The organism is Roseomonas sp. E05 (genome assembly GCF_030063475.1).
Lineage (GTDB): Bacteria > Pseudomonadota > Alphaproteobacteria > Acetobacterales > Acetobacteraceae > Pseudoroseomonas.
The window spans coordinates 1-112,280 of the sequence record NZ_JASIRT010000005.1 but is presented as its reverse complement, the minus strand read 5'-3'; the positions used below and the strand labels follow the sequence as shown (position 1 = coordinate 112,280).

Below are 112,280 nucleotides of genomic sequence, written 5' to 3'. Positions count from 1 at the left end.
GGGGGCTGATCGTCACGCCCGGTGGGCTCGATCCGCATTGCCATATCGAGGAACTGGGGCAGGACGGCACGGCGCAGGAGGAAAGTTTCGCCAGCGGCTCGGCCGCCGCGCTGGCCGGCGGCACGACGAGCTTCATCTGCTTCCTGCCGCAATGGAAGGGGCACAGCCTGGCCGACAGCGCGCCCGGCTACGCGGCGCGCGCCGAGCAGTCGCGCGCCGACTACTCCTTCCACCAGATCATCACCGACCCGACGCCCGAGGTGCTGCAGAAGGAGGTGCCCGCCCTGGTGGCGCGCGGCATCCGCAGCCTGAAGGTGTTCCTGACCTACGACCCGCTGCGCCTGACCGATGCCGAGTTCCTCGACGTGCTGGCCACCGCCCGCCGGCTCGGCGCCTTCGTCACCGTGCATTGCGAGAACTTCGATGCCATCGGCTGGCGCATCAACGCGCTGCTCAAGGCCGGGCTGACCGATCCGCTGCAGCACGCCTGGTCCCGCCCGCCGGTGGTGGAGCGCGAGGCAACGCACCGGGCCATCGCGCTCGCCGAGCTGGTGGACCAGCCGATCCAGGTCTTCCACGTCTCCTGCGAGGAGGCGGCGGCCGAGATCGCGCGCGGCAAGGCGCGCGGGCTGAAGGTCTGGGGCGAGACCTGCCCACAATACCTCACCCTCTCGCACGAGGACCTCACCGGCCCCGACTTCGCCGGCGCCAAGGCGGTCTGTTCCCCCGCGCTGCGCGAGAAGGCGGAGAACGCGCGCGTCTGGCGCCGCATCCAGGACGGCACGCTGGACATCGTCTCCTCCGATCATTGCGGCTTTTCCTTCGCCACCGCCAAGCGCGCCGCCGGCAGCAGCAGCTACGGCACCGGCGCGGCGGTGCAGCGGCCGGACGGAATGCCGGCCTTCAACGCCATCCCCAACGGCGTGCCGGGGATCGAGACGCGGCTGCCCGTGCTGTTCTCCGAGGGCGTCTCCAAGGGACGGATCGATTTGCCCACTTTCGTGCGCCTGTCCTCCGCCAATGCGGCGCGGCTCTTCGGCCTCGGCGGCCGCAAGGGCAGCCTGGCGCCGGGCGCCGATGCCGACCTGGTGCTGTGGGACCCCGACCGCGAGACCACCATCGCCCAGGAGCGGCTGCACCATGCCATCGACTACACGCCCTGGGAGGGCTTCGCGGTGAAGGGCTGGCCGGTGGTCACGCTGCGGCGCGGCGAGGTGGCGGTGCGCGAAGGCGAGGTGCTGGCGGCGCCGGGCAGCGGGCGCTTCCTGCCGCGCGGGCCCTATGATCTCGTGAAGCCGGCAGGACGGGTGCCGGACGGCTTCGACGCGGCCGGCATGGAGTAAAGAAGCCGGGGGGAAGGAATTCCCCCCGAACCCCCCATCTTTTTTTGCCGGCCTGGCGCTGCGGGGGCCGCAGGCGCAGGAAACGGGCAGAAAGAAGAAGGGGGTCTGGGGGAATTCATTCCCCCAGCCGCATCATGGCCCGGCGCTGTGCACCGCGAGGACGTTGTCGGTGGTCATGTCCACCTCCTGCAGCCGCACCTCGTAGCCCCAGAGGCGCGCGAGGTAGCGCAGCGTCGCCGCCGCGTCCTTGGCGTGCAGCAACTCGCCCGGCTTCGTGCGGTGCTCCACCATCAGCCGCCGGTCGCCGCCGAGGTCCACGTCCACCACCTGGATGTCCGGCGTGTTCAGGCCGGGATCGTAGCTGCGCGCCAGGGTGCGGCGCATCTCGCGGTAGCCGTGCTCGTCATGGATGGCGTCCACCAGCAGGGTTGGGTCGGAGGTGTCGTCCAGCAGCCGGAACATGCGGAAGCGCCGCATCACCCGGGGCGAGAGGAACTGCAGGATGAAGCTTTCGTCGCGGTAGTTCGCCCAGGCATGATGCAGGGTGCCGACCGGGTCGCCATTGCCGGCGAAGTCGGGGAACCACTGCCGGTCCTCCTCGGAGGGATCGGTGCAGGCGCGGGCGATATCCTCCATGATGGCATAGCCGAGCGCGTAAGGATTGAAGTTCGGCCCCGCATGCTCGAAGCCCATCTGCGTCACCACATTGGTGGTGGAGTGGATGGCCTCCAGATAGGCGGCGTCGTCGATCTGGCCGGTCTCGTGCAGCCGGGTCATGACCCGGTGGTGCACCCAGGTGGCGCAGCCCTCGTTCATCACCTTGGCCTGGGGCTGCGGGTAGAAGTACTGGGCGATCAGCCGGACGATGCGGATGAGCTCCCGCTCCCAGGGTTTCAGGACCGGGGAGATCTTCTCCAGGAAGTAGAGCAGGTTCTCCTCCGGCAGGCCGAGGCGCCGGCGGCGCTCCGCCACGCTGTCGAAGATCGCCTGCGGCTTGCCGGAGGGCACGGTGCGCCAGAGATCGTTGTAGACGCTCTCATCATACGCGCGCCGCTCGCGCTCGCGCTGCTCCTCCGATTTCAGGTTGAGCGGGCGCCTGCCGCCATGCCGGTGGACGCCATGGCGGGAGAGGGCATGCGCCGCGTCCAGCACCCGCTCCACCGCGGCGATGCCGTAGCGGTCCTCGCAACGGCTGACGAAGGTGCGGGCGAACTCCAGGTAGTCGAGGATGGCCGTGGCGTCCGTCCACTGGCGGAACAGATGGTTGTTCTTGAAGAAGTGGTTGTGGCCGAAGGCGGCATGCGCGATCACCAGCGCCTGCATGGTCGCGCTGTTCCCCTCCATCAGGTAGGAGATGCAGGGGTTGGAGTTGATCACCACCTCGTAGGCGAGGTTGGAATAACCCTTCTTGTACTCCGTCTCGTGCAGCAGGAAGTGCTTGCCGTAGGACCAGTGCCGGTAGGTCAGCGGCATGCCGTGGGCGGTGTAGACGTCGAGCATCTGCTCGGCGGTGATCACCTCGATCCGGTTCGGATAGACGTCGAGCTTCAGCTCCTCCTGCGCGATGCGCTCGATCGCGTCGTAGCAGCGGCGCAGCGTCGCGAAATCCCAGTGGCTGCCTTCGTAGAGCAGGGGCATGGTCCCGATCTCCGCCATCAGCCGGCCCCCCTCAAGCCCGCCACCGGGCGCTTGCCGAAGAGGTCGCGGAACACCGGGAAGATGTCGCGCCGCTCCGAGACGCGCCGCATGGCGAGGTTGGCGGCCCGCCGGGCGAGCGGGTCATAGCCGCGCCAGAGGTCGGTCTCGCCATGGATCAGGGCGCCCGAGGAGGCCACCTCGATATAGGCGAAGTACTGCACCAGCGGCAGGATGTCGTTCTCCAGCAGGCCGACCGCGCGGCCGGTATCGCCGCTGTAGTTGTCGCCGTCCGAGGCCTGGGCGGCATAGATGTTCCAGGAGGCGGCGGGGTAGCGCTCCCGCTGGATGCGGACCAGCTCCGCCAGCGCCGAGGAGACCACCGTGCCGCCGGTGCGCGGATCGGTGAAGAAGGTGTTCTCGTCCACCTCTTCCGCCGATTCGGTGTGGCGGATGAAGACCAGATCCACCCGCTTGTAGCGACGCTCCAGGAAGACGTGCAGCAGCAGGAAGAAGCGCTTGGCGAGGTCCTTCATGTTCTCCGTCATGGAGCCGGAGACGTCCATCAGGCAGAACATCACCGCCCGGGCCGAGGGCTTGGGAACGGGGGTGAAGCGGCGGTAGCGCAGGTCCACCGGGTCCACCCACGGGATGCGGGACTGCCGCCGCCGCGCCTCGACGAACGCGGTGCGCAGCTCGGCGAGGCGCTCCGGCTCCTCGCCGCTTTCCTCCAGCGCCGCGATCTCCTCCTCCAGGGCCCGCACGGCCTGGGATTTCGGCCGCTTCAGGCCGATGCGGCGCGCCATGGACTGGCGCATGCTGCGCGAAAGGTCGATCTGCGAGGGCGGGCCGTCCGTGCTGATGCCGGTGCGGGTGGGCGAGACCGTCTCGGTGTCGAGAATGTCCCGCTTCTCCAGGTCCGGCAGTTCCAAGTCCTCGAAGAACAGGTCGAGGAACTCCTCGCGGGTGAGGACGAAGCGGAAATTGTCCTCCCCGCCGCCATCCCCCTCGCCGCTGCCGGCCCCGCCGCCCCCTCCGCCGCCGCCTTTGCCATCGGGGCGCTTGAGACGGTCGCCGACGGAGAACTCCTTGTTGCCGGGCAGCACGAACTGCCGGCTGCCCGCCGTGAAGATCTGGTGGAAGGCCGGCTCATGCAGCGTGTCGGCGGGGATGGTGACCGCCTCCCCGTGCCCGACCTCGCGCAGCGTGCCGCCGTCCACCGCATCCCGCACCGCCCGCAGCACCGCCTGCCTGGCCCGCGCCAGGACGCGGCGGCGGTTCTCAAGGTTCTTGCCGTGCGGGTTGGGCCGTCTGTCGATGATGTCCAAGCCGATAGGTCCCTTGCGCTCAGGCCGACTGCTTCACGCGCATGTACCACTCGACCAGGCGCCGCACCTGGCGCTCGGTGTAGCCGCGCGACACCATGCGCTCAACGAAGTCGTTGTGCTTGCGCTCCGTCTCGCCATCCTTCTTCGAGCCGAAGCTGATGACGGGCAGCAGGTCCTCGACCTGCGAGAACATCCGCTTCTCGATGACGTCGCGGATCTTCTCGTAGGAGGTCCAGCTCGGGTTGCGCCCGCCATTGCTCGCCTTGGTCCGCAACGCGAATTTCACCACTTCGTTGCGGAAGTCCTTCGGGTTGGCGATGCCCGCCGGCTTCTCGATCTTGGTCAGCTCGGCGTTCAGCAGCTCCCGGTTCAGCAGCTGCCCGGTGTCGGGGTCCTTGAAGTCCTGGTCCTCGATCCAGGCATCGGCGTATTCGAGGTAGCGGTCGAACAGGTTCTGCCCGTAATCGTGGTAGCTCTCCAGATAGGCCTTCTGGATCTCGTTGCCGATGAACTCGGCATAGCGCGAGGCGAGCTCCGATTTGATGGCGGTGAGGTAAGCCTGCTCCACCTCGGGCGGGAACTGCTCGCGCCGCACCGACTGCTCCAGCACGTACATCAGGTGCACCGGATCGGCCGCGACCTCGTTGGGGTCGTGGTTGAAGGTGGCGGAGAGCACCTTGAAGGCGAAGCGGGTGGAGATGCCTTCCATGCCCTCGTCCACGCCGGCGGCATCCCGGTACTCCTGCATCGACTTCACCTTGGGGTCGGTGTCGCGGATGTTCTCCCCGTCATAGACCCGCATCTTGATGAAGGGGCGCGAGTTCGGGTGCGGCTTCAGGCGCGAGAGCACGGCGAAGCGGGCCAGCATCTCCAGCGTGTGCGGCGCGCAGGGCGCCTCGGCGAGCGCGGAGGTGCGGATCAGCTTGTCGTAGATCCTGGTTTCCTCCGTCACCCGGAGGCAGTAGGGGACCTTGACCACGCTCACCCGGTCGAGGAAGGCCTCGTTGGTCCGGTTGTTGCGGAAGCTCTGCCATTCCGCCTCGTTCGAGTGGGCCAGGATGATGCCCTGGAAGGGGATGGAGCCGATGTTCTCGGTGCCGACGTAGTTGCCCTCCTGCGTGGCGGTCAGCAGGGGGTGCAGCATCTTGATCGGCGCCTTGAACATCTCGACGAATTCGAGAATGCCCTGGTTGGCGCGGTTGAGACCGCCGGAGAAGCCATAGGCGTCCGGGTCGTTCTGGCTGTAGGTCTCGAGCTGGCGGATATCGACCTTGCCGACCAGCGCGGACACGTCCTGGTTGTTGTCGTCGCCCGGCTCGGTCTTGGCGATGGCGATCTGCTGGCGGCGGGAGGGATAGAGCTTCACCACGGTGAACTGCTCGAGATCCCCCTCGAACTCTTCCAGGCGCTTCAGCGCCCAGGGGCTCGCGAGGCCCGTGAGGTAGCGGCGGGGAATGCCGTACTGCTCCTCCAGCATCGGCCCGAAGCGTTCGGGGTCGAACAGGCCGAGCGGGCTCTCGAAGACCGGGCTGATCTGCCGGCCTGCCTTCAGGGCATAGATGGGCTCCTGCTCCATCAGCGCCTTCAGCCGTTCTCCGAGCGAGGACTTGCCGCCGCCCACCGGGCCGAGCAGGTAGAGGATCTGCTTGCGCTCCTCGAGTCCCTGCGCCGCGTGGCGGAAGAAGCCCACGATGCGTTCGATCGTGTCCTCCATGCCGTGGAAGTCGGCGAAGGCGGGATAGGTGCGGATCGTGCGGTTGAGGAAGATCCGCCCGAAACGCGGATCCTTCGCGGTGTCGATGGTCTGTGGTTCGCCGATCGCGCGCAACATCCGCTCGGCGGCCGAGGCATAGCATCCCGGGTCCGTCCGGCATTGTTCAAGGAACTGCGCGAGGCTCATCTCGCTCTCGCGCCGTTGCTCGCGCATCGCGCTGTGGAGGGAGAAGACGGTATCAAGCTGGGCCATTCGCGCTCCTGGCTTGCTTCTCATGGACAGGGCTTTTGCTTGTGACAACGTCACGGCCTGCCTGGATGAGTTTCCGCTTTCAGGCGCGCAAAAGTCACGCGAATCATTCGGCTGTTACTCAAAAAAATTATTGGGTACGCCGCTGAAAATCCGTACCCCGCCATGCGTTAACACTTTGATGTTGAGTTGCGCCGCGGACCGCGATGCGGCGCTGGCGCTGCCTCGCGCCAGCGCCGTCACAACCGGCCTCCCGCCGAGTCGCGGCCGCTCCCTCAGGCCGGCGGCCGCCAGCGCAGCAGCCGCAGCGCGTTCATCGTTACCAGCACCGTCGCGCCCGTGTCGGCCATGATGGCGGCCCAGAGGCCGGTCGCGCCCACTACGGTGGTGCCGAGGAAGACCAGCTTCAGTCCTACCGCGAGGGCCACGTTCTGCCGCACATTGGCGAGGGTGGAGCGGGAGAGGGCGACCAGCTCGGCCACCCCGCCGACGCGGTCGCGCATCAGCGCTGCGTCCGCCGCCTCCAGCGCCACGTCGGTGCCGCCGCCCATGGCCACCCCGGCGGTGGCGGCGGCGAGGGCGGGGGCGTCGTTGATGCCATCGCCCACCATGATCACCGCGCCCTCGCGGCGCAGCGCGGCGATCTCCGCCAGCTTGCCCTCCGGCCGCAGCCCGGCCCGCGCCGGCAGCCCCACCGCCGCGCCGATGGCGGCGCCGGTGCGCGGGTTGTCGCCGGTCAGCATCACCGCGCCGACGCCGAGCCGGCCCAGCGCGGCGACACCCTGCGCCGCATCGGCGCGCGGCTCGTCGCGCAGCGCCAGCAGGCCGAGCGGAGCCTTCTCCGCCACCAGGACCACCACCGTCTTGCCGGCTTCCTCCAGCGCGGCGGCGGCCTTCGCCAGGGGCGGCGGCAGCGCGGCGCCGGAGGCTTCCGCCCAGGCCGGGCTGCCCAGGCCGAGGCGGCGGCCCTCCACCGTGCCGGTCACCGCCTGGCCCGGCAGCGCCGCAGCCTCCCGCGCCGCCTGCACCGGCACGCCGCGCGTCGCGGCGGCCTCCAGTACGGCGCGTGCCAGCGGATGGGCGGAGCCGGCCTCCAGCGCGGCGGCGAGGCGCAGCAGCTCGGCCTCCTCCACCCCTTCGGCGGGCAGCAGATCGGTGAGCCGCGGGCGGCCCTGGGTCAGCGTGCCGGTCTTGTCGAAGGCGACGGTGCGGGCGCCGCCGATCGCCTCCAGCGCCGCGCCGCCGCGCACCAGCAGCCCGTGCCGCGCGCCGGCGGAAAGGCCGGCGGCCATGGCGGCGGGCACCGAGATCACCAGCGCGCAGGGGCAGGCGATCAGCAGCAGCGCCAGGCCGCGATACAGCCAGGTCGCCCAGTCGGCCCCGGCCAGCAGCGGCGGCAGCAGGATCACCGCCGCGGCCACCGCCATGGCGGCCGGGGTCCAGATGGCGCTGAACCGCTCGATGAAGCGCTGGGTGCGCCCGCGCGAGGCGGTGGCCTCGGCCACCATGCGGGCGATGCGGGCCAGGGTGCTGTCGGCGCCCGCATGGGTGACGCGGACCCGCAGCACGCCCTCGGCATTGACACTGCCGGCCACGACCGGCTCGCCGGGACCACGCGCGACGGGCATGCTCTCGCCGGTCACCGGGCTTTCATCCAGGGCGGAGCGGCCTTCCAGGATCTCGCCGTCGCAGGGCACCCGGTCGCCCGGGCGCACGAGCACGACCTCGCCGACGGCCAGCCGGTCGGCGGGGACTTCCTCCACCGCACCGCCCGGCCCCTCGCGCCGGGCGGTGCGGGGCATCAGGGCCACCAGGGCGCGGATGCCGGCGCGGGCGCGGCCGGCGGCAACGCTCTCCAGCATCTCGCCGATGGCGAAGAGCAGCACCACCATCGCCGCCTCCCCGGCGGCGCCGATGATGGCCGCGCCGGCTGCGGCGACGACCATCAGCGCCTCGATGCTGAAGGGGCTGCCGGCACGCGCCAGCGCCCAGGCGCGGCGGCTGAAGGGCACCAGCGCGACCAGCGTGGCGGCCAGATAGAGCCATTGCGAAGCCGCGGGCAGCAGATGCGCCGCGACGGCGGCGGCCCCCACCAGCACGGCCAGCATCGCCACCAGCCGCGCCTGGGCGGTGGCATGCCAGGGGCGCTCCGCATCCCCAGGCGCGGCGGGATGCGCGTGCGCCAGGCCACCGTGGTGATGGTGGGCGTGATCGCCGGCCTGCGCGCCTGCATGGGTGTGAGCAGGGGCATGCTCATGAGGGTGGGCGTGGCCGTCGCCGCAGCCGCGGTCCTCGTGCGTCTGGCTGCCGGCGGGACGCGGCGCCGGCCGCGGGGCCAGCGGCGATACTGAATAGCCGAGCGCCGCGACCGCCTGCGTGATCCGCTCCGGCGGCGTCGCCTCCGGCGCAAGGCGCAGCGACAGCTCCTCGGTCATCAGGTTCACCGTGACGTCCGAGACGCCCGGCAGGCGCTCCACGGCCCGCGTGACCTTGGCCACGCAGGCGGCGCAGTCCATTCCGCTGACCCGCCAGGCTGCCCGTCCGCTGCTCTCCACCGCTTCGCCCTCTGGAGGGTGGGCATGGCCGTGGCAGCAGCCGCAGGCGCCGTGCGCGGGGCTTTGGGCGGCGGGGCGCGGCGCTGGCCGCCTGACCAGCGGCGATACTGAATAGCCGAGCGCCGAGACGGCCCGCGTGATCCGCTCCGGCGGCGTCGCCTCCGGCGCAAGGCGCAGCGACAGTTCCTCGGTCATCAGGTTCACCGTGACATCCGAGACGCCCGGCAGGCGCTCCACGGCCCGCGTGACCTTGGCCACGCAGGCGGCACAGTCCATTCCGCTGACCCGCCAGGCTGTCCGCTCGCTGCTCTCCATCGCTTCGCCCTCCATCGGTGCGGGCTCAGCTATGGGACCTCCAGTGGCTGGAGGTTCAAGGGGGGCGTGCCTAAATTCAGCCGGACGGAGAGAAGGCAAGGAGGACCAGATGGATCAGCCCATGCGTGAGATCCCGGCCGCCGCGCGCCATGCCATCGGCGAACTGGCGCGGCGCACCGGCGTGAAGGCCACCACCATCCGGTGGTACGAACAGGAGGGGCTGCTGCCGCCGCCAGCGCGCAGCGAGGGCGGGCACCGGCTCTACTCCGACGACCACCTGCGGCGGCTGGGCTTCATCCGCCATGCGCGGGAGCTTGGCTTCGCCATGCCGGCCATCCGCACGCTGCTGGGACTGGCCGGACGCCCGCGCGAGGACTGCACCACCGCCCATGCCCTGGCGAAGGCACAGATTGCCGAGATCGACTCCCGCCTGCGCCGGCTGGAGGCCCTGCGCACCGAACTGGCCGGCATGGCCGCAGCCTGTGAGGGCGGCCCGGCGCAGGACTGCCGCATCCTCGAAACCCTGGCGGATTTCGAGCACGGGCACTGCCAGCACCACGAGCATGAAACGGGGTGAGAACAAGGCTGGGGGAATGAATTCCCCCAGACCCCCATCTTTTCTCTGTCAGTTTCCCGCATGCGCGGGAAGCGGGGCGTCAGGCTGATAAAAAGAAGAAAGAGGGCTCGGGGGACTGCCCGAAGCAGCGCCCCGGAGCCCCCGAGCTTTTCAGCGCGGCCGGTTCCGCAGCTGCTCCGCCTCGGCGTAGAACTTCTTTTCCCAGGCCTTGTGGTTGTCCAGGCCTTCGCGGATGAAGGGCGTGAACACCGCCAGGTTCAGCAGCAGCCAGTTCACCAGCCGCGCCGGGAAGCGCAGCGGCTTCACGAAATCCACGAACAGCACCACGCGGGTCTTGTCGGTGTGGTTCCAGGCCTCGTGCTCATAGGCGTCGTCAAAGACCAGCGCCTTGCCCTCATCCCAGTGGCAGAGAGTCTTGTCCACGCGGATGCCGAGCTTGTCGCGCGGCTCGGGCACGATCAGGCCGAGATGCAGGCGCAGCACGCCGTTATAGGGGCCGCGATGCGGCGGCAGGTGCTTGCCCGGCTCGAAGATCGAGAACATCGCCGTCTTCAGGCCGGGGATCTTCTGGACGATGCGCCAGGTCTCCGGGCACTGGCGGATGTTCTGCTCGGAGGACAGGCCGTAGCCGGTCAGGAAGAAGGTCTTCCAGTGCTTGTCCTTGCTGATCGTCTGCACGTCGGTGGAGATGTCGTGGAAGCTCGGCAGCTCCTCCTGGCGCAGCAGCACCTTGTCCAGCTCGGCGCGGATCAGCGGCCATTCGCGCTCGATCTCCGCCACCCAGGGGAAGGTGGCGTTGTCATAGACCGGCGGATTGCCGACCTTGGAGTGCTTCAGGTTCAGCCGCTCCGCCATGGCGACGACCGACATGAAGAAGCGGGCGGTCAGGCTGGGCCGCGCCATCGGAGCGATGTCGGCCGTGCCGAAGGTCTGCCGCGGCTCGCCCTGCCGGTCGGGTTGCGTGGCGCCGTGATGCAAGTGCGTAGTCTCCCTGAACACCGTCGTGATGCGCTCTCTCCTGGGTCCGCCACCCCGGCAGGTCAAGCCGGGCGGGGCGGCGACGGCCGGACGAGGCGAGGCGGGCTGCCGCCGGCGCGCTTCACGTTACCGGGTGTGACAATGCGGCGATTGCGCCTGGACTTCCTCCGCAGGTTGCCGACCTGTCGGAAGGAGGATCGCCCAGCCTCCCTATATTGCGAGTGATTCTTAATATCCGCAACGGGGGCAGCCGAGAAAAGAGATCTCCCCGGCTGCGGCGCGAAACTGGCAGAAAGAAGAAGGGGGTTCGGGGGAATTCATTCCCCCGACCTTTCCCCCCCGCCTCAGGCCACTTCCGCGCACAGGCTGGCTATCTTGCCGGCCGCCGCCTCCGGCGCGGCGTGATGCAGCCGGCCATCCTCCAGGCGCCAGACGACCCTGCCCAGGCGCCGCAGGAGGGCGGTGTTGTGGCTGATCGCCAGGATGCCGAGGCCTTGCCCGGCCATGTACTCCCGCAGGCGGTGCCACAGCGCGGCCTGGGCCAGCGGGTCGAGCATGGCGGAGATCTCGTCCGCCACCAGGTAGCGCAGGCCCGGTGCCAGGCTGCGCAGGATCACCACCCGCTGCAACTCGCCGCCGGAGAGCTCGTGCGGGTAGCGCCGCAGCCAGGAATCCTCGATGCCGAAGGCCCGCCGGGCCGCCGGGCCGGGCGTATAGGCCTCCTCCAGGATGCGGCCGACGCGCCAGCGCGGGTTCACCGCCAGTTCCGCCGCCTGCGGCAGCAACTGCACGGGACAGAAGCCATGTGCGGGCAGTGGCGCCCCATCCAGCCGCACCGTGCCGCGCGCGGGCGCCAGATGGCCGGCGAGCAGGCGGCCCAGCGTGCTCTTGCCGGCGCCGGAGGGGCCGGCCAGCCCCACCACCTGCCCCGGCGGCAAGGCCAGCGAGAGGCCGGCGAGCAGGCCGCCATGGTGCAGGTCCTGGGCCACCAGCATCAGCCGGCCTCCGCCGGAAGGAAGCCCACCTCCGGCAGCGCCTGCCACAGCGCGCGGGCATAGGGCGAGGCGAGGGCCATGCCATTTCCCTGGAAGGCCGCGGCGGGAGCGGTCTCCTGCAGGGCACCCTCCCGCAGGATGGCGACGCGGTCGGCCAGCGGCAGCACCGCCGCGAGGTCGTGCGAGATCACCAGCACGCCACGCCCGGCATCGGCGCGGGCGCGCAGATGGCCGAGCACGCGGGCCGCATTCTCCGGGTCGAGCCCATTGGTCGGTTCGTCGGCGATGAGAAGCTCGGCCTCCCCCAACGCGGCAATGGCCAGCATCGCCCGGCGCGCCATGCCGCCCGAGAGCTGGTGCGGGAAGCGGCGCGCGGCCGCCATGCCCAGGCCGAAGCGGGCCAGCGCGGCGGCGGCGGCGGGCGCGCGGTCCGGGGCGGGCAGGCCGGCCCGGCCCGCGGCCCATTCCACCTGCCGCCCGGCGCGCACCAGCGGGTCCAGCCAGGCGATGGACTGCGGCACCAGGGCGACGCGCCGGCCGCGCAGCCGCGGGGCATCCAGCGGCGCTCCCTGGAAGCGCATTTCGCCGGACATCGCCGCATTCGGCGGCAGCAGGCCGAGAATGGCCTGGGCCAGCAGGCTCTTGCCCGCGCCCGAGGCGCCGATCACCGCCAGGACCTCGCCGGCCCGCACCCGCAGGGAGACGTCCCGCAGCGCCGGCACGACCTCCCGCCGCCACAGGCCGCGCGGGCGCCGGAAGCCGATGGAAAGCCGCGAAACCTCCAGCATTGCCGCTCAGGCCTCGGCCGCGCGGGGCGAGAGCCAGGCACGCAGGCCGCTGGCGATGCCGTCCAGGCAGAGCACGGCGGCCAGCAGCAGCGCCCCCGGCAGCACGCCGAGCCACCACCAGCCGGCGCTGAGCGAGCCCAGCGACTCGGCCAGCAGGCCGCCGATCGAGGGCCGCGCGGGGGCGATGCCGAAGCCGATGAAGGTCAGCGCCGCCTCGTGCAGGATGGCGTGCGGCAGCATCAGCAGGAAGCCTACGGTCAGCTGCGGCAAGGCATGGGGCAGCAGGTGGTGGCGCAGGATGAACCAACGTCCGCGCCCGAAGCGCCGCGCATGCAGGACATAATCCGCCGCCAGCACGCCGCGGAACTCGGCACGGAGGATGCGCGTCAGCACCGGCCAATGGGTGAGGGCGACCGCCGCCACCACGGCGCCGACCCCGCCGCCGAGCGCGAAGGCGACCAGGATCATCAGCACCAGATGCGGCAGGCCGATGCAGGTTTCCACCGCCAGCCCGACCGCCGCGTCGGCGGCGCGGCCGAGCATGGCCAGCCCGGCCAGCAGCAGCGCGATCAGCGTGCTGGCGCTGGCGGCGAGCAGGCCGACGAGAAGGCTGGTCTCCAGTCCGCGCAGGCTGCGCGCCAGCAGGTCGCGGCCCAGCGGATCGGTGCCGAAAGGATGGCCCGGGCCGGGGGGCAGCGCCGCCAGGCCGAAGCGCGGGCGCAGCAGGGCGGCGTCCATCCCGTGCCCGGCCAGCAGGGCGCCGCCCAGCAGCGCCGCCGCCGCCGTGCCGGCCAGCAGCAGGCGGCCGCGCGCGTTCATGCCCGCCCCCGCTGGCGGGGATCGACGGCCTGGGCCAGCAGGTCGGCGAGCAGGTTGCCGCAGCCGACGAAGAGCGCGGTGGCCAGCGCGATGCCGAGCAGCAGCGGCACGTCGGCGCGCAGCCCGGCCTCGACGGCGGCGCGGCCGAGGCCGGGCCAGGCGAAGACCTGCTCGGCCACCACCGAGCCGCCGAACAGCTCGCCCATGCCGGCGAAGAGGATGGCCAGCGCCGGCAGCGCGGCATGGCGGGCGGCATGGCGCAGCGCCACCTCGGCGCGCCCGGCGCCCTGGGCCATGGCGTAGAGGGCGAAGTCGGCCCGCATCGCCTCGGCCGCCTTGACGCGGGTGTGCAGCGCCACCGGCCCCACGCCCAGCACCGAGAGTGCCGCCACCGGCAGCGCCAGATGCGCCAGCCGCTGGGCGAGCGAGACCTGCTCCGGCAGCAGGCCGGGCGGCGCGGCGCAGCAGACCGGCACCCAGCCCAGCCAGACGGCGAAGACGATGAGCAGCAGCATGGCCAGCCAGAAGCCGGGCAGGGCGGCCAGCAGATAGGCATAGAGGCGGATGGCGCGGTCCAGCCAGCCGCCCTCGCGCATCCCGGCGAGGAGGCCGAGGCCGAAGCCGAGCGCCCCGCCCAGCAGCCAGGCCGGCAGCATCAGCGCCAGCGAGGCGGCGAAGCGTTCGCCGATCACCTGCGTCACCGGCGCGGCGAAGATGCTGCTCTCGCCGAGATCGCCGCGCAGGGCGTTGCCCAGCCAGTGGAGGAACTGCGCCGGCGCCGGCTGATCGAAGCCCCAGCGGGCGGCGATGGCGGCGCGCTGTTCGGGCCCGACCTGCGCGGCGGCGGGGCCGAGGAAGGCCTCCACCGGGTCCACCGGCGCGGCCCGGGCCAGGGCGAAGGCCAGGGCGGCCACGCAGAGCAGCAGCAAGGCCAGCCGCAGCAGCCGGCGGAGCAGGAAAGCCAGCAGGGGCGGGAGAACGGGCGGGGCCGCTCCCGCCGCGCTCACGGGCATGTCCAGCGCCAGCCCAGGAGGCCGGCGGTGATCGGCCAGCCATGGCCGTGCGGCTCGATCTGCGTCCGGCCGAGATCGAGGCAGCGGTTGGCGAAATAGACATGGTCGAGATTGACCAGCCAGGCCCAGGCGGCGTCGCCCTTCATGCCGTAGCCGGTGGTGCCGTCCCATTCCGCCGCGCGCCATTCCGGCCACGAGGCCTCCAGCGAGGGCGCGGTCTGCGCGGCGGCGAAATGCGCCTCCACGGCGGGGTTGGCGTAGCGGCCGGCATTGAAGAAGCCATGCCCCGCACGGGCGGCGGAATAGAGGTTGTAGACCTCCGCCGGATTGTGGCTGCCCCAGCCGAAGAGCACGGCGCGGCTGGCCATCAGGCGGCGCGTGTCCTCGCGGCTGCGGCCCTCGGGATCGATGGCGATGCCGAGCGGGCGCAGCATCTCCGCCACGGTGAGCGCCAGGGCCTGCCGGGTACTGTCGCCGGCGAAGTAGAGCAGCGGGATGCGGGCGGGGTGGCCGTCCTTGGCGCGCAGGCCGTCCGGGCCCGGGCGCCAGCCGGCCTCGTCCAGCAGGCGGGCGGCGCCCTCCGGGTCGGCGTCCGGCAGGCGCGACGCGGGGTTGGACCAGGGCAGGCCGTCGGCCGGGCCATAGGCGGCGGTGCCGAAGCCGAGCAGCGCCGTCTCCACCAGCGCGCGGCGGTCGAGTGCGATGTTGATGGCGCGGCGGATGGCGGGATCGGCGGTGACGTCATTGCCGGTGGCGCCGTCCGCCGGCCGCATCGGGAAGACGATGCCGCGGTTGTCCACCGAGCGGACCACCACCCGGCGCATCCCCTCCGGCACGCGCGCGGCGAGGCTGGGCGGCACCGCCACCAGGTCGAGCTGCCCGGCCATGGCGGCGGCATGGCTGGCGGCCTCGCCGGTGAAGAGGAAGGTGAGGCGGGCGAAGGCGGGCTTCGGGCCGTAATAGTCCGGGTTGGCCTCGGCGATCAGCTGCTGCCCGGGCGACCAGAGCACCAGCCGGTAGGGGCCGGAGCCGAGGGGATGCCGCGCATAGTCCGGCCCGTACTTGGCGGCGGGGACGATGCCGAGGGTGAAGAAGCTCTCGGCGAAGGTGATCTGCGGCGCCTTCAGTGTCAGGCGCAGGCTGTAGGGGCCGGTGACGCTGGCCTCGCGCAGCGCCGAGAGGTCCACCGCGCCGCCCGCCTCCGCGGCGGTGCTGAAGGTGAAGGCCACGTCCTCGGCGGTGAGCGGCGTGCCGTCGGAGAAGCGGGCATCCTCGCGCAGCGTGATGTCCCAGTTCAGCCGGTCTGCCGAAAGCTGCCAGCGCGTTGCCAGGTCGGGCCGGATGGCGAGGTCGGCGTCGCGCCGCAGCAGGGTGGACTGGAACAGCGGGTGCCCGTACTCGCCCCAGCCCTGGATCGGGTCGTAGCCGCGCTCCGGCTCGCCGGGCAGGGCCAGCACCAGCGCCGTGCGCGGTGCCGCGGCGGCAGGCTGGGCGAGGGAAAGCGCGAGCAGCAGGGCTGGACCGGGCGCGGCCAGCCGGCGCAGGGTGGAGGGCAAGGCGGGTCGCTCCGGTCCGTGGCGGGCGCGGCAGTTTGGGCAGGGAGCGGTATGAGGTCCAGGGTAAAACGTCATACTCGCCGCCGCGGCGGCGCATGGGAGGCAACCGCATGCAGCGGGTGACGGTGACGCTGGATGACGACCTGGCGGCCGAGCTGGACCGGATGATGGCCCGCCGCGGCGACAGCAACCGCTCCGAGACGGTGCGCGACCTGCTGCGCGACGGGCTGCGGCAGAGCGCGGCGGCGGCGGGAGAGGAAGGGCCGAGCCTCGGCGCGCTGGTCTATACCTACGCGCATGAGCAGCGCGACCTGGCGCGGCGGCTGACCGGCGCCTTCCACCACCACCACGACCTCTCGGTGTCCTCCCTGCACCTGCATCTGGACCAGGAGATGTGCCTGGAGATCGCGGTGCTCAGGGGCGAGGCGGAGGCGCTGCGGCACTTCGCCGAGCATGTCATGGCCGAGCGGGGCGTGCGGCACGGCCGGCTGGTGCTGCTGCCGGATGCGGGCGCGGAGCCTGGCGGGGCGGAAAGTGCCAGGGGCGCCGCCCCTGGAACCCCGCCGGGGTGACCGTGTCACCCCGGACCCCGCCATTCGTAAAAAGGGGGGAGGTGGAAGCCCTCCCCGCCCCGGGTCTTAGCCCAGGCGCTCCTTGAGGTCCTTGGCGGGCTTGAACTTCACGCCCTTGCTGGCGGCGATCTGCACGACCTCACCGGTGGCCGGGTTGCGGCCCTGGCGGGCGGCGCGCTCGCTGATGGCGAAGCTGCCGAAGCCGGCCAGGCGCACCTCGCGGCCCGCGCCAAGGGCGTCAGCCACCGCGGCCAGCGCGGCCTTCAGCATGGCGTCGGCCTGGGTCTTCGGCAGGCCGGTGGCCGAGGCGGCGGCATCGACCAGGTCCTGACGGCTGAGGGGGCGGGTTTCTTCGGTCAAGTTGCGCTCCGAAAGCTGGAATGGGCGAGGCGCAGGAGAGACACGCTTCGATTGGTCCGGTCAAGCCAAGCTCTCCCTCGACAAGCGGCAAAGCGGCTCCTGGCCGGAGGTTTTCCACCGGAAATTGCGGGATGCGGCAGAAAGGTGGCACTTCGGCCTCGCCGCCCGCCGCTGCCTCGCCCTGTCGCTCAGCGCCAGGCCTGCAGGATCTGCTCCGTGGTCACCGCCTCGATCTGCTGGCCGAAGCGCTCGCTGTAGAGGGTCAGCAGGGCGTCATGCGTGCGGTCGGAGGAGGAGCAGAGCGCGTCGGTCGGGATCACCACCCGGTAGCCCAGGTCCACCGCCCCGAGCACGGTGGCGAGCACGCAGACATCCGTCTCGGCGCCGCTGATCACCAGCGTGTCGATGCCGCGCGCCTGCAGGCGCTCGTGCAGGCCGGGCGTGGTCCAGGGCGAGTAGACCGGCTTGTCCAGCATTTCGGCCGGCGGCACCAGCCGGGCGAGCGGGGCCAGCAGCTCCGTGGCGCCGGGGGGGAGCCTGTCGAGCGTCATCTGCGACCAGTTCTCGAAGTAGCGGCGCCAGGTGCCGCTGCGCTGCTCCGGGCGCTCGGGCGGGATGAAGCGGGTGAAGACGGTGCGCTCCGGAAAGGCGGTGGCGAGCCGCTCGACCATCGGCAGCACCCGTTTCATCCAGGGTGTCTCCCAGGGCCCCTCGGCAAAGATGTTCTGCATGTCGATGCAGAGATGGACGCAGCTTTCCGTCAGCGGGCCGTGCTTGAGGCGGTCATGCGGCGGCATGGCGAGTCTCTCCAGGTCAGTCCGACAAGGGGAACAACCGGAGGGGGAGGAAGGATGCGGGCGCCTGCGCGGGATCCGCTGCGCGCGGCGCTCAGCCCGGCGCCGCCTCGCCCCCCGGGAGGGTGCGCCGCACCGCTTCCACCAGCGCCTCGGCGGCAGGGGAGAGGCTCCCGCCACGCCGGCGCAGCAGAAGGATGCCGCGGCGCATCGCGGCCGCGGCGATCGGGCGGGTCTGCAGCACCGGAGCCAGCCGGAGGTCGAGCGCGGTCGCCGGCAGCACGCCGATGCCGAGGCCCGCGCGCACCAGCGCCACGGCGGTGCTCATATAGGTCGCCTCGTAGGCGGGGCGCAGCACCAGCCCGGCCTCGGCGAAGGCGCGTTCGGCCAGGGCGCGCACGCTGCTGCCGGGATCGGTGAGCACCAGCGGCTCGGCCGCCAGGGTGGCGGGCGTCAGGCGCTCCGCCGCCGCCAGGGCGTGGCCGGGCGGCAGCACCGCCACCAGGTCATCCTCGAAGAGCGGCTCGGCCGCCAGTTCGGCATCCGGGCCGGGCAGGGTGCCGATGCCCAGCTCCGCCTCCCCGGTCTTGATCCGTTCCACCACCCGCCCGGCCACGGCATCCTGCACCAGCACGCGGATTCCCGGATGCACCCGCCGCAGCCGGGCGAGCGCCACCGGCAGCAGAGTCGCCGCCACCGAGGGAAGCACCGCCAGATGCACGGTGCCGGAGCGACCGGCGGCCTGCTCCCGCGCTCCGGCGACCACCTCGTCCAGCTCGTCCAGCACGCGGCGGAAGGACTGCGCCATGCCCAGCCCCGCCGCCGTCGGCCGCACGCCACGCGCCGAGCGCTCGAACAGGGTCAGGCCGAGCGCCTCCTCCAGGCCGCGGATCTGCACGGTCAGGGCCGGCTGCGAGAGGTGCAGGCGTGCGGCGGCGCGGCCGAAGCTGCCTGCCTCCGCCGCCGCTACCAGAGCACGAAGCTGTCGCAACGAGAGGCTCATAAGCGGACTCTATGACTGCCCCAGAATCTTACAAATTGCATAATGGCACAATCCGCCGCTCCATCACTGTCAAAGTGGCCGGCCCAAGGCGCCGCGCCCGATGAGGAGACGGACATGCCCCGCACCCCTGCCTCCCGCCGCACCCTGCTCGGCGGCGCCCTGGCCGCCCTGGCCACGCCGCTCCTGGCAACCGGCGCCCGCGCGCAACAGGCCTGGCCGGACCGGCCGATCCGGCTGATCGTGCCCTTCGGCGCCGGCACCAGCACCGATCTCGTCGCCCGCCTGATGACGCCCCGCATGTCGGAGCTGCTGGGCCAGTCCATCGTGGTGGAGAACCGCGCCGGGGCGGGCGGCGTGGTGGGCAGCGACGCGGTCGCGAAGTCGCCGCCCGATGGCTACACGCTCTGCCTCGGCAGCATCGCCTCGCATTCGGTGAACATGTCGCTGATGCCCAGCATGCCCTATGACGTGATGCGCGACTTCACGCCGATCTCGCTGGTCACCGAGGCGCCGAACCTGCTGGTGGTCTCCCCTGCCGTGCCGGCCAGGACGCTGCCGGAGTTCATCGCCTGGGCCAAGACGCAGCGGGATGGCGTCAGCTACGCCTCGGCCGGCAACGGCACCTCCAGCCACCTGGCGGGCGAGCTGCTGAAGCTCAAGACCGGCGCGCCGCTGGTGCACGTGCCCTATCGCAGCGGCTCGCAGGCGGTGACCGACGTGATCTCCGGCACGGTGCCGATGACCATCTACCAGGTGGCCGCCGTGCTGCCCTTCGTGCGGGAGGGCAAGCTGCGCGCGCTGGCCACCACCTCGGCCAAGCGGCTGGACGTAGTGCCGGAAATCCCCACCGCCATCGAGCAGGGCGTGGCCGACTTCGACGTCGCCGCCTGGCACGGGCTGTTCGGCCCGGCGAAGCTGCCGGAACCGATCCGCGACCGCATCTATGCCGCCCTGCGCCAGTCCCTCTTCGCGCCCGAGATGAAGGCGCAACTGGAAAAGCAGGGACTGGTGCCGATCGCCATGCCGCCGGCCGAGTTCCGCCCCTGGCTGGAGGCGGACATCGCCAAGTGGCGCGAGGTGGTGCGCGTCTCCGGCGCGCGGGCGGACTGAGGCATGGCTTTCGATCGCCCCTCCGCTGACCTGCTGCGAATCGGCTGCGGCTCCGGCTTCTCGGGCGACCGGCTCGACGCGCCGGGGCCGGTGGTGGAGGCGCTGGTCGCCGCCGGCGGCCCCGCCGCGCTGATTCTGGAGGTGCTGGGCGAGCGCACCCTGGCCCTGGCCCAGCGCGAGCGGCTGCACCGGTCCGAGGCCGGCTTCGAGCCGGCGCTGCTCGACCTGCTGCGACCGATCCTGGCGCGCTGCGCGGCGCATGGCATCCCGATCGTCACCAATGCCGGCGCCGCCAACCCGCGCGGCGCGGCGCGGGCGGTGCTGGGGCTGGCGCGCGGGCTGGGCCTGCCGGAGCTGCGCGTCGGCGTGGTGGAGGGCGACGACATCCGCGGCACCGACGCGCTCGCCGACCTCGACCCCTGGGAGGGCGATGCCGGCGCGGTGCTGGAGCCGGAGAAGGTCATTGCCGCCAACGTCTATCTCGGCGCCGCGCCGATCGCCGCGGCGCTGCGGCAGGGCGCGCAGGTGGTGATCACCGGCCGCTGCTCCGATCCCGCCCTGGCGCTCGGCCCGATGCTGGCGCATTTCGGCTGGGCGGCGGATGACTGGGACCGGCTCGCCGCCGGCACCATGGCCGGACACCTGCTGGAATGCGGCGCTCAGGTCACCGGCGGCTATTTCGCCGATCCCGGCGTGAAGGACGTTCCGGGCATGGCGACGCTGGGCTTCCCCATCGCCGAGATCGGCGCCGACGGCGGCGTGCTGATCACCAAGCCCGCAGGCAGTGGTGGCCGGGTGGACCGGCAAACCGTGACCGAACAGCTTCTCTACGAGCTGCACGATCCCGCCGCCTACCTGACGCCTGACGTGGTGCTGGACATCACCGGCGTCGCCATCACCGAGGAGGCGCCGGACCGCGTGCGACTCAGCGGTGCGCGGGGCCGCCCCCGGCCGGAGCGGCTGAAGGCCACCGTCAGCCTGCCCGGCGGCTGGCTGGGCGAGGGCGAGATCTCCTATGCCGGGCCGAATGCCCGCGCCCGCGCGGACCTCGCCGGCCGCACCCTGCTGGAGCGGCTGCGGCTGCTCGGGCTGGAGGGCCAGGCGCGGCTTGACCTGATCGGCGTCGTCAGCGTCTTCGACGGCGATGCCGGCGCGCTGCGCGAGGCCGAGGCAAGCAGCCCGCCCGACCTGCGCCTGCGGCTGGCCTTCGCCAGCGAGAGCCGCGCGGCGGCGGAGCGGGCGGCGCGCGAGGTGCTTTCGCTCTATTGCTGCGGCCCGGCGGGCGGCGGCGGCGTGCGCACCCGCGTGACGGATCGCATCCGCACCCTGTCTTTCCTGGTGCCGCGTGAGCGGCTGGCGCCACGTGTCTCGCTGCTTTCGCTGGAGGGTGAGGCATGAGCGCCGTTCCGCTGCACCGGCTGGCGCATGCCCGCGCCGGCGACAAGGGCAACCGGCTGAACCTTTCGCTGATCGCCCACCGCGCCGAGGACTGGCCGTTGCTGGCGCGCGAAGTGACGGAGGCGCGGGTGCTGGCGCTTTTTGCGCATCGCGGCGCCACCGCGGTGCGGCGCTACGACCTGCCGGCGCTCGGCGCCTTCAATTTCGTCATCGAGGACGTGTTGCAGGGTGGGGTGAACGGCGCGCTCAACCTCGACGGGCACGGGAAGAGCCTGTCCTTCCTGCTGCTGGGGATGACGGTGGAGGGCGGGTGAGAAAAAGCCCGGGGGAAGGAATTCCCCCGGACCCCCATCTTTTTTCTGTCGGTCTGGCCAGCGAGAAACGCGACGAAAAAGGGAGGGGGCCTGGGGGAACTCATTCCCCCGGGCTGACCGGCAGCCGATAGACCCGCGCCGCCGTCCCCGCGAAGAGCGCCTGCTTCTCCTCCGCCGAGGCGGCCGCGGCGAGGCGCTGGAAGGCGTTCCACAGCGTGGTGTAGCTGCACATCCCCTTGTCCACGGGGAAGTTGCTCTCGAACATGCAGCGTGCGCTGCCGAAGGCCTCGATGCAGGTCTCGACCCAGGGCTTCCAGGCTGCCGCCAGTTGCTCCGACGAGGGCGGCAGCGGCTGCTCGTGGAAGGTGAGGCCGCTGATGCGCATGGCCATCCCGCCAAGCTTCACATGCAGGTTCGGCAACTTCGCCAGTTCCTGGATGTCCCTGCGCCAGGCGGCGAAGACCGCCTCGCGCTGCCCGGCATAGGGACCGACGCCCAGCGGCCCGCCGACGTGATCCAGCACGATGACGGTGTCCGGAAAGGCCCTGGCGAGGTCAAGCAGTTCGCCGAGCTGCGTGTGGTAGAGCCAGGCATCGAAGCTCAGGCCGAGCGGTCCCAGCCGGGCGAAGCCCTCGCGGAAGGCGGCGTCGCCGAGCAGGCCCCGGGGCGGCATGAAGGTGCCGCTGCGCGTCGCGGGACTGGCATCCCAGACGGAAATGTGGCGGATGCCGCGGAAGCGCCCGCCGCCGGCGGCGAGATGCGCCTCCAGCACCGGCTGCACGGCGGCTCCGAGGCGGAGATCGGCATGGCCGACGATTCCCGCACAGGCGCGGCAGGAGCCGTAAAGGCCGCTTTCCATCATCGCCGCCACGCCGGCCACGAAGGCCGTCTCGCCCACCGGGCGCAGCGCCTCCGCCCCCTCGGCCCGATGCATCGAGCGGCATTCGACGAAGACGGTGGCGAGGATGTTGTGGCCGCCGCGCAGATCAGCGAGCAACTCATCCAGCAGGTAGCGCGGGTGCACCACGTCCCAGAGGTGGTGGTGCGGGTCGATGATCGGCTGCGCCGGGTCGAGCGGCGCCTCCTGCCGCAGCGCGAGCCAGTCCGGGCGCACCGGCAGGAAGGGGCTGTCGGAAAGGCTGGCCACCGGGCTAGGCCTTCACCAGCGGGCAGCCGCCCGCGGCCACCGGGCGCATCGCCTGCTCGGCGGGGATGGTGCCGGCGAGGCGGTAGAGATCCCAGTCGTTCTTCACATCGGCGGGCGCCTTCACCTCGAAGAGATAGGTCGGGTGGAGCTTGCGCCCGTCCTCGCGCACCCGTCCGGCGCCGAAGCAATCGTCCTCGGTCGGCAGCGCCTTCATCTGCGCGATGGCGGCGCGGCCGGAAGCCTTGATCGCGGGCACGCCCAGGGCGGCGGCAGCCTTCAGGTAGTGCAGCGTGGCGGAATAGGCGCCGGCATGGTTGGTGCTGGGATAGAGGCCCGTGGGCATGGCGGGCAGCACGCGCTGGGTGAAGCCGCGGGTACGGTCGTTGAGGTCCCAGTAGAAAGGCTCGGTCAGCATCAGGCCCTGGGCCACCTCGGGCCCCATGGCGCGCACATCGCCGAGCAGGCAGAGCAGGCCGACCAGCCGCATCCGCTGCGTCAGGCCGAACTCGCGCGCCTGCTTGACGCTGTTCACCGTGTCGGTGCCGGCATTGGCGAGGCCGAGCACCTTGGCGCGCGAGGCCTGCGCCTGCAGCAGGAAGGAGGAGTAGTCCGTGGTCTGCGGGAAGGGATAGCGCGCCTGGCCGAGCACGCGGCCGCCCGCCGCCTCCACCGCCGCGGCGGTGTCGCGCTGCAGCGCATGGCCGAAGGCGTAGTCGGCGGTGAGAAAGAACCAGCTGTCGCCGCCGGCCTGCACGGCCGCGGTGCCGGCGCCATGCGCCAGCATCCAGGTGTCGTAGGTCCAGTGCACATGGTTCGGCCCGCAGCGGGGGCCATAGAGATCCGCCGTGGCGGGGCCGGTCGCCAGGAAGACCTTGTCCTTCTCGCGCGCGAGATCGGCGACGGCGAGGGCGATGGCCGAATTGTTCACCTCCAGGATCGCGTCCACGCCGCTGCGGTCGTACCACTCGCGCGCGATGCTGACGCCGACATCCGGCTTGTGCTGATGGTCGGCATGCAGGACCTCGACCTGCGGCGGCGTGCCGCTGCGCGCGAAATCGGCGATCGCCTGCCGCACGCAGGCCATGGTGCCGGAGCCGGAGAGGTCACGGTAGGGGCCGGAGAGGTCGCCCAGGATGCCCAGGCGAAGGATGGGAGCGGCCTGCGCCTGCGTGGCGCCTCCCAGGAGGGATGTTCCGGCCAGGGCCGCGCCGGCGGCAACGAAGCCGCGCCTCGTGCTGATCATGCTCGTCGTTCTCTCCCCGTGGGTTTTTCCTGGCGCTTCTCGTGATGGACGCCGATGCGGCGCCAGGATGCGGCAGGCCGGCGCATGCGCGCAAGCATCCGCGCGCGGCCGGGCTGCGCCGCCCCTGGGGGCCGGAGGCAAGCCGCGCCACAGCCCGGATTGGCGCTTGACACGGATGTGAAACAAGCCACAGCATTCTCATATGGAAACGGTGTTCAGCCCGCCGACCAGGCCTGCGGAGGTGGTGAAATCCGCCGACCGCGTGCTCGACCTGCTCGAACTGCTGGGCTGCGCGCCGCGCCCGCTGACGCTCGCGGAGATCACGCAGGATCTCGGCATCCCGAAGAGCAGCGCGCTGGCCCTGCTGCGCACCCTTGCCGCGCGCGGCTATGCGGCGCGGGACGAAAGCGACCGCTACGCGCTCGCGCCCCCCTTCGGCCGTGAAGCTGGCGACTGGCTCGGCGGCCTGCCGCGCCAGGTGCTCGCCACCGCCCAGCCGGTGATGCTGGCGCTGGTGGAGCAGACGCGGGAGACGGTGAATCTCGGGGTCATGCGTGACGGATTCATGGTGCGGCCTCTTCTCCAGGTGCCCAGCCCGCAGGAGATCCGCTACGAGCCGCGCGCGGTGGACTGCCCCGCCTATTGCACGGCCATGGGCCGCATCCTGCTGGCCCATGCGCCGGCTGAAAACCTCAGGCGCTGCCTCGCACCGCCGCTGGCGCGCCTCACGCCCTTCACCGAGACCGATCCGGCCCGCCTCCGGGTGCAAATCGCCGCCGCGCTGGCGCAGGGCTATGCCGAGATCGACAGCGAATACGCCGAAGGGGGCGCCGGTGTCGCCGCCCCGGTCTTCGACCGCGCGGGCCAGGCCGTCGCGGCCCTCAATCTCGCCAGCCTGACGGAGCGCTGGCAGCGCCACCGGCAGGACTTCATCGCCGCCGTCACCGGGGCCGCCGCCACCGTCACGCGGCGGATCGGCGGCCGCGCCCCCGAGCAGAGGAACTGAGCCTTGGGCTACCGCATCGGCGTCGATATCGGCGGCACCTTCACCGACTTCTGCGTCTTCGACGAGGAGGCGCAACGGCTGGAGACGCTGAAGGTGCTCTCCCGCCCCGATGCGCCGGGCGAGGAGGTGCTGCAGGGCCTCGCCGAGATCGAGCGCCGCTTCGGCATCCCGCCCACCGCCGTCACCTATTTCACGCATGGCTCCACGGTCGGCGTGAATGCCATCATCCAGAAGCGTGGTGCCAGACTCTGCCTGCTGGTGACGGAAGGCTTCCGTGACGTGCTGGAGCTGGCGCGGCTGAAGATCCCCGACCCGTATGACCTGTTCTCCCGCCGCCCCGAGCCGATCGTGCCGCGCGACCGCGTGCTGGAGGTGCGCGAGCGGATGAACCCCGACGGCAGCACCGACACCGCGCCCGAGCGGGAGAGCGTGCTGGAGGCCCTGGCCCGGGCCGAGGCGCTGGGGGCGGAGGCGGTGGTCATCGGCTTCCTGCATTCCTACGCCAACCCGGCGCATGAGCGCGACGTGGCGGCGATGATCCGGGCGGCGCGGCCGGACCTGCCGGTCTTCTGCTCGGCCGAGGTCTGGCCGATCGTGCGCGAATACGAGCGCAGCATCACCGCCTGCATCCATGGTTCGGTGCAGCCGCGCGTGGCGCATTACATCACCCGGCTGGAGGCGGCGCTCGCGGCGCGCGGCGTGCCGGTCGCGCCGATGATCACCAAGTCGAACGGCGGGGTGATGACCGCCGCCGCCGGCAAGGCGCGCAGCATCGAGATGCTGCTCTCCGGCACGGCGGCGGGCGCCATCGGCGCCGGCTTCGTGGCGCGGCAGGCGGGCTTCCCGCGCGTGATGAGCCTCGATATCGGCGGCACCAGCGCCGACGTGGCGCTGCTGCGCGACGGCATGCCGGATTTCCGCGCCGGCGAGCTGGTCGGCGAGTATCCGATCTACCTGCCCACGGTCTCGGTCTCCTCGATCGGCGCGGGCGGCGGCTCGATCGCCGTGGTGGACGCGCTGGGCGTGCTGCGCGTGGGGCCGGACAGCGCCGGCTCGGTGCCCGGTCCCGCCTGCTACGGGCGCGGCGGCGAGGCCGCCACCATCACCGACGCCTTCGCGGTGAAGGGCGTGCTGGGCGCGGGCGAGCTGGGCTATGGCGCCGTGCGGATCGACAAGGCGGCGGCGGAGCGGGCGCTCGGCGCGGTCGGCGAGCGGCTCGGGCGCGATGCGGCGGCGGCGGCCGAGGCGGTGGTCGCGCTGGCGGTGGCCAACATGTACCGCGAGGTGAGCCGCCTCTTCTCCCAGGTCGGCGAGGAGCCGAGCGGCTATGCGCTGCTCGCCTTCGGCGGCGCCGGCCCGATGCTGGGCTGCCTGCTGGCCGAGGAGATGGGCATGGACGCCGTGATCGTGCCACGCACCCCCGGCGTGCTGGCGGCGCTCGGCGGGCTGCTGGCGGATCTGCGCTCGGATTTCGTGCGGGTGGTGTTCCTGGACGTGGCGCCGGAGGCCATGCCCGAGTTGCAGGCCGCCTTCGCTGCCCTGACCGCCGAGGCGCGGGGCTGGCTGCGGGACAGCCAGGGCCATGCGGGGGAGGGGCGGCTGGGCGTCAGCGCCGAGATGCGCTATCGCGGCCAGTCCTACGAGATCGAGGTGCCGCTGGAGCCGGCCTGGATCGCCGACCCGGCGCCGGAGCGCATCGCAGGCGCCTTCCACGCCCGCCATGCCGAGATCTACGGCCATGCCGACGAGAAGGCTGCCGTGCATCTGGTGGCGCTGCGCGTCGTCATCGCCGGCATCACGCCGAAGCCGGAATTCCCCGCCGGAACGGTGGTGGAGAGCCGTCCGGCACCGGAAGGACAGGTGCCCGTCGCGCATCGCGGCGGGATGGTGCAGGCGGCGCTGTTCCGCCGCGCCGCCCTGCCGCCCGGCGCCGCCTTCGCCGGCCCCGCCGTGGTGGTGCAGGACGACACCACGGGCTGGGTGCCGCCCGGCTTCGGCGGGCATGTGGACGCCTTCGGCAACCTGATCCTGCGGCGGAGCTGACCATGACGACGCAACTCGACCCCGTCACGCTGCAGATCCTGAAGAGCCATTTCGAGGCCGCGGCCGAGAGTATGGCTTATACCCTGCTCCGCACCGCGCATTCCGCCTTCGTCAAGGAGACGGAGGATTTCACCAGTGGCCTGACCACGCCCTGCGGCCAGACTTTTGCGAGTCCGAAGGATCTGGGCGCCACCTGGTTCATCGGGCTGGACTATGCCGGCGCCATCAACGCCCTCGAGGACTACCGGCCCGGCGACATCTGCATCACCAACGATCCCTATTCCGGCTATGTCTGCACCCACGCGCCGGACATGCATCTCTGGATGCCGATCTTCCACGGCGAGCGGCTGATGTGCTTCGCCGTCGGCCATATCCACAACACCGACATGGGTGGCGCGGTGCCCGCCTCGCTCTCCCGCGCGCTGACCGAGGTGCACCAGGAGGGCATCCGCATCCCGCCGACCAAGCTGGTCGAGGGGGGCGTGATGGACGAGAAGCTGCTCAAGGTCATGCTGCGCAACGTGCGCATGCCCGAGCAGAACTGGGGCGACCTGAAGGCGCAGATCGCCTCGTTGAAGACCGCCGAGCGCAAGATCCACGAGGCCATCGCCCGCTTCGGCGCCGACACCGTGGCGGCCGGCATGTATGGCGTCCTGGATCTCGCCGAGCGGCAGGCGCGGCGGATGTTCGCCGGCATCCCGGACGGCGACTACGCCTTCTCCGACTATATCGACGAGGACAGCCCGGGCGGCGTGCCCTGCCGCCTCAAGCTGACCATCCGCATCCGCGGCGAGGAGGCGGAGTTCGACTTCTCCGGCAGCGACCCGCAGCTTCAGTCGGCGCTGAACATGCCGACGGGTGGACTGCCACGCCACATCCTGCCGCTGGTCGGCTACAACTATGTCGTCTATTCGCTCGACCCGACGGTGGCGCTGAACTGCGGCCTGGCACGCCCGGTGCGCTGCATCCTGCCCGAGGGTTCGGTGGTGAACCCGCTGCATCCGGCGGCGACGGGCATGCGCAGCCTGACCTGCGTGCGCATCCAGGGCATCATCATCGGCGCCTTCTCCCGCGCCCTGCCGGACCGCCTGCCGGCCGGCCCGGCGGGGGGCGGCGGCATCCTGAACGTGCGCACCACCGACCCGCGCACCGGCCGCATGGCCATGGCCTCGATCAACCCGATCACCGGCGGTGGCGGCGGCGCGGCGGATGGCGACGGGCTCGACGGCTCCAACAGCTTCCTGAAGAACACGCCGGTCGAGATCACCGAGGCCGAGGTGCCGATCCGCGTGCTGCGCTACGGGCTGGAGCCGGACAGCGGCGGGGCGGGGCTGCATCGCGGCGGGCTCGGCACCCGCATGACCTTCCGGCTGCACTCGCCCAACTCGGTGGTGACGGCGCGCAACCGCGACCGCGTGCGCTTCTCCTCCTGGGGTCTGCAGGGCGGGCTGCCCGGCGCCACCTGCGACTTCACCCGCAACCCCGGCACGCCCGGGGCGCAGGACCTCGGCAACACCGACGTGGTGCACTGCGCGCCGGGCGACGTGCTGAGCATCTCCTCCTCCGGCGCCGGCGGCTGGGGCGACCCCTATGCGCGGCCGCTGGAGGCGGTGCTGCGGGACGTGGCCGAGGGGAAGGTGAGCGAGGCCGGCGCGCGCGCCTATGGCGTGGTCGTCGAAGCCGGCCGGCTGGACGAGGCCGCCACCGTCGCGCTGCGCGAGGGCCGGCGCCCGCTGCCGCTGCCCATCACCTTCGATCCGCGGCGGCTGGACTTCGAGACGGTCTGGTCCGAGGCGGCCTGGGACCGGCTTGCGGAGCTGCTCTTCGCGCTGCCGGTCGAGTGGCGCTTCTTCATGAAGCACCAGGTCTTCGCGCAAATGGCGCAGGATGCGCAGGCGGCGGCCGATCCGGTCGCGGCGGTGGAGCGGGGCTTCGCGGCGGCGGCGGCGCGGCATCCGCAGGTCGGCACCCTGGCCGGGAGGAAGGCGGCATGAGGATCGATTTCACGGGACAGAGCGTCCTCGTCACCGGGGCGGCGCGCGGCATCGGCCGTGGCATCGTGCAGGGCTTCGCCGCGGCGGGCGCCCGCGTCTTCGCCGCCGACCGGCTGCTGGCCGAGATGGAGGGGTTGCCCGCCGCCGCCGCGCAGGTGGACGTCACCGACCGCGCCGCGCTGCGCGCCTGGGTGGCGGAGGCCACCGCCGCCGCCGGCCGCGCGCCGGATGTGCTGGTGCATGTCGCTGGTGGCGTGCTCGGCCAGTCGCCCAGACCGATGGAGGAGGTGGAGGAGGCCGACTGGCGCGCCATCCTCGACGTCAACCTCACCGGCGCCTTCCTGGCCGCCCAGGCGGTGGTACCGGGGATGAAGGCGCAAGGGCGCGGGCGGATCGTCTTCATCGCCAGCGGCGCCGGGCTGCGCACCTCGCTCACCGGCATCCAGGCCTATGCCTCGGGCAAGGCGGGCGAGATCGGCCTGACGCGGCAGCTTGGCCAGGAGCTGGGCCGCTTCGGCATCACGGTGAACGCCGTGGCGCCGGGCTTCCAGCGCACCAGCCCCGACTACGAGCGGCAGTGGCAGTCCTACTCGCCGGAGCGGCAGGCCGGGTTGATCGAGGGCACCGCCCTGCGGCGCCCCGGCACGCCGGAGGACATCGCCCATGCCGTGATGTTCTTCGCCTCCGACTATGCGGGCTTCATCACCGGGCAGATCCTGTCGGTCTCCGGCAGCCCCTGAAACAAGATCCGAGAAACAGCGGTCCGGTCACACAGCCCGACATCCTCGACCCCCAACACGGAGATTGAGCCATGCCGACCACACGCAGGGATGCGATGCGGACCGCCCTCGGAGCCACGCTGCTGGCCGGCTCGGGCAGCCTGGCCACGGCGCCGCTGACGGCGCGCCGCTCCGCCGCCGCCCCGGCCAGGTTCGTCTATGCGAACAACAGCCCCTACGACAACCTCGACCCGCACACGGTTTTCGACACGGCCCGCGCGGCGACGCGCTTCAACCTCTATGACGGGCTCTACCGCTGGGTGGACAATCCGCCCAAGATGATCCCCTGGCTGGCCGAGAGCCACACCGTCTCCGACGACGGCAAGACCTACACCTTCACGCTGCGCCAGGGCGCCAAGTTCCATGACGGCGCGCCGGTCACGGCGGAAGACGTGGTCTATTCCATCGAGCGCATCCTGGCGCTGAAGAAGGGACCGGCCAGCCTCTATCTCGATACGGTGAAGCCCGGCAGCACCAAGGCGCTCGATGCGCGCACCGTGCAGTTCAACCTGGCGCGGCCCTCGGCCATCTTCCTCGTCACCGTGCCGGACATCCTCATCGTCAACAGCGCCCTGGTGAAGAAGAACGCCAGGGGCGAGGACTGGGCCGAGCCCTGGCTGGCCAAGAGCGAGGCCGGCAGCGGCTCCTATGTGCTGCGCCGCTACGACCCGGCCGTGGGCTGGAACGCGCGCCGCTTCAAGGAGCATTTCGCCGGCTGGGGCGAGCGCCCCTTCGATGAGGTCGAGTTCCGCACGGTGCTGGAGACCAACACCCGCGTGCTCGGCCTGCAGCGCGGCGACTATCAGGGGGTGGACGGCTACCTGCCCTACGACCAGATCCAGCGCCTGCGCCCGGTGAAGGAGGTGCAGATCATCGAGCAGGAGTCGATGCGCGTCTTCCAGTTCGCGCTGAACACGACTGCCGAGTCGATGAACGACGTGCATTTTCGTCGCGCCCTGGCCTATGCCTTCGACTACGAGGGCTTCATCCGCGACATCATGAAGGGCTCCGTCTCGCGCAATCCCGGACCGAACCCGAACCCGATCTGGGGCACGCCGGAAGGCCTGAAGGGCTACAGCTTCGACCTGGAGAAGGCGAAGCAGGAGCTGGCGCAGGTGAAGGCGCCGCTGCGCCCGATCACCATCAACGCCCTGGCCGGCTTCTCGGAATCCGAGCAGGCCGCGGCGCTGTTCCAGAACACGCTGCGGCAGATCGGCGTCGAGGCACAGGTCGAGGTCTCGCCCTGGTCGGTGGTTTCCGCACGGATGCGGGATGCGCGCACCCAGGCCGATCTCGTGCCGCTGTGGAAGAGCACCTACTACGTCGATCCCAACAACTGGGTGGGTGAGCTGGTCGGCTCGCGCTACCGCGGCAGCCGCAGCTTCAGCTGGTACAGCGACCCGGAGATCGACGCGAAGCTCGACCGCGCCCTGGTCTCGAACGATCATGCGGAGCGCGAGAAGCTCTATGAGGAGATCACCCAGATCGCCAGCGACCGCGCGCTCGGCATCTTCATCTACAACACCAAATGGTACGGCCCCTATGCGGCCGATGTGGGGGGCATCCGCTTCTCGCCGGTCAGCAACGGCCAGGACCTGCGCTGGGCCGAGCGGAAGGAATGATCTGGCTCGACATCCTGCTCAAGCGGCTGCTCTGGGTGGTGCCGACGCTGCTCGGCCTGCTGGCGATCGTCTTCGTCCTCTCGCGCGTCGTGCCGATCGACCCGGCGCGGCTCGCGGCCGGTGACAACGCCTCGCCCGAGCAGGTGGAGGCGGTCCGCCACAGCCTGGGCTTCGACCGGCCGCTGCCGGCCCAGTTCCTGCGCTACGTCACCGACGTGGCGCAGGGCAATTTCGGCACCAGCCTCTTCACCCAGCGGCCGATCGCCGAGGACCTTTCCGGCCGCCTGCCGGCGACGCTCGAACTCACCTTCGTCGCCGTCATCCTCGCCGCGCTGCTCGGTGTTCCCCTCGGCGTGGTCTGCGGGCTGCACCGCAACAGCTGGGTTGACCATCTGCTGCGCATCGTCACCGTCTCCGGCCTGGCGGTGGCCTCCTTCTGGTTCGCCATGCAGTTGCAGTTCCTCTTCTCGATGAAGCTGGGCTGGCTGCCGCTCTCCGGCCGCATCGACGGCTTCCCCCCGGAGGAGGTGACGGGGCTGATGATCCCGGACGCGCTGATCGAGGGCGACCCGGAGATCATCGATTCCGCCATCCGCCACATCATCCTCCCCGCGCTGACCCTGGCGCTGCCGGCGGCGGCGACGGTGGTGCGCTTCACCCGCAACGGCGTGATCGGCGCGCTCTCCTCGCCCTCCGTCGCCTACCAGACGGCGATGGGCTATCCGCGCCGGCAGGTGGTCTGGAAATACGTGCTGCGCATGGCGATCACCGCGACCGTGACGCAGCTTGGCCTGATCTTCGGCATCCTGCTGGCCGGCGCCGTGGTGGTGGAGACGGTGTTCGACTGGCCGGGCATCGGCGCCTATGCCGTGCGCTCCATCCTGCAGTCCGACTACAATGCCATCATGGGCTTCACGCTTTGGACCGGCGTGATGTTCGTCATCGTCAACCTGCTGGTGGACCTGCTGCAGGCGGCGATCGACCCGCGGGAGGCGCGCTGATGCTGCGCCGCCTCGCGCGGGACCGCGCCGCCATGCTGGGTGCCGTGCTGATCGGCATCCTGCTGCTTGTCGCCCTGCTGGCGCCTGTCCTGGCACCCTATCCGGAGGATGTCTGGCAGTTCCACACGCCGCGCCGCCTGCTGCCGCCGGCGCCCGACCGCCTCTTCGGCACCGACCGCATGGGCAGCGACGTGTTCAGCCGCATCCTGTTCGGCGCCCGCATCACCCTCTCGCTGGCGGTGATCGCGGTCGGCTCGGCGGTGCTGATCGGCGTGCCGATCGGCCTCGTCGCCGGCTACTACCGCAACGGGTTCAGCGAGCTGCTGATGCGGGTGTCCGAGATCTTCCTGGCGGTGCCGCAGATCGTGCTGGCCATCGCCATCGCGCAGACCCTCGGCCCCTCCATCCAGAACGTCATCCTGGCGCTCTCCATCACCTACTGGCCGTTCTGGGCGCGGCTCGTCTATGCGGAGACGCGCTCGATGCGCAACGAGGTCTTCGTCGAATCCGCCATCGCGCTGGGCGCCTCGCCCTGGCGGGTGATGGTGCTGCACATCCTGCCCAACATCGCCTCGCCGATCATCGTGCGCACCTCGATCGGCATGGGCGCCACCATCCTGACCGCCGCCACGCTCGGCTTCCTCGGCCTCGGCGCGCCGCCGCCGACGCCGGAATGGGGCCGCATGATCGCCGAGAGCCGCGAGTACCTGCCGGAGGCCTGGTGGTACGCGCTGGCGCCGGGGCTCGCGATCTTCCTCACCGTGCTCGGCTTCAACCTGCTCGGCGACGGGCTGCGCGACGTGCTGGACCCGCGCACCCGGCGGGGCGGCGGCAATGACTGAAATCCTCTCCGTCGAGAACCTGGCGCTCGGCTTCCGCACCGAGGGCGGCCTCGCCCGCGTGCTGGACATGGTGAACCTCTCGGTGCGGCCGGGCGAGATCGTCGGGCTGGTGGGCGAATCAGGCTGCGGCAAGACAACACTGGCGCGCGCCATCCTCGGCACGCTGCCACCGGCCATCACCCGCATCAGCCATGGGCGCATCCGGCTGGCCGGCGCCGACATGCTGGCCGGGCCAGGGGAAGCGACGGCGGGGGCGGTGCGCGGCCGCGCCGTCACCTTCATTCCACAGGACCCCTTTGCCAGCTTCAATCCGCTCTTCCGCATCGGCACGCAGATCATGGACCTGATGCGGTGGAAGTCGCCGCGGCGGAAGCCGGGGGCGCGCACCGGCCTCTATTCGCCGCGCCGCCGCCGTGCCGACCGTGCGGCGGTGATCGCCATGCTGGATGCGGTGCAGCTTCCCCAGCCCGAGCGGCTGCTGCGAAAGTATCCGCATGAACTCTCCGGCGGCCAGCGGCAGCGCGTGATGATCGCCATGGCGCTGCTCCCCGGGCCGCGCCTGATCATCGCCGACGAGCCGACCACGGCGCTCGACGTCACCGTGCAGGCGCAGATCCTGGCCCTGCTGCGCCGCCTCGCCACTGAGCGCGGCGTGGCCGTGCTGTTCACCACGCATGACCTTGGCGCCGCCTGGGAGATCTGCGACCGCGTGGCCGTGATGTATGCCGGCCAGACCGCCGAGATCGCCCCGCGCGAGAGCTTCTTCGGTGCGCCGCGCCACCCCTATACGCGCCTGCTGCTGGAGAGTCTGCCGCAGGAGGGGCGCAACCCCGTCGGCATTCCCGGCACCGTGCCCAGCCCGCGCGCGGCGCCGCCGGGCTGTCGTTTCCATCCGCGTTGCCCGCGCGCCAGCGAGCATTGCCGGAGCGCGCGCCCTGCTTTGGCCGGCGGGGAGGGGCATGTCACCGCCTGCCACCACCCGGTGATGGCGCCGCTGGAGGCCGTCGCCGATGCCTGAGGCACCGATCCTGGAGTTGCATGGCCTCACGCGGCACTTCCCGGTGCGCGGCCTGCTCAACCGCCGCATCGGCACGTTGCGGGCACTGGACGGCGTGGATCTCGCGGTGCGCGAGGGCGAGGTGCTGGGCATCGTCGGCGAATCCGGCTGCGGCAAGTCCACCCTCGGCAAGACCATCATGGGCATCCACGCGCCTACCGGAGGGGAGGTCCATTTCGAGGGCCGCAAGGTGGCCGCGCCGGGCCTGGAGCGCCCGCCCGAAGTGCGCGCGCGGCTGCAATACGTCTATCAGGACCCCGGCGCCTCGCTGGACCCGAGCTGGAGCCTCCGCCGCTCGCTGCACGAGCCGCTGGTGATCCATACCGGCCTGCCGCGCGCGGCACGGGAGGCGCGCATCCGCGAGATCGTCGCTGCGGTGGGCCTGCCGGACGCGCATCTCGACCTCTATCCGCACGAGATCAGCGGCGGGCAGCAGCGGCGCGTCGGGCTGGCGCGCATCCTGGCGCTCGGGCCGAGGCTGGTGATTCTCGATGAGCCGACCTCGGGCCTCGACGTCTCCGTGCAGGCGGCCGTGCTGACGCTGTTCCGCAACCTGCGCGCCGCCTTCAACCTGACCTACCTGTTCATCAGCCATGACCTCGCCGTGGTGCGCTCCATGTGCGACCGGGTGGCGGTGATGTATCTCGGCCGTGTGGTCGAGATCGGCCCGGTGGCGGAGCTCTTCGCCGCGCCGAAGCACCCCTATACCCGCGCGCTTCTTGCGGCGGCGCCGCGCGTCGGTGGGCCGCGCGTGACGGAGGGCTTCATCCTGCAGGGCGAGCCGCCGGACCCGTCGCGCATCCCCGAGGGCTGCCGGTTCCGCGCGCGCTGCCCGCTCGCCGCGCCGGTCTGCGCGCAGGAGCCGGCGCTGGAAGGAAGCGCGCATCAGGCGGCGTGCTGGCGGGCGGAGGAAGTGGCGTAGACCGGGGGAGAATGAATTCTCCCCCGGCCCCCCTCTTCTTTTTTCTGTCAGTTTCGGCGCGCGGGCGGAGAGCGTGCGCGCCGGGGCGAAACAGCCCCGGCGACTGCGGCCGATGCATCCCCAAACGGACAAAAAGAAGAAGGGGGTTCGGGGGAATTCCTTCCCCCGAACTTCTATTCTTCCGTGGCTTCGGCGACGGGAAGAATCGCGGTTTCCTTCGCCGAGGTGATGGCCAGGACCGTCTCGGTGCGCTCCACGCCCGGCTGGCCCCGCACCTGATCGGCCACGAAGCGCTCCAGGGCGGAGAGATCAGGCAGGCGCAGCTTCAGCAGGAAGGTCCAGGCGCCGGTGACGTGGTGGCATTCCAGCACCGGCTCCGCCGCGCGCATGGTGATGCGGAAGGCGTTCTCCTCCCGCCCCGGTCGCATCGAGACGAAGACGAAGGCGAGCAGCGGGCAGCCGATGGCGGCGGGATCCAGGTCGGCGCGCCAGCCGCGGATGGTGCCCCGCTCCTCCAGGCGCTTCACGCGTTCGGCGGTGGCGGAGACCGAGAGGCCCGCGACCTTGGCCAGCTCGGCAAGGCCGGCTGCGCCATTCTCCTGCAAGGCGACGAGGATGTTCCGGTCAATGGCGTCCATCGCGCGAGTTTATCCGGCCACCGGCTGCCGGCAAACGCGAAACAGGCGCAGGGAGCGGGAGAAACCGGGCGGGGAGGGGGGGCCTCCCCGCCGCGGGGTGTCAGATGTAGTGCTCGGCCAGGGGGGCGAAGCCGTTGAACCCCTGGCTGGCATAGGTCGTCACATAGGCGCCGGTGGAAAGCAGTTCCACACGGTCGCCCGAGTCGAGCGCCAGCGGCAGGCGGTAGTTGGACTTCTCATAGAGCGTGTCGGTGCTGTCGCAGGTCGGGCCGGCAATGGTCACCGGACCTTCCAGGCCGCCGTCATGCGGGGTGCGGAAGGCGTATTTGATCGCCTCGCCCTCGGTTTCCGCCAGCCCGCCGAAGCGGCCGATGTCCAGGTACACCCAGCGCACCGGGTCCTCCTTCCCCTTCTGCGAGACGAGCACGACCTCGGAGGAGACCACACCCGCATCACCCACGATGAAGCGGCCCGGCTCCACCACCATCTCGGGCAGGGCATTGCCGAAGGCCTCGACCATGGCGCCCATGATGGCATCGCCGATGGCGCCGATCTCCGGCACCTCGGAGCGGTAACGCACCGGGTAGCCGCCGCCGATGTTGATCATGCGGACATTCACGCCGGCATTCTTCAGGTCGGTGAAGAGCAGGCCAACCTTGGCGATCGCCGCCTCATAGGCATCCGTGCGGGTCTGCTGGCTGCCGACATGGAAGGAGATGCCGAAAGGATCCAGGCCGAGCTCGCCGGCCAGCACCATCAGCTCCCTCGCCATCTCGACCTCGCAGCCGAACTTCTTCGACAACGGCCATTCGGCGCCGACATTGCCGACGAGGATGCGGCAATAGACCTTCGCGCCGGGCGCGGAGCGGGCGAGCTTGCGCAACTCCGGCTCCGAATCAAAGGCGAACATGCGCACGCCGGCCTCGTGGGCGGCCTTGATCGCGCTTTCCTTCTTCACCGTGTTGCCGAAGGAGATCGACTCCGGCCGGGCGCCATTGGCCAGGCAGAGATTCACCTCCTCCAGCGAGGCGGCGTCGAAGCAGGAATCGAGATCGACCAGCCGACTCAGGATCGGGGCGGCGGGGTTGGCCTTCACCGCGTAGTAGATCCGGGCAAGCGGCAGCGCCGCCTTCAGCCGGCCGTAGTTCTCGGCGACGCGATCCACGTCGACGACGAGGCACGGCGTCGCGGGAGCGACGTCGCGCAGGAAGCGGGAGACCTTGGGGGTCATCGCACCACCCTCCATCCGATACGGAAGGACCGCCCCTTTCGGGCGGCGGCCCCAAGTTGACGAAACGGTCGAACGAACCAGCGACCAAAAGAGGCCGGTGTCAGGCTCGCGCCTTCGCCGGGGTTGCCAGAACGCTTGACGTCGTTGCGTAAACCTTTGGCCGATTACGGTCGGCCTGGGGCCAGAGGCACGTGCGTACTGCGTCTGGGCGCGCATATAGAGATGTCGCGCCACGACGCAAAGGTTTTTCTCCCCCTTGCGCCGGTTTTTTTCCGTGAGCGGCCTGCGGCAGGAGGAAAGTTCCCGAAGCGGAGCGGGAAGGGCGGGAAGGCTCCTGCGCCGAAAGCGTGACCGGGGGGAATCCCTCCGATTCCCGGGGGCGGTGCCGCCTGTCAGCCGGAAGCCGCCTCCATGGCCGGTGCGGTGCCGTAGAGCCGGACGATGGCCCGCGCGGAATTCGCCGCCTGCGTTGCCACCTCGCGCTCGCCCGCTCCTGGCATCAAGCCGAGCGTCGCGCGCACGAAGATGTCGCCGCGCAGCAGGGCCAGGAACTGCTCGGCCGCCAGCATCAGGTCGGCGTCCGGGCGCAGCCGGCCGGCGCGCTGCTCGGCCGCCAGCCAGCCCGCCAGCCAGCGGCGCACGGATTGCGGCCCGCCAGCGTAGAAGTCCCGCGCCAGGTTGGGGAAGCGCAGGCCCTCGGCGACCACCACCCGGTGCAGGGCCCGCACCTCCGGCCGCAGCAGGAAATGCAGCCATTGCTGGCCCAGTTCGGCCAGCGCCCCTTCCAGCGTCACGCCGGAGGCGGAGAGCGCCACATCCATCATCGCCTGCATCTTTCGGCAGTTGGCGCTGATGATTTCGAGGAACAGGGCCTCCTTGCCCGGGAAATGGGCATAGAGCGTTGCCTTGGAGACCTGCGCCGCGCGCGCCACCGCATCCATGGAAACGGCGCCGAAGCCCTCGGCCATGAACAGCTCCGCCGCCGCCTCAAGGATGGCGCGGCGCTTTGGTGAGGCTTCCACGGACTCGGCAGCTTGGGACATGTGCGCTCACTAGGCCCGGCCGGTGGCCGGATTCAAGGGCAAACTGAACGGTTCAGTCCGGTCTTGACTTCCTGTTCGGGAAGGAGCACCTGGGCGGCTCACTGAACTGAACCGTTCAGTTCCAGGATTGCCCATGAACGCTCCCGTCTCTCCCGCCGCCCCCGCCGGCGCCGCGCAGGCCAGCCTGCCCCCGCCCAAGCGCCGCCGCCGCTGGCTGCTGCGCGTGCTGCCCGTGGTGCTGCTGGCCGCGGCCGCCCTGGGCGGCAACTGGTACTGGCACACCGGCCGCTTCCTGGTCGAAACCGACGACGCCTATGTGCAGGGCGACATCTCCGTGCTGACGCCGCGTATCGAGGCGGACGTGACCGAGGTCGCCGTGGCCGACAACCAGCCCGTCAAGGCCGGGCAGGTGCTGCTGCGGCTCGATGACCGCGACGCCCGCCTGCTGGTGCGGCAGGACGAGGCGGCGCTGGAGGAGGCCGAGGCCGCCATCCAGACCGCGCGCCAGACCATCACGCAGCTTCAGGCGCAGATCGGCGCCGCCGCGGCGCAGGTCGAGCAGGCCCGCGCCGAACTGGCCCGCGCCGATGCCGAGGCCCGCCGCACCCAGTCGCTCAGCGGCAGCGGCTACTCATCCCGCCAGTCGGCCGAGACCGCGGTGGCCGATCAGCGCAAGGCGGCCGCCGCCGTGCAGGCCGCCGAGGCGGAGCTGGCGGTGCGCCGGCAGGCCGTGCCGGTGCAGCAGGCGCAGCTCGCCCAGGCCGAGGCCCGGCGCGACCAGGCCGCCGCCGCGCTGGAGCAGGCCCGCATCGCGCTCACCTATGTCGAGATCCGCGCGCCCTTCGACGGGATCGCCGGCAACCGCGCGGCGCAGCTCGGCCAGCGCGTGCGGCCGGGGCAGCAGCTCATTGCCGTGGCGCCGCCGCCGCAGGCGCTCTTCGTCGTCGCCAACTTCAAGGAGACGCAGCTCGCCGGCATGCGGCCAGGCCAGCCGGTCGAGGTCACGGTGGATGCCATCCCCGGCCAGGTGCTGCACGCCCATGTGGACAGCTTCGCTCCCGCCACCGGCAGCCAGTTCAGCCTGCTGCCGCCGGAGAACGCTACCGGCAACTTCACCAAGGTGGTGCAGCGCGTGCCGGTGAAGCTGGTGCTGGAGCCCGGCCAGAACGCCGAGGCCGTCGCCCGGCTGCGCCCCGGCCTCTCCGTGGTGGTCGAGGTGGACACCCGCGCCGATCCGGAGGCGCCGCGCGGCGTCCTGGCCGCCGCCGCGGCGACGCTCGGCCTGGGCGGCCACTGAGGAACTGCCCCCATGAGCGCCGCCGCGCCCGCCGCGCAATCGCCAGAGATGCCGCTCCGCGCCCGCCTTGGCTTCATGGCCATGGTGCTCGGCATGTTCATGGCGATCCTGGACATCCAGATCGTCTCCGCCTCCATCGCCGAGATCCAGGCCGGCCTCGCCGCCAGCCCGGACGAGGCGAGTTGGGTGCAGACCAGCTACCTGATCGCGGAGATCGTCATGATCCCGCTCTCGGGCTTCCTCTCGCGCCTGCTTTCCACGCGGGTGCTGTTCACCGCCTCGGCCGCGGGCTTCACCCTCTTCTCGCTGGCCTGCGCCATGGCGTCGAACCTCGGCACCATGATCGTCTTCCGCGCCGCGCAGGGCTTCATCGGCGGCGCCATGATCCCGACGGTCTTCGCCGCCAGCTTCCTGATGTTTCCCGGCAACAAGCGCGCCGGCGCCACCGTCATCATCGGCCTGACCGCGACGCTGGCGCCGACCATCGGCCCGACCCTCGGCGGCTGGCTGACGCAGAGCTTCTCCTGGCACTGGCTGTTCCTGATCAACGTGCCGATCGGCGCGCTGATCGCCTTCGCCGTCTGGAACACGGTGGACATCGACCGCCCGGACCGCAGCCTGCTGGCCCGCTTCGACTGGTGGGGCCTGCTGTTCATGGCCGCCTTCCTCGGCAGCCTGGAATACGTCATGGAGGAAGGCCCGCGCTGGGACTGGCTGGCCGACGAGACGGTGCGCAACCTGAGCCTGGTGGCGGCGGTCGCCGGCGTGCTGTTCTTCTGGCGTGCGCTCACCCGCGCCGAGCCGATCGTGGACCTGCGCGCCTTCCGCAACCGCAACTTTGCCATCGGCTGCCTGTTCAGCTTCACCGTCGGCATCGGGCTCTACGGCTCGGTCTACCTGCTGCCGCTCTTCCTCGGCCGGGTGCGCGGCTACAATTCCATGCAGATCGGCGAGGTGATGTTCATCACCGGCGTCTGCATGTTCTGCACCGCGCCCTTCGCCGGGCGGCTGCTCGCCCGCACCGACCCGCGCCTGATGCTGGCCGGCGGGCTGCTGCTGTTCTTCGTGGCGATCTGGCAGACGGCCCAGCTCACCGCGCAGAGCTCCTTCCCCGAACTGGCCTTCCCCCTCGGCCTGCGCGGCGTGGCGATGATGCTGACCATGGCGCCGGTGAACCAGATCGCCCTCGGCACCATGCCGCCCGCCCAGCTCAAGGGCGCCGCCGGGCTCTACAACCTGATGCGCAATGCCGGCGGCGCCATCGGGCTCGCCATGATCAACACCCTGGTGACCGACCGCTCCTACGCGCACCGGACGCACATGGCCGAGTCGCTGAACTGGGCGCGGCCCTATGTCGGCGAGTACCAGTCCACTCTCAGCGCGGCCATGGCCGGGCGGCTGGGCGGCGCCTCGGACATCGCCGCGTTGGCCCGGATCAAGAACCTGGTGGTGCAGCAGGGCCTCGTGCTCGCCTATAACGACACGCTGCTGCTGATGGCCGGCTGCTTCCTGCTCTCCATGCCGCTGGTCCTGCTGCTGCAACGGCCGAAGAAGGCGGGCGGAGGCGGGGAGGCGCACTGAGCCGTCGCCCCGGGGAGGGCGCCGCCCTCCCCAGACCCCTCCCGCCGGGGTGACAGTGTCACCCCGGACCCCGCCATCCGTTTTGGGCGGCCTGACGCCCCGGCGCGGGACCGTGGAGCCGCATCGAAATCAAGAAAGGCAGCATGGGCCGTGCCGGCAGTCGCCGGAGGGCCATGCCCTCCGGCGCGGAACGGCGAAAGCGCCGTTGATGGCGGGGTCTGGGGGGACACTGTCCCCCCAGCCGGGGAGGTCCGGAGGGGGCGGAGCCCCCTCTGGGCGAGAGGCAGGCACGAGGTCCGGAGGGGGCGGAGCCCCCTCTGGGCGAGAGACAGGCACGAGGTCCGGAGGGGGCGGAGCCCCCTCTGGGCGAGAGGCAGGCGCGCGGTCCGGAGCGGCCGGAGCCCCCTCTGGAAGCTAGCGGATCAGCCCGGAGAGCGGGCTGGAGGGATCGGCGCTGTAGTTGCGCGGCATCCGTCCGGCGAGGTGGGCGTGGCGCCCGGCCTCCACCGCCGCCTTCATCGCCTTCGCCATGCGCACCGGGTCCTTGGCGTGGGCGATGGCCGAGTTCAGCAGCACCGCGTCGCAGCCCAGTTCCATGGCGGCGGCGGCCTCGCTGGCGGTGCCGATGCCGGCATCCACCAGCACCGGCACCTTGGCCTGCTCGATGATGGAGTGCAGCATGAAGGGATTGGTCAGGCCGAGGCCCGACCCGATCGGCGCGCCGAGCGGCATGACGGCGACGCACCCCATCTCCTCCAGGCGCTTGGCCGCCAGGGGGTCGTCGGCGCAGTAGACCATCACCTGGAAGCCGTCCTTGATGAGGGCCTCGGCCGCCTGGAAGGTGGCGGGCATGTCCGGATAGAGGAAGGGCGGCGGACCCAGCACCTCCAGCTTCACCAGGTTCCAGCCGCCGGCCTCGCGCGCCAGGCGCAGGGTGCGCACGGCGTCCTGCGCGGTGTGGCAGCCGGCGGTATTGGGCAGGTAGGTGTAGCGCTTCGGGTCCACGAAGTCCTGCAGCATGGGCGCGCTGGAGTCGGAGAGGTTCACCCGCCGCACCGCGACGGTGACCATCTCGGCGCCGCTCGCCTCGATGGCGGCGGCGGTCTCCTCCAGCGTCTTGTAGCGCCCGGTGCCGACGACGAGGCGGGAGCGGAAGCGGTGCCCCGCCACTTCCCAGCTGTCGTCCGCCTGATTCTGATAGCCGTCCATGGGCTCAGCCCCCGCCGATGAAGTGCACGATTTCCAGCGTGTCCCCCGCGGCGAGCGTGGTGGCGCCGTAGGCGGAGCGCGGCACGATCTCCAGGTTCCGCTCGACCGCCACCTTGCGGGTGTCCAGGCTGAGCGTCGCCAGCAGGTCAGCCACCGTCGCCGGGTTCTGGATGAAGCGGGTTTCCCCGTTGATCGTGATCTCGATGCTGTCCGCCATGGCGCGAATGTGGCGCGGGGTGGGCCGGGGGGAAAGGGGGGCAGGGCGGTGAATGCATCACCCCGGTTCCAGACCACCGGGAGAGGCAGGGTGGGAACCCTTGCTCCGGTGCCGGGGCCTTTCGCGCCGTCTCTCTCAGATGGCCAGCCCAGGCACCACGCTCTGCGGCGAAGGGCCGCTGGAGGCGGGGCTGGCCGGCGCGGCCTCGGTGGGCGCCTCAGTGGGCGCCTCGGAGCCGGCCGGGGGCGGCAGGGCTTCCTCCTGCAGGGGCAATGGAGGCGCGGCGGAGGGCTGCGGCAGGGGGGCGGGCGCGGCGCCGGGCGGGGCGGCCGGCGCCGCAGCGGTGGGAGCGGGGCCGGGCGGGTTCTCGTTGGGCACGGTGTAGTCGGGCACGATGCGGGCCTGTGCGCCGGCGATCACCAGCACCTTCTGGCCGAGCGCCAGCGGCGTGTCGTCCCGCTGCACGACCGAGACCAGCTCGCCGCTGGGCTTGCGCACGATGTACTCGTAGCCCTGCTGGGCCCCGGCGCCCTTTTCCGCGGCCGCGCCCAGCAGGCCGCCGATCAGGCCGCCGCCGATGCCGCCGAAGGCGGAGGTGATGTCGCCGCCGCCGATCCGGCTGCCGGCCACGCCGCCCGCCGCGGCGCCGCTCGCCATGCCGGTGGTGCCGTCCGCCGCGATCTCGATGGCGCGGCGGCCGACGACCACGCCCTGTTCGACCTTGTTGGCCTGCTGCACCGCGCGGCTGGCATAGGTGTCCGGTGAATAGCTCGGGCTGCAGCCGGCCAGCAGGCCGCTCAGCAGCAGCACCGGCAGCCCGAACCTGGCAAGCGGGGTCATCTCGGCCTCCCTCCAGGGTGGAACGCTGCGGCGCAAACTAGGCAAGCGGCGGTGCGGTGTCATCCCATGCTCTGGGCAGAGCTTCCATGCCGCGCCGTGCAACCTGCGCGGGGCGGCAGAACTTCAGCAGGTCTGCCGAGTTGTCACGAATGGTTACGTGACCGGCAGGCCGGGCGCGGCCGGCTGCCCGCGAAGGCCCCGGGGTGATCCGCGGCGGCGCCCCCCGGCCAGCCCGGCCGATGCCCCGACTTCCGAGGAGACGCATTGTGAGCGAGCCTGCCTCCCCGACCACCGGCCGTGCCGCCGTCAACCCGACGGTGTTCATCGGCGCGGCCGCCCTGACCCTGCTGTTCGTGCTGTTCGGCGTGCTGGCGCCAGAGACCGCCGCCGCCACCTTCAGCGCGGTTCAGCGCTGGATCACCGCTGAGCTCGGCTGGTTCTACCTGCTGGTGGTGACCGGCTTCCTGATCTTCGTGGCGGGGCTGGCGATCAGCGGCTACGGCCGCATCCGCCTCGGCCCCAACCATTCGGAGCCGGATTTCAGCTATGCCGCCTGGTTCGCCATGCTGTTCAGCGCCGGCATGGGCATCGGACTGGTGTTCTTCGGCGTCGCCGAGCCGGTGACGCACTTCATGGCGCCGCCGGAGGGCGAGCCGGCCAGCATCGCCGCCGCCCGCGCCGCCATGCGCCTCAGCTACTTCCACTGGGGGCTGCATGCCTGGGCGATCTACGCCGTGATCGGGCTCAGCCTGGCCTATTTCAGCTTCCGCCACGGCCTGCCGCTGAGCCTGCGCTCGGCGCTCTACCCGCTGATCGGCGAGCGCATCCACGGCTGGATGGGCCATGCGGTGGACATCTTCGCCATTCTCGGCACCATGTTCGGGGTGGCCACCTCGCTCGGCCTCGGCGCGCTGCAGGTGAATGCCGGCCTGGCGCATGTGCTCGGCCTGCCCGTGGGCTTCGGGGTGCAGGTGGTGCTGATCGCGGTGATCACCGCGCTGGCCACCCTCTCGGTGGTCTCCGGTCTCGACAAGGGCATCAAGCTGCTGTCGAACGCCAACCTGATCATGGCCAGCATCCTGCTGGTCTTCGTCTTCGTCGTCGGGCCGACCACCTTCCTGCTGCGCACCTTCGTGCAGAACCTGGGCGGCTACATCGACCAGTTCGCCGAACGCAGCTTCTACATGTACGCCTATGCCCCGAACGACTGGCTGAGCGACTGGACCCTGTTCTACTGGGGCTGGTGGATCGCCTGGTCGCCCTTCGTCGGCATGTTCATCGCCCGCATCTCGCGCGGGCGGACCATCCGCGAGTTCACCCTGGGCGTGCTGCTGGTGCCCACCGGCTTCACCTTCGCCTGGATGACCGTCTTCGGCGACAGCGCCATCTACCTGCACCTGAGCGGGGCCACCCAGGCCGTCTCGGAGGCCGTGCAGAACGACGTGACGCTGGCGCTCTTCGTCTTCCTGGAGCAGTACCCGCTGGCCACCATCAGCTCCTGGCTGGCGATGCTGCTGATCGTCACCTTCTTCATCACCTCGGCGGACAGCGCCGCCCTGGTGGTCAGCACCATCGCCGCCGGCGGGCGGGACAACGTGCCGGTGCTGCAGCGCATCTTCTGGGCGGTCTCCTCCGGCGTGATCGCCGCGGTGCTGCTGGCCTCGGGCGGGCTGCAGGCGCTGCAGACGGCGGCCATCGCCAGCGCGCTGCCCTTTGCGATCATCATGCTGCTGATCTGCTACGGGCTGTGGCGCGGCCTGCAGCGCGAGGGGCTGCGGCAGAACGCCCTGGCCACCAACCTGCCGCCGCGCCAGGGCCTCTCCTGGCAACGCCAGCTGCACGGCATCCTCGCGCATCCGCACAAGGCCGAGGTGCTGCGCTTCCTGGAGGAAACGGCCGCTCCCGCGCTGGAGGCCGTGGCCGCCGAGCTGCGCGGCCGTGGCCTGAGTGCCGAGCTGCACCGGCGCGAGGGGCGGCTGCGGCTGGTCTCCATGCCCGGCGCGCTGGAGGAGTTCCAGTACGGCGTCCGCCTGCGCGAATACGCCATGCCGAGCTTCACCTACTTCGAGAGCGCCCCGGAGCGGGAGCGGCACGAGCACTACTACCGTGCCGAGGTGTTCCTGGAGGAAGGCAGCCAGGACTACGACGTGATGGGCTATACCCGGGAGGAGATGATCCAGGACGTGCTGGCCCAGTACGACCGGCATTTCCAGTACCTGCACGCCGTGCACGGCCTCTGAGGCCGGCCGGCCGGCAAGGGCCGGGCCGCCGGGGCGCCCCCCCGGCGGCAACCTCTTTGAGGGAGCGGCCGACTCCTTTCCTGCCCACCGGGAGGAGACGGAAGATGAGCCGGCTTTCCCTGGAGATGCCGCGCTGCATCGAGGACCGCACCCGGCTGAACAAGGTGGAGAGTTGCATCGCTGCCTGCCGGCGCGGTGCGGAGCGCTGCATCGCCATGGCCGCCTGAACTCCGGCGGGGCTGCCCCGCGCCTGGACTGTTAACGATATCAACAGGATATGGCCGGGGCGCGGGCCTGGATGCGGCTTCCCGGCGGAAAGGCTTGCAGCGCCTGCGCTTGCGGTGCGGAAACCCCCCGTGCTACGCGCGCCGATCGGACCGGACGGAAGCCCCACGTGAACCCGCCGCTGATTTTCGTGCTCAATGGCCCCAACCTGAACCTGCTCGGCACCCGCCAGCCGGAAATCTATGGCCACGAGACGCTGGACGACATCGAGGCGCTCTGCGCCGAGACGGCGGACGCGCTCGACCTGGCGATCGACTTCCGGCAGACCAATGTCGAGGGCGAGCTGATCTCCTGGGTGCAGGAGGCGCGCAGCATGGCGGCGGGCATCGTGATCAACCCGGCCGGCTACTCCCATACCTCGATCGCGCTGATGGATGCCCTGCTGGCCTCCGACCTGCCGGTGGTCGAGGTCCATCTGAGCAACATCCATCGCCGGGAATCCTTCCGGCACCTGTCCTATGTGTCCCGCGCGGCGCAGGGCGTCATCTGCGGCCTTGGCCCGCATGGCTATGCGCTGGCGCTGCGCGGCATCGCCGGCATCCTCGCCCAGTCCGAGCAGGACTGAACTGCAGCACCGCATGGGGCGGCGTATCCGAGAGGTTCGCAGAGAAACGTTATGAGCGGCATTTCCTTCAGCCCGGAAGCGATCCGGGCGCTCGCGCAGATCCTGCGGGAGACCGACCTCACCGAGATCGAACTGGCCGACAAGGACAGCCGCGTGCGCGTCACCCGCAGCGTGACGGTGGCGCCGGTGGCCATGGCGGCGGCGCCGGTCGCCGCGGCGCCGGCTGCCGCTCCGGGCCTGGTGCAGGCCGCTGCCCCCGTTCCCGCCGCCGAGGCGGTGGTGGATGCCTCCACGCCGGGCGCCGTCACCTCGCCGATGGTGGGCGTCGCCTATCTCGCGCCCGAGCCGGGCGCGGCGCCCTTCGTCACGCCGGGCGCCAAGGTGGCTGCCGGGCAGACCCTGCTGCTGATCGAGGCGATGAAGACCTTCAACCAGATCAAGGCACCGAAGGCCGGCACCGTCACGCGCATCCTGATCGAGAGCGGGGCGCCGGTCGAGTTCGGCGAGCCGCTGATGGTGGTCGAGTAAAGGCACTACGCCATGTTCAAGAAGGTGCTGATCGCCAATCGCGGCGAGATCGCGCTGCGCGTCCACCGCGCCTGCCAGGAAATGGGCATCCGCACCGTGGCCGTGCACTCCACGGCCGACGCCACCGCCATGCATGTGCGGCTGGCGGATGAAAGCGTCTGCATCGGTCCACCCGCTGCACGCGACAGCTACCTGAACGTCGCCGCCATCCTCTCGGCCGCCAGCATCACCGGCGCGGAGGCCATCCATCCCGGCTATGGCTTCCTCTCCGAGAATGCCAGCTTCGCCGAGATGGTGGAGGCGCATGGCTTCACCTTCATCGGGCCCTCGCCCGAGCACATCCGCATGATGGGCGACAAGATTGCCGCCAAGCAGGCGATGAAGTCGCTCAACGTGCCGCTGGTGCCGGGCAGCGACGGCGAGCTGGCCAGCCTGGAGGAGGCGCGCGAGGTCGCCGAGCGCATCAAGTATCCGGTGCTGATCAAGGCCGCCGCCGGCGGCGGCGGGCGCGGCATGAAGGTGGCGCACTCCGCCGAGGAGCTGGAGGAGGCCTGGCGCGTCGCCCGCACCGAGGCCAAGGCCGCCTTCGGCAACGACGCCGTCTACATGGAGAAGTACCTGGACCGGCCGCGGCATATCGAGCTGCAGGTGCTGGCCGACACCCACGGCGAGGTGGTGCATTTCGGCGAGCGCGACTGCTCGCTGCAGCGCCGCCACCAGAAGCTGGTGGAGGAGGCCGGCTCGCCCGCGCTCACCGCCGCGGAGCGCAATGCGCTCGGCGCACAGGTGACCAGGGGCCTCTCGCAGCTCGGCTACCGCAATGCCGGCACGCTGGAGTTCCTCTGGCAGGACGGGCAGTTCGCCTTCATCGAGATGAACACCCGCCTGCAGGTCGAGCACCCCGTGACCGAGATGGTCTGCGGCATCGACCTGGTGAAGGAGCAGCTCCGCGTCGCCGCCGGCGAGAAGCTCGGCTACGGCCAGGAGGACATCACCTTCAGCGGCCATGCCATCGAGTGCCGCATCACCGCCGAGGACCCGGAGAGCTTCGCGCCGTCGCCGGGGCGGGTGAACACCTACCACGCGCCGGGCGGGCTCGGCGTGCGGGTGGATAGCGCGCTCTACTCCGGCTACGCCGTGCCGCCGCATTACGACAGCCTGGTGGCCAAGCTGGTGGTGCATGGCAAGACCCGCGCCGAGGCGATCGGCCGCATGCGCCGGGCGCTCTCCGAGATGGTGGTGGACGGCATCAAGACCACGCTGCCGCTGCACCAGCGCATCATGGAGGATGCGCAGTTCCAGGCCGGCGACTACACGATCCACTGGCTGGAGCGCTTCGTCGGCCGGCGCGACTGACGGTCCTCCGCGCGGCGGGGGATTGAGGGAAGGGGAGGGGGCCTCGGGCGCCGGGGGCGGGGCTTCATGGCAACCCGGCCACACGGCCTTCATTGTTTCGCTACGGCCCGCGGGCAGCCTGCCCGGCGCCATGACAGCCGCCTTGAGCCCCTCGCCGGTCCCAAGCTTCTGGGAACATCTGATGAACGGCCTCACCGCCGAAACCCCTGAGTCGGCTCCCGCCCAGTCGGAGGGCGCGCCGCCCGCCGGCCTGGGCATGCGGCACCGGCTGGCGCTGCTGCGGCCCTGGCTGCTGCTGGCTGGCGGTGTGCTGCTCGCGTTGCTGGCACTGGGCGCGCTGCAGGCCCTCTCGCGCGAACTGGACTATCCGGCGGTGATCGCCGCCCTGCAGTCGAAGCCGCTGATGGTGCTGCTGGCGGCGGTGGGCGCCACGGCGGTCAGCTTCCTGGCGATGCTGGGCTACGACCTCTCCGCCCTGCGGCATGTCGCACCGGGCGCGGTGCCGCCACGCATCGGCGCGCTGGCCGCCTTCTGCGGCTTCGCGCTCAGCAACACGCTGGGCGTCGGCGCCTTCACCGGCAGCGCGGTGCGCTGGCGGATCTATGCCGCCGCCGGGCTGGAGCCGGCGCGGATCGGCCGGCTGCTGGTCTTCGTCACCGCCAGCTTCGTGCTCGGGCTCTACGCCGTCGCGGCGCTCGGCCTGCTGCTGGAGGCGGAGGCGATGGCCGGCTGGTTCGGCCTGCCCGCCATGCTGCTCCGGCTGCTGGCCGGCGCCCTGCTGGCGCTGCTCGCCGGCGTGGCGGTGCTGGGGCGGATGCGCAAGGGGCTGCGGCTTGGCCGCTTCGTCCTGCGCATGCCGCCGGCGCGGCTGATCCTGCTGCAGGGCATCATCTCCCTGGTGGATATCGGCGCCGCCGCCACGGTCCTGTGGCTGCTGCTGCCGCCCGGCGCGGTGGACCTGCCCTCCTTCATGGCGCTCTATGCCGTGGCCATCGCCATCGGCGCCGCCAGCCACCTGCCGGGCGGCATCGGCGTCTTCGAGGCGGTGGTGCTGCTGGCCTTCCACAACAGCGCCGTGCCGCTCGACCAGGTGGCGGCGGCGCTGGTGCTCTACCGGCTGACCTACTTCGCCCTGCCGCTCGGCCTGGCGATCCTGCTGCTGGCCGGCTTCGAGGTGAGCCGCCGGGCCCATCTGCTGGAGGGCGGCACCCGCGCGGTGCGCGCCGCCACCCGGCTGATGCCGCGCTTCCTCGGCGCCGGCGCCTTCGCGGCCGGCGCGGCGCTGCTGCTCGGTGGCGTCACGCCGCCGGTCGGGGACACGCCCGGCCTGCTCGCGCCCGCGCTGCCGCTGCCGCTCTTCGAGGCCTCGCACCTGCTGGCCAGCGTCGGCGGGCTGGCGCTGATCTTCGTCGCGCACGGGCTGGTGCACCGGCTGGACGGCGCCTGGTGGCTGGCCACCTGCCTCACCGGCGCCGGGCTGGTGCTCTCCATCGCCCGCGGCGGCGGCGAGCTGGAACTGCCGCTGCTGGCGCTGCTCGGCATCGCCCTGGTGGTCTCGCGCGAGCGTTTCGACCGGCGGGCGCGGATGCTCACTCCGAGCCTGACGCCGGGCTGGTGGCTGGCGGTGACCGGCGTGGTCGCCGCCGCCGCCTGGCTGCTGTTCTTCGCCCACCGGGACGTCGAGTATTCCCGCCAGCTCTGGTGGCAGTTCGAACTGGACGCCAGCACCCCGCGCGGCATGCGCGCCACGCTCGGCGTCGTGCTGGCGCTCTTCGTCGCCGGGCTCTGGACGCTGCTGCGCCCGGCCCGCAGCCGGGTGCACCCGCCGACGCCGGAGGAGCTGGCGCGCGCCACCGCCATCGTCGCCGCGCAGGGGCGGGCGGATGCCAACCTGGTGCGGATGGGTGACAAGGCGCTGCTCTTCGCCCCCGAGGGGGATGCCTTCATCATGTACGGCCGCCGCGGCCGCTCCTGGGTGGCGCTGTCCGACCCGGTGGGCGCGCGCGAGCGGCGGGTGGATCTGGTCTGGCGCTTCGTCGAGATGGCCGACGCGCAGGGTGGTCGTGCCGCCTTCTACCAGGTACGGCCGGAGAACCTGCCGCTCTACATCGATGTCGGGCTGCGGCCCCTGAAACTGGGCGAGGCGGCGCGGGTGCCGCTCGCCAGCTTCGAGCTGAAGGGCAAGTCCCGCCAGCCGCTGCGCAGCGCGCTGAACCGGGCCGAGCGCGAGGGCCTGACCTTCGCCGTGCTGCCGCCCGATGAGGTGGCCCCCCTGCTGCCGGAACTGGAGGCGGTCTCGCGCGCGTGGCTGGAGCAGCACAAGGCGCGCGAGAAGGCCTTCTCGCTCGGCGCCTTCGAGCCGGACTACGTCACCGCCCAGTCGGTCGCGGTGGTGCGCGGCCGGGAAGGGGAGATCATCGCCTTCGCCACGCTGCTGGAGACGCCGGCGCAGCGCCGCGAGATGTCGATCGACCTGATGCGCCAACTGCCCGAGGTGCCGCCCGGCACCATGGACTTCCTGTTCCTGCGGCTGATCCTGCGCGCCAGGGAGCTGGGCTACGAGTTCTTCGACCTCGGCATGGCGCCGCTCTCCGGCCTTGCGGCCCATCGCCTGGCGCCGGTCTGGTATCGGCTGGGCGGGCTGGTCTTCCGCCGCGGCGAGCGCTTCTACAACTTCCGGGGGCTGCGCGCCTTCAAGGAGAAGTTCGAGCCGGTCTGGGAGCCGCGCTACCTCTGCACGCCGGGCGGGCTCGACCCCTGGGTCGTCCTGGCCGACGTGGCGGCGCTGCAGGCCGGCGGCTTGCGGGGAGTGATCGGTAAATGAAGCGACGCATGATCCTGGGAGCGGCCGCCGGGCTGGCGCTGGCCCGGCCCGGCTTCATCCGCTCCGCCTGGGCGCAGCGCGACACCTCCTCCTGGCTGGTCGAGCTGCCCGCCAGACAGAAGCGCGGCGACGTCTTCGCCATCATTCTCTCCGGCGATGGCGGCTGGCGCGATCTGGACCGCACCATCGGCCGCTACCTGCGCAACCGCGGTGTGCCGGTGGTGGGCTTCGACACGCTGAACTGGTTCTGGACCCGCCGCTCCCCCGAGGCGGTGGCCGCCGAGCTGGACCGCGTCATCGCCCTCTATGCGGCGAAGTGGCAGACGCCCAAGGTGGCGCTGATCGGCTACTCCTTCGGGGCGGACGTCATGCCCTTCGCCTGGAACCGGATGAAGCCGGAGAGCAAGGACCGGGTGGTGCTGATCTCGCTGCTGGCCTTCGCCAAGGATGCCGCCTTCGAGATCAAGGTGGGCGACTTCATCGGCATGGCTCGGCCCAGCGCGCTGCCGACCGCGCCCGAGATTCCCGGCCTGCCGCCGGCCCTGGTGCAATGCGTCTATGGCTCGGACGAGGAGGACGAGACGGCCTGCCTCGCCTTCACGGGCACGCCGGCGGAGATCATCCGCACCAGCGGCGGCCACCATTTCGACGAGAACTACGACGCCCTGGCCGAGCGCATCCTGGCGCGGCTGCCGAAGCCGGCCGGCTAGGCTGGCGCCGGAGCGGCGGCGCGGTCATGATGGATCGCATGTCCCGCCGCCCGGTGGAAATCACCCCTGACCTGCTGCTCCGCGCCTATCGCGCCGGGCTCTTCCCCATGGCCGAGTCGCGGGCCGGCCGGCGGCTCTACTGGCTGGACCCGGAGCTGCGCGGAATCCTGCCGCTGGATGGCTTCCACCTGCCGCGCCGGCTGCGCCGCACCGTGCTCTCCGATGCCTTCACCGTCACCGCCGATGCCGATTTTCCGGCGGTGATCGCCGGTTGCGCGGCCCCCGCCCCGGGGCGGGAGGACAGTTGGATCAACCCGGAGATCGAGCGGCTGTTCACCGAACTGCATCGCATGGGCCTCGCCCATTCCATCGAGGTCTGGGGCGGGGGCGAACTGCTGGGCGGGCTTTATGGCGTTGCGCTGGGCGGCGCCTTCTTTGGCGAGAGCATGTTCAGCCGGGCGCGCGACGTCTCCAAGGTGGCGCTGGTGCATCTGGTGGCGCGGCTGCGCCTGGGCGGCTTCACGCTGCTGGATACGCAGTTCATCACCGAGCACCTGGCGCAGTTCGGCACCATCGAGATCCCCCGTGCCGAGTACAAGCGGCGCCTGGCCGAGGCCCTGGACGCGCCGGCCCGCTGGCTGACGGCGCCGGAAGGGCTGGAAGACGCGATCCGGACGCTGCGGGGGTGAAAAAGGTCCGGGGGAAGGAATTCCCCCGGACCCTCATCTTCCTTTTGTCGGTTTTGGCGCTGTGCTGGCCGCCCGCGCGGGGAACCCGAAGAAAAAAGAAGGGGGTTCGGGGGAATTCATTCCCCCGGTCTTTTCCTCAGTTGCGGGTCGGCGAGGCCCAGAGCAGGTCCTGCTCCGGCAGGGGCAGTTCCTCCAGCTCGGCCAGGAAGCTCTCGGCCCAGCGGGTGGCGGTCTGCTCCTCCAGGCTGCGCATCATGCTCTCCCAGCGCTCCTTGCGCTCACCGAGGGGCATCTTCAGCGCCCGGTCGAGCTGCTCGGCCACCGCGACGGCGTCGAGCGGGTTCACGAGCAACGCGCCCTCCATGCTCTCGGCGGCGCCGGCGAACTGCGACAGGATCAGCACGCCGGGATCCTCCGGGTCCTGCGCCGCCACATACTCCTTGGCGACCAGGTTCATGCCGTCCCGCAACGGCGTGACGAGCCCGACCCGCGCGACGCGGTAGAAGCCGGCCAGCGTGTCGCGCGCCACGGCGCGGGCGACGTAGCGCACCGGCGTCCAGTCGAACTCGGCATAGTCGCCGTTGATCCGGCCGGCGAGCTGGTCCAGCTCCCGCCGCAGGTTGCGGTAGGAGGCCACCTCGTTGCGGCTGCGCGCCGCCACCTGCAGGTAGGTGACGCGGTTCAGGTGCTCGGGGAAGTTCGCCAGCAGCGCGGCGAAGCCGCGCATCCGGTGCGGCAGGCCCTTGGTGTAGTCCAGCCGCTCGGCGCCCACGATCAGCGAGCGGTCGCCCATGCTGGCGATGAGCCGCTGGGTGTCCGGGGCGTAGGCCGCCTTGCGGGCGATGGTGGCGAAGCCGCGGGTGTCGATGCCGATGGCGTGGGCGGAGAGCTGGGTGCGCCGCATGGTCCCGGCCACCTCTCCGCGCACGCCCCCCGTCGCATCGGGGCTCAGGCCGAGGCCCTCCTGGAAGGAGTTGATCAGCCCGCTCAGGTCGCGCTTCGTCTGCACGCCCACGAGATCGTAAGCCAGCAGATCCTTCAGGAGCCGCTCGGCGTCCGGCAGGGCGGAAAGCACCGCGAAGGGCGGGAAGGGAATGTGCAGGAAGAAGCCGATGCGCTGCTTGGCACCCAGGGCCCGCAACTCGGCGGCCATCGGGATCAGCTGGTAGTCATGGATCCAGACGGTGTCGTTCGGCCCCAGCAGGGGCATCAGAGCGCGCGCGAACTCGCGGTTCACCCGGCGGTAGGCGGCCGCCTCCCCACGGTCATACTCCATCAGCCCGAGCCGGAAATGGAACAGCGGCCAGAGCGTGTTGTTGGAGTAGCCGGCATAGAAGCCCCGGTGGTCGGCTTCCGCGATGTCGATGGTGGCGTAATCGATGCCGCCCGAGCGCAGGCGCCGGGCCTCCGGGGAGGGCTCCGTGCGGGTTTCCCCGCTCCAGCCGAACCAGAGACCACCGCTGGCCTTCAGCACGTCCTTCAGCGCGACCGCGAGCCCGCCAGCCGCCGGTTCGCCCCGCCGTGGCACCGCCACGCGGTTGGAGACGACGACTACCCGCCCCACAGACCGTGCTCCCACGAACGGCTCAAACGCATGGCCGAGAGAATCAGACCAACATGGGAATAGGTCTGAGGAAAATTCCCCCAGAGTTGATTCCGCGTCGGATTCAGATCCTCCGCCAGCAGTCCCAGGTGATTCCGGCACGATAGAATGCTCCCGAACATGGCGCGCGCCTCTTCCATGCGACCAACGGCGGCGAGCGCATCTACGTACCAAAACGAGCAAACGAGGAAGGCGGTTTCAGGTTTCCCGAAATCATCCGCCATATCGTAACGATAAATAAACCCTTCGTGCAAAAGCCGCCGCTCCACCGCCGCCAGGGTGCCGAGAAAGCGGGGATCGCTGGCGGGCAGGAAGCCGATCTCCGGCAGGAGCAGCAGCGAGGCGTCCATGCCGTCGCTTTCGAAGCTCTCCACAAAGCAGCCCAGCTCCGGCCGGTAGGCGCGCTCGCAGATCACCGCATGCAGTTCGCGCGCCGACTTCGCCCAGCGCTCCGCCCGGTCGGGCAGGCCGAGATGGCGCGCGATGCCGGCCAGCCGGGCCATGCCCGCCCAGCACATGGCGGCGGAAAAGGTGTGGATGCGGGCGCGGCCGCGATACTCCCAGATGCCGGCATCCGGCGTCAGAGCGCGCGCCTCGGCCTGCTCGCCCAGCCGCTCCAGCAGGCGGAACAGCGGCTCGCCGGCGGGGCGGGGCAGGCGCTGGTCGAAGAACATCTGCGCCGCCGCCATGATGACGGAGCCGTAGACGTCGTTCTGCACCTGGTCCGCGGCCTGGTTGCCGACCCGCACCGGGCCCATGCCGAGGAAGCCCGGCAGCGCCTCGGCCAGCCGCTCATGCATGGAGAGGGATGGGACCAGCGGGTAGCAGGGCTTCAGCTCCCCGCCCGGCGAGATGGCCACCACGTTGGTCACGTAGCGGATGTACTCCTCCATGGTGCGGGTGGTGCCGAGGCGGTTCAGCGCCTGCACGGTGAACAGCGCATCCCGCAGCCAGCAGTAGCGGTAGTCCCAGTTGCGCCCGCTGTCCGGCGCCTCGGGGATGGAGGTGGTCAGCGCCGCCACCACGGCGCCCGTCTCCTCGAAGGTGCAGAGCTTGAGCGTGATGGCGGCGCGGATCACCGCCTCCTGCCACTCGAAGGGCAGGTGCAGGCCGCGCGTCCAGTCGAGCCAGTGGTTCTCCGTCTCGCGCAGGAACTCGTCGCCGAGATCCTCGACCGCGCCGGGGATGGTCTCGTCCGGGCCGAACAGTAGCGTGATGGGCTGGTCGAGCAGGAAAGGTGCCTCCTCGGCGACGCAGGCCAGCGGGGCGTCGGTGGTCAGGCGCAGGGCCGAATCGGCCGAGAAGTAGCGCAGGTGGTTGGAGCCGGAGCGGCGCTCCGGCACGTCCCGCCCCCAATGGGCGCGGGGGCGGATGCGCAGCCGGATCAGCGGCGTGCCGGAGAGCGGCTCGATCCGCCGCACCAGCATGGGCGGGCGGAAGCTGCGGCCGAAGCGGCGGAAGCGGGGCGCGAAGTCGGTGATGCGCAGCCGGTTGCCGTGCTCGTCCTCCAGCTCGGTCTCCAGCACGGCGGTGTTGCGGCGATAGGCCTGCCGCGTCTGCTGCAGGCCGACCATCTCGCATTCCATGAAGCCGTCCTGCGGCTCCTCCCCGCCCAGCAGGGCGCAGAAGATGGGGTCGCCATCGAAACGCGGCCAGCAGAGCCAGGAGCAGCGGCCGCGACGGTCGAACAGGCCGGCAATGATGCCATTGCCGACCGGCGCCAGGTCGAGCGGCTGGGTCATGCGGACAGGCTGTCCGCTATCCGGAGGAGCCAGGCATGCACGGCAGCGGGCCCAGGGAAGTCCCGCGGGATGCGGTAACCTGTGCCTCCCATCTCCTTGCAGGCGCTGATGCCGTATTCATCCGTGACGTCGTCGCCGATGAAGAGCGGGATGCGCCCGGCGAAGGGCGGGTGCTGCATCAGCCAGCGCACCGCAGTGCCCTTGTCGGCGCTGCGCGGGCGCAGCTCGGCGGCGGCATGCGCGGGCAGCACCTGGAAGTCGCTGCCCTGCACCAGATCCTCCAGGAAGGCGGTGGCGGCGGGGCCGAGTTCCGGGACGGCGCGGAAATGCAGCACGAAGCCGTGCCGCTTCTCCTCCAGCAGCAGGCCCGGATGGGCGCGCGCAAAATCCTCCGCCGCCTTGCGCCAGGCCTGCGGCGGAGAGGGCGGGGATGGCATGGGCGGCACGCCGGCCGCCGCGCCGGCACCCTGGATGATGGTGCCATGCTCGGCGGCAAAGGCGATGGGCGGCGACTGGGTCAGCCCCCTGGCGACCTCGAGGCCACGACCGGTGACGATGGCGACGGCGCCGCCAAGGCCGGTGGAAAGACGGGCCAGCAGCCCGGGAAGGTGAGGAGGCACCACCACGGCGTCCGGCCGTGGCGCGATCTCGATCAGGGTGCCGTCGAGGTCCAGGAAGAGTGCCGCCTGGCTCCCAGGCAGCGGCGGGGGCACGGGCGGGCCGTCGGAAAAGGCGGTTTGCTCCATGATCCCTCTGATATGACCCCCTCTGGCGCAGGGGGAAACCCTCTGCCGCCTCGAAAAAGCCATGAATGGCCCGCGGCGAGGGTATTCGGGGCGGTTTTCAGGGGTGTTGTCACGATTTTGTGACGACGGGGCCGGCGCAGTGCCTCAGTGGCACTCCAGCACGCGCAGGTCGTAGACCGGATGCTCCAGCGTGGAGACGCCGGGCGCATTGGCGAACATCCAGCCCCGGAAGACGGGCACACCCTTCGGGTCCTTGCGCGTCTCCAGCACCTCCAGCCAGGCGGCGGCGTCGGGCACCTCCTCAGGCGGCCGGGCATCGCAGGCACGCACGACGATCTGTAGCGTGCCGAAGCGGAGCGGCTTGTTGAGCGGCAGGTCGAGCACGGTGACACGGGCCGTCACCTTGTCCAGCGCCTGCAGCTTGGCGGTATCCTTGGGCACCCAGCCCGCGTCCTGCTGCGCCGCGGCGGGGGCGGCCAGCGCGGCGGCCAGCAACAGGGCGCTGAGGAGGCGGCGGATCATGCCGTTCCGCTCTCGTCCCCGCCCGGGCGCCGCGGGCTCGGCAGGGCAGCCACCAGATCGGTCAGGATGCGGCGCATCGCCGCCTCGTCCACCCCCATCAGGACCGCGTCCTCGAACATGTCGCGCAGGATGGTGGCGGCCTCCTCGTAGTTCTCGGCCAGCACCTTCAGCTTCTCGCGGCAGGCGACGGGCTGGCCATCGGCGCCCGGCCACTGGGGCGGCGGAGGCAGGCTCATCGTGGCGCGGACGCCGCCGGCGCTCCCTCGCTCTCCCCCTGCTGGCTGCTGTTGCCGGAGTTCATCTGCGTCACCGAGAAGATGAACCGGCCCAGCAGCGCCTCCAGGCTCACCGAGGACTGGGTGATGGTGATGGCGCCGCCGTCCTGCAGCATGTCCGCCGCGCCGCCTGGCACGAGGGCGACATACTTGCCGCCCAGCAGGCTTTCGGAGGTGATTTCGGCGGAGCTGTCCGTCGGCAGGTCGATGCCCGGCTGCAGGCTCAGGCGCAGCACGGCGAGGTAGGTCTTGGGGTCGAGCCGCTGCTCCACCACCGTGCCCACCTTCACGCCGCCGATGCGGACATCGGCGCCGGGCGCCAGCCCGTCGATCCGGTCGAACCGAGCGGTCAGGGTCATGCCGCCATTGGTGCTCAGGCTACGGCCGGACTGCCCGACGGCGAAGATCAGGAAGGCCGCCGCCACCAGCAGGATGAGCGCGCCCGTCGCGATCTCGGCCCAGTTCCGCTGCTGCATCGCCTGCTCAGGCACCCGGGGTCCAGGCCTCGTAGTCGCCCGCGGTGGGCGGCCGCTGGACGGCGGCGGCGCGGCTATGCGCCGGCGGGCGGTAGGCCTGCGGCGTGCCGGTCATGTTCGGGCGCGGGTCCTTCTGCCAGGAGTAGAGCTTCTTCTCCGGCAGGGGCGCGTCGGTGATGTGGTGCAGCCAGCAGTGCCACTCCGGCGGCACCTTCGTCGGCTCGGGCGCGCCGTTGTACAGGACGAAGCGGCGCTTGCGGCCATAGCCGAGCCAGGACTTCCGGCTCTCCCAGTAGGTGTTGCCGAAGCGGTCGGTGCCGATCTTGCTGGCGGAGAGGCCAGTGGTCAGCCGCTGCAGGAAGGACATACTCGGTCGATTCCATCAAGGCTGCGCGGGCGGCTCGGGCTGTGAGCCACGCCGCGCGGGGGGAGGGGGAGCGCTCTCGCGGCCGCTTCCTTCGCACATGCGGGGGGCTGGGGGAAGGTGCGCCGGCATCCACCACCATATTGGAGGAAGCCTTGCCGATTTGCCACCGGATGTGCCTTTCGCGGCACGCGCGCCCGGTTTAGCCTGCACGCATGGCACGCATGGCTGGCACAGCTTGGGAAGGCATCGCGCTGCGGCGCACCCGCGCGGCGGCGGACCCGGATTCCGAGCCGCGCAGCGTGGCGCTGCCCGCCGTATGGGAGGACGAGGCCGCCGCGGCGCTCGCCCTGCTGGCGCCGGGCACCGGGCCGGTGTCCCTGCCCGCGCTGGCGGAGGGCTGGATCGGCCGGTTGGTCGGCCGTGGCCTGCAGGCCGGTCTGCTGGAGCCCGCCGAGGCCCCAGGGCTGGCCGAGTCGCTGCGGCGGCTGGTGCTGTCCCGCCGCGGGGTGCCGGGCGCTGCCATCTGGCGCGGTGAGGGAAAGGCCGAGCCGCGCTTCGTGCTGAACCTGTCCGCCTTCCTGGACGATGCTGGCGGCTTCGACTCGGCTGCTTACAGTGCGGCGGCGGGGACCGCCGTGCTGGCGCTGGAGATCCTGACCGGCGGCAAGGCCACCCGGCTGCGGCTCGGCTTCGCCGACTTGGCGGGGCTGCTGGCGGCCCTCGGGCTGGACTACGACTCGGAGCCGGCGCGCGACGTGGCCGGCTGCCTCGCCGCCCTGACGCGCGGCGCCGCCGAATGCGCCAGCGCCCGCCTGGCGGAGCGGCTGGGCGCGCGCGAACCCGCCGCCCTGCTCTGGCCGGCCCCGCCGGCGCGCTGCGTGGTGCCCGGCCTCGCCCTTGCCGCCCGCCGCGCGCTGGACGCGGCCGGCGCCACCCATGGGCTGCGCCACCAGGGCTGCTTCGTGCTGACCGCGCCGGATGCCGCCGAGGCCCTGCTGGGCGCCGAGACCGGCGGCCTCGCCCCGGCACAGGGCGCCACCCGCTATGTGCGGGCGGAGGATGGCGCGGTGGTGGAGCGGCCGACCCGCGCCGCCCGCCGCGCCGAAATGCTGCACGGCGCCCGCGCCGCCGCCCTGCTGGCCCCGGTGCCCGACTCGGCCCGCGCGGCGATGGAGCGCGCGGTCAGCCCCTATCTGCATGCCGCCAGCCCGGCGCCGCTCGCCCGCCCCGAGCCCGCCCGCCCGCTGCCGCCGCCGCGCCCCGCCCTGGCGGGCGGCACGGTCTGGAAGGTGGTGGTCGGCGGCCACCGGGTGACGCTGCGTGCCGCGGAGGCGCGGGATGGCAGCCTGGCCGAGATCACCCTCTCCATGGGCAAGGAGGGCAGCGGCTTCCGCGGCCTGCTGGAAGGCTTCCTGCTGGCGGTGAACATCGGCCTCGCGCGGGGCGTGCCGCTCTCCGACTATGTCGCCGCCTTCGCCTATACCCGCTTCGGCCCGGCTGGCGCGGTGGAGGGGGATGGCGAGATCCTCTGCGCCACCTCGGTGCTGGACTGGGCCTTCCGGCGCCTTGCCATGGCCTATCTGGACGAGGCGGCGGCGCGGCAGCTCTGGCCCGACCCGTCGCTCGACGAGTGCGCGGCCGAGGCCACCGGCACGCCGGCCGATCGCGGCCCGATGCTGCCGCTGAGCCTGCCGGTGCAGCCCTCGCCCGCCGCGCGCCGCCGCAGTTTCCGGCTGGTCGGCTGAGGCTCCGCTCGCCGGCCGGCCCACATCTTTCTGTTGCCTGAAGGAGACGACGCCCCATGGCCGGACGCATCGAAGCGCGCCTTGCCGAACTCGGCATCACCCTGCCCACCCCGGCCGCGCCGGTGGCCAACTACGTGCCCTTCACGGTGGTCGCCGACGGCACGCTGGTCGTGGTCTCCGGTCAGGTGCCGGTGCGCGAGGGCGTGGTCGCCTATACCGGCAAGCTTGGCGGCACGGTCAGCATCGAGGCGGGGCAGCAGGCGGCGCAGCTCTGCCTGATCAATGTGCTGGCGCAGCTCAAGGTGGCGGCGGGCGGCGACCTCGACCGGGTGACGCGCGTGGCGCGGCTTGGCGGCTTCATCGCCTGCACGCCTGAGTTCACCCAGCATGCGCTGGTGATGAACGGCGCCTCCGACCTGGCCGTGGCGGTGTTCGGTGAGGCCGGGCGGCATGCCCGCAGCACCATCGGTGTGCCCTCCCTGCCGATGGATGCGGCCGTGGAGGTCGAAGGAATGTTCGAACTCGGCTGAACGCGGCGCCGCCCGCGCCCGCGGCGGCTCGCCGGATTATGAGGGGCTGACGGCCAGCCGGCCCCGGCCCCGGCCCCGGTCGTCCTGTCCCGCCTCCCGTGGTTTGCATCCCTTCAGCAAAATCCAGCAATTTTAATGAGGCGTGTGGGGCGGTCCCTGACAGCGCTGTGAAAGCCTCGCGCGGAGTCGTGATCTTTTTTTGGCGAAACGGCCTCTATAATGGAGACGCCAGCAGAGGATCACGGATGGAAACGATCCGCACCAAGCTCCGGCCACTCATCTCCGTGGTGGCGCCTTGCTACAACGAAGAGGAGAGCCTGCGGGAGTTCCATGCGCGGGCCGCGGCAGCCTGCCAGGCGCTGACCGGCTCGTATGAGATCGTGCTGGTCGATGACGGCTCCAAGGACGCCACCTGGAACATCATCGAAGCGCTCGCCGATGCCGATCCGCATGTGGTGGGCGTGCGGCTGCTGCGCAATCATGGCCATCAGCTCGCGGCCACCGCCGGCCTGCACGTCGCCAATGGCGACCGGGTGATGCTGATCGACGCCGACCTGCAGGACCCGCCCGAACTGCTGGGGGCGATGATGGCGCGCATGGATGAGGGCGCCGACGTCGTCTATGGCCAGCGCGCCTCGCGCGAGGGCGAGACCTGGTTCAAGCTGGCAACGGCCGGGCTGTTCTACCGGCTGCTGACGAAGCTGACGAGCGTGCCGATCCCGCGCGACACCGGCGATTTCCGCCTGATGAGCCGCCGCGTGGTGGACCTCTTCCTGCTGATGCCGGAGCGGCAGCGCTTCATCCGCGGCATGGTGAGCTGGATCGGCGGCAATCAGGTCGCGCTGCCCTATGAGCGGCATGCGCGCTTCGCCGGCACGTCGAAATATCCGCTCAGCAAGATGATCCGCTTCGCCGTGGATGCCATCACGAGCTTCTCCACCGTGCCGCTGCGGATCGCCGTCTGGGTCGGGCTCATCACCGCCGGCTTCTCGATGCTGCTGCTGCTCTATGCGCTGTATCAGTGGTCGCAGAACGTCGTTGTCGCGGGTTGGGCCAGCATCATCACCGCCATCGCCTTCCTCGGCGGGCTGCAGATGCTGATGCTCGGCGTGTTCGGCGAGTATCTCGGCCGGCTGGTGCAGGAGACCAAGGGGCGGCCGCTCTTCATGGTGAAGTCGATCCGCGCCGGCAAGCATCTGCATGAGGTGCCCAGCAACTTCTCGCGCCTGGAGCCGTCGATGCGCGACGATGTCGTGGCGAGCTGGGCCGGGGAGCGCTGAGTGCCCGCACGGCTTCGCTCCACCTTGTCCGCGGGCGCGGTTGCCCTCGGCGGCACGGCGCCGCGCGCCGCGCGGCTGCGGGAGATGCTGCTCTTCGCCAGTGTCGGCGTGCTGAACACGGCGGTCGATCTGGTCGCCTTCACCCTCCTCGTGACCTTCACGCCGGCGCCGCCGCTCGCCGCCAACACCGCCAGCTACGCGCTCGGCGCACTGAACAGCTATCTGCTGAACGGCAAGTTCACCTTCCGCAGCCGGCAGGTGCGGCTCGCCTCGCTGCGCCGCGTGCTGCGCTTTGCGGCGGTGAACCTCGCCTGCCTGCTGGTGTCACTGGTTTCGCTCGCGGTCCTCTCGGGCTTCATGCCGCTGCTGGCGGCCAAGCTCGGCTCGGTGGTGGTCACCTTCGCCTTCAGTTACGTCCTCAACAGCCTTGTCGTCTACGGTTCGCAGCCGGAGGGCTGAGCCGCAACGACCCCGGAGTCTCGTGATGCGCCCTCTCGGTGGGTTGACGCGCAGCGGCCTGATCGCGCTGTTCGCGGTGATGCTTCTTGTGCCGCTGATGCTGACCTCGATGCCGCTCCTGGGGGATTTTCCCAATCACGCGGCGCGCTTCTGGCTGCTCGGCGGCGGCATCGCACAGATGCCGGACATCTACGGCGCGGACTGGTCCCGCGCCTTCACCAATATCGGCGGTGACCTCCTCGCCCGTGCCCTGGCGGGCCTGGTGGCGGGCGATCATGTGGCGCAGGGCATCCTGGCCTTCGCCATCATCGGCCCGCCGCTCGGCTGCCTGCTGCTGAACTGGCGGCTGATGGGCTGGAACGTCTGGCAGCTCGCCCTGCCGGCCCTGGCCTGGACGATGACGCTGATCTTCGGCTTCATCACCTTCCAGATGGGCCTGGCCCTCGCGCTGATCCTGGCGGCGCTGGATGCCTCCATGCGCCCCTCGGCGCTGCGCTGGGTGGTGCGGCTGGTGCTCAGCGCCGCACTCCTCGTCGTGCATCCCTTCGCGCTGCTGTTCTACGCCGCGTTGCTCGGCGGGCTGGTGATCGGCCCGCGCATCGCCGACCATTTCGCCTCGCGCCGTGCCTTCACCGGCTTCCTGGGCTCGGGCCTGCTGCTGGTGGTCTGCTGCGTGCTGCCGGTTGTCGTGCTCGCCCTCACCGCGGCACACCTGCCCGGCGAGGATCAGGCGGCGGGGAGCACCGGCACTGTCTGGAATCCGGGCATCGCCAGCCGCATCTCGGCGCTGCTCTCGCCTTTCCGGACCTACGCGCTGCGGATGGACGTCGCCTTCATGCTGCTGCTGGCGGTGGTGCCCGCCTATGCCCTGCTGCGCCGGCGCCTGCATGTCCATCAGGGCCTGCTGGCGGTTGCCGTCATCCTTGGCATCGCCTCGCTCTTCATGCCGACGGTGGTCGCCGGCACGAGCGCGATCGAGCTGCGCCTGCCGATCATGGCGCTGCTGGCCGCCGCCGCCGCCATCCGCATCGACTTCGCCAGCCGGCGGGTGCTGGTCGGCGCGGCGGTGCTGCTGGCCGCGGTGAGCACGCTGCGCACGCTCGACGTCGCCCGCCACTGGGTCCGGGCCGAGGCGGATGTCGCGGCGGTGCGGACGGTGCTGGCTGCCCTGCCGCCGCACAGCTTCGTCCTTCCCTTGCAGCATGAGGCGTCGCGCGAGGCGCAGGCCAGCGCGCCGCTCGGCCGCTACTTCGCCGGCCGGCTGCCCGCCTATACGCAGACCGGCGCGCTCGCGACCCTCTGGCGGCAGTCCTTCGTGCCCAATCTCTTCACCGCGCGCGGCAAGCAGCCCCTGGTGGTGCTGCCTCCCTCGGACGAGATCGCGGTGCCGGAGGGCGAGATCGCCTCCGTCCATGCCTTGGTGGACCCGGACTATCCGCTGCCGGCCAGCCAGGCTTATGTCCGGCGCTGGCGCGAGCGGTTCGACTATGCCCTGGTGCTGAACGCCGACATGCCCGACCAGAACGGGCCTGTGGAACTGCCGGAGGGCGTCGAGGTGGTGGCGGACCAGGGCTTCGCGCAGCTGTTGCGCCTGCCGCGCGCGCGGATGACGAGCCAGCTCCGCTGATGCCGGGCGCGCCTCGCGCGCGTCCGGCGTCAAAGGCACGGCTTGACTTCTCGCGCGCGCCGCTGCCGATCCCCACATCCGGTATGGATGACCGAGGCGGAGGACCATGGCGGCAGGGATGGAGCGGATCGGGCACGGGATCGCCCGGCTCACCAGCGAGGCGGAGCGGGCGCTCAATGAAACCACCCTCCGCCTCGCCATCACCGGCCTCAGCCGCTCGGGCAAGACGGTGTTCATCACTTCGCTCATCGCCAACCTGCTGGCGCTCGGGCGGGGGCGGGACGCACTGCCGGCGCTGCGGCGGCAGCTCGCCGCATCCGGCACGCGCATCGAGGCCGTGCGGCTGGAGCCGGCCGGAACCCAGGCGCTGGACTGGTTCGACGCCGCCGACAAGCTGCGCGACCTGGCCGGAGCCGACCCGCACTGGCCGCCGCGCACCAGCGATCTCGCCTCGGTCAGCCTGACCCTGGTGGTGGCCCGGCGCGGGCGCTTCGGCCGCTGGCTGCCGCCGCGCCGCGTGCGGCTGGAGCTGCTCGACTATCCCGGCGAGTGGCTGCTCGACCTGCCGCTGCTGGACGAGGACTACGCCACCTGGTCCGCCCATACGCTGTCCCTGCTGCGCCAGCCGCCGCGCACCGCCCTGGCGGGCGACTTCCTGGCCTTCCTGGCCAGCCTGAATGCGGCCGCCCCGGCGGAGGAGGCGGTCGCGCGGCGCGGCTTCATGCTCTACCGCGACCTGCTGGCGGCGCTGCGCGAGCGGCTCGGGCTGCGCTGGCTGCAGCCGGGCCGCTTCCTGGTGCCGGGGCCGAAGGGCGAGAGCCCGATGATGTGGTTCTTCCCGCTGGAAGGAAGCGGCGCCCCGGCGCCCAGCTCGCTGCGCGAGCTGCTGGCGCGCCGCTTCGAGGCTTACCGCGACGATATGCGGCGCAGCTATTTCGATCCCTGGTTCGCCCGCTTCGACCGGCAGGTGGTGCTGGTGGACGCACTCGGCGCACTCTGTGCCGGGGAAGGGGCCTTCGAGGATGCGCGGCAGGCGGTGGCGCAGATCGCCCGCGCCTATGACGTGCGCTCCCGCTCCCGCTGGTTCCGGTTCTCCACGCTGAAGCGCGTGGCCTTCGTCGCCACCAAGGCGGATTATGTGCCGGAGGCGCAGCGCCCGGCCTTCGAGAGCCTGTTCCGCGGCATGGTCGGCGGCGGAGACGGGGGGCGGGCGGTGAATCATCTCGCCCTTTCCGCCCTGCGCTGCACGGAGGAGGGAGGCAGCCCGGGGGGCGAGGCGCCGGTCGTCTTCGGCGTGCCGCTGGGCGAGATGCGCCGGCGCCCCTTCCGGCCGGGCCATATTCCCGCCACGCCGCCTTCCTCCGGCGACCCCTTCTGGCAGCGGCCCTACTTCGCCTTGCCGGTGTTCCGGCCGCCGGTGGTAGACCCGGAAGGGCGCGAGGGGCTGCCGAACCTTGGAATGGACCGGCTGCTCGCCTGGCTCCTGGAGGACGCGCTATGACAGAAAAGTTTGGGGGAAAGAATTCCCCCAAACCCCCATCTTCTTTCTGTCAGAAAGAAAAGAAGAGGGGTCCGGGGAGAATTCCTTCTCCCCGGTCTTGCGCCCGATGAGCACGAATCCCGGCTGGGCCGACGAGCCCGCGCGCCCTGCGAAAACCATCGATCCCTCGCTCGGCCCCGCCCTGCTGGAGCCGGAATCGGCTGGGCTGGTCCGGCATGGCGCGCCGGTCGAACTGGTCCTGCCGGATGCGGCGGCCAAAGGGGCGGGCTGGCTGGCCTCCTTCGGCACCTTCGGCGCGGCGGCGGGGCTGCTGGTGCTGGGCAGTTTCGGGCTTGGCCTGGGGCTGATGCTGGACGACCTCTTCGCGGCCTCGCCGGTGCTGGGCTGGCTGGGTGCCGCGCTGGGCGCGGGTGTCGGCGGGGTGATGCTGGCGGCGCTCGGCCGGGAGTGGCGGGCGCTGCGCCGGCTGGATGCATTGGACGACCTTGCCGAGGTGGTGCGCGACACGCCGGACGGCGCCCGCCCGCCCGCTGCCCTGCTGCGCTGGGCCGAGGGCGTGGCACAGCGCCTGCCGGAAGCCGCGGCGGCGGTGGCGGAACTCCACAAGGCCGGCAGCATGGCCGAGGCCCGTGGCCTCCTGGCCACCGGGCTCCTGCCGGTGCTGAATGCGCGGGTGAAGGCGCTGGGCCGGCAGGCGGCGGGGCAGGTGTTCCTGACGGCGGCGGTGCTGCCTTCGCCGGCGCTGGACGCGGGTGCCATGGCGCTGATCGGGCTGCGGCTGATGCGCCAGGTGGCGGTGCTGCATGGCGTCCGGCCGGGGGCGGCGGTGCTGTGGCGGCTGCTGCGGCGGCTCGCCCTTTCGGCGGGGCTGACGGCCGGGGCGGATCTGGTGGCCGAGGCGGGGGTGGAGCAGTTCGTCGAGGGTCATGCGGCGAAGCTGGCAGGCGGTGCGGCGGGGGCGGCAGTGGCGGCGCGCCGGATGCTGCGGCTGGCCGGCGCCACGGCGGAGTGCTGCCGGCCGACTCGCGCGCTTCGCTGAACACGGCTCCGGGCGAAACGGAGGGCGGGGCCTGAGGCGGCGCCGTCACCCTGGCGGGGTTCCAGGGCGGCGCCCCTGGTCCCGGCTGATCATCCGGGCGAGGGTGTCCCGCTTACGCGATCTTCATCTCTGGAGCTCCTCTTCCAGGTGTTTGTAAAAAAACGCCTTCCCCGGCCCCGCGGCGGCTCATGCTGCGCCGCACTCTTGCAGCCTCCGGCAAGCAGCGCACATGCTGCGCATCATGTCCGATGGTGCTCCCCAGGAACTGACCTTGCGCCTGCACTCCTCCATCGCGGAGATCGCCGCGACGGAGTGGGACGCCTGCGCCGGCACGGACAATCCCTTCGTCAGCCATGCCTTCCTTGCGGCGCTGGAGGAGAGCGGATCGGCCGGGCCGCGCACCGGCTGGCTGCCGCAGCATGCGGCGCTGCGGGACGGTGCGGGGCGGCTGGTGGCGGTCGCGCCCGCCTATGCCAAGAGCCATTCCTATGGCGAGTACATCTTCGATCACGCCTGGGCGCATGCCCTGGAGCGCGCCGGCAGCCGTTACTACCCGAAGCTGCAGGTGGCGGTGCCCTTCAGCCCGGTTCCCGGGCCGCGGCTGCTGATCCGGCCCGGCTCCGGCATCGGGCCCGAGGCCCTGGGCGAGGCGCTGGCCCAGGTGGTGGGGCAGCTTGGCCTGTCCTCCGCGCATGTCGCCTTCTGCACCGAGGCGGAGTGGCAGGCGCTGGGCGCGGTTGGTTGGCTGCAGCGCCTTGGCACCCAGTTTCACTGGACGAATGACGGCTATGGCAGCTTCGAGGACTTCCTGGGCGCCCTTTCCAGCCGCAAGCGCAAGCAGCTGCGGCGGGAGCGGCGGGACGCGCAGGCCGCCGGCCTGACCTTCCGCACCCTGCGTGGCGCCGAGATCACCCGTCGCCACTGGGCCGCCTTTCACCGCTTCTACCTGGATACGGTGGACCGCAAATGGGGCAGCGCCTACCTGAACGCGCGCTTCTGGCCCCTGCTTTCCGAGCGGCTGGGCGAGCGCGTGGTGCTGATGGTGGCGGAGCGCGATGGCGAGCCGGTGGCGGGCGCGCTGAACCTGATGGGGCAGGATGCACTCTACGGCCGCAACTGGGGCACAACCGTGGAGGCGCCTTTCCTGCATTTCGAGCTTTGCTACTATCAGGCGATCGACTTCGCCATTGCCCATGGGCTGAAGCGGGTGGAGGCGGGGGCACAGGGGCAGCACAAGATCCAGCGTGGCTATCTGCCGGTGCCAACCTATTCGGCGCATTGGATCGCGCATCGCGGGCTGCGCCGTGCGGTGGCGGAATTCCTCGATGCCGAGCGCCCGGCGATGGAGCAGGAAATGGCCGAGCTGGCCGAGGCTTCCCCCTTCCGCGAGGAGGGCTGAGCCGCCCTGGCCGCAACCCTGGCGGAGCCTGAGCGTTTCCTCAGGCCTTACATCCGGGAAGGGGAGGGTTCAGGGCTGCGCCTCCACCTCTTGATGAAGGAAATACAAGGTCGTGGCGCGCTGCCCAGGGGTGGGATTGAGCAGGCTGAGCCGCATCACATCCCCCTCGGCGCCTTCCAGCTTCCAGCGGCTGGCCTGAAAGACGGTCATGCACCGGCCATCCCGATGTGCCTGAGCCAGGGCGCGGGGTGTGCCCTTCTCCGAATTCCGCAGGTCGCGCAGCAGGTGGAGCGCCTCGGGATTGGCACATCCCACGGTTCCGTCGGATACCACGCGATAGGCCGCCGGCCCCGGACTGTCCGGCGTCGGGGTGGCGCGGGAGGAGGCGCCCTCTGCCCGGCCGGACCGCCGCTGCCGGGCGCCGGGGCTGCTGTCGGAGGAACTGCCCCCCAGCCAGCCCGCAGAGGGCGGCCAACCATATTGCGACGGCTGGGCGGCGCATGATGTCAGGAAGGCCGCCAGGATGATTGTTTGATGAAGGCGCATTATAACCGATGGTTGAAGAATCTGCGGGACGGCCGCTGGCTGGTACCTAACGCCAGCCAGGAATAGCAGCATAGCGGGATATGCGGGAAATGGGATCTGAGCGCAGGCAGCTTTCCAGGGCAGGGCGAGGAAGCCGGATCGTGACGGCACTGGCCGCCTGCGCCGCCACCGCCGCCGCCGCCCTGGCCCTGCTGCTGCCCGGCGCCTCCGACGGGGAGGACGCGGCACGCCGCGCCGCCGCGCTGACGGAGACCAGCCGCGTCCTGGCCACGGCGGTGGACACGGAACTGGAACACCGGGCGCAGATTCTCGCCGCCCTGGCGGCCTCGCCTGCACTGGACCAGCCCGGCGCCGACCTGCGGGCGCTCTATGGCCATGCGCTGGCCGCGGCCGGTGTGCTGGAGGCGCCGGTCCTGCTGGCCGACCTTTCCCTCGCCCAGCTGGTCAACACCACCTTGCCCTTCGGCACCATCCTGCCGGCGCTGGAGGATGCCGCGCCGGCCCTGCGGGCCCTGGAGAGCGGCGGCACCGCCGTGATGCGCTCCATGGGGGGGGCGGAGGGCCCGGCGCGGCTGGTCGTCGCGGTGCCGGTCAAGCGCGCGCAGCGGCGAATCGCCGTCCTCATCACCGAGATCCAGCCGGAGGTGATCGGTGCCGTGCTGGATGGTGCGCTGCCCGCCGGGATGGCCGCGGCCGTGGTGGAGCCGGATGGCACGCTGGTCGCCGCCGCCACGCAGATGCCCTTCCCCGCCACCGCCACCGCCACCGCCACCGCCATTCCGGCGCCGGCCGGGGCGGAGGGCGGCCCGGCCTTCGCCCAGGCGGCCCGCCCACTGCGACTGGCGCCCGACTGGCGGCTGGTGGTGGTCCGCCCGCCCATGCCCGCCACGGGCTGGAGGGTCCCGCCCTCCCGCCTCGCGATCGCCGCGCTGTCGGGGCTGGCGGCGCTGCTGATGGCCGCCTGGGCGCTGCGGGGGCGGCCGGGCGGGGCAGCCCCGCAGGCGGCCGAGCGCGAGACGGAGGCGTTGCGCGCCCTTTCTGAGCTGCGGGTGCTGCACAACACCATTCCCGTCGGCCTGGCGCTGCTCGGCCGCGACCTCCTCTTCGTCTCGGTCAATGCGCGGATGGCGGCGCTTTCGGGCCTGCCGCCGGCGGAGCATATCGGACGGTCCCCCGCCGAGATCCTCCCGGCCTCGCTCTGCGAGCCGCTCGAGGATGCCCACCGGGAGGTGCTCAGGACCGGGAAGCCGGTGCTGGACGTGCCGATGACGGCAGAGGCGCCCGGGGCCGTGCGCAACCTGCGGCACTTCCGCGCCAGCTTCCATCCGATCGAGGATGCGAGCGGGCGGATCGAAGGCGTGGGGCTGGCGCTGCAGGATGTGACGGCGCGGCTGCGCGCCGAGGCGGGGCGCGACCTGCTGGTGCGGGAGCTGAACCACCGCGTCAAGAACACCCTGACCGCCGTGCTGGCCATCATCGACATCACCCTGCGGCGCACCGGCGGCGATCCGGACCAGATGAAGACGGCGCTGCGGGCGCGGCTGCAGGCCATGGCGCGCGGCCATGACCTGCTGACGGCGCATGACTGGGAACCCACCGACCTGGCCGAAGTGGCGCAGGCGGCGCTCGGCCCATGGCTGAGCGAGTCGCCGCCGCGCCTGCTGCTGGAGGGTGCGCCGGGCGTGCTGCTGCGCCCCAGCCAGGCGCAGGCCATCGTCCTGGCGCTGCACGAGCTGGCGACCAACGCCACCAAGTACGGCGCCTTCTCCCGCGAGGAGGGGCGGGTCCGGCTGCACTGGCAGACCGACAGCGAGGGCTGGACGCAACTGCTCTGGGCCGAGAGCGGCGGCCCGCCGGTTTCGGCGCCGCCGGCGGACCGCCGCGGCTTCGGCTCGCGCCTGCTGCAGCGTGCGCTGGCCCCAGATCTCGGCGCCGGGACCGAGGTGGCGCTGGACTTCGTGCCGGAGGGGCTGCAGGCGCGGGTGCGCTTCCGCGGGGCGGGGGGCGTGCCGGTGGCGAGCGCGGCCCCGCTGCTGGAGGCGGCCCCTGCCCGGGAGGAAAGCCGCCAGCCCGCGCCCGATATCCTGGCCTGAGGGCCGCCGCGCCTTCAGGCCGCCAGCGCGCGCGCGAAGACCGCCGGGTCCACATTGCCGCCGCTGAGCACCACGCCCACGGTGCGGCCACGCGCCGGGATCTTGCCTGCCAGCAGGGCGGCGAGCGCCACCGCGCCGCCCGGCTCCACCACGATCTTCAATGCCTCGAAGGCGAGGCGCATGGCGCGGAACACCTCCGCCTCCGTCACCGCCACGCCGCCCGCGAGGCGCGGCTGGTTCACCGCGAAGGTCAGCGCGCCCGGCCGCATGGAGAGCAGCGCGTCGCAGAGCAGGGCGCCCTTGCCGTCATTGGCCAGGCGCTCGCCGGCGGCGAGCGAGCGGGCGGTGTCGTCCCAGCCCTCCGGCTCGGCGGCCCAGACCTCGGTGCCGGGAGAGGCGCCCTCCATCGCCAGCGCGCAGCCGGCGATCAGCCCCCCGCCGCCGGTGCAGACCGCCAGCGCGTCCAGCGTCAGGCCGGCGGCGCGGGCATCCTCGGCCAGTTCCAGCGCCAGCGTGCCCTGGCCGGCGATGACGTCGGGATGGTCGAAGGGCGGCAGCACGCTGGCGCCGCGCTCCTCGGCGAGCCGCTGCGCCAGCGCTTCGCGGTCGGTGCTGGCGCGGTCGAAGAAGGTGATCTCGGCGCCCCAGCGGCGGGTGCTCTCCACCTTGATGCCCGGCGCGTCCTGCGGCATGGCGATCAGCGCCTTCACCCCCTCCGCCGCCGCCGCGCAGGCCACCGCCTGGCCATGGTTGCCGGAGGAATGCGTGACCACCCCGGCGGCGCGCTGGGCGGGGCTGAGCTTCAGCACGGCGTTCGTGGCGCCGCGGAACTTGAAGCTTCCGGTGCGCTGCAGCGGCTCCGGCTTCACCAGCACCGCCCCGCCGGTCAGCGCGTCGAGCAGCGGGTGACGCAGCATGGGCGTGCGGACCACACGGCCGCGCAGCCGCTCGGCGGCGGCGAGGACATCGGCGTGGGCAGGGAGCGTCATGGCGTTCATCGGGCACCTCCGGAGCTGCGCCGGCAGGGCCGGCGGCGCGCAGCCTCGCCCTCCGCCGATCCTTCGGCAAGCCCTTCCGGATACTCACCCGTATGGGTGAACCGCTTTTGTTCCAGGGGGCCTATAAGGCCGTCCGGCAAGCGGAATTCCTGAGTCGGATGTGAAACGATATGCTCGACCCCCGCGACCTGGCCTTGGAGCTTTACGCCGCGGTCCTGGAGGGCGGCTCGCTGGAGCCGCAGCTCGCCGTCGTCGCGCGGGCGCTCAAGGCGGAAACCGGCTTCGTCAGCCGGATCGCGGCGGCCGGGGATGCCCCGGCGGAGGCCCGCGCCGCCGCGGTGTTCAGCATCGACCCCGACATTCTCGCCGAGTACGACACGCACTGGCTGCCCCACGACCCGCGCGTGGCCATCGGCCTGCGGCAGCCGCGTGGGGTGCTCAGCTTCAACCGGCTCTGCCCGCCGCGCGACTTCGCGCGCTCGATGTTCTGGAACGAATTCGGCCGCAAGAAGATCTCCAGTTCCGGTTTCCACACGCTCAGCGCGAGCATCGCCGAGCCGGATGAAGCCGTGGGCGTGCTGAGCGTGCACCGGCCGCAGCGGGCGGAACCCTTTGGGCCGGAGGAGGAGGCCTTCATGGCGGCCCTCTACCCGCATCTGCGGCGGGCGCTGTTCGCGGAGGTGCGGCTGCGGCTGTCGCGCGCGCAGGGGGCGGCGCTCGAGGCGGGGCTGGAGGCCTTGCCGCAGGGCCTTGCCATCATCGGCACCGGCGGGCGCCTGCTGCACGCCAACGCGGCGCTGCATGCCATGGCGGCGCAGCGGGACGGGCTGGCGCTGAGCCCCGCCGGCCTGACCATCACCGACGCGGCGGCGCAGATGGCCCTGCGCCATGCGCTGGATCTCGTGCTGGCGGTGCAGGCCGGGCGCATCCGGCTGCTGCCCGACGGCACCGGGCTGAGCATCCCGCGGCCCTCCGGCGCGCCCGCCTGGCTGGCGCAGGTCCTGCCGCTGCGCGCCGGCAGCAGCGGACCCTTCGCCGGATTCGCCGGTGCGGTGGTGCTGGTGGTGGACCGCGCGAAGCGGCGGGCGCCCTCCGCCGTGCTGCTGCAGCGCCTGCTGGGCCTCTCGCCGGCCGAGGCGATGCTGGCGGCGGGCCTGGCCGCAGGGCATGACCTGCAGCGGCAGGCGAAGCGGCGCGGCGTCTCGCATGAGACGCTGCGCTCACAGCTGGCCGCCATCCGCCGCAAGACCGGATGCCGGCGGCAGGCGGAACTGGTGGCCCTGGTGCTGCAGCTCAGCACCTGAGGACGTTACAATAATGATATGAATTGAAGCGGGCATCGCATCGCTGCGCGCAACGATCCTCCGGATAAAAAATACGCAAGACTACGGGGATCACGCGGGAACCGTTGCAAGAGGCACGCCGCACCGCCTAACGTTGATCCCGCAACGAGTGGCCATAAGGCCCGAGACGACGGATGTCGTCCGTGCGGAGGAGGTTACGGATCATGGAAGGCAACGGGTTCTCCCGTCGTACCGTGCTGCGCGCTGGTGCCCTGGGCGCGGTGGCCAGTGCTTTGCCCCTGGTGAATGTGCATGGCCAGAATGCCGGCGGTAAGCTGGCTCTGGGCCTCTGGGACCATTGGGTCCCCACCGGCAACGACGCCATGCGCAAGATCGTCATGGAATGGGGCCAGAAGAACAAGGTCGAGATCGAACTCGACTTCATCACCTCGGTCGGCAACAAGAATCTGCTGACCATTGCGGCGGAGTCGCAGGCCAAGCAGGGGCATGACGTGCTCTCCTTCCCGACCTGGGAGGTGCATGCCAAGTCCGACCTGCTGGAGCCCATGGACGACGTGATGGGCCGCCTGCAGCAGAAATACGGCGACCTGAACCCGATCACCGAGTACCTCGCCAAGGTCGATGGCAAGTGGCGCGCGGTGCCGGCCATCTCGGGCAGCCAGAACAAGCCCGCACTCGGCCGCTTCGACCTGCTGAAGCAGCATGCCGGGCTGGACGTGCGGGAGATGTTCCCGGCCGCCAACCAGGTGGGCCCCGGCGCCGACAACTGGACCTGGGACACTTTCCTGAAGGCGGCGCAGGCCTGCCACAAGGCGGGCGTTCCTTTCGGCCTGCCGGTCGGCCAGTTCACCGACGCGACCGACTGGATCGGCAGCCTGTTCCAGGCCTTCGGCGCGACGCTGGTGAACAAGGATGGCGACATCACCGCCAAGTCGGACGGCGTCCGCCAGGTGCTGGACTATGCGAAGCAACTCTGCGCCGTGCTGCCGGATGACGTCTTCTCCTGGGATGACGCCTCCAACAACCGCGCATTGATCTCCGGCAAGTCGGCGCTGATCTTCAATCCGCCCAGCGCCTGGGCGGTGGCCAAGCGCGACGCGCCGCAGGTGGCGGAGCAGTGCTGGAGCTTCCCCTCGCCGGCCGGCACCAACGGGCGCTACACACCCTACCTGCCGTATTTCTGGGGCGCCTGGAGCTTCTCCAAGAACAAGGGCGCGGCCAAGGCGCTGATCGAGCACCTCAGCGAGCGCGAGCAGGCCAAGGCGATGGTCGCCGCCAGCAACGGCTACGACATCCCGCCCTTCGGCAGCATGACCGACTTCGACACCTGGGAGACCGAGGGGCCGCCGAAGGGCGTGGTTTACAACTATCCGGTCCGGCCGCAGCACAACGCCAAGCAGTTCATCGCCTGCTATCCGGCGCCGCCGGAGATGGCCGTGCAGATGTACAACCAGTCGATCCAGGCCAAGATGATCGCCCGCGTTGCGCAGAGCAAGGAGTCGGTCGACAGCGCCATCAAGTGGGCCGAGCAGGAGCTGGAAGGCTTCAAGCGCGGCTGAGCGCTGCCGGAGCAACCGTGAAGGCGCGCGCGGGAGCGAGTGAATCCCGCGCGCGTTGCCTCATCTCCCGCTCATGCGAGGGAGTCTGATATGTCCCAAGGCACGCTTTCCGCCCCTGCCGCGCCGGCCGCGGTGTCGCCGCACAGCACGCTGCGGCGGCTGGCGCGGCGCAATTCCACGACCGCCTTCCTGCTGACCCTGCCGCTGATCCTGCTGGTCCTTGGGCTGGTGGTCTATCCCTTCCTCTATGCGCTGTATCTCTCGACGCTGAACAAGCGCATGACGCGCTTCATCGGCTGGGAGAACTTCACCTTCCTGTTCTCGCGCCAGACCTTCTGGGACGTGGTGTTCCAGTCCGTGCTGTTCGCGGTGTCGGCGGTGGTGGTGAAGGCGCTGATCGGCTTCATCCTGGCGCATGTGCTGCACGCGCTTCCCGCCAAGGGGCAGCGGAAGTGGCGCGGCATGCTGCTGGTGCCCTGGGTCATCCCGCCGGCCATCTCGACGCTGGCCTGGTGGTGGCTGTTCGATCCGTCCTACTCCGCCTTCAACTGGGCGCTGGCCGGCATCGGGGTGGACCCCATCCCCTGGCTCGGCGTGCCGGGCTGGGCGCGCTTCTCCGTCATCCTGGTGAACGTGTGGTACGGCTCGCCCTTCTTCATGATCATGTATCTGGCGGCGCTGAAATCGGTGCCCGATCAGCTCTACGAGGCAGCGGCGATCGACGGCGCCACGGGCTGGCAGAAGCTGCGCTTCGTGACCTTCCCGATGATGCGCAACATCATCTCGATCACCGTGCTGTTCAGCCTGATCGTGACCTTCGCCAACTTCGACATCGTCCGCATCCTGACCAATGGCGGCCCGCTGGACACGACGCATGTCTTCGCGACCTATGCCTTCCAGGTCGGCATCCAGTCGGGCGACATCCCGCTCGGCGCCACGGTCAGCCTGTTCATGTTCCCGCTGCTGGCGGTCTTCGCCATCTTCATCCTGCGTGGGGTGAACCGGCGCACCAAGGAGATGGCCTGAGATGAGCGCCACCACCGAAGCCTCCACCTACGTCCCGCCGGAGCGCAAGCACGGAAGCCTCCGGCAGGAGCGCCGCTGGGCGATGATCGGCGCCTATATCGCGCTGGCGGTGTTCATCGTGTTCTTCATGACGCCGCCCTTCCACATGCTGATGACCAGCCTGAAGGGCAGCAGCGAGATCGCCGATCTGGCAGGCAACCCCTGGATCGTGCGGCACCCGACGCTGGAGAACTACTGGGAGCTGCTCACGCAGGGCAACTACCTCATCCACTTCCGCAACTCGGTCATCGTCACCGCCTGCACCGTGGCCATCACCATGGTGATCTCCACCATGGCGGCCTTCGCGCTGGCGCGGATGAAGTTCTGGGGCAGCGCGACGCTCGCGACCGGCGTCTTCCTGACCTACCTGGTGCCGGAGACGCTGCTGTTCATCCCGATGTTCCAGATCGTCGGGCACCTCGGCATGTACAACAACATGTGGGCGATGGTGCTGCTCTTCCCGACGCTGACGGTGCCGTTCTGCACCTGGATCATGATCGGCTATTTCGCCTCCATCCCGAAGGAGCTGGACGAGGCGGCGCTGATCGACGGCGCGGGGCACCTGCAGATGCTCTGGAAGATCTTCATTCCCGTGGCGCTGCCAGGCATCCTCGCCGCCATGATCTTTGCCTTCACCGTGAGCTGGGCGGCCTTCATCTATCCCCTGGCCTTCCTGGTCAGCTCGGACCAGATGGTGCTGACGGTCGGCATCGTCTCGGACCTGATCCGGGCGGATACCTTCCAGTGGGGCAAGATCATGGCCGGCGCGCTGATGGCGGCGCTGCCGCCGCTGCTCGTCTATGCCTTCCTGATGGACTACTACATCGCCGGCCTGACCGCCGGTGCAACCAAGGGCTGAGGAAGGATCCCGTCCGGCCGCCTGCGGCCGGACGGGCGTCCCCACGAAGACAAAGAGACCTGGGAGAGCTCGAGAATGGCGCAGGTGACACTCCGCAAGGTGGTCAAGGCATATGATGGCGGCGTGCAGGCGGTGAAGGGCATCGACCTCGACATCGCCGACCATGAGTTCGTCGTGCTGGTGGGTCCTTCCGGCTGCGGCAAGTCCACCACGCTGCGGATGATCGCGGGGCTGGAGGAGATCTCCGACGGCGAGATCGCCATCGGCGGCCGGGTGATCAACGACGTGCCGCCGCGCGACCGGGACATCGCCATGGTGTTCCAGAACTACGCGCTCTATCCGCACATGACGGTGTTCGACAACATGGCCTTCGGGCTGATGCTGCGGAAGTTCCCGAAGGACGAGATCAAGCGCCGCGTCGACAATGCCGCGCGCATCCTCGACATCACGCCGCTGCTCGACCGCAAGCCGAAGGCGCTCTCGGGCGGCCAGCGGCAGCGCGTCGCCATGGGCCGCGCCATCGTGCGCGACCCGAAGGTGTTCCTGTTCGACGAGCCGCTGTCGAACCTCGACGCCAAGCTGCGCGTGCAGATGCGCACCGAGATCAAGAAGGTGCACCAGACCGTCAACACCACCACCATCTACGTCACGCATGACCAGGTCGAGGCGATGACGCTGGCCGACCGCGTGGTGGTGATGAATGGCGGCATCATCGAGCAGGTCGGGCCGCCGCAGGAACTCTACCACAACCCGCAGACGCGCTTCGTCGCCGGCTTCATCGGCAGTCCGGGCATGAACTTCATCCCCGGCCGGCTGGAGAACGGCGCCGGCGCGCTCCGCGTGCACCTGCCGAACGACATCGTGCTGCCCGTGCCGGCCGACCGCACCGCGCGCTACAGCGGCTTCGCCGGCAAGCCGGTGCTGCTCGGCATCAGGCCGGAGCACCTGACGGAAGCCAAGAACCTTGACCGCCCCAACGTGGCCACGCTCACCGCCACGCCGGAGGTAACGGAGCCCATGGGCATGGAGACGCTGGTGCACTTCAGGATGGATGGCGCCGAGATCTGCGCGCGCGTTGACCCGACCGCCCCGGCCGAGCCGGGCCGGCCGCTGCCGATGGCGGTCGACCTCAACTACATGCACATCCTCGATCCGCAGACGGGGCGCGTCCTGTGAGCGGGCGCAGCGCCTGGATCACCGGCGCGGGCTCCGGCATCGGCCGCGCCGTCGCCGTGGCGCTGGGGGGGGCGGGCTGGCGGCTCGCGCTCAGCGGCCGGCGGGAGGCGCCACTGCGGGAGACCGCGGGGCTGCTGCCCGCCGGCGCCGAGCCGCTGATCCTGCCGGCCGACCTGACCGATGCCGCGGCGGTGGAGAAGGCGGCGCGCGCCGCCGAGGAGGCCTTCGGCGGGCTGGACCTGCTGGTGAACAACGCCGGCAGCAACGTGCCGCGCCGCCACTGGCACCAGCTCGCGGCGGAGGATGCCGAGCTGCTGGTGGACGTCAATCTCACCGCCCCCTTCCTCACCAGCCTGGCGGTGCTGAAGGGCATGAAGGCGCGCGGCGGCGGGCTGATCGTGCAGATCGCCTCGGTGGCGGGGAAGGGCACCTCCGCCGTCTCCGGCCCCGGCTACATCGCGGCCAAGAGCGGCTTCGTCGCCCTCTCCGCCTCGCTGAACGCCGAGAACGGCATCCACAACATCCGCTCCACCTGCATCTGCCCGGGCGAGGTGGCGACGCCGATCCTGGACCTCCGGCCGGAACCGCCGCCGGCCGAGGAACGGGCGCGGATGCTGCAGCCGGAGGACATCGCCCAGGCCGTGATGTTCGTCACCGGCCTGCCGGACCGCGTCTGCATCAACGAGATCGTCGTCACCCCCACCTGGAACCGCTTCCAGGCCCCCCTGGCGCAGCAGGTGGCTGCGATGCCATAGCTTTTCACGGCGGGATGGGTTGCCAGGGCCGCCGGCTGCGCCATGCTGAGCGGCCCAAGAACCACAAGCGGAAACGCCCATGGATACCCCATCCCCCATGCTGATCGGCGCCGAGGCGCTGGAGCGCCTGGTGCGCGACATGTTCGCCGCCGCCGGCTGCGACATGGCGGAGGCGACCGACATCGCCAGCCATCTGGTCGGGGCCAACCTCGCCGGCCATGACAGCCACGGCGTGGTGCGCGTCCCGCGCTACATCGACTGGATGCGGGCCGGCTATGTCTTCGCCGGCAAGCAGCCGCAGATCGTCACCGATGGCGGCGCCTTCGCCCTGCTCGACGCGCAGTTCGGCTTCGGCCAGAGTGCGGCGAAGCGGGCCACCGCGCTCGGCATCGAGCGCGCGCGGCAGCACGGCGCCGCGATCATCGCGTTGCGCAACGCCGGCCATGTCGGACGGATCGGCCACTATGCCGAGCAGGCGCTGGAGGAGGGGTTGATCTCCATCCATCTGGTGAACGTCGCCGGCTCCTCGCTGGTCGCGCCCTTCGGGGGCGTGGAGCGGCGCTTCTCCACCGCGCCCTTCGCCATCGGCGTGCCGCTCACCGGCCGGCCCGTGGTGCTGGATTTCGCCACCTCCCGCGTCGCCGAGGGCAAGGTGCTGGTCGCCTCCAATGGCGGCAAGCCGCTGCCGCCCGATGCGCTGATCGAGCCGGACGGGCGCCTCTCCGGCGATCCGCACACGCTCTATGGCGACTACGAGCCGGTCGGGCCGCGCCTGCCGGGTGGCGGCTCGGGCGCCATCCGCGCCTTCGGCGACCATAAGGGCTCCGGCCTGGCGCTGATGTGCGAACTGCTGGCCGGCGCCTTCACGGCCGGCGGCTGCTCCGGTCCGGTGGAGGGTCGCAGCCGCATCGCCAACGGCATCCTCTCCATCTACCTTTCGCCGAAGCATTTCGGCACCGAGGCCGAGTTCCAGCGCATGGGCCGGGACTATGTGGAGTGGGTGGCGAGCAGCCGCCCCGCCGTGCCGGGGGAACCGGTGCTGCTGCCCGGCGAGCCGGAGGCGCGCAACCGTGCCGATCGCCTCGCCAGGGGCATCCCGCTGCAGCCCGACACCTGGGCCGGCATCGTGCAGTCGGCCGCCTCGCTGGGCGTGCAGGCGCCGCAACTGTAGAAAAGTCCCAGGGGAAGGAATTCCCCCGGACCCCCATCTTCTTTTTGTCAGTTTAAGGCCGCGCCTCCCGCCAGCGGGGGAAACCCGAAGAAAAAAGAAGGGGGTCTGGGGGAATTCATTCCCCCAGCCTCTTGCCGGCCCGGCGGAAAGCCAAATCTCGCCATCATCCTGGGCTTTGGTTGGCTGTGTGACGATACCCGATGCCCGCTTCCCCGCCGAGCGGCCGCGCCTGCGGCGTGCGGTGTTCCTCCTGCTCTGCCTGCTGGCTGGCGCCGGCCTGAGCGCCCTGCTCTGGCGCGTTCTGGCGCCGGGTGGCTGGACGGCCTGGGAAGGCATGGTGCTGCTGGCCTGGCTGGGCGTGCTGCCCTGGATCTGTCTTTGCGCCGGCAATGCGGTGCTCGGCTTCGTCCTGCGGCTCCGGGGCGGTGAGCCTGCCCTGGCCGTGCTGCCGCAACTGGGCCGGCTGCCGGCCGGGCCGCCCAGGCTCAGCACCGCCCTGGCCCTGTGCATCCGCAACGAGGACATGGCGGTGGTGCTGCCGCCCCTCGTGCCGCTGCTGGACGGGCTGGAGGCGGCCGGGGCCGGGCACCGCTTCACCCTCTGGCTGCTCTCCGATACCCGGGAGCCGGACCTGGCGGCGCAGGAGGAAGCGGCGGTCGCCGCCTTCGCCGCCTCACGCCAGGGAGGGGAGATTTCCGTCCGCTACCGCCGCCGCAGCCGCAACACCGGCTTCAAGGCGGGCAACGTGATGGACTTCCTGGATCATCACGCCGGGGAGCACGCCCTGTTCCTCTGCCTCGACGCGGATTCCGAGATGTCGGCCGGGGCCGTGCTGCGGCTGGTCGCGTTGATGGAGGCCGACCCCAAGCTTGCCATCGTGCAGCACCTTATCGCCGGCCGCCCGGCGCAGGCGGCCTTCCCGCGGCTGTTCCAGTTCGGCATGCGCGCGGGCATGCGGATCTGGGCGACCGGCCAGGCCTGGTGGCAGCTCGACCAGGGGCCGTACTGGGGCCACAACGCCATCCTGCGCATCGCGCCCTTCCGCGCCCATGCGCGACTGGAAGCCCTGCCGGACGGCAGCCCGATTCTCAGCCACGACCAGATCGAGGCGGTGCGCCTGTACGCGGCCGGCTGGAAGGTGCGCTGCCTGCCCACGGAGGAAGGCAGTCTGGAGGGCAACCCGCCCACCCTTCCGGACTTCCTGCTGCGCGACCGCCGCTGGGGCGCCGGCAACATGCAGTACCTCGCGCTGCTGCGCCTGCCCGGCCTGTCGGGGATGGGGCGGCTGCAGTTGCTGCAGGCGATCCTGCTGTTCCTGGCGGCGCCGCTCTGGCTGCTGCTGCTGGCGGCGGCGGTGCTGAACGCCGCCAGCGGCGGCGGCGCGGCGACGCCCGCCGGACCGCTGCTGGGCCTGATGCTGGCGGCCTGGGGAACGCTTTATGCACCGAAGCTGCTGGGCTATGCCGAGCTTCTGCTGTGCGCGGACCGGGCCGAGCCCTATGGCGGCCGTGCCGCCGTGCTGCGCGGCGTCCTGGCCGAGATCCTGTTCACCACGCTGCTTGACCCGGTGGCGCTCGCCGACAAGGCATTGCTCCTGCTGCGCCTGCCGTTCGGTGGCAGCTCCGGCTGGCTGCCGCAGAACCGGGCGGCGCGCGGCATCCGCTGGCGGGATGCGGCGCGGCTGCTCTGGCCGCATACGCTGCTGGGGCTGCTCGGCCTGGCAGGGGTGCTTGCGGCTGGCGGGACGGCCTGGGCCTGGGCTGCGCCGTTCCTGCTGCCGCTGGCCGGCGCCATCCCCTTCTGCGTTCTCACCGCCAGCCCCTCCTTTGCCGCTTGGCTGCGTCATGTGCGCCTGTGCAGCACCCCCGAGGAGATTCCCGCCTTCCCGGCAATGCCGCCGCGCCGGTTGGCGGACGCCAGGGCCGGATGATGGTTTTCCTCCGGCATTCCCTGGATCTTCTGCCATTCTGCGCGCGATCATGGCGCCGGCAGGCTGCACAACGTCTCTGATTTCCTGATATTGTCACGGCGTCGGAACGGAAGGTGCCGCCACATGGAGGAATGGAAGCAGAGTTTCGGTGCGGGCGGGGCGCCTGAGGAGATCTTCGCCCGCGCCGCCGGGGCGGCGGTCGTGCCGATGCTGATGGTCGAGGGCAGGGCGGCCGAGGCGCCGGTGCTCGCCGCCAGCGCGGCTTTCCTGGAGATGAGCGGCTATCCGGCCGGCGAGATCCTCGGCCGGAGCTTTTTCTCCCTGCTCAGCCCGGATGCGGAGGCGGCGGCGGTGGAGCGCCTCCGGGGCGCGCTGTCGGCGGGGCACAGGCTCTCCGAGACGCTGCCATTCCGCACCAGGGAAGGGCGCGAGATCTGGTGCACCGTCCTCAGCGCCTCGCCTGCCGGAGGGGAGGGGCCGGCGCGGCACCTCCTCGCCTTCCTGGATATCACCGAGCGGATCGAGCAGGAGCGCCGGCTGCGGGAGGCGAAGGAGCTGGCGGAGCGCCGCGCCGAGGCGCGCATGAAGCGGCTGCGTGAGGCCAATGCCCGGCTGAAGGAGGAGACCGAGCGCCGGCAGCGCACCGAGGCCGTGCTGCGCGACGCGCTGGCACAGGGGGAGGAGGATCTCCGCTTCCGCGACTTCCTGGTGCGCGAGGTGAACCACCGCACCAAGAACGCGCTGCAGCTCGCCATCGGGCTGCTGGCCATCCAGGCGCGCCAGTCCCACGACGAGACGACCCGCAAGGCGCTGGAGACGGCCATGGCGCGGCTGCGGCGCATCGGCGCGGTGCATGCGCTGCTGACCTATGAGAGTGAGAACCCGCGCAGCATCCGGGCCGCCGACTATCTGCGCCGCCTCTGCCACGAGGTGGAGGAGAGCCATGCCACGACGCCCGGCCAGGTGCGGGTGGAGGTCGACGCGGACGAGGAGGCGATCTGGGGGCCGGACACCACCGTGCCGCTGGGGCTGATCGTCGGCGAGGCATTGACCAATGCCTTCAAGCACGCCTTTCCGGAGGGGCGGCAGGGGCATGTCGTCGTGCGGCTCGCCGCACAGGGCGAAGGCCGGATGGTGCTGCGGATCGAGGATGACGGAGTGGGCCTGCCGGCGCAGCGCCGGGAGGGTTCGCTCGGGCTGCGGCTGGTGGAACTGCTCGCCCGGCAGGCCAAGGGAACGGCCGTCATCGAGGCAGGGCCATGGGGGCGCGGGACGGTGGTGGCGGTCAGCGTCCCCGACCCGCACCGGCCGCCGCCAGGGGGCGGCTCCGGCCCGAAGTGATGCTCTCCGCCGCCGGGTGAGGCAAAAGCGAAAAAGGCCGGAGCATGGTGTCCCGGCCTTTCCCTGGCGGCGTCGCGCGGCGCGTCAGTCCTCGTCGCTGCGCCGCGCCAGCACCTCGCGCTTGCCGACATGGTTGGCCGGCCCGACGACGCCTTCCTTCTCCATCTGCTCGATCAGCTTGGCGGCGCGGTTGTAGCCGATGGAGAGGTGGCGCTGGATGAAGGAGGTGGAGGCCTTGCCCTCCCGCGTCACCAGCGCCACGGCTTGGTCGAACAGGCCCTTCTCGCCGTCCGAGGCGCCGGCGATGCCGGAGAGGCCGGATTCGCCCTCCTCCTCCTCGCTCTCGGTGACTTCCTCGACATAGGCGGGCTCGCCCTGCTCGCGCAGCCATTCGACGACGCGCTCCACCTCGGCATCCGAGACGAAGGGGCCGTGCACGCGGCTGACCCGGCCGCCGCCGGCCATGTGCAGCATGTCGCCCTGGCCGAGCAGCTGCTCGGCGCCCATCTCGCCGAGGATGGTGCGGCTGTCGATCTTCGAGGTCACCTGGAAGGAGATGCGGGTCGGGAAGTTGGCCTTGATGGTGCCGGTGATGACGTCCACCGAGGGCCGCTGCGTCGCCATGATGACGTGGATGCCGGCGGCGCGCGCCATCTGCGCCAGGCGCTGCACGGCGGCCTCGATCTCCTTGCCGGCGACGATCATCAGGTCCGCCATCTCGTCGATGACGACGACGATCAGCGGCAGCGGGGCGAGCGCCAGCGGCTGCTCCTCGAAGACCGGCTTGCCGGTATCGGGGTCGAAGCCGGTCTGCACGCGGCGGCTCAGCACCTCGCCACGCGCCTGGGCGGCCTGCACCTTCTCGTTGTAGCCGCCGATGTTGCGGACGCCGAGCTGCGACATGGCGCGGTAGCGCCGCTCCATCTCGCGCACCGTCCATTTCAGCGCGCCGATCGCCTTCGGCGGCTCGGTGACGACGGGGGCCAGAAGGTGCGGGATGCGGTCATAGACCGAAAGCTCCAGCATCTTCGGGTCGATCATGATGAAGCGGCACTCGTCCGGGCTGAACCGGTAGAGCAGCGACAGGATCATGGTGTTGATGCCGACCGACTTGCCCGAGCCGGTGGTGCCGGCGATCAGCAGATGCGGCATCCGCGCGAGGTCGGCGATGACCGGCGCGCCGCCGATGTCCTTGCCGAGCGCCAGCGGCAGCTTGCCGGTCTGGCGCGACCATTCCTCGGCGATCAGCATCTCGCTGAAATAGACCATCTCGCGCTTGGCGTTCGGCAGCTCGATGCCGATCACGTTGCGGCCCGGCACGGTGGCGATGCGCACCGCCATCACGCTCATGCTGCGGGCGATATCGTCCGCCAGGCCGATGACGCGCGCCGACTTGGTGCCCGGCGCCGGCTCCAGCTCGTAGAGCGTGACCACCGGGCCGGGGCGCACCTCGACGATGCGGCCGCGCACGCCGTAGTCCTCCAGCACGGATTCGAGCTGGCGGGCGTTGCCCTGCAGCTGCTCCTCCGAGGGGCCGGTGGCGCGGCGCGCGGGCGGCGGGGCCAGCAGGTCGAGCGGCGGCAGCTGGAAGGGGCCATGCGGCTGCGGCTCCGGCGCCGGCTTGGCGCGGCGGGGCACCAGCCGGTCCATCATGCGCGGTGCGGCGGCCGCCGGCGCGGGCGGAACGACGCGCGGCGCCGGCATCTCGGGGACGAAATTCTCCTCGTCCTCCTCGGCCGCCTCGGGGGCCGGTGCCGGCGCGGAGAGGGAACGGCGGGACGACGGCACGGCACGACCGGGCGGTGGCACCACGGGCGTCTGGCGGCCGCGCGCGGGCGGCGCCTCGGCGGCGGCGGCATCGGCAGCGCGCAGCATGGCGGCGAGCTGTGGCGAGGGCGCCTCGCTCCCGCGGGTGAACAGGCCGCCCATGGCGCCGCTCACGGCGCGGAAGGGGGCGACGAGCCGGGCGCCCAGGCTCGGTCCGGCCTCCTCGTCCTCCTCGTCCGCCTCCCAGCGGGAGGCGTATTGCGGCGGCGGGGCGACGGTGCTGGCGAGGCTGCGGCGCATCAGCCGCGCGGTCAGGCCGGCGCCGCCCCGCGCCGCATGGCCGGCGGCGCGCCCGGCCTGCCGCCAGGCGAGCAGCGGAATGCCGAGTGCCGCGAAGGAGAGCGAGCCTGCCAGCGCCAGCACACCAACCTGCCCGACAATGCTGCCGAAGGGACCGAGAATGGCGCCGGCGAAGCCGTTGATGTGCTCGGCCAGCAGCACGCCGGCGCCGCCGCCTGGGCCGGGCAGGGCAGGCTGGCCGGCCGGCAGGGGGGCCAGGGCGAAGGCAGCGGCCAGCATCGGCAGGGCCGCCAGCACCGCGGCGACCCGCGCCAGGAAGGGGGCGAGGCCCTTGTGCGTGGCCAGCCGCCACGCCCAGGCCAGCATCACCGCGACAGGCAGCAGCCCGGCCCAGCCGAAGCTCTGCAGCAGCAGATCGGCGGTGATGGCGCCGGCGGGGCCCGCCAGGTTGGTGGGCGCCTGGTCGGTGGCGGTGGAGAGCGAGGGGTCGGCGGGGTTGTAGCTGACCAGGGCGACCAGCAGGCCGAGCCCGCCGAGGCCCAGCAGGAGGCCCAGCAGCTCGGCTGAGCGCCGGGCCAGGGCGGCCCGCAGGGCGGGAGAGGCGAAGCGGCGCGTGCTGGCAGCCAGGCGACCCTCGGCGGAAGCGGGCGAAGACGGATTACGGCGGTCGGCAAGGGCGCGCGGCATGGGCCTCAGTCGTCTGTTGCTGAGCGATGGCCTCAACCTAGCACGACAAGACGTTGGTGCAGAAGGAATGCGGATGCGATGGCCGAACTTGGCACGCGCGCCCGGGGCGAAATCGCCACTTGGCCCCGCCGAATCGCCGCCCCGGCGCGGCACGGGCGGGCACCGAGGGGCGACTCGCGGTGGGCGGGCAGCGGAATGGCCGCTGCCCGCCGGGCCGGGCTATTCCGCCGCCGCCAGAGCCTGGCTGCGCTGCAACTGGGCCTTCTGCTTGCGCCGGCCGAGCTGCTGGTCGGCGATCACCCCGAGCAGGATCACCCCGCCCATCACCGCGAAGTTCAGCGAGGAGGGGATGCCCAGGATGTTCACCAGATTCTGCAGGATCTGCAGCAGCACCGTGCCGAGCACGATGCCGAGGATGCTGCCCTCGCCGCCACGCAGGGAGCAGCCGCCCAGCACCGCCGCCGCAATGGCGTAGAGCTCATAGAAATTGCCGAAGGAGGAGGGCGAGACCGAGCTGGTGTAGAAGACCAGCAGCACGGTGGCGAGGCCGGCCAGCCCGCCGCCCATCAGGTAGGCGCCGGTGATCACCGCGTCGGCGTTGATGCCGGAATGCCGCGCCGCCTCCTCGTTGCGGCCGACGGCGTAGAGATAGCGGCCGAAGACCGTCCGGTGCAGCACCACCCCCATGCAGACCGCCACCACCACCAGGAAGAGGAAGGGGTTGGGGATGCCGAAGCTGCGCCCGGAGGCCAGCCAGGTGATGGTGTCCAGGTCCCCGGCATAGCCGAAGCCCATGGTGGAGTCCTCGGTGTAGTAGCGGGCGATGCCGCGGTAGATCAGCAGGCCGCAGAGGGTGACGACGAAGGGCTGCAGCCGCAGCCGCGTCACCAGCAGCCCGTGCAGCAGGCCGAGCCCGGTGCCGGCGCCGATGATGATCAGCACGGCGAGCGGCCAGGGCAGCTCGTAGTTCACCAGCAGGTCCACCAGGATCACGCCGAGCAGGGCGAACATCGAACCCACCGAGAGATCGATGCCGCCGGTGATGATGATCAGCCCCTGGCCGATGCTGAACACGCCGAACAGGCCGATCAGGTTGGCCATGTTCAGCAGGTTGACGCTGGAGAGGAAGAGCGGGTTGAGGATCGCCGTGAAGCCGCCGATGACGATCAGCAGCAAAGCGAGGCCGAGTTCCTTCTTGCTCATGCGGGCGCCGCCTCCGCCGGCGCCGGCTCGCCATGGCCGATGGCCAGGCGCAGCACGGCCTGCTCGCTGAAGCCGGCGCGCTCCAGGGCGCCGCTGATGCGGCCTTCATGCATCACCACGATCCGGTCGCTCACGCCGAGCACCTCCTCCATGTCGCTGGAGATCATCAGGATGGCGACGCCGCGGTCGGCCAGGGCGCGCATCAGCCCGTAGATCTCGCCCTTGGCGCCGACGTCGATGCCGCGCGTCGGCTCGTCGAACAGGATCACCCGCGGCGCCATGCTCAGCCACTTGCCCAGCACCACCTTCTGCTGGTTGCCGCCCGAGAGGGTGCTGGCGCGCATCGCGCTGGAGGGCGCCTTGATGCGCAGCCCGGCGCGCTGCGCCTCGCTCGCCTGCCACTCGGCGGCGTGGTTCAGCAGCCCCATCCGCGTGTAGTCCGGCGCGCTGGCGAGGGTGACGTTCTCGACGATGGGCATTTCCAGCACCAGCCCGGCGCGCTTGCGGTCCTCCGGCACGAGGTAGATGCCGGCCGCCACCGCGTCCTTCGGGCCGCGGATGACGAGGGGGCGGCCATCGAGGCGGACCGTGCCGGCCAGTGGCGGGTCGATGCCGAAGAGGGTGCGGGCGAGCGAGGTGCGCCCGGCGCCGACCAGGCCAGCCATGCCGAGGATCTCGCCCGGGCGGATATGCAGGCCGAGCGCCCGCCCCGGGAAGGCGGCGGTGACGAGGCCGGAGACCTCCAGCCCGCCCTCGCCGGGCAGGTTGGCCGGGGGGGTGTAGAGCGCGCGCAGCTCCCGCCCGATCATCAGGCGGATCATCGCGGCATGCTCGATCTCCTCGCGCCGCAGCTCACCCACGAGGCGGCCGTCGCGCAGGCAGACGACGCGGTCGGCGCAGTCCACGATCTCGCCGAGCCGATGGGTGATGTAGATGAGGCCGACCCCGGCGGCGCGCAGCTCCTTCACCAGGGTGAGCAGCCGCGCCGTCTCGGAGAGGGTGAGGGAGGAGGTCGGCTCGTCGAGGATGATGATGCGCGCCTCCGCCGCCAGCGCGCGGGCGATCTCGACCAGCTGCCGCTGGGCGATGGACAGCTCGGCCACCGGCGTGTCGGGCGTGAAGTCGGCGCCCAGCCGCTCCAGGATCGGCCGCACCCGCTCGCGCGCGGCGCGGCGGTCGAGCAGGCGGAGCGGGCCGCCGCGCCGCGGCTCCCGCCCGAACAGCACGTTGGCGGCGACGTCGAGATTGTCGAAGAGGTTCAGTTCCTGGTGGACGAAGGCGATGCCGGCGCGGGTCGCCGCCGCCACGTCCAGGTGGGGGTAGTCCGTCCCGTCGATGCGGATGCGCCCCTCGCTGGGCGGCACGACGCCGCCCAGGATCTTCATCAGCGTGGACTTGCCGGCGCCGTTCTCGCCGATCAGCCCCAGAACCTCGCCGCGGTTCAGGTGGAGGCTGACATTGTCCAGCGCGCGGACGCCGGGATAGGTCTTGCCGATCCCAACCAGTTCGAGGAGGGGCAGTTCCAGCAGCGGCTGCATCTCGCCCTACGCGCCGCGCAGCAGCTCGCGCATCTGCCCTTGGAACTCCTTCACGTTGGAGCTGTCGATGATCCGTGTCGGGATGATGATCTGCTTGTTCTCGGGGATGAAGCTGCGGTCGCCCTTGAGCACCTTGATCATGCCGACCATGCTCTGGTAGCCGAACTCGAAGGGCTGCTGCACCACGGTGGAGAGGATGGTGCCGTCGGCCACGCCGCGCAGCGTCAGCGCGTCCTCGTCGAAGCCGACGATCCTCACCTTGCTCTCGGCGCCGGCCGCCTTCACCGCCTGGTAGATCTGCGGCGTGTTGTAGGCCCAGAGGCCGACCAGCAGGTTGATGTCGCTGTAGCGGGCCAGCGTGTCCTCGACGTTGCGCTTGGCGCGGGCGATGTCCGACTCGTCGGTGCGGATGTCGACGATCTGGATCTGCGTGCCCTGCAGCGCCTCGCGGATGCCCTGCACGCGCTCGCGCGCGTTGTCCGCGTCCATGGTGCCGACGAACAGCATGGCCTTGCCGCCATTGGGCAGCGCGCGCTTCATCTGCGCGCCCGCCTCGCGCCCGGCGGCGACGTTGTCGGTGCCGATATAGACCTCGCGGTTGCTCTTCGGTGCGTCGCTGTCGGTGGTGAACAGCACGCATTGCTCGGCGGCACGGTTCAGCATGTCCGTCGAGTTGCCCGGGTTGATCGCCGAGATGGCGATTCCGGCCACCTTGCGCGCCAGCAGTGCATCGACAATGCGCCGCTGCTCGGCCGCGCTGGCCTGGCCGGGCACGATCATTTCCATGTTGTAATCGGGATGCTCGCGGTTGGCCTTCTCGATGCCGCGCCGCGCGATGGTCCAGAAGTCGGCTGAAACGTTCACCACGAAGGCCAGGGTGGGCTTTTCCTGCGCGGCGAGGCCGCGGGGCAGCGTGGCAAGCGCGAGTGCCGCCGAGGCGGCCAGCAATGAACGCCGGTTCATGATCTCTCCTGTCGCTCCCTTGCGGGTCTCTGACGGACCCTCAGCCGAATTCCGGGCTGCTGGCGGGGAGGCTAGCAGAGCCATGGCGCGGCGGGGCAGGCGCCGCCCGCCCCTGCACGAAGCTGTGATGCGCGGCCGGATCAGGTCCAGCCGCCATCCACGACGAATTCCTGCGCCGAGCACATCGCCGCGGCGTCGGAGGCGAGGAACAACGCCATGTCGGCGATGTTCTCCGGCATCACGCGGCCGGCGAGGCACTGGCCGGCATCGATCTCGCGCTCCGCCTCCGGCGTCACCCAGAGCTTGAGCTGGCGCTCGGTCATTACCCAGCCGGGCACCAGCGTGTTCACCCGGATGTTCTGCTTGCCGAAATCCCGCGCGAGGCCACGGGTCAGACCCTGCATGGAGGCTTTGGCCATGGTGTAGGCGGGCATGCCGCCCTGGCGCAGTTTCCAGCTCACCGAACCGAAGTTGACGATGGAGCCGCCACCGGCGCGTTGCATCTGCGGCAGCACCGCCTGCGCGGCGAAGAAGACATGGCGCTGGTTCACCGCGATGCGGTCGTCGAAATACTCCACGGTGACGCGCTCCACCGCATGGCGCTCGTCATGCGCGGCGTTGTTGAGCAGGACGGTGATGTCGCCATGCGCCTTCTGCGCCGCCGCCACCGCGTCGCGCAGCGCGGTGACGTCACGCAAATCGCAATGCAGGAACAGCGGCGCGTGCTTCGCGCCCTCCTCCTGGACCGACCGGACCAGCGCCTCGCTCTCCGCGTCGGCGATGTCCACGAAGGCGACTTTGCTCCCTTGGCGGGCGAAGGCGCGGGTGAGGGCGGCGCCGATGCCGCTGCCGCCACCGGTGATGAACACGCTGCGCCCGTCCAGATCCGGGTAGCTTGCTTTCTGCCGCATGGATGTCCCTCCCTGAGCCGGAGGCTGCCGCCTCCGGCGCGGCGCCTACGGTGGGCTGCTTTGCCGGTGCGTGCAATGCGGCGGCGGCGCCCGGCTGGTCAGGCTGGCGCGAGGTCGCGCCCGGCGAAAAGCGGTGGTATCGGCGCCGGTGCGCCAGCCTCCGGCGCCGCCTCCAGCAGGGGCACTCCGCAGGCGCGGAGATAGCGGGCGACCGCATCCGCCTCCACGGCGGGGCGGGTGGCATCCTCCGTGCTGCCGGCCGGCACGAAGATGATCGTCTCGTAGCGGGCGCGGGTCAGCAGCACGCGATAGGTGTTGCGGATATGACGCCGCGTCTCGTCCTGGCTGACGCTGTTCCAGCGGCTGCCGGCGAAGCGCCGCGCCTGCCAGCGCCCGCCCTGGCGGATGAAGTCGCCACCCCAGGCCAGGCCGACGAGATCCAGCTCCAGCCCCTGGCAGGCATATTCCGTGGCGCAGACTTCCAGCGCATCGGAAGCACGGATATCCGGCCAGCGGCGGAGGAACCAGTTCACCACCTCATCGTCGGCGCCATGCAGCTGCGCGCCGAGCCCCTCGGCCCGCAGCCGCTTCGCCTTGGCCGAGCAGACCAGGCCAGCCCGGCGCAGCCCCCGTGCCCGGCCACGCAGCGCGGCGCGCAGGGCGGCGAGGTCACGCGTCAGGCGGAAGGGCAGGCCGCCCTCGGCGGCAATGGCGGCGGCCTCCTCCGGCCGGTCGTTCAGCACGGCGTCCACCCAGAGTGCCGCGCGGTCATGGTGCACCGAGCGGATCGGGACGGTGAGGTCCAGGTCGGGATCAAGCGACAGCCAGTCCCGCGGCCCTTCCGCCAAGCGTTGCGAGGGCTCGGCCGCGGCCAGTGCGCGGGGTGCCGCCACAGCCTGCCAGCGCCCCGCCCTGGCGGCGATGACGCGGCCCCATTCGGCCAGCCCCGCCTCGCCGGTATTGATCTCCTGCCCGTTGCCGATCAGCGCCACGACCACCGACCATTCCCCCACGCGCTCCATGATCTCCAGCATGTGGGCGGGCTCGGAATCCGTCAGGATGGAGCGGCGGCGCTGGGTATCGCGCCCGGCCTGGGCGGCGTCCCAGGCGCGCTGTGCCTCGTCGAAAACGACGACATGCTCGTGTGGCGCCTGATCGGCGGCGCGGATGTAGTGCTCCAGGAAGCGATGCACGTTCTGCAGCAGGGTGCGCGCCTCGCGCCGCGGCTGGCGAGGGGCGCGGCCCTGTCGGGTGGCGGCATCCCGCTCCAGCGCACCGCGCAACACGGCAACCAGCGGCGCATTGCCGGTCAGGAAGGCGGCGCCCGCCTCGGCGGCGGTGCCGAAGACGAGATTCAGCCCGCACAGCGTCTTGCCCGCACCGGGAATGCCGGTGACGAACACGACCACCCGCTGCTCTGTCTCCCGCGCCTGCGCGATGGCGCGGCGGATGGCGGCCGTGGTGCGGTCGAGATTGGCGGTATCGGCCCGTGCGGTGGCGATCTCCTCCACGCCGTGCCGGTCGAACAGCCTTTGCGCCGCCTCGATGATCGTGGGCACTGGCCGATAGGCGGCGCCCATCCAGGCGGCGGCGTCCAACGGCCGGGGAGGTGCCGGAATGGCGGCCTGGACCTCGCGCAGCAGGCCCGCGAGCCCTGCGGCGTTGCTGTGCAGCACCGGTGTCACGCCGTGCCAGAGCAGCGGTAGCGGCGCGCGGTGGGCGGGCGCCTCGCTGGCTACCAGGATCGGCACCACCGGGTGCCCCCGGCTGCCGGCATGGAAGTCGAACAGGTCCAGGGCATAGTCCTCGGCCTGGGCCGCATCCTGCGGCAGCCAGGCGGCTGCGTTGTGCTTGAACTCGATGACCAGGATGGCGCGGTCGGTCAGCAGCACGGCGTCGATGCGCTTCTCCAGCCGCAGCAGGTCGTATTCCAGCAGCACGCTCCAGCCCGCACCGCCCGCCTGCCGCAGCGCCTCCTGCAACAGCTGGACCAGCGCCTGCCAGGACGCGAGCTGGGCCGGCTGCACCTCGCGCAGCTGCCGCGATTGGGCGGCGGCCAGCCGTGCGGCCCAGTCGGCCGCATCGTCGCGCAGCAGCGCGGCGCCAGAGGTGGAAATCCAGCTTCGCATGGAATGCAACCCTACAGGTTGAAAAAGGTCGGGGGAATGAATTCCCCCGAACCCCCATCTTTTTCCGTCAGCGGTGCGCTGTGCGGGCGTCCACCGTGGAAAACCCGAAGAAAAAAGAAGGGGGTCTGGGGGAATTCATTCCCCCGGGCTTTTCTTCCTGGGCCAGGTTGCGAGACCGATGCTGGCGAGCATCAATGCGAAGCCCACCGCATGCATCGGCCGGAAGGCCTCGCCGAGCAGCGCCACCGCCACCACGGCCGCAGCCGCCGGCAGCAGGGCGGTGAACACGCCCGCCACCCCGGCCGGGGCGCGTTTCAGCCCGGCATACCAGAGCAGCAGGCAGAGGACCGAGGCGGTGAGGCTGTGGAACACCAGCAGCCCGGCGAGGTCGGGCGCGGCCAGGGCGCGGGCGGCGCCCAGGAACGGCAGCCAGAAGGGCAGCAGCAGGGCGGTGCTGAAGGCCTGCATCCAGAAGCTGGCGGTGATCACCGGCACCCTTCCGGCGATGCGCTTGGCCAGCAGCACGTAGGAGGCCTCGCCACAGACGGCGAGGAACACCAGCGCATTGCCCAGCAGGCTGCCCTCGGCCTGCCCGCCGCCCGCCAGCCGGGCCAGGGTGATGGCCGCCATGCCGGACACCGCCAGCGCCGCCGCCGCCCATTGCCGCGGCGGCAGCCGCTCGCGCAGCCAGAGCGCCGAGCCGAGGGCGATGACCGCCGGCAGGGTGGCCAGCACCAGCCCGGCTTCCAGCGCGGTGGTATGGCGCAGGCCGGTGAGAAGGGCGGCGTTATAGAGCAGCGTGCCGAGCGCCGCCTGCGCCGCCAGGTTGCGCAGCGCCTGGGCGGAGGGGCGCACCCGGCCCTCCATCATGCGCGCCAGCGGCCAGAGCACCAGGCAGGCCAGCAGGCAGCGCAACCCGGCGATCATGGCGATCGGCAGAGCCGCCGCCAGCAACTTCGCCACCGCCACATTGACCCCGACCAGGGCCATCGCGGCCCCCAGTTGCGCATAGGCGGTGAACATCCGACTCCAGGCCGTATCCAATCCGGCCCGCAAACTCGCAGGGGCAGGGCGCCGGGCCAAGAGGGGGAGCGGCAGGCAGGGAAAAGGCCGGGGGAAGGAATTCCCCCGGACCCCCATCTTTTTTCTGTCCGTTCAGGCGAGCGGACCGCGCGTGGCCTCAGCCCTGCATCCGGTCGTCGTGGAAGGCGGTGCTCGGCGTCGGGATGGCCGCCGTCTCCGGCGGAGCCTTCTGGCCGTGCTGCGCCGGCGGGATGGCCGGCTCCATGGCCCAGGAATGGCCGTGCACCAGGCCATCGTCGAAGTCGCGTTCGTCGGTCATGGTCGTGCGTCCTTCCCTGTCCGCTTACTTCGCCATCGCCGGAGTGGCGGGGGCGGGCTTGTCGTCGTGGAACTGCGCCGTCTCGGTGCTGTGCGCCATCGCGGTGGTGCTGGCGGTGCCGCCCGAGGCGGCGCTGGCGACGGCGTCGAAATAGCTGACGCCGACCTCGCGCTGGTGGCGCGTGGCGGTGTAGCCCTCGGCCTCGGCGGCGAACTCGGCCTGCTGCAGCTCGGAATAGGCCGCCATGCCGCGCTCCCTGTAGCCGCGCGCGAGCTGGAACATGCTGTGGTTCAGGCTGTGGAAGCCGGCCAGCGTGATGAACTGGAACTTGTAGCCCATCGCGCCGATCTCGCGCTGGAACCGCGCCGCGGCCTCCTCGCCCATCTTGCGCTTCCAGTTGAAGCTGGGCGAGCAGTTGTAGGCCAGCAGCTTGCCCGGGAACTCCCGGTGGATGGCCTCGGCGAAGGCGCGGGCGTCATCCAGGTCGGGGTCGGAGGTCTCCCACCACAGCAGGTCGGCATAGGGCGCATAGGCCAGGGATCGGGCGATGGCGTAGTCCTTGCCGACGCCCGGCCTGATGCGGAAGAAGCCCTCGGCCGTGCGCTCGCCGGAAATGAAGGGACGGTCCCGCTCGTCCACGTCGGCGGTGAGAAGCTGCGCGCTCTCGGCGTCGGTGCGGCAGAGCAGGACGGTGGGCACGCCCTCGACATCGGCGGCGAGGCGCGCCGCGTTCAGCGTGCGGATATGCTGGCTGATCGGCACCAGCACCTTGCCGCCGAGATGGCCGCACTTCTTCTCGCTGGCGAGCTGGTCCTCGAAATGCACCCCCGCGGCGCCGGCCTCGATCATCGCCCGCATCAGCTCATAGGCGTTCAGCGCGCCGCCGAAGCCGGCCTCGGCATCGGCGATGACCGGCGCCATCCAGTGGGTGTCGTCGCCCTTGCCCTCCATGGCGGCGATCTGGTCGGCCCGGCGCAGCGCGGCGTTGATGCGCTTCACCACCTTGGGGACCGAGTCCACGGGATAGAGCGACTGGTCCGGGTACATCTCACCGGCCGAGTTGGCGTCCGCCGCCACCTGCCAGCCGGAGAGATAGATCGCCTTCAGCCCGGCCTTCACCTGCTGCAGCGCCTGATTGCCGGTCAGCGCGCCGAGCGTGTTCACATAGGGCTCGCTGTGCAGCAGCTGCCACAGCCGCCGCGCGCCCATTTCGGCCAGGGTGTGCCTCACCCGGAAGGAACCGGCCAGCCGCTCGACATCGGCCGGCGTGTAGTCGCGGCGGATGCCGGCGAAGCGGTCGCCCGGAGCGCCGGCGGAGGTGCCGCCATCGGGGGCGCGGCAGGGGTGGGGGAAGGGGCGCATGGTTGTCTCCAAGTCGTCGTGGGGGCCGGTGACCATGCGTCAATAATTCACATTGCGGGCGCGAAGTTCACCCTCCATTCTGGCGAAACCCCCGCAAGGGCGTCGTGATCTTCACTGTGAAGGGCGTAAATCTGTAAAGGTTGTAAAGAATGGCCCGCCCCTTGATCGGCCGCACGATCCGTCGCCTGCGGCAGGAGCAGAAGCTGACGCAGCAGGCGCTGGCCACCCGGCTCGGCATCTCCGCCAGCTATCTGAACCTGATCGAGCACGACCAGCGCGGCGTCACCGCCGCCCTGCTGATCAAGCTCGGCCAGATCCTGCAGGTGGATCTCGCCGCGCTGTCCGGCACGCAGGAGCGCCAGCTTGAGACCAGCCTGCGCGAGGTGCTGGCCGATCCGCTGCTCGGCCTGGAGGAAACGCCGGAGGAGGAAATCCGTGCTCTCGCCGGCAGCGCGCCCAACGCCGCCCGCGCGATGCTTGCCCTCTACCGGGCGCTGCGCGTCGCGCGGGAGGACGCCAGCGGCATCGCCCTGCCGAGCGGCCGCCGCATGGTCCTGCCCACCGAGGAGGCGCGCGACTTCTTCCAGGACCGCGCCAATGTCTTCCCGCCTCTGGAGCAGGTGGCCGAGGAGATCGGCGCCGAGCTTGCCGTCGCGCCCGCCGAACTGAACCACGCCATCGCCGAGCGCCTGCGCCACCGGCACGACATCCGCGTGCGCGTCGGTCCACTGGAGGGCAGCCTGCGGCGCTACGATCCCGCCAGGCGCCTGCTGGAGCTTTCGGAAAGCCTCCCGCGCGAGAGCCGCGGCTTCCAGATGGCCTTCCAGCTCATGCTGCTGGAGGCGCGGGAGGCGGTGGATGCGCTGCTTGATCCCGCGCCCGGCAGCGCCGAGGCGGCCGCGCTGATCCGCCTCGGCCTGCTGAACTACGCCGCCGCCGCGCTGCTGATGCCCTATGACGCCTTTCTCGCCGCCGCCCGGGCGCTGCGCCACGACCTCGACCTGCTCGCCGCCCGTTTCGGCGTCAGCTTCGAGCAGGTGGCGCATCGCCTTTCCACGCTGCAGCGTGAGGGCGCGCGCGGCGTGCCCTTCTTCTTCCTGCGCGTCGATCCCGCCGGCAATGTGGACAAGCGCTTCTCCGCCGCCGGCTTCCCCTTCGCGCGCTTCGGCGGTTCCTGCCCGCGCTGGATTCCGCATGCCGCCTTCGCCTCCCCCGGAACCATGCGCGTGCAGGTCGCCGAGCTGCCGGACGGCGCTACCTTTCTCTGCTTCGCCCGCACCGTCGCCGGCCCGGCGATGCGCTGGGGCGAGCCGCCGCCCGTGCATGTCATCGCCATGGGCTGTGACATCGGCCGTGCCGCCGAGGTCGTCTATGGCGATGGGCTGGACCACCAGCAGGCGCGCATCGGCATCGGCCTCTCCTGCCGTCTCTGCGACCGGGCCGACTGCCGCAGCCGCGCCTTCCCGCCGCTGGAGCACCGGCTCAACCTCGATCCGCACGAGGAGAGCACCGCACCCTGGCGGTTCAGCAAATGAACGGCTTGCGGGGAGAAAGGCCGGGGGAAAGAATTCCCCCGAACCCCCTTCTTCTTTCTGTCCGTTCAGGCGCGGGCTGAAGCAGGCAGAGAAAAGATGGGGGGCTGGGGGAACCCCTTTCCCCGGCCTTTCCCCTTGGGTCCACCCATGCGCATCCTGCTGCTGAACGGCAATACCGACACTTCCATGACGGAGCGCATGCTCCACCTGGCGCAGGAGGCCCTGCCGCGCCTCGGCCTTGCGCATGTGGCGTTGCATCCGGCGACGGCGCGGTTCGGCGCGCGCTACATCGCCAGCCGCACCGCCGCCGCCATTGCCGGCCATGCGGTGCTGGAACAGGTTGCCGAGCATGCCGGTGCGGTGGATGCCATCGCCATTGCCTGCTTCGGTGACCCGGCGCTCGACGCCGCGCGCGAGCTGGCCGGCATTCCGGTGGCGGGGATGGCCGATGCCAGCCTGCGCCTCGCGCTCGGGATGGCGCCGCGCGTCGCCCTGCTGACCGGCGGTGCCGCCTGGGTCCCGATGCTGGAGGAATTCATCCTCTCGCGCGGCCATGCGGCGGGGCAGGTGCTGGTCCGCGCCGTCACGCCCACCGGCGACATGATCGCCCGCGAGCCGGAGCGCGCGCTTGCCCTGCTTGCCGAGGCCGCGCAGGCGGCCGTGGCGGAAGGGGCGGGCGTGGTCGTGCTGGGTGGGGCGGGGCTGGCCGGGCTGGCGCCGCGCCTCGCCCCGCGCCTGCCCGTGCCGGTGCCGGACAGCCTGGAATGCCTGCTGCGAGGCGCCGCCGAGCCCTCGCCGGTGCTGCCCGGCCCCGGCCGCACCCCGAGCATTGGCCTTGCGCCCGCCCTGGCTGCGCGGCTGGCACCTTGACCCCATCGCCGCTGCCCGGCAGGGAGTTGTGCATGAGCGAGCAACACCTGGCTTCCGACCTGGCTTCCCCTGCGCCTCCCTACCACGACCTGCTGGGCATCCGGCTGGTCGAGTGGCGGGACGGCTTCTCCCGCGTGGTCTGCGACACCGGGCCGCAGCACCTGAACCGCAGCGACATCGTGCATGGCGGCGTCATCCTCTCGTTGATCGACCAGGCGGCGGCCTTCGCGGGCCTGTGGTGCAGCGTGCCGGGCAATATCCGCAAGGCCGTGACGATCGACCTCGACTGCCGCTTCACCGGCCAGGTGACGGGCGGGCAGATCGTGGCCGAGGGCAAGCTGGTCTCGCGCGGGCGCAACATCTTCTTCGCCCGTACCGAGGTGTTCGACGCCGCCGGCAAGCTGGTGGCCTTCGGCGCCTCCACGCATCGCTGGCGCGCCGGCAGCGAGACGGTCGAGGGCAGCCCGGCCGAAAAGTAGAAGAGTTTGGGGGAAGGAATTCCCCCAAGCCCCCATCTTCTTTTTTGTCAGTTTGGCGCTGGGCTTCCCGCGCGCGCAGGGAATTCGAAGAAAAAAGATGGGGGTCTGGGGGAATTCATTCCCCCAGCCTTGCCTCCTCCATCCGTTGCCACCCGCTGATCAGCCGCCGGTCCTCCCGCCCGAAGACGAAGAGATTGCCGCCGCCTCCGCCGGGCTGGTCGGCCGCGCGGCTGATCGGGCGCCTGCTCAGGTTGCAGAGCAGCAGCGCCCCGACCGCGCCATGCGCCAGGATGGCGGCATCGCCCTCCGTTCCGGCGAGGGCCGCCTCCACCGCGCGGATGATGCGCGCCTGGGCGTCCACCGCGCGTTCCCATCCGCGGATGCTTTGCGCGGGGTGAGCGAAGAAGGCATCGGCGGTGGCCTCGAACTCCGCCCTGGGCAGGTAGCCCGTGGCGCTGCGGTCATTCTCCCCGAGTGCCTCGACCACCCGCACCGGCAGGCCGAGATGGCCCGCCAGGACGCCGGCCGCATCGCGCGCCTTGCGCTCGGCGCTGCTGGCGATGTGGCGGATGCCGGCGATCCAGGGCTGTTCCAGCAGCCGCCGCATGCGGGCGAAGCCCTGTTCGGAGAGGGTCCAGTCCGGCACCGGAACCGCCGGGTCGATCGCCACCTCGGGGTGGGTGATGAAGATGATGCGGCTCATGCGCGGGGCCTTTCGCGGACCGTCAGCAGGATGGCGGCGCCGATGGCGAGGAAGGCCAGAACGGTCGCCATCCCCGCGCGCTGGTTGTCGGTCAGGCTGGTGACGGCGGCCAGCACCGCCGGCCCCAGGAAGCCGGTGACGCGGCCCGAGAGGGCGAAGAGGCCGAAATACGCCGCCGCCTCGCCCGCGGGCGCGAGATGGGCCATGTAGCTGCGGGAGGCCGACTGCGCCGGGCCGAGGAACAGGCCGAGCGCCAACGCCACTGCCCAGAACAGCGTGCGGTCGCTGATCAGCACCAGGGCCCCGCCGAGCAGGAACAGGGCGAGCAGCGCCACCAGCACCGTGGGCCGGGCGCCGAGCCGGTCCTCCACCAGGCCGAAGCCGGCGGCGCCGAGCCCGGCGGTGACGTTGAGCGCGATGCCGAAGAGCAGGATCTCCTCGAAGTCCATGCCGAAGGTGCCGGCCGCGTAGATGGCGCCGAAGGCAAAGAGGGTGTTCAGCCCGTCCGTGTAGAACAGCCGCGCCAGCAGGAAGCGGGCGAGCGTCGGGTCGTGCGGCAGGCCCCGCAGCACCGCGCCGATCTCGGCGAGGCCCTGGCGGACCGCGGCGCCCCAGGCCGGACGCGGTGGCGGCGGGTCCGGCAGGGCGATCAGCACCGGCCAGCCAAAGAGCAGCATCCAGGCGGCGACCAGCGGCGCCGTGGCGCGCACATGCTCGGCGCTGGCGCGGTCCAGCCCGAAGGGCGAGGGGTCCGGCCGCACCAGCGCCAGCAGAGAGAGGAGCAGACAGGCGAGGCCGCCGGCATAACCCAGACCCCAGGCGAGGCCGGAGATGCGGCCCAGCCGCTCGGGCGGCGCCACCTGCGGCAGCATGGAATTGTAGAACACCGTGCCCAGCTCGAACCCGACCGTGGCGATGCCGACGCAGGCCAGCGCCCAGGCGGCATGGGCCGGGTCCGGCTTGGCGAACCAGATCAGCGCCGTGGCAACGGCGGTCAGCACGGTGCAGAGCAGCAGCATGGTCCGCCGCCGCCCCCCCGCATCGGCCACCGCGCCCAGCACCGGCGAGAGCAGCGCGATGACGATGCCCGCCAAGGTCTGCATCCAGCCCCAGAGCGCCTGGCCCTCGGCGGGGCTGGCGGCGATGCCCTGCGTGAAATAGGCGGCGATGACGAAGGTGGAGACGACCGTGGGGAAGGCGCTGTTGGCCCAGTCGTAGAGCGCCCAGGCCCAGGCCTTGCGCGGCAGGCGATGCTTCATGGGGCGGCAGAGTGCCCGGCGCTGTCCATGCTGGCGAGGCGGCAAAAAAGATCGGGGGAAGGAATTCCCCCGAACCCCCATCTTTGTCTTGTCAGTTCAGGGCTGCGCGAGCCGCCTGTGCGGAAAATGACAGAAAGAAGATGGGGGTCTGGGGGAATTCATTCCCCCAGCCTTCATGCGACCCGCGCGATCTCCCGCACCGCCACCGTCACCCCCGCCAGCTCGGGCCGCGCGGCGGCTTCCTGCGCCACGCGGATGGCGCTTTCCGCCTCCGGCAGGGCGCCGCGCAGGCAGGCGGTGGCGAGGCGGGTCTGCAACTCGGCGAGGTCGTCCAGCAGTGCCGCCTTGGCGCGCGTGACGAAAGGCCCGCTGCCTGGTGCCTGCGCCGTGGCCTGCCGCAGCGCCGCCAGGTGGAAGCGCTCGCCGGCCCGGCGCCACGCCTCCGCCGCCCGCTCCGGCTCGACCCCGGCCTGCGCGGCGAGGCGCACGATGGCTGGTGCGGCCTCCAGCGCCGGCGCCGCTGCCACCAGCCGGGCCACGGCCTCCGGCAGCCCCTCGGCAGCGGGGTGCACGGCGGCGGTTTCCGCGGCCATCAGCGCGCCGATGCCGGGCTGTAGCGAAGCCAGCGCCTGTGTCAGCCCCTGGCGCGACTCCGGTATGCTCAGCAGCTCTCGCGCCATGGCGCCCAGCAGGTGCCGGAGCATCCGCAGCGCCGCATGGCGCACTGCCGCAGCGGCGGGGGCGGTGTCGGCGGTGTCGGCGGCGGCCCCGAGGCCGAGCAGGCGCTCGGCCAGGATGGTGGCCCGCGCTGCCTGCGCCGGTTCGGCATCGGCGGCGAGGCGGGCGAGCCCTGCCGGCCCCAGGCGGTTGGCGATCTCATTGGCCAGAATGGTGGCCAGCAGCTCGCGCCGCAGCCGGTGGCGGGCGATGAAGGGCGCGAAATCGCGCCGGATGGCGGTGGGGAAATAGCCTTCCAGCAGCGGCGCCAGCGCCGGGTCGTCCGGCAGGTCGCTGTGCTCGATCGCCTCGGTCAGCCAGAGCTTGGCGAAGGGCAGCAGGGCGGCCAGCTCCGGCCGGGTCAGGGCGGTGCCGGTGGTCATGCGCTCGGCCATGGCCTCGGCATCGGGCAGGCCGGCGACGGCGCGGTCCAGCAGTCCGGCATGTTCCAGCCGCACCATCAGGGCCGCCTGGGCCGGCAGCGCCTCGGCCCCCGCCTCGGACTCCAGCGTGATGGCAAGGGACTGCTGGGCATTGTCGCGCAGCACCAGGGCGGCGACCTCGTCGGTCATGCCGCGGAGCAGGTCGTCGCGCTGGCGCTCGGTCAGCGCACCCTCGGCCATGGCATCGGCCAGCAGGATCTTGAGGTTCACCTCGTGGTCGGAGGTCGAGACGCCGGCCGAGTTGTCCAGCGCGTCCGTGTTCAGCCGCACGCCCTGGCCGTCGGCGCCGAAACGCGCCGCTTCGATCCGCCCGGCCTGGGTGATGCCGAGATTGGCCCCCTCGCCAATGACGCGGGCGCGCACCTCGCGGCCGTCCACACGGATGGCATCATTGGCGCGGTCCCCGGCATCGGCCTGGGACTCGGTGGAGGCTTTGATGTAGGTGCCGATGCCACCGAAATAGAGCAGGTCCACCCTGGCGCGCAGGATGGCCTTCATCACGGTGTTCGGGTCCGGCTTCTCCTCGGTGATGCCGAGCAGGGCGCGGGCCTGCGGCGAGAGCGGGATGAAGCGGGCATTGCGCGGATAGACGCCGCCGCCCTCGCTCACCAGCCGCACGTCGTAGTCGGCCCAGGAGGAGCGGGGCAGGGCGAAGAGCCGCGCCCGCTCGTCATAGGCGCGCGCCGGATCGGGATCGGGGTCGATGAAGATGTGGCGGTGGTCGAAGGCCGCCAGCAGCCGCGTCTGCCGCGAGACCAGCAGTCCGTTGCCGAAGACGTCGCCCGACATGTCGCCGACGCCCACCATGGTGAAAGGCTCGGCCTGGATGTCGTGGCCCATCTCGGCGAAGTGGCGGGCGATCATCACCCAGGCGCCCTTGGCGGTGATGCCCATCGCCTTGTGGTCGTAGCCCTGGCTGCCGCCGGAGGCGAAGGCATCGTTCAGCCAGAAGCCGTATTCCTTGGCCAGGCCGTTGGCGATGTCGCTGAAGGTCGCGGTGCCCTTGTCGGCGGCGGCGACGATATAGGGGTCGTCCCTGTCGCGCCGCACCACGTCAGGCGGCGGCAGCACCACCTCGCCCTGCAGGTTGTCGGTGATGTCCAGCATGCCGCGGATCAGCGTCTTGTAGGCGGCGATGCCGGTGGCCATGAAGGCTTCCCGGTCCGTGGCCGGCGGCACCTGGCCCTTCAGCACGAAGCCGCCCTTGGCGCCGGTCGGCACGATGACGACGTTCTTCAGCCGCTGCGCCTTCATCAGGCCGAGGATCTCGGTGCGGAAGTCCTCGCGCCGGTCGGACCAGCGGATGCCGCCGCGCGCCACCGGCCCGGCGCGCAGGTGGCAGCCCTCCATGTGCGGGGCGTGAACGAAAATCTCGCGCCAGGGGCGGGGGAGGGGCATCTCGCCCGCCGCCGCGCTGTCGAACTTCAGCGAGAGATAGGGCTTCCCCTGGAAGAAGTTGGTGCGCAGCATGGCGTCCAGCGCGGTGCGCAGGCGGGCCAGGATGCGGTCGGCATCGGCATCCTCCACCTGTTCCATCATGACCGCCCAGGCGGCCTCCAGGCGCGGCTCGTCGAGCGCCACGTTGCCGGTGCGGGCGGGATCGAAGCGGGCGTTGAACAGGTCCACCAGCAGGCGCGCCGCCCGCGGATAGGCGATCAGCGCCGCCTCCACCGAGCCTTGCGCGAAGGCGAAGCCGACCTGCTTCAGCCAGCGGAACAGGGCGCGCAGCAGCCAGGCCTCGCGCCAGGCGAGGCCGGCGCGCGGCACCAGGCGGTTGAAGCCGTCCACCTCGGCGCGGCCGTCCTGCAGCGCCGCCAGCGCCTCCAGCAGCGCGGGGAAGCGGCTTTCCTCCAGCGGAGTGCCGGCTTCCAGGGTGAAGACGTGCAGCACCGCCCGGGTGGCGCCGCCGACGCGGAGATGGAAGGGCTGCTCCTCGATGGCGCGCAGGTCGAGGCTTTCGAACAGCGGCAGCACATCGGCCAGCGGCAGCGGCCCGCCCGGATGCACCAGCCGCAGGCAGAGCGCCCGCGCCTCGGTGCCCGGCAGGCGCTCGATGCGCGCGGCGGGGCGGCCGGCCTCCAGCGCCGCCTCGGCCAGGTGCAGGTCGGCCACGGCGGTGGTGGCGGCGACGGTATCGCTATAGGCCTCGGGGAAGGCGTCGGCCCAGCGGGCGAGGGCGGTGGCGGCGCGCGCCTCGCCCAGCTCGGCGGTCAGCGCCTCGCCCAGCCGGTCGGTGAAGGAGCGGGCGGCCTGCGCCACCGCCGCCTCCAGCGCGGCGTCCTCCACCTGCCCGACGGCGCCGGGCGCGGTGCCGATGATGTAGTGGATGCGCGCCAGCGGCGTGTCGCCGAGCGCGATGTGGAAGGCGGAGAGACGGCCGTTGAAGGCGCGCGCCAGCATGGCGCCGACCTGCTCGCGGAGCTGGGTGTCGAAGGTGTCGCGCGGCAGCCAGGCGATGGCGGAGACGAAGCGCTCGAAGGGGTCGCGCCGGAGGTAGAGCGCCGGGCGCGGACGGATCGAGAGGTCGAGCGCCCGCCGGGCGCCGTCCAGGATGGCGGCCTCGTCGGCCTGGAACAGCTCGTCGCGCGGCCAGGTGTCGAGGATGTTGCGCATCGCCCGGCCGTCATGGCTGTCCGGGTTGACGCCGGCCAAGTCGAGGATGCGCGCCACCTTGTCGGCCAGCCAGGGGATCGAGCGCGGGTTGCGGTTGTAGGCCGAGGCGGCGAAGAGGCCGAGGAACAGCCGCAGCCCCGTCACCTGCCCGTCCGGCCCGAAGATGCGGGTGGCCACCACGTCGGCATGCTGCGGCCGGTGCACCCGGGCGCGCATATTGGCCTTGGCCACCGCGATCGGCCCACCCCCGCGGAGCGAGGCGAGCATGGCGGGCGGGATGGCGCCGAGCTCGCGCAGCGCGTCGAAGACCGGCAGCGCCTCGTCGCGCAACAGGCCGAGATGCTCCTCCGCGCCTTCCGCCGTGCCGGCCGCGCCGAAGCGGATCAGCCGGTGACCGAGGAAGACGAAATTCTCCTCCATCCAGCGCAGGAAGGACTGGGCGCCGCCGGCATCGGAGCCGATCTCCGCCTCGGCGGCGTGCAGCCGGCCCAGGATGGCGGGGAAGTCGGTCACGGCCAGGCGCAGCTCGGCCAGCGCGCGCTCCAACGCCGCCTCGGTGGCCTCCCAGCCGGCCTCGGGTGCGCCGCCGCCGAGCAGGCGGGTGGTGGCCGGGGCGATCTCGACATGCATCATGCTCTCGGCCGCACCCTCGGGGGCGAAACCGAGCAGCCGGCCCTCGGCATCGCGGGTGACGCGCATCACCGGGTGCAGCAGCCGGCGCACGGTGCGGCCGGAGAGGGCGAGGGCGGCCAGCACGCTGTCCACCAGGAAGGGCATGTCGTCGCTGACGATCTCCGCCACCGCGACGGCGCCGCGCCCGGGGCCCGGCGGCTGCAGCCGCACCTTGGCGGTGCCGGGGCGGCGCTGGCTGGCCAGGGCGAAGAGGCTGGCGGCGGCGGCGGCGAGGCGCTCCGGCGGTTCGGCGGCCAGCTCGGCGGTGGGCAGCGCCTCGGCCATCGCGTGCAGCAGCCCGGCGGCGGCCGGAGGCAGGCCGGGCGCCTGCCGCTGCAAGGCCTCCGCCATCGCGCGCAGCAGTTCCGCCCGGGCGCCGCCCGCGCCCTTCTGGCCATCCGGCATGCCGGTCTCCTCTCTCGAATCCGGGCCAGAGCATCGGGTCGGGGCGGGCGCGGTTCAAGCCGGGTCGTGCCTTGGGCGGGGGCATTTTGCATAAAGTTTCAGCGGTGCCGCCGCGCGCGGACGGAGTGTCCAAGCTCCCGCCGCGGCGCTATCCTGCGGCGCCATGAACCTGACCCTCGCCGACCTCCTCGCGCCCGTCACGCCCGAGCAGTTCTTCGCCGAGTACTACGACAAGCAGCCGCTGCATGTGCAGGGCGGCGCGGCGAAGTTCGCCTCCGTGCTGTCGTGGCGGCAGATCAACCGCCTGCTGGACCAGACGCATATCTGGTCCAGCCAGTCCCTCAAGCTGGTGCTGGACGGCGTGCCGGTGCCGCCCGAGCAGTATTGCGGCCGCGCCACCGGGCGCGACGGCGCCGCCGTGCAGCAGCCCGAGACCGCCAAGGTGGCGCACTGGGTCTCCCGCGGCGCCTCCCTGGTGATGAACGACGTGGACAGCCTGACCCCCGGCCTGGCCGCCGTCTCGGAGGCGCTGGAGAGTGCCGGGCTCGGCAAGGCGCAGGGCAACGTCTACATCTCCTGGCAGAGCCACAAGGCCTTCGGCAGCCATTTCGACACGCATGACGTCTGGGCCGTGCAGGTCGAGGGCGAGAAGACCTGGAACATCTGGGAAGGCCGCGCCGAGTGGCCGATCGCTCATCCCGTCTTCCGCCTGCCCCAGGAGCACCACGACCGGGCCCGCGGCAAGCTGCGCGGCAAGGTGACGGTCAAGGCCGGCGACCTGCTCTACCTGCCGCGCGGCTGGTATCACGACGCCCTGGCCGAGGCGCCGGCCTCGGTCCACATCGCCTACGGCGTGCACGCGCCGCTGGGCATGGACCTGATGAGCATCCTGCTGGAGCGGGTGCTCTATGAGGTGGAATTCCGCAAGCCGCTTCCGCGCCAGGATGGAACCGCCGCCGCCCGCTTCGCGTTGACCAGCCGCGCGGCCCAGCTTGGCCAGCGCCTCTCGGAACTGACGCGGGACCCCAAGGTGATGGATGTGCTGGCGAAGTTCGTCGCGGACTACCGCTTCCAGCGCGGCGGCAACGACCTGCTCGCCGCGCGCGGCCTGGCGGCGCCGGCCGCCCCCGGCGGCGCGGAGGAGGGCGGCGAGGCCTTCCGCGTGGTGGCGCCGGGCAGCAAGGCGGTGCGGCGCGGCGCTGAATGGGTGCTGAAGGCGCCCTCCGGCGCGGTGTCGCTGGCGCCGGCCGAGGCGGAGGCGGCCAACTGGCTGCTGGCCCGGCCGGACGGCACGGCGGCCGAGCTGCGCGCCGCGCATCCGGCGGTGGATGCCGAGGCCCTGCTGCGGCGCCTGGCCGGCGCCGGGGTGCTGGCGCCGACATGATCCACGCCGCTCTGCCGGCGGGGCTGGCCGGCCTGCTGCTGCTCGGCTTCGCGGCGCCGGCCCTGGCGCAGCCGCGCAGCTTCAACTGCGTCGGTGCCGAGCGGCTGGAGGACGACGTCTTCGAGGTGCCCTTCACCGCCCGCAGCGCCCGCCCCGGCGAGGCCGCCCGCACGCCGGTGTCGGCGGCGGCGGCGCTCGCCAAGGAGGCGCCGGAGCGCAACATCTGCGTGCTCGGCCATGCGGTGCGTGAGGGCGGGCAGACCACCAGCACCCAGCTCGCCGCCCGCCGCGCCCGCGAGGTGGCGGAGATGCTCTCGGTGGAATACGGCATCGCCCGCGACCGCATCCGCGCCGAGGCGCGCAACCCCGGCTTCAGCAACCGCACCGCCAACCGGGAGGCGCGCAGCGTGGTGATCGTGGTGCTGCCCGGCGCTCCCGCCGGAGGCGCCGAATCCGCCGCGCCCTGAAAGGGCCACCTGGGAGAAGCGCGATGTCCCGCGAGATTGCCCGCGCCCGTGCCGCCGCCTGCCGCGTCGAGGACGGCGCGAGCTTCCGGCTGGCGGATTTCTCCACCCGGGGCAATGGCGACGGCCTGACCAAGGCCGATGCGCCGGCCCTGCTGCGGGAGGGGGTGCGGCAGCTCGCGGCGCTGCAGGACCGGCTGGCGGCGCAGGACCGGCACGCCATCCTGGCCATCTTCCAGGCCATGGACACCGCCGGCAAGGACGGCGCCATCAAGCACGTCTTCTCCGGGGTGAACCCGCAGGGCTGCGCCGTGCATTCCTTCAAGGCGCCCGGCCCGGAGGAACTCGACCAGGACTTCCTGCGCCGGCACATCCTGCGCCTGCCGGCGCGCGGGCAGATCGGCATCCACAACCGCTCCTGGTACGAGGAGGTGCTGGTCGCACGGGTGCATCCGCAGGTGCTGGAGCGCCAGCGCCTTCCGTCCGACGTGGTGACGGAGCATCTCTGGGCGCGCCGGATGGAGGATATCTGCGCTTTCGAGCGCTATCTCTGCCGACAGGGCTATGTGGTGCTGAAGTTCTTCCTGCATGTCAGCCGCAAGGAGCAGCGCAAGCGCCTGCTGGCCCGCATCGACACGCCCTCGAAGAACTGGAAGCTCGATCCTTCCGACATCGCCGAGCGGCGCCACTGGGACGTCTATCAGGAGGCCTATGAGGCGGCGATCCGCGGCACCGCCACCTCCTACGCGCCCTGGTACGTGCTGCCGGCCGACCGCAAATGGCTGACACGGCTGCTGGTGGTGGAGGCGATGGTGGAGGCGCTGGAGGCGCTGAAGCCGGAATACCCCCGCCTTGACGAGGCGGGGCTGAAGCGGCTGGATGCGGCGGGCGAGGTGCTGCGCACCGAGAAGGACTGAGCCGGCGGCGGGGCGTCAGCAGGCCGAGAATGTAGCCGAGGATGCCGACGACCAGCAGCGAGGTGACGGGCTGGTGCTCGACCACGCGCACCACCCGCTCGCCGGCGTGTTGCGCGTAGTTGCGGGCGTCGCCATAGGCGTGCTGGGCATAGTCGCGCGCATCGCCGTAGGCGTGCTGCGCCCGGCCGGCCACCTGGCGGACCAGGCCGCGGGCCTTCTGCTCGCGGTCGCCGTTGAGATCGCCCAGGCCTTCCTGCGCCTGACCGGCGAACTCCTCCACGGAACCTTCGAGGCGGTCACTGTTCATGGCTGTCGCTCCTTTCACTGGGGATGAAGGGCTTCCGGGGCAGACCGCTCAGCGGGCCGCGTAGTCGGACGCCGGGCCATGCCGCGTTCCGGCACGGGCACCCAGCGCCGCAGCGATGGCGCCCAGCACCAGCAGGGCGAAGACCCAGTAGGAGGCCGTCGCGGCTGCCGTGGCGGCGGCATCGGCAGCCTGGCGCGCCTGCTGCTCGGCCTGTTGGACGGTCTGCTGCGCCTGCTGCTCCACCTGCTCGATGCGCGCCCGCGCCTCGTCCGGGCTCATGCCGGCCTCCGCCGCCACCAGCGCTACCAGTCGATCCCGGTCCGGCTGCGACAGGGTACCGTCGGTCACGCGCTGCCCGGCCAGCCGGCCAATCTCGGCCTTGCGCTGGTCGCTGCTCATCGCCGCCGGCTCGGCATTGCTGGCCGTCAGCGCGTTGCGGGCACGGTCGACCGCCGACTGGGTCACGGACTGCAGCGTGGAGGTATTGGTTCGGTCGGCGGCCTCGCCCGCGGCGGCACCGGTCAGGTTGCCGAGTCCCTGGGCGGTGCTGCCCAGCATGTTCGCGATGCCGCTGGTGGCGGTGGAAACGACGCTGCTGGCCGCGCTGCCCACCAGGAAGCCGGCGACCAGGGTGGCGGTGGCCCACATGGCGAGGCCGTGCAGGATGCCGTCCATCCGGTCGGCGGTGCCGGACAGGCGTGCGGCGGCATAGGCGCCGAAGCCCAGGCCGATCAGGTGGGAGACAAGCATCCAGATGCCGGCGCCGATGCCGATGCTGCTGGCGGCGGGCGTGTCCCCGGCGGTGGCATCCACCAGGTTGGCGCCGATCCCGGCGCCCAGGATGTTCAGGCCCGCGCCGACCACCACGGCGATCGCCGCGCCGGCGAAAACGGCGCCCCAGGAAATGCGCGTGAGAAAGCGAGGTGCGACCGAGGCGGATGCGGCGATGGGGCCGCGGCCATAGGTGTTCGCGGCAAAGTCGGTGCTCATGGCGGATGCCTTCAAAGGCTGCGCGGGAAGGCGCCGCGGCGGGGCGGCCTTACCCGGAGGCGGGCGTTGCCGGCCGGGCGGGTGCCCGGCCGTAATCAGAGCCGGACGGCCTTCAGTGCTTGCCGGCCTCGCGTGCCTTGTCCTTCAGCCCGCCGACGGTGTTCTGCACCTTGCCCTCGGTCTTGTCGGCCTTGCCTTCCATCTGGGTGCTGGTGTCGCCGGTCACCTTGCCGGTGGCCTCCTTGATGGCACCCTTGGCCTGCTTGGCCATGCCTTCGACGCGTTCCTTGTCCATTGAAATGGCTCCTGCGTTTCCGTTGGGAGCGACGGGATTGCCGCTCCACCGCCGGTGCACTGCGGATGCAGGAAAAACGTCCTGGCTTCGCCAGGGTTGCGCTGCCGCCCGGCGGCGGCCGCCCTGGCCGGGCAGCTCAGCTCCGCTCGTAGAGCAGGCGGGCGCGGATGGTGCCGGGGATCTGCCGCAGCGCCCCAAGCACCGCGTCCGGATCCGCCACGCCATCGGCATCGATCACGACATAGCCGATCTCGGGGTCGGTCTGCAGGTACTGGGCGCTGATGTTCACGCTGAAGCGGCTGAAGATCTCGTTCATCGCCGCCAGCACGCCCGGCACGTTGCGGTGGACATGCATGAAGCGGGTGCCGCTCGGCCGGGCGGGCAGCGTCACCTCGGGGAAGTTCACCGCGCCGAGCGTGGCGCCGGTGTCGGAATAGTCGGCCAGCTTGCGCGCCGTCTCCTCGCCAATGCGGGTCTGCGCCTCCTCGGTGCTGCCGCCGATATGCGGGGTGAGGATGACGTTGGGCAGGCCCTGCAAGGGGCTGGAGAAGCGTTCGCCGTTGCGCTTCGGCTCCTCCGGGAAGACGTCGGCTGCGGCGCCGAGCAGGTGGCCGCTGCGCAGCCCCTCGGCCACCGCCTCGAGGTCCATCACCCGGCCGCGGGCATTGTTGATCAGCAGGGCGCCGCGGCGCATCGCCGCCACCTCGGCCGCGCCGATCAGGCCGATGGTCTCCGCCGTCTCCGGCACGTGCAGGCTGACCACGTCGGCGGCGCCGAGCAGGTCGTGCAGGCCGGCGGCGGCCACCGCATTGCCGTGCGGCAGCTTGGGCACGGTGTCATAATAGATGACGCGCATGCCGAAGGCCTCGGCCAGCACCGAGAGCTGGCTGCCGATATTGCCATAGCCGACGATGCCGAGCGTCTTGCCGCGGACCTCACGGCTGTTCTCGGCCGACTTGTCCCAGCCGCCGTCATGGGCGGCGCGGGAGCGGTCGGGGATGCGGCGCAGCAGCATGACGATCTCGCCCATCACCAACTCGGCCACCGAGCGGGTGTTGGAGAAGGGCGCGTTGAAGACCGGGATGCCCAGCCGCTTGGCGGCGGCGAGATCCACCTGGTTGGTGCCGATGCAGAAGCAGCCCACCGCGATCAGCCGGTCCGCCGCCTCCAGCACCTCCCGGGTGAGCTGGGTGCGGGAGCGGATGCCGAGCAGGTGGACGCCCTGCAACGCCGCCTTCAGCGCCTCGCCCTCCAGCGCTTTCGATTCGCGCTGGATGCTGGCGTAACCCGCCGCGCCGAGCAGCGCGTCGGCGCTTTCCGCGACCCCTTCGAGCAGAAGGATGCGGATACGGTCCTTGGGGAGGGAGATGCGGTCGTTCGGCATGCCGGTTCAATGCCTGTGCGAAGCGGTTTCGTGAAGTGCGAAACTGGCAGGCCGGTCCCGCGTTCCGGATGCGGCGTATGGGCCGATGATGGACCGGAAGGCGAGTGGCTGCGGGGCCGGCGTGAGCCAGACCATGCAGCGGCGCATGGAGCCCATGCGGCAGGCGGAGAGGAAAACCTTCAATTTGTCTTGCTGCTACGGGCCGCTGTGGCCATGTCGCAGGAAGACGACCCTGCCTCGTCAGGCACGAAGCGGGGGATGGCATCCGGAGACCCCCACATGGCGACCAAGACGATGGAACTGCCGCCGGCGATGCGCCGGCAGGCAATGGTGAACGCCCTGGCCGAGCTGGCGCAGGGCGGTCTGGCCGAGGAGATGCGGCTGGAGGCGGCGGCGCGGCTGCTGCGCACCGCCTACAAGGCGCTGGAGATCATGGGGGCGGTGCTGCCGCTGCCGGCTGGCATGGCCGGCTGGGATCCCCGCGCGGTCACGGCCCGGGAGCATGCGGAGGCGCTGCGCCCCGCCGAACTGGACCGCCTGTTGGCCGAGGGGCCACGCTGGGCCGCAGCCCTGTTGCGCGCCGAGCCGGAACTGCGGCGCGCAGCCTGACGGGAGCGCGGCGGCCGCGGGCTCAGCCTCGCCGGTGCCGCATGTCCCAGGGGGCGCGCTGTGCCTCCGTCAGCGCCTCAGCCCTGGTCATCCCGATATCGCACAGCAACCGCTCGTCGAGCCTCGCGAGTTCGCGGCGCGTCTCCATGACGCGCAGCGCGTGGCGCAGGCTCGCGGCCCAGCCTTCCAGGCGCGAGCCGTGCCCGGAGGTGAGCCGGGCAGCGGGAGAACGGAAGGTGGAGCCGGGAGGGGCGAGCATGGGAAGGGTCTTTCGGGCATGGGATGATCAGGGGAGGGGCAGAATGTGTCCGCATCTGGAATAAGAAAAACGAATTGTTTTGACGGAGAGCATCAGCGTCGTTGATAGAAGGTCATGCTCGCCCTTCCGCCCGGCCTTGATCCCGATCTGCTGCGCTCCTTCGTGCTGATCGCCGAGGGGGCGAGCGTCACGCGTGCCGCCCAGCGCGTCGGGCGAACGCAATCCGCCGTCTCCATGCAGATGCGGCGGCTGGAGGAGCTTCTCGGCCGCCCGCTGCTGACGCGCGGCCCGCGCGGCTTCGCCCTGACGCCGCATGGCACCTGGCTGCTGGAGCGCGCGCGCCCCTGGCTCAACATGCATGATGAGATCCTGGCCAGTTTCCGCAGTGCGGAGGTGGCGGGGCCGGTGCGGCTCGGCTCACCGGACGACTACGTCATGACCTGGCTGCCGGAGATTCTGGCCCGCTTCGCCGAGAGCCATCCTGCGGTGGAGATCGAGGTGGTCTGCGCCCCTTCCACCGAGTTGCTGATGCGGCTGGAGCGGGAGGAGCTGGACCTGACCATCTATTCCGCCGGCAACGAGCGGGGGCAGGCGGGGCTGCCGCTGTGGCGGGGTCCGCTGCACTGGGTCGGGGCGGCTGCGCATTCCGTGCACCGGCAGATGCCGTTGCGGCTCTCCCTGGCGCAGCCGAGCTGCATCTGGCGCCGGGCGGCGACGGCGGCACTGGACGCAGCCGGGTTGCCCTGGCGGATGACCTATAGCTCCAGCTCCCAGATGGGCACGCATGCCGTGGTGCTGGCGGGGCTGGCCGTCACGGTGGGGTTGGCCGGGCCTTTGCCGGCGGGACTGCGGGTGCTGGGCGCGTCGGACGGGCTGCCGCCCTTGCCGGAGTTCGAGATCGCGCTGGCGCAGGGGAGCGACAGCCCGGCCGCCCGCGCGCTGGAGCGGCACATCGTCGAGAGTTTCCGGCGGGAGGAGGGGGGACTGCCGGCCACGGCCTGTTGAGCGCCGCCTCTCCGTCTCGGATGTGGAATGCTTGAAAAAGGGGTTTGACGGGCGTTGGAGGGGGCCATATAAGCCCCTCCACGGCGCCGGTTGGTAAGGCCAAACGGTGAACGGTTCCTGATTGGCTGACGCGAAGCGGGATCTGGTGGCAAGGATGCCATCTTATCTCGCTGGAAGCTGATTGGGGATGCCTGAGGGGCTTTGGTCCTGAAGGCAACGCTGATTGAAAATTGCATCGGGTTTTCTGGAAGGGAGACTGTCCTGGTTTGGTATTGACCTGGAAGGGTTGAGCCTGGCGGGTGTGTTTTGATCCTGATGTTGTGCTGGGTTTTTGG

Annotated in this window: 97 protein-coding genes and 1 pseudogene (1 of these 98 running past the window's edge); 51 read left to right on the top strand and 47 right to left on the bottom strand. The window is 71.4% G+C overall.

All coding sequences use genetic code 11. The features are described 5' to 3' along the window. Window positions 1-1,343: the 3' portion of a dihydropyrimidinase gene (gene hydA / locus QMO56_RS07585; RefSeq protein ID WP_283524629.1), read on the top strand. It extends 148 nt beyond the left edge of the window; only the last 1,343 of its 1,491 coding nucleotides appear in the window; its start codon lies beyond the left edge, outside the window; the stop codon is at window positions 1,341-1,343. A 132-nt stretch (window positions 1,344-1,475) separates the two neighbouring features. Here hydA and QMO56_RS07580 read toward each other — a convergent pair whose 3' ends face one another. The 4 genes from QMO56_RS07580 to QMO56_RS07565 form a co-directional block, all read right to left on the bottom strand. After that, window positions 1,476-2,999, bottom strand: a complete 1,524-nt coding sequence (locus QMO56_RS07580) for a SpoVR family protein (RefSeq protein ID WP_283524628.1) — start codon at window positions 2,997-2,999, stop codon at window positions 1,476-1,478. Beyond that, window positions 2,999-4,306, bottom strand: coding sequence for a YeaH/YhbH family protein (locus QMO56_RS07575; RefSeq protein WP_283524627.1), 1,308 nt, complete (start codon window positions 4,304-4,306; stop codon window positions 2,999-3,001). Before QMO56_RS07575 ends, QMO56_RS07580 begins: the two co-directional genes overlap by 1 nt. Before the next feature lie 19 nt (window positions 4,307-4,325). Next, window positions 4,326-6,272: a PrkA family serine protein kinase gene (locus QMO56_RS07570; RefSeq protein WP_283524625.1), complete on the bottom strand. Its 1,947-nt coding sequence runs from the start codon at window positions 6,270-6,272 to the stop codon at window positions 4,326-4,328. Window positions 6,273-6,544: 272 nt separating this feature from the next. Continuing rightward, window positions 6,545-9,154 (bottom strand): heavy metal translocating P-type ATPase, encoded by a 2,610-nt coding sequence (locus QMO56_RS07565; RefSeq protein ID WP_283524624.1) that lies wholly within the window; start codon window positions 9,152-9,154, stop codon window positions 6,545-6,547. A gap of 94 nt (window positions 9,155-9,248) precedes the next feature. On the opposite strand from QMO56_RS07565, the gene QMO56_RS07560 reads away from it, so the two are divergent. Further along, window positions 9,249-9,716, top strand: a complete 468-nt coding sequence (locus QMO56_RS07560) for a helix-turn-helix domain-containing protein (protein WP_283524623.1) — start codon at window positions 9,249-9,251, stop codon at window positions 9,714-9,716. Between the two features lie 150 nt (window positions 9,717-9,866). Here QMO56_RS07560 and QMO56_RS07555 read toward each other — a convergent pair whose 3' ends face one another. The 6 genes from QMO56_RS07555 to QMO56_RS07530 form a co-directional block, all read right to left on the bottom strand. After that, complete coding sequence (locus QMO56_RS07555; RefSeq protein ID WP_283524622.1) at window positions 9,867-10,694, bottom strand: aspartyl/asparaginyl beta-hydroxylase domain-containing protein; 828 nt, start codon at window positions 10,692-10,694, stop codon at window positions 9,867-9,869. 344 nt (window positions 10,695-11,038) lie between these two features. Beyond that, on the bottom strand, window positions 11,039-11,689 hold the full coding sequence (locus tag QMO56_RS07550; protein ID WP_283524620.1) for an ATP-binding cassette domain-containing protein: 651 nt from the start codon (window positions 11,687-11,689) through the stop codon (window positions 11,039-11,041). Then, window positions 11,689-12,477, bottom strand: a complete 789-nt coding sequence (locus QMO56_RS07545) for an ATP-binding cassette domain-containing protein (protein WP_283524619.1) — start codon at window positions 12,475-12,477, stop codon at window positions 11,689-11,691. Before QMO56_RS07545 ends, QMO56_RS07550 begins: the two co-directional genes overlap by 1 nt. Before the next feature lie 6 nt (window positions 12,478-12,483). Continuing rightward, window positions 12,484-13,296 carry an ABC transporter permease gene (locus tag QMO56_RS07540; RefSeq protein WP_283524617.1) on the bottom strand — a complete coding sequence of 271 codons (813 nt, stop codon included), beginning with the start codon at window positions 13,294-13,296 and terminating at the stop codon, window positions 12,484-12,486. Continuing rightward, entirely contained in the window at window positions 13,293-14,303 is a 1,011-nt protein-coding gene (locus QMO56_RS07535; protein WP_283524616.1) for an ABC transporter permease, read from the bottom strand. The genes QMO56_RS07540 and QMO56_RS07535 overlap by 4 nt, the downstream gene beginning before the upstream one ends. Continuing rightward, window positions 14,300-15,865, bottom strand: coding sequence for an ABC transporter substrate-binding protein (locus QMO56_RS07530; RefSeq protein ID WP_283524615.1), 1,566 nt, complete (start codon window positions 15,863-15,865; stop codon window positions 14,300-14,302). Before QMO56_RS07530 ends, QMO56_RS07535 begins: the two co-directional genes overlap by 4 nt. Before the next feature lie 110 nt (window positions 15,866-15,975). Between QMO56_RS07530 and nikR the strand changes: the two genes are divergently transcribed. After that, window positions 15,976-16,437, top strand: a complete 462-nt coding sequence (gene nikR / locus QMO56_RS07525; protein ID WP_283524614.1) for a nickel-responsive transcriptional regulator NikR — start codon at window positions 15,976-15,978, stop codon at window positions 16,435-16,437. A gap of 66 nt (window positions 16,438-16,503) precedes the next feature. Here nikR and QMO56_RS07520 read toward each other — a convergent pair whose 3' ends face one another. The 3 genes from QMO56_RS07520 to QMO56_RS07510 form a co-directional block, all read right to left on the bottom strand. Further along, complete coding sequence (locus QMO56_RS07520; RefSeq protein WP_283524613.1) at window positions 16,504-16,797, bottom strand: HU family DNA-binding protein; 294 nt, start codon at window positions 16,795-16,797, stop codon at window positions 16,504-16,506. Window positions 16,798-16,985: 188 nt separating this feature from the next. Further along, the gene (locus tag QMO56_RS07515; protein ID WP_283524612.1) at window positions 16,986-17,594 is read right to left on the bottom strand and encodes a cysteine hydrolase family protein; all 609 of its coding nucleotides are present in this window, start codon (window positions 17,592-17,594) and stop codon (window positions 16,986-16,988) included. A 91-nt stretch (window positions 17,595-17,685) separates the two neighbouring features. Further along, window positions 17,686-18,582, bottom strand: coding sequence for a LysR family transcriptional regulator (locus QMO56_RS07510; RefSeq protein WP_283524611.1), 897 nt, complete (start codon window positions 18,580-18,582; stop codon window positions 17,686-17,688). Between the two features lie 126 nt (window positions 18,583-18,708). Between QMO56_RS07510 and QMO56_RS07505 the strand changes: the two genes are divergently transcribed. The 3 genes from QMO56_RS07505 to QMO56_RS07495 are packed head-to-tail and all read left to right on the top strand — an operon-like array spanning window position 18,709 to window position 21,416. Beyond that, a complete protein-coding gene (locus tag QMO56_RS07505) occupies window positions 18,709-19,704 on the top strand; it encodes a tripartite tricarboxylate transporter substrate binding protein (protein WP_283524610.1) in 996 nt (331 codons plus the stop codon). 3 nt (window positions 19,705-19,707) lie between these two features. Further along, entirely contained in the window at window positions 19,708-21,102 is a 1,395-nt protein-coding gene (locus QMO56_RS07500) for an acyclic terpene utilization AtuA family protein (protein WP_283524609.1), read from the top strand. Then, window positions 21,099-21,416 carry a hypothetical protein gene (locus QMO56_RS07495; RefSeq protein WP_283524608.1) on the top strand — a complete coding sequence of 106 codons (318 nt, stop codon included), beginning with the start codon at window positions 21,099-21,101 and terminating at the stop codon, window positions 21,414-21,416. The genes QMO56_RS07500 and QMO56_RS07495 overlap by 4 nt, the downstream gene beginning before the upstream one ends. A gap of 100 nt (window positions 21,417-21,516) precedes the next feature. Here QMO56_RS07495 and QMO56_RS07490 read toward each other — a convergent pair whose 3' ends face one another. Both QMO56_RS07490 and QMO56_RS07485 read right to left on the bottom strand, forming a co-directional pair. Then, the gene (locus QMO56_RS07490) at window positions 21,517-22,563 is read right to left on the bottom strand and encodes an amidohydrolase (RefSeq protein ID WP_283524607.1); all 1,047 of its coding nucleotides are present in this window, start codon (window positions 22,561-22,563) and stop codon (window positions 21,517-21,519) included. 4 nt (window positions 22,564-22,567) lie between these two features. Beyond that, complete coding sequence (locus QMO56_RS07485; RefSeq protein WP_283524605.1) at window positions 22,568-23,806, bottom strand: ABC transporter substrate-binding protein; 1,239 nt, start codon at window positions 23,804-23,806, stop codon at window positions 22,568-22,570. 202 nt (window positions 23,807-24,008) lie between these two features. On the opposite strand from QMO56_RS07485, the gene QMO56_RS07480 reads away from it, so the two are divergent. From QMO56_RS07480 to QMO56_RS07440, 9 genes are all read left to right on the top strand, one after another. Continuing rightward, on the top strand, window positions 24,009-24,812 hold the full coding sequence (locus QMO56_RS07480) for an IclR family transcriptional regulator (protein WP_283524604.1): 804 nt from the start codon (window positions 24,009-24,011) through the stop codon (window positions 24,810-24,812). 3 nt (window positions 24,813-24,815) lie between these two features. Further along, window positions 24,816-26,855 (top strand): hydantoinase/oxoprolinase family protein, encoded by a 2,040-nt coding sequence (locus QMO56_RS07475; RefSeq protein WP_283524602.1) that lies wholly within the window; start codon window positions 24,816-24,818, stop codon window positions 26,853-26,855. Between the two features lie 2 nt (window positions 26,856-26,857). Then, window positions 26,858-28,849: a hydantoinase B/oxoprolinase family protein gene (locus tag QMO56_RS07470; RefSeq protein ID WP_283524601.1), complete on the top strand. Its 1,992-nt coding sequence runs from the start codon at window positions 26,858-26,860 to the stop codon at window positions 28,847-28,849. Further along, entirely contained in the window at window positions 28,846-29,589 is a 744-nt protein-coding gene (locus QMO56_RS07465) for an SDR family NAD(P)-dependent oxidoreductase (RefSeq protein WP_283524600.1), read from the top strand. Before QMO56_RS07470 ends, QMO56_RS07465 begins: the two co-directional genes overlap by 4 nt. Window positions 29,590-29,660: 71 nt before the next feature. Continuing rightward, window positions 29,661-31,250 carry an ABC transporter substrate-binding protein gene (locus tag QMO56_RS07460; RefSeq protein WP_283524599.1) on the top strand — a complete coding sequence of 530 codons (1,590 nt, stop codon included), beginning with the start codon at window positions 29,661-29,663 and terminating at the stop codon, window positions 31,248-31,250. Next, complete coding sequence (locus QMO56_RS07455) at window positions 31,247-32,251, top strand: ABC transporter permease (protein WP_283524598.1); 1,005 nt, start codon at window positions 31,247-31,249, stop codon at window positions 32,249-32,251. Before QMO56_RS07460 ends, QMO56_RS07455 begins: the two co-directional genes overlap by 4 nt. Continuing rightward, on the top strand, window positions 32,251-33,093 hold the full coding sequence (locus QMO56_RS07450; protein WP_283524597.1) for an ABC transporter permease: 843 nt from the start codon (window positions 32,251-32,253) through the stop codon (window positions 33,091-33,093). The genes QMO56_RS07455 and QMO56_RS07450 overlap by 1 nt, the downstream gene beginning before the upstream one ends. Then, entirely contained in the window at window positions 33,086-34,111 is a 1,026-nt protein-coding gene (locus tag QMO56_RS07445) for an ABC transporter ATP-binding protein (protein WP_283524596.1), read from the top strand. The genes QMO56_RS07450 and QMO56_RS07445 overlap by 8 nt, the downstream gene beginning before the upstream one ends. Further along, a complete protein-coding gene (locus QMO56_RS07440) occupies window positions 34,104-35,072 on the top strand; it encodes an ABC transporter ATP-binding protein (RefSeq protein ID WP_283524594.1) in 969 nt (322 codons plus the stop codon). Before QMO56_RS07445 ends, QMO56_RS07440 begins: the two co-directional genes overlap by 8 nt. Before the next feature lie 173 nt (window positions 35,073-35,245). Here the strand turns inward: QMO56_RS07440 and QMO56_RS07435 are convergent, their stop codons facing one another. The 3 genes from QMO56_RS07435 to QMO56_RS07425 all read right to left on the bottom strand — a co-directional run bounded on the left by QMO56_RS07435 (window position 35,246) and on the right by QMO56_RS07425 (window position 37,984). Then, the gene (locus QMO56_RS07435) at window positions 35,246-35,710 is read right to left on the bottom strand and encodes an Lrp/AsnC family transcriptional regulator (RefSeq protein ID WP_283524592.1); all 465 of its coding nucleotides are present in this window, start codon (window positions 35,708-35,710) and stop codon (window positions 35,246-35,248) included. A 100-nt stretch (window positions 35,711-35,810) separates the two neighbouring features. Beyond that, window positions 35,811-36,941 (bottom strand): type III PLP-dependent enzyme, encoded by a 1,131-nt coding sequence (locus QMO56_RS07430; RefSeq protein ID WP_283524590.1) that lies wholly within the window; start codon window positions 36,939-36,941, stop codon window positions 35,811-35,813. Between the two features lie 392 nt (window positions 36,942-37,333). Next, a complete protein-coding gene (locus tag QMO56_RS07425) occupies window positions 37,334-37,984 on the bottom strand; it encodes a TetR/AcrR family transcriptional regulator (protein WP_283524588.1) in 651 nt (216 codons plus the stop codon). Window positions 37,985-38,117: 133 nt separating this feature from the next. Between QMO56_RS07425 and QMO56_RS07420 the strand changes: the two genes are divergently transcribed. Both QMO56_RS07420 and QMO56_RS07415 read left to right on the top strand, forming a co-directional pair. Next, window positions 38,118-39,281: an HlyD family secretion protein gene (locus tag QMO56_RS07420; RefSeq protein ID WP_283524587.1), complete on the top strand. Its 1,164-nt coding sequence runs from the start codon at window positions 38,118-38,120 to the stop codon at window positions 39,279-39,281. A gap of 12 nt (window positions 39,282-39,293) precedes the next feature. Further along, entirely contained in the window at window positions 39,294-40,862 is a 1,569-nt protein-coding gene (locus QMO56_RS07415; RefSeq protein ID WP_283524585.1) for a DHA2 family efflux MFS transporter permease subunit, read from the top strand. Window positions 40,863-41,276: 414 nt separating this feature from the next. On the opposite strand, the gene QMO56_RS07410 is transcribed toward QMO56_RS07415, so the two are convergent. From QMO56_RS07410 to QMO56_RS07400, 3 genes are all read right to left on the bottom strand, one after another. Continuing rightward, on the bottom strand, window positions 41,277-42,071 hold the full coding sequence (locus QMO56_RS07410) for a thiazole synthase (RefSeq protein ID WP_283524584.1): 795 nt from the start codon (window positions 42,069-42,071) through the stop codon (window positions 41,277-41,279). Window positions 42,072-42,075: 4 nt separating this feature from the next. Further along, complete coding sequence (thiS, locus tag QMO56_RS07405) at window positions 42,076-42,288, bottom strand: sulfur carrier protein ThiS (RefSeq protein WP_283524582.1); 213 nt, start codon at window positions 42,286-42,288, stop codon at window positions 42,076-42,078. A 135-nt stretch (window positions 42,289-42,423) separates the two neighbouring features. After that, window positions 42,424-43,128, bottom strand: a complete 705-nt coding sequence (locus QMO56_RS07400; RefSeq protein WP_283524580.1) for a hypothetical protein — start codon at window positions 43,126-43,128, stop codon at window positions 42,424-42,426. A gap of 266 nt (window positions 43,129-43,394) precedes the next feature. Between QMO56_RS07400 and QMO56_RS07395 the strand changes: the two genes are divergently transcribed. The 8 genes from QMO56_RS07395 to aat all read left to right on the top strand — a co-directional run bounded on the left by QMO56_RS07395 (window position 43,395) and on the right by aat (window position 52,325). After that, window positions 43,395-45,368 carry a BCCT family transporter gene (locus QMO56_RS07395; RefSeq protein WP_283524579.1) on the top strand — a complete coding sequence of 658 codons (1,974 nt, stop codon included), beginning with the start codon at window positions 43,395-43,397 and terminating at the stop codon, window positions 45,366-45,368. A gap of 104 nt (window positions 45,369-45,472) precedes the next feature. Beyond that, window positions 45,473-45,595, top strand: coding sequence for a hypothetical protein (locus QMO56_RS07390; protein WP_283524577.1), 123 nt, complete (start codon window positions 45,473-45,475; stop codon window positions 45,593-45,595). Between the two features lie 167 nt (window positions 45,596-45,762). Beyond that, on the top strand, window positions 45,763-46,218 hold the full coding sequence (gene aroQ, locus QMO56_RS07385; RefSeq protein WP_283524575.1) for a type II 3-dehydroquinate dehydratase: 456 nt from the start codon (window positions 45,763-45,765) through the stop codon (window positions 46,216-46,218). A 51-nt stretch (window positions 46,219-46,269) separates the two neighbouring features. Then, on the top strand, window positions 46,270-46,746 hold the full coding sequence (gene accB, locus QMO56_RS07380) for an acetyl-CoA carboxylase biotin carboxyl carrier protein (RefSeq protein WP_283524573.1): 477 nt from the start codon (window positions 46,270-46,272) through the stop codon (window positions 46,744-46,746). A 12-nt stretch (window positions 46,747-46,758) separates the two neighbouring features. Next, on the top strand, window positions 46,759-48,102 hold the full coding sequence (gene accC, locus QMO56_RS07375; RefSeq protein ID WP_283524571.1) for an acetyl-CoA carboxylase biotin carboxylase subunit: 1,344 nt from the start codon (window positions 46,759-46,761) through the stop codon (window positions 48,100-48,102). A 181-nt stretch (window positions 48,103-48,283) separates the two neighbouring features. Continuing rightward, window positions 48,284-50,926, top strand: a complete 2,643-nt coding sequence (gene mprF, locus QMO56_RS07370) for a bifunctional lysylphosphatidylglycerol flippase/synthetase MprF (RefSeq protein ID WP_283524570.1) — start codon at window positions 48,284-48,286, stop codon at window positions 50,924-50,926. After that, the gene (locus QMO56_RS07365; protein ID WP_283524568.1) at window positions 50,923-51,636 is read left to right on the top strand and encodes a virulence factor family protein; all 714 of its coding nucleotides are present in this window, start codon (window positions 50,923-50,925) and stop codon (window positions 51,634-51,636) included. Before mprF ends, QMO56_RS07365 begins: the two co-directional genes overlap by 4 nt. A 38-nt stretch (window positions 51,637-51,674) precedes the next feature. Beyond that, complete coding sequence (gene aat / locus QMO56_RS07360) at window positions 51,675-52,325, top strand: leucyl/phenylalanyl-tRNA--protein transferase (protein ID WP_283524566.1); 651 nt, start codon at window positions 51,675-51,677, stop codon at window positions 52,323-52,325. 136 nt (window positions 52,326-52,461) lie between these two features. On the opposite strand, the gene QMO56_RS07355 is transcribed toward aat, so the two are convergent. From QMO56_RS07355 to QMO56_RS07325, 7 genes are all read right to left on the bottom strand, one after another. Further along, complete coding sequence (locus QMO56_RS07355) at window positions 52,462-53,889, bottom strand: trehalose-6-phosphate synthase (RefSeq protein WP_283524850.1); 1,428 nt, start codon at window positions 53,887-53,889, stop codon at window positions 52,462-52,464. Next, window positions 53,877-55,670, bottom strand: coding sequence for a glycoside hydrolase family 15 protein (locus tag QMO56_RS07350; RefSeq protein ID WP_283524564.1), 1,794 nt, complete (start codon window positions 55,668-55,670; stop codon window positions 53,877-53,879). Before QMO56_RS07350 ends, QMO56_RS07355 begins: the two co-directional genes overlap by 13 nt. Further along, window positions 55,667-56,416, bottom strand: coding sequence for a trehalose-phosphatase (gene otsB / locus QMO56_RS07345; protein ID WP_283524562.1), 750 nt, complete (start codon window positions 56,414-56,416; stop codon window positions 55,667-55,669). Before otsB ends, QMO56_RS07350 begins: the two co-directional genes overlap by 4 nt. Window positions 56,417-56,560: 144 nt before the next feature. After that, complete coding sequence (locus QMO56_RS07340; protein WP_283524560.1) at window positions 56,561-56,938, bottom strand: DUF2155 domain-containing protein; 378 nt, start codon at window positions 56,936-56,938, stop codon at window positions 56,561-56,563. Beyond that, window positions 56,935-57,174, bottom strand: a complete 240-nt coding sequence (locus QMO56_RS07335) for a hypothetical protein (protein WP_283524558.1) — start codon at window positions 57,172-57,174, stop codon at window positions 56,935-56,937. The genes QMO56_RS07340 and QMO56_RS07335 overlap by 4 nt, the downstream gene beginning before the upstream one ends. Further along, window positions 57,171-57,689, bottom strand: coding sequence for an outer membrane lipid asymmetry maintenance protein MlaD (mlaD, locus tag QMO56_RS07330; RefSeq protein WP_283524557.1), 519 nt, complete (start codon window positions 57,687-57,689; stop codon window positions 57,171-57,173). Before mlaD ends, QMO56_RS07335 begins: the two co-directional genes overlap by 4 nt. A 7-nt stretch (window positions 57,690-57,696) precedes the next feature. Beyond that, a complete protein-coding gene (locus QMO56_RS07325) occupies window positions 57,697-58,056 on the bottom strand; it encodes an NADH-ubiquinone oxidoreductase subunit NDUFA12 family protein (protein WP_283524555.1) in 360 nt (119 codons plus the stop codon). A 221-nt stretch (window positions 58,057-58,277) separates the two neighbouring features. Between QMO56_RS07325 and QMO56_RS07320 the strand changes: the two genes are divergently transcribed. From QMO56_RS07320 to QMO56_RS07285, 8 genes are all read left to right on the top strand, one after another. Beyond that, window positions 58,278-59,801, top strand: a complete 1,524-nt coding sequence (locus QMO56_RS07320) for a TSCPD domain-containing protein (protein ID WP_283524553.1) — start codon at window positions 58,278-58,280, stop codon at window positions 59,799-59,801. Between the two features lie 56 nt (window positions 59,802-59,857). Then, window positions 59,858-60,331 carry a RidA family protein gene (locus QMO56_RS07315; RefSeq protein ID WP_283524552.1) on the top strand — a complete coding sequence of 158 codons (474 nt, stop codon included), beginning with the start codon at window positions 59,858-59,860 and terminating at the stop codon, window positions 60,329-60,331. 245 nt (window positions 60,332-60,576) lie between these two features. After that, window positions 60,577-61,611 carry a glycosyltransferase family 2 protein gene (locus tag QMO56_RS07310; protein ID WP_283524550.1) on the top strand — a complete coding sequence of 345 codons (1,035 nt, stop codon included), beginning with the start codon at window positions 60,577-60,579 and terminating at the stop codon, window positions 61,609-61,611. Beyond that, entirely contained in the window at window positions 61,612-62,070 is a 459-nt protein-coding gene (locus QMO56_RS07305) for a GtrA family protein (protein ID WP_283524548.1), read from the top strand. Window positions 62,071-62,095: 25 nt separating this feature from the next. Further along, window positions 62,096-63,697, top strand: a complete 1,602-nt coding sequence (locus tag QMO56_RS07300) for a hypothetical protein (RefSeq protein WP_283524547.1) — start codon at window positions 62,096-62,098, stop codon at window positions 63,695-63,697. Window positions 63,698-63,803: 106 nt separating this feature from the next. Next, the gene (locus QMO56_RS07295; RefSeq protein WP_283524546.1) at window positions 63,804-65,198 is read left to right on the top strand and encodes a YcjX family protein; all 1,395 of its coding nucleotides are present in this window, start codon (window positions 63,804-63,806) and stop codon (window positions 65,196-65,198) included. A gap of 106 nt (window positions 65,199-65,304) precedes the next feature. After that, a complete protein-coding gene (locus QMO56_RS07290) occupies window positions 65,305-66,237 on the top strand; it encodes a DUF697 domain-containing protein (RefSeq protein ID WP_283524545.1) in 933 nt (310 codons plus the stop codon). Between the two features lie 229 nt (window positions 66,238-66,466). Further along, window positions 66,467-67,636 carry a GNAT family N-acetyltransferase gene (locus QMO56_RS07285; protein WP_283524543.1) on the top strand — a complete coding sequence of 390 codons (1,170 nt, stop codon included), beginning with the start codon at window positions 66,467-66,469 and terminating at the stop codon, window positions 67,634-67,636. Window positions 67,637-67,705: 69 nt separating this feature from the next. On the opposite strand, the gene QMO56_RS07280 is transcribed toward QMO56_RS07285, so the two are convergent. After that, window positions 67,706-68,254 (bottom strand): hypothetical protein, encoded by a 549-nt coding sequence (locus tag QMO56_RS07280; protein WP_283524541.1) that lies wholly within the window; start codon window positions 68,252-68,254, stop codon window positions 67,706-67,708. Between the two features lie 68 nt (window positions 68,255-68,322). On the opposite strand from QMO56_RS07280, the gene QMO56_RS07275 reads away from it, so the two are divergent. Next, window positions 68,323-70,275 (top strand): sensor histidine kinase, encoded by a 1,953-nt coding sequence (locus QMO56_RS07275; RefSeq protein WP_283524539.1) that lies wholly within the window; start codon window positions 68,323-68,325, stop codon window positions 70,273-70,275. Between the two features lie 14 nt (window positions 70,276-70,289). Here QMO56_RS07275 and QMO56_RS07270 read toward each other — a convergent pair whose 3' ends face one another. Then, window positions 70,290-71,264: a threonine/serine dehydratase gene (locus tag QMO56_RS07270; protein ID WP_283524849.1), complete on the bottom strand. Its 975-nt coding sequence runs from the start codon at window positions 71,262-71,264 to the stop codon at window positions 70,290-70,292. Between the two features lie 179 nt (window positions 71,265-71,443). Between QMO56_RS07270 and QMO56_RS07265 the strand changes: the two genes are divergently transcribed. The 9 genes from QMO56_RS07265 (at window position 71,444) to QMO56_RS07225 (ending at window position 82,433) form a co-directional block, all read left to right on the top strand. Continuing rightward, window positions 71,444-72,577 (top strand): hypothetical protein, encoded by a 1,134-nt coding sequence (locus QMO56_RS07265; protein ID WP_283524538.1) that lies wholly within the window; start codon window positions 71,444-71,446, stop codon window positions 72,575-72,577. Between the two features lie 203 nt (window positions 72,578-72,780). Beyond that, window positions 72,781-74,136 carry an ABC transporter substrate-binding protein gene (locus QMO56_RS07260; RefSeq protein ID WP_283524536.1) on the top strand — a complete coding sequence of 452 codons (1,356 nt, stop codon included), beginning with the start codon at window positions 72,781-72,783 and terminating at the stop codon, window positions 74,134-74,136. Window positions 74,137-74,226: 90 nt separating this feature from the next. Next, entirely contained in the window at window positions 74,227-75,162 is a 936-nt protein-coding gene (locus tag QMO56_RS07255; protein ID WP_283524534.1) for a carbohydrate ABC transporter permease, read from the top strand. A gap of 1 nt (window position 75,163) precedes the next feature. Then, window positions 75,164-76,060 carry a carbohydrate ABC transporter permease gene (locus QMO56_RS07250; protein ID WP_283524533.1) on the top strand — a complete coding sequence of 299 codons (897 nt, stop codon included), beginning with the start codon at window positions 75,164-75,166 and terminating at the stop codon, window positions 76,058-76,060. A 75-nt stretch (window positions 76,061-76,135) separates the two neighbouring features. After that, window positions 76,136-77,236 carry an ABC transporter ATP-binding protein gene (locus tag QMO56_RS07245; RefSeq protein ID WP_283524531.1) on the top strand — a complete coding sequence of 367 codons (1,101 nt, stop codon included), beginning with the start codon at window positions 76,136-76,138 and terminating at the stop codon, window positions 77,234-77,236. Then, window positions 77,233-77,991 carry an SDR family oxidoreductase gene (locus QMO56_RS07240; RefSeq protein ID WP_283524530.1) on the top strand — a complete coding sequence of 253 codons (759 nt, stop codon included), beginning with the start codon at window positions 77,233-77,235 and terminating at the stop codon, window positions 77,989-77,991. Before QMO56_RS07245 ends, QMO56_RS07240 begins: the two co-directional genes overlap by 4 nt. Before the next feature lie 79 nt (window positions 77,992-78,070). Further along, on the top strand, window positions 78,071-79,162 hold the full coding sequence (locus QMO56_RS07235; protein WP_283524529.1) for a malate/lactate/ureidoglycolate dehydrogenase: 1,092 nt from the start codon (window positions 78,071-78,073) through the stop codon (window positions 79,160-79,162). A gap of 187 nt (window positions 79,163-79,349) precedes the next feature. Next, window positions 79,350-81,092 carry a glucans biosynthesis glucosyltransferase MdoH gene (gene mdoH / locus QMO56_RS07230; protein ID WP_283524527.1) on the top strand — a complete coding sequence of 581 codons (1,743 nt, stop codon included), beginning with the start codon at window positions 79,350-79,352 and terminating at the stop codon, window positions 81,090-81,092. 123 nt (window positions 81,093-81,215) lie between these two features. Next, the gene (locus tag QMO56_RS07225; RefSeq protein WP_283524525.1) at window positions 81,216-82,433 is read left to right on the top strand and encodes a sensor histidine kinase; all 1,218 of its coding nucleotides are present in this window, start codon (window positions 81,216-81,218) and stop codon (window positions 82,431-82,433) included. An 84-nt stretch (window positions 82,434-82,517) separates the two neighbouring features. On the opposite strand, the gene QMO56_RS07220 is transcribed toward QMO56_RS07225, so the two are convergent. The 9 genes from QMO56_RS07220 to aceA form a co-directional block, all read right to left on the bottom strand. Beyond that, on the bottom strand, window positions 82,518-85,187 hold the full coding sequence (locus tag QMO56_RS07220; protein WP_283524524.1) for a DNA translocase FtsK: 2,670 nt from the start codon (window positions 85,185-85,187) through the stop codon (window positions 82,518-82,520). Window positions 85,188-85,406: 219 nt separating this feature from the next. Beyond that, on the bottom strand, window positions 85,407-86,390 hold the full coding sequence (locus tag QMO56_RS07215) for an ABC transporter permease (protein ID WP_283524523.1): 984 nt from the start codon (window positions 86,388-86,390) through the stop codon (window positions 85,407-85,409). Further along, on the bottom strand, window positions 86,387-87,928 hold the full coding sequence (locus QMO56_RS07210) for a sugar ABC transporter ATP-binding protein (protein WP_283524522.1): 1,542 nt from the start codon (window positions 87,926-87,928) through the stop codon (window positions 86,387-86,389). Before QMO56_RS07210 ends, QMO56_RS07215 begins: the two co-directional genes overlap by 4 nt. A 6-nt stretch (window positions 87,929-87,934) precedes the next feature. Continuing rightward, window positions 87,935-88,891 (bottom strand): sugar-binding protein, encoded by a 957-nt coding sequence (locus tag QMO56_RS07205; protein WP_283524521.1) that lies wholly within the window; start codon window positions 88,889-88,891, stop codon window positions 87,935-87,937. Window positions 88,892-89,031: 140 nt separating this feature from the next. Beyond that, window positions 89,032-89,802 carry an SDR family NAD(P)-dependent oxidoreductase gene (locus QMO56_RS07200; protein ID WP_283524520.1) on the bottom strand — a complete coding sequence of 257 codons (771 nt, stop codon included), beginning with the start codon at window positions 89,800-89,802 and terminating at the stop codon, window positions 89,032-89,034. Between the two features lie 98 nt (window positions 89,803-89,900). Then, window positions 89,901-91,931 (bottom strand): DNA/RNA helicase domain-containing protein, encoded by a 2,031-nt coding sequence (locus QMO56_RS07195; protein WP_283524519.1) that lies wholly within the window; start codon window positions 91,929-91,931, stop codon window positions 89,901-89,903. 135 nt (window positions 91,932-92,066) lie between these two features. After that, entirely contained in the window at window positions 92,067-92,954 is an 888-nt protein-coding gene (locus tag QMO56_RS07190) for a DMT family transporter (RefSeq protein WP_283524517.1), read from the bottom strand. Window positions 92,955-93,111: 157 nt separating this feature from the next. Further along, window positions 93,112-93,273: a hypothetical protein gene (locus QMO56_RS07185; protein ID WP_283524516.1), complete on the bottom strand. Its 162-nt coding sequence runs from the start codon at window positions 93,271-93,273 to the stop codon at window positions 93,112-93,114. Window positions 93,274-93,297: 24 nt separating this feature from the next. Continuing rightward, window positions 93,298-94,635 carry an isocitrate lyase gene (gene aceA / locus QMO56_RS07180; RefSeq protein ID WP_283524515.1) on the bottom strand — a complete coding sequence of 446 codons (1,338 nt, stop codon included), beginning with the start codon at window positions 94,633-94,635 and terminating at the stop codon, window positions 93,298-93,300. Window positions 94,636-94,784: 149 nt separating this feature from the next. On the opposite strand from aceA, the gene QMO56_RS07175 reads away from it, so the two are divergent. From QMO56_RS07175 to QMO56_RS07165, 3 genes are all read left to right on the top strand, one after another. Next, window positions 94,785-96,170, top strand: coding sequence for a short-chain fatty acyl-CoA regulator family protein (locus QMO56_RS07175; RefSeq protein WP_283524513.1), 1,386 nt, complete (start codon window positions 94,785-94,787; stop codon window positions 96,168-96,170). Between the two features lie 147 nt (window positions 96,171-96,317). Beyond that, on the top strand, window positions 96,318-97,040 hold the full coding sequence (locus tag QMO56_RS07170) for an aspartate/glutamate racemase family protein (protein WP_283524511.1): 723 nt from the start codon (window positions 96,318-96,320) through the stop codon (window positions 97,038-97,040). A gap of 32 nt (window positions 97,041-97,072) precedes the next feature. After that, window positions 97,073-97,519, top strand: coding sequence for a PaaI family thioesterase (locus QMO56_RS07165; protein WP_283524509.1), 447 nt, complete (start codon window positions 97,073-97,075; stop codon window positions 97,517-97,519). A gap of 115 nt (window positions 97,520-97,634) precedes the next feature. On the opposite strand, the gene QMO56_RS07160 is transcribed toward QMO56_RS07165, so the two are convergent. The 3 genes from QMO56_RS07160 to QMO56_RS07150 form a co-directional block, all read right to left on the bottom strand. Next, window positions 97,635-98,222, bottom strand: a complete 588-nt coding sequence (locus tag QMO56_RS07160) for a histidine phosphatase family protein (protein ID WP_283524507.1) — start codon at window positions 98,220-98,222, stop codon at window positions 97,635-97,637. Next, window positions 98,219-99,481: an MFS transporter gene (locus tag QMO56_RS07155; protein ID WP_283524505.1), complete on the bottom strand. Its 1,263-nt coding sequence runs from the start codon at window positions 99,479-99,481 to the stop codon at window positions 98,219-98,221. The genes QMO56_RS07160 and QMO56_RS07155 overlap by 4 nt, the downstream gene beginning before the upstream one ends. A gap of 173 nt (window positions 99,482-99,654) precedes the next feature. Next, window positions 99,655-104,331 carry an NAD-glutamate dehydrogenase domain-containing protein gene (locus tag QMO56_RS07150; protein ID WP_283524503.1) on the bottom strand — a complete coding sequence of 1,559 codons (4,677 nt, stop codon included), beginning with the start codon at window positions 104,329-104,331 and terminating at the stop codon, window positions 99,655-99,657. A gap of 163 nt (window positions 104,332-104,494) precedes the next feature. On the opposite strand from QMO56_RS07150, the gene QMO56_RS07145 reads away from it, so the two are divergent. Genes QMO56_RS07145 through QMO56_RS07135 form a run of 3 tightly spaced genes read left to right on the top strand, consistent with a single transcriptional unit; the run spans window position 104,495 to window position 107,096 of the window. Further along, window positions 104,495-105,715, top strand: coding sequence for a cupin domain-containing protein (locus QMO56_RS07145; RefSeq protein WP_283524501.1), 1,221 nt, complete (start codon window positions 104,495-104,497; stop codon window positions 105,713-105,715). After that, entirely contained in the window at window positions 105,712-106,182 is a 471-nt protein-coding gene (locus QMO56_RS07140) for an OmpA family protein (RefSeq protein WP_283524499.1), read from the top strand. Before QMO56_RS07145 ends, QMO56_RS07140 begins: the two co-directional genes overlap by 4 nt. A 23-nt stretch (window positions 106,183-106,205) precedes the next feature. Next, a complete protein-coding gene (locus tag QMO56_RS07135; protein WP_283524497.1) occupies window positions 106,206-107,096 on the top strand; it encodes a PPK2 family polyphosphate kinase in 891 nt (296 codons plus the stop codon). Window positions 107,097-107,295: 199 nt separating this feature from the next. Here the strand turns inward: QMO56_RS07135 and QMO56_RS26980 are convergent. The 4 genes and pseudogenes from QMO56_RS26980 to serA all read right to left on the bottom strand — a co-directional run. Beyond that, window positions 107,296-107,403 (bottom strand): annotated as a pseudogene (locus QMO56_RS26980) (CsbD family protein); the annotation flags it as partial. Window positions 107,404-107,451: 48 nt separating this feature from the next. Then, complete coding sequence (locus tag QMO56_RS07125; RefSeq protein ID WP_283524494.1) at window positions 107,452-108,393, bottom strand: hypothetical protein; 942 nt, start codon at window positions 108,391-108,393, stop codon at window positions 107,452-107,454. A 112-nt stretch (window positions 108,394-108,505) separates the two neighbouring features. Continuing rightward, window positions 108,506-108,688, bottom strand: a complete 183-nt coding sequence (locus tag QMO56_RS07120) for a CsbD family protein (protein ID WP_283524492.1) — start codon at window positions 108,686-108,688, stop codon at window positions 108,506-108,508. Between the two features lie 136 nt (window positions 108,689-108,824). Further along, window positions 108,825-110,072 (bottom strand): phosphoglycerate dehydrogenase, encoded by a 1,248-nt coding sequence (serA, locus tag QMO56_RS07115; RefSeq protein ID WP_283524490.1) that lies wholly within the window; start codon window positions 110,070-110,072, stop codon window positions 108,825-108,827. A 279-nt stretch (window positions 110,073-110,351) separates the two neighbouring features. Here serA and QMO56_RS07110 point away from each other — a divergent pair, with 279 nt between their 5' ends. Continuing rightward, window positions 110,352-110,681 carry a hypothetical protein gene (locus tag QMO56_RS07110; protein WP_283524489.1) on the top strand — a complete coding sequence of 110 codons (330 nt, stop codon included), beginning with the start codon at window positions 110,352-110,354 and terminating at the stop codon, window positions 110,679-110,681. Between the two features lie 22 nt (window positions 110,682-110,703). Here QMO56_RS07110 and QMO56_RS07105 read toward each other — a convergent pair whose 3' ends face one another. After that, a complete protein-coding gene (locus QMO56_RS07105; protein ID WP_283524488.1) occupies window positions 110,704-110,940 on the bottom strand; it encodes a DUF1127 domain-containing protein in 237 nt (78 codons plus the stop codon). A 114-nt stretch (window positions 110,941-111,054) separates the two neighbouring features. Between QMO56_RS07105 and QMO56_RS07100 the strand changes: the two genes are divergently transcribed. Next, window positions 111,055-111,945 (top strand): LysR substrate-binding domain-containing protein, encoded by an 891-nt coding sequence (locus tag QMO56_RS07100; protein ID WP_283524486.1) that lies wholly within the window; start codon window positions 111,055-111,057, stop codon window positions 111,943-111,945. Window positions 111,946-112,280 lie beyond the last annotated feature (335 nt).

What these genes read in the sequence shown, in the direction of transcription:
- QMO56_RS07580 (WP_283524628.1), bottom strand. Translation starts at nt 2,999, where the DNA reads ATGGCGGAGATCGGGACCATGCCCCTGCTCTACGAAGGCAGCCACTGG.
- QMO56_RS07570 (WP_283524625.1), bottom strand. Translation starts at nt 6,272, where the DNA reads ATGGCCCAGCTTGATACCGTCTTCTCCCTCCACAGCGCGATGCGCGAG.
- QMO56_RS07565 (WP_283524624.1), bottom strand. Translation starts at nt 9,154, where the DNA reads ATGGAGGGCGAAGCGATGGAGAGCAGCGAGCGGACAGCCTGGCGGGTC.
- QMO56_RS07560 (WP_283524623.1), top strand. Translation starts at nt 9,249, where the DNA reads ATGGATCAGCCCATGCGTGAGATCCCGGCCGCCGCGCGCCATGCCATC.
- QMO56_RS07550 (WP_283524620.1), bottom strand. Translation starts at nt 11,689, where the DNA reads ATGCTGGTGGCCCAGGACCTGCACCATGGCGGCCTGCTCGCCGGCCTC.
- QMO56_RS07545 (WP_283524619.1), bottom strand. Translation starts at nt 12,477, where the DNA reads ATGCTGGAGGTTTCGCGGCTTTCCATCGGCTTCCGGCGCCCGCGCGGC.
- QMO56_RS07540 (WP_283524617.1), bottom strand. Translation starts at nt 13,296, where the DNA reads ATGAACGCGCGCGGCCGCCTGCTGCTGGCCGGCACGGCGGCGGCGGCG.
- nikR (WP_283524614.1), top strand. Translation starts at nt 15,976, where the DNA reads ATGCAGCGGGTGACGGTGACGCTGGATGACGACCTGGCGGCCGAGCTG.
- QMO56_RS07515 (WP_283524612.1), bottom strand. Translation starts at nt 17,594, where the DNA reads ATGCCGCCGCATGACCGCCTCAAGCACGGCCCGCTGACGGAAAGCTGC.
- QMO56_RS07505 (WP_283524610.1), top strand. Translation starts at nt 18,709, where the DNA reads ATGCCCCGCACCCCTGCCTCCCGCCGCACCCTGCTCGGCGGCGCCCTG.
- QMO56_RS07500 (WP_283524609.1), top strand. Translation starts at nt 19,708, where the DNA reads ATGGCTTTCGATCGCCCCTCCGCTGACCTGCTGCGAATCGGCTGCGGC.
- QMO56_RS07495 (WP_283524608.1), top strand. Translation starts at nt 21,099, where the DNA reads ATGAGCGCCGTTCCGCTGCACCGGCTGGCGCATGCCCGCGCCGGCGAC.
- QMO56_RS07485 (WP_283524605.1), bottom strand. Translation starts at nt 23,806, where the DNA reads ATGATCAGCACGAGGCGCGGCTTCGTTGCCGCCGGCGCGGCCCTGGCC.
- QMO56_RS07480 (WP_283524604.1), top strand. Translation starts at nt 24,009, where the DNA reads ATGGAAACGGTGTTCAGCCCGCCGACCAGGCCTGCGGAGGTGGTGAAA.
- QMO56_RS07470 (WP_283524601.1), top strand. Translation starts at nt 26,858, where the DNA reads ATGACGACGCAACTCGACCCCGTCACGCTGCAGATCCTGAAGAGCCAT.
- QMO56_RS07465 (WP_283524600.1), top strand. Translation starts at nt 28,846, where the DNA reads ATGAGGATCGATTTCACGGGACAGAGCGTCCTCGTCACCGGGGCGGCG.
- QMO56_RS07460 (WP_283524599.1), top strand. Translation starts at nt 29,661, where the DNA reads ATGCCGACCACACGCAGGGATGCGATGCGGACCGCCCTCGGAGCCACG.
- QMO56_RS07455 (WP_283524598.1), top strand. Translation starts at nt 31,247, where the DNA reads ATGATCTGGCTCGACATCCTGCTCAAGCGGCTGCTCTGGGTGGTGCCG.
- QMO56_RS07450 (WP_283524597.1), top strand. Translation starts at nt 32,251, where the DNA reads ATGCTGCGCCGCCTCGCGCGGGACCGCGCCGCCATGCTGGGTGCCGTG.
- QMO56_RS07445 (WP_283524596.1), top strand. Translation starts at nt 33,086, where the DNA reads ATGACTGAAATCCTCTCCGTCGAGAACCTGGCGCTCGGCTTCCGCACC.
- QMO56_RS07440 (WP_283524594.1), top strand. Translation starts at nt 34,104, where the DNA reads ATGCCTGAGGCACCGATCCTGGAGTTGCATGGCCTCACGCGGCACTTC.
- QMO56_RS07435 (WP_283524592.1), bottom strand. Translation starts at nt 35,710, where the DNA reads ATGGACGCCATTGACCGGAACATCCTCGTCGCCTTGCAGGAGAATGGC.
- QMO56_RS07430 (WP_283524590.1), bottom strand. Translation starts at nt 36,941, where the DNA reads ATGACCCCCAAGGTCTCCCGCTTCCTGCGCGACGTCGCTCCCGCGACG.
- QMO56_RS07425 (WP_283524588.1), bottom strand. Translation starts at nt 37,984, where the DNA reads ATGTCCCAAGCTGCCGAGTCCGTGGAAGCCTCACCAAAGCGCCGCGCC.
- QMO56_RS07420 (WP_283524587.1), top strand. Translation starts at nt 38,118, where the DNA reads ATGAACGCTCCCGTCTCTCCCGCCGCCCCCGCCGGCGCCGCGCAGGCC.
- QMO56_RS07415 (WP_283524585.1), top strand. Translation starts at nt 39,294, where the DNA reads ATGAGCGCCGCCGCGCCCGCCGCGCAATCGCCAGAGATGCCGCTCCGC.
- QMO56_RS07410 (WP_283524584.1), bottom strand. Translation starts at nt 42,071, where the DNA reads ATGGACGGCTATCAGAATCAGGCGGACGACAGCTGGGAAGTGGCGGGG.
- thiS (WP_283524582.1), bottom strand. Translation starts at nt 42,288, where the DNA reads ATGGCGGACAGCATCGAGATCACGATCAACGGGGAAACCCGCTTCATC.
- QMO56_RS07400 (WP_283524580.1), bottom strand. Translation starts at nt 43,128, where the DNA reads ATGACCCCGCTTGCCAGGTTCGGGCTGCCGGTGCTGCTGCTGAGCGGC.
- QMO56_RS07390 (WP_283524577.1), top strand. Translation starts at nt 45,473, where the DNA reads ATGAGCCGGCTTTCCCTGGAGATGCCGCGCTGCATCGAGGACCGCACC.
- accB (WP_283524573.1), top strand. Translation starts at nt 46,270, where the DNA reads ATGAGCGGCATTTCCTTCAGCCCGGAAGCGATCCGGGCGCTCGCGCAG.
- accC (WP_283524571.1), top strand. Translation starts at nt 46,759, where the DNA reads ATGTTCAAGAAGGTGCTGATCGCCAATCGCGGCGAGATCGCGCTGCGC.
- mprF (WP_283524570.1), top strand. Translation starts at nt 48,284, where the DNA reads ATGAACGGCCTCACCGCCGAAACCCCTGAGTCGGCTCCCGCCCAGTCG.
- QMO56_RS07365 (WP_283524568.1), top strand. Translation starts at nt 50,923, where the DNA reads ATGAAGCGACGCATGATCCTGGGAGCGGCCGCCGGGCTGGCGCTGGCC.
- aat (WP_283524566.1), top strand. Translation starts at nt 51,675, where the DNA reads ATGTCCCGCCGCCCGGTGGAAATCACCCCTGACCTGCTGCTCCGCGCC.
- QMO56_RS07350 (WP_283524564.1), bottom strand. Translation starts at nt 55,670, where the DNA reads ATGACCCAGCCGCTCGACCTGGCGCCGGTCGGCAATGGCATCATTGCC.
- otsB (WP_283524562.1), bottom strand. Translation starts at nt 56,416, where the DNA reads ATGGAGCAAACCGCCTTTTCCGACGGCCCGCCCGTGCCCCCGCCGCTG.
- QMO56_RS07340 (WP_283524560.1), bottom strand. Translation starts at nt 56,938, where the DNA reads ATGATCCGCCGCCTCCTCAGCGCCCTGTTGCTGGCCGCCGCGCTGGCC.
- QMO56_RS07335 (WP_283524558.1), bottom strand. Translation starts at nt 57,174, where the DNA reads ATGAGCCTGCCTCCGCCGCCCCAGTGGCCGGGCGCCGATGGCCAGCCC.
- mlaD (WP_283524557.1), bottom strand. Translation starts at nt 57,689, where the DNA reads ATGCAGCAGCGGAACTGGGCCGAGATCGCGACGGGCGCGCTCATCCTG.
- QMO56_RS07325 (WP_283524555.1), bottom strand. Translation starts at nt 58,056, where the DNA reads ATGTCCTTCCTGCAGCGGCTGACCACTGGCCTCTCCGCCAGCAAGATC.
- QMO56_RS07320 (WP_283524553.1), top strand. Translation starts at nt 58,278, where the DNA reads ATGGCTGGCACAGCTTGGGAAGGCATCGCGCTGCGGCGCACCCGCGCG.
- QMO56_RS07315 (WP_283524552.1), top strand. Translation starts at nt 59,858, where the DNA reads ATGGCCGGACGCATCGAAGCGCGCCTTGCCGAACTCGGCATCACCCTG.
- QMO56_RS07310 (WP_283524550.1), top strand. Translation starts at nt 60,577, where the DNA reads ATGGAAACGATCCGCACCAAGCTCCGGCCACTCATCTCCGTGGTGGCG.
- QMO56_RS07300 (WP_283524547.1), top strand. Translation starts at nt 62,096, where the DNA reads ATGCGCCCTCTCGGTGGGTTGACGCGCAGCGGCCTGATCGCGCTGTTC.
- QMO56_RS07295 (WP_283524546.1), top strand. Translation starts at nt 63,804, where the DNA reads ATGGCGGCAGGGATGGAGCGGATCGGGCACGGGATCGCCCGGCTCACC.
- QMO56_RS07290 (WP_283524545.1), top strand. Translation starts at nt 65,305, where the DNA reads ATGAGCACGAATCCCGGCTGGGCCGACGAGCCCGCGCGCCCTGCGAAA.
- QMO56_RS07285 (WP_283524543.1), top strand. Translation starts at nt 66,467, where the DNA reads ATGCTGCGCATCATGTCCGATGGTGCTCCCCAGGAACTGACCTTGCGC.
- QMO56_RS07280 (WP_283524541.1), bottom strand. Translation starts at nt 68,254, where the DNA reads ATGCTGCTATTCCTGGCTGGCGTTAGGTACCAGCCAGCGGCCGTCCCG.
- QMO56_RS07270 (WP_283524849.1), bottom strand. Translation starts at nt 71,264, where the DNA reads ATGACGCTCCCTGCCCACGCCGATGTCCTCGCCGCCGCCGAGCGGCTG.
- QMO56_RS07265 (WP_283524538.1), top strand. Translation starts at nt 71,444, where the DNA reads ATGCTCGACCCCCGCGACCTGGCCTTGGAGCTTTACGCCGCGGTCCTG.
- QMO56_RS07260 (WP_283524536.1), top strand. Translation starts at nt 72,781, where the DNA reads ATGGAAGGCAACGGGTTCTCCCGTCGTACCGTGCTGCGCGCTGGTGCC.
- QMO56_RS07255 (WP_283524534.1), top strand. Translation starts at nt 74,227, where the DNA reads ATGTCCCAAGGCACGCTTTCCGCCCCTGCCGCGCCGGCCGCGGTGTCG.
- QMO56_RS07250 (WP_283524533.1), top strand. Translation starts at nt 75,164, where the DNA reads ATGAGCGCCACCACCGAAGCCTCCACCTACGTCCCGCCGGAGCGCAAG.
- QMO56_RS07245 (WP_283524531.1), top strand. Translation starts at nt 76,136, where the DNA reads ATGGCGCAGGTGACACTCCGCAAGGTGGTCAAGGCATATGATGGCGGC.
- QMO56_RS07235 (WP_283524529.1), top strand. Translation starts at nt 78,071, where the DNA reads ATGGATACCCCATCCCCCATGCTGATCGGCGCCGAGGCGCTGGAGCGC.
- QMO56_RS07225 (WP_283524525.1), top strand. Translation starts at nt 81,216, where the DNA reads ATGGAGGAATGGAAGCAGAGTTTCGGTGCGGGCGGGGCGCCTGAGGAG.
- QMO56_RS07220 (WP_283524524.1), bottom strand. Translation starts at nt 85,187, where the DNA reads ATGCCGCGCGCCCTTGCCGACCGCCGTAATCCGTCTTCGCCCGCTTCC.
- QMO56_RS07215 (WP_283524523.1), bottom strand. Translation starts at nt 86,390, where the DNA reads ATGAGCAAGAAGGAACTCGGCCTCGCTTTGCTGCTGATCGTCATCGGC.
- QMO56_RS07210 (WP_283524522.1), bottom strand. Translation starts at nt 87,928, where the DNA reads ATGCAGCCGCTGCTGGAACTGCCCCTCCTCGAACTGGTTGGGATCGGC.
- QMO56_RS07205 (WP_283524521.1), bottom strand. Translation starts at nt 88,891, where the DNA reads ATGAACCGGCGTTCATTGCTGGCCGCCTCGGCGGCACTCGCGCTTGCC.
- QMO56_RS07200 (WP_283524520.1), bottom strand. Translation starts at nt 89,802, where the DNA reads ATGCGGCAGAAAGCAAGCTACCCGGATCTGGACGGGCGCAGCGTGTTC.
- QMO56_RS07195 (WP_283524519.1), bottom strand. Translation starts at nt 91,931, where the DNA reads ATGCGAAGCTGGATTTCCACCTCTGGCGCCGCGCTGCTGCGCGACGAT.
- QMO56_RS07190 (WP_283524517.1), bottom strand. Translation starts at nt 92,954, where the DNA reads ATGTTCACCGCCTATGCGCAACTGGGGGCCGCGATGGCCCTGGTCGGG.
- QMO56_RS07185 (WP_283524516.1), bottom strand. Translation starts at nt 93,273, where the DNA reads ATGACCGACGAACGCGACTTCGACGATGGCCTGGTGCACGGCCATTCC.
- aceA (WP_283524515.1), bottom strand. Translation starts at nt 94,635, where the DNA reads ATGCGCCCCTTCCCCCACCCCTGCCGCGCCCCCGATGGCGGCACCTCC.
- QMO56_RS07175 (WP_283524513.1), top strand. Translation starts at nt 94,785, where the DNA reads ATGGCCCGCCCCTTGATCGGCCGCACGATCCGTCGCCTGCGGCAGGAG.
- QMO56_RS07170 (WP_283524511.1), top strand. Translation starts at nt 96,318, where the DNA reads ATGCGCATCCTGCTGCTGAACGGCAATACCGACACTTCCATGACGGAG.
- QMO56_RS07165 (WP_283524509.1), top strand. Translation starts at nt 97,073, where the DNA reads ATGAGCGAGCAACACCTGGCTTCCGACCTGGCTTCCCCTGCGCCTCCC.
- QMO56_RS07160 (WP_283524507.1), bottom strand. Translation starts at nt 98,222, where the DNA reads ATGAGCCGCATCATCTTCATCACCCACCCCGAGGTGGCGATCGACCCG.
- QMO56_RS07155 (WP_283524505.1), bottom strand. Translation starts at nt 99,481, where the DNA reads ATGAAGCATCGCCTGCCGCGCAAGGCCTGGGCCTGGGCGCTCTACGAC.
- QMO56_RS07150 (WP_283524503.1), bottom strand. Translation starts at nt 104,331, where the DNA reads ATGCCGGATGGCCAGAAGGGCGCGGGCGGCGCCCGGGCGGAACTGCTG.
- QMO56_RS07145 (WP_283524501.1), top strand. Translation starts at nt 104,495, where the DNA reads ATGAACCTGACCCTCGCCGACCTCCTCGCGCCCGTCACGCCCGAGCAG.
- QMO56_RS07140 (WP_283524499.1), top strand. Translation starts at nt 105,712, where the DNA reads ATGATCCACGCCGCTCTGCCGGCGGGGCTGGCCGGCCTGCTGCTGCTC.
- QMO56_RS07135 (WP_283524497.1), top strand. Translation starts at nt 106,206, where the DNA reads ATGTCCCGCGAGATTGCCCGCGCCCGTGCCGCCGCCTGCCGCGTCGAG.
- QMO56_RS07125 (WP_283524494.1), bottom strand. Translation starts at nt 108,393, where the DNA reads ATGAGCACCGACTTTGCCGCGAACACCTATGGCCGCGGCCCCATCGCC.
- QMO56_RS07120 (WP_283524492.1), bottom strand. Translation starts at nt 108,688, where the DNA reads ATGGACAAGGAACGCGTCGAAGGCATGGCCAAGCAGGCCAAGGGTGCC.
- serA (WP_283524490.1), bottom strand. Translation starts at nt 110,072, where the DNA reads ATGCCGAACGACCGCATCTCCCTCCCCAAGGACCGTATCCGCATCCTT.
- QMO56_RS07110 (WP_283524489.1), top strand. Translation starts at nt 110,352, where the DNA reads ATGGCGACCAAGACGATGGAACTGCCGCCGGCGATGCGCCGGCAGGCA.
- QMO56_RS07105 (WP_283524488.1), bottom strand. Translation starts at nt 110,940, where the DNA reads ATGCTCGCCCCTCCCGGCTCCACCTTCCGTTCTCCCGCTGCCCGGCTC.
- QMO56_RS07100 (WP_283524486.1), top strand. Translation starts at nt 111,055, where the DNA reads ATGCTCGCCCTTCCGCCCGGCCTTGATCCCGATCTGCTGCGCTCCTTC.